Genomic DNA, 97,068 nt, shown 5'->3' with positions numbered 1-97,068 from the left:
GGCCACGAGGTCTCCGGTGATCAGGTTTTTCTTGGTCGATCAACCCACTTACCGGAGACCTCTTCGCGTACCCGGCCACGACACGCCGCAGCGCATACCTACTTCGAAACAGGCCCTAGACGTGTGAAGGCCCCCACCGCGCCATGGGGGCCTTCTCTCTCAGGTACGCGCGGGGTCGTGGTCGTCGTTCAGTGAGTCGATCAGCTCGTCGCGGTCGCGGGTGCGCTCGGGCCGCAGGAGGCCGACGGCGACGTACAGGACCAGGGAGGTGACGAGGGGCACGCCGACCACCACGGCCTGGTCGGTCGAGCCGGCGATCCACTTCACGTAGGCCCAGACCGACAGCCCGGCCGCCCACGAGACGATCGCCGCCAGCGGGCCGCTGCGGCGGAACCACGGCAGCATGCCGAGCATCAGCGGGATCGAGATCGGGCCCATCGTCGCCGCCACCAGGTCGACCACGATCTTCAGCACCACCCCCTGGCCCTCGGTGGTGATCGCGATGACCATGCTGATCAGCACGAACGCGAAGGTCGTCACGCGGGCGAAGGTGAGCTGCGCGGCGTCGGCCAGGCGGCGTAACCGGGGCATCAGCACGGGCGCGATGTCGCGGGTGATCACCGAGGAGATGACGTTGGCGTCGGAGGAGACCATCGCCATGGTGTGGGAGAAGAACCCCGCCAGCACCAGGCCGATGACCCCCTGCGGCAGCAGGGTCTGCGCCAGCTTCACATAGGCCTCCTCGGCGTTGGCCAGGCCCGGCACGATCAGCGGCGCGGCGAACATCGGGATGAACAGGATCAGCGGCCAGACCAGCCACAACGCGCTCGACAGCAGCGCCGACCGCTTCGCCTCGCTGCCGCTCGGCGCGGCCATGTAGCGCTGCGCCAGGTTCCACATCCCGCCGTTGTACTCGAAGGTCTTGATGAACAGCAGCGCCAGGAAGAACGTCACCGTGTACGGCCCCGCGAACGGGTCGCCGTGGCCTTCGGGCAGCCGGTCCCACATCGTCCACAGCGTCGGCAGCCCGTCGAGGTGGCCGAGCACCGCGAAGAACATCGCGATCCCGGCGACGCCCTGGATGACGAACTGCCCGAAGTCGGTCAGCACGTCGGCCCACAGGCCCCCGGCCGTGATGTAGACCATCGTGACGAGCCCGGTGACGAGGATGCCCCAGAAGATCGGGATGCCCGCGAACCCTCTCAGGAGGATCGCGATGGCCACCCACTTGGCGGCGATGTCGACCACCTTCAGCAGCGCGCCGCTGTAGGCGAGCACCTGCTGGGCCGGCAGGTTGTAGCGCCGGGCGAGGTATTCCAGTGGCGAGGCCACGCCGTGCACCGCCCGCAGCCGGTTCCACCGGGCCGCCCACAGGAACGCCCCGATGCCGACGCCGATGCCGATGGTGAGGGCCCACCACACATACATGGCCAGGCCGTAGTTGTAGGCGACCGCCGCGAACGCGACGAACATGATCGCGCTGTAGCCGGACATGTGGTGCGAGATCCCCGCCAGCCACCAGGGGATGCGCCCGCGCGCGGTGAAGAAGTCGATGACGGTGTGGACGCGGCCCTTGGACCAGACGCCGATGCCGATCATCACGACGAAGTAGGCGGCCAGGACCGACCAATCGAGTGCAGACATGCCTGGAGATTCCACTACACAGAACAACGTGTCAACACATGAAATATCGTTCCGCCACATGAAACTTTCAAGCGCTTTTTCGTGTACGCCCATGTCGTGAAGATCGATCTGACCTCACCGTTTCACTACATGAAACGTGCGCTTATGGTGTGCACCGACCTTGAGAGAGGAGCTTCACACGTGTCCAGATTGAGTGTCAGAGGACGGCTCTTGGCCGTCTTCGGCGCCGCCGTCCTGGCCGTCGCCGGCGTCGTGGTCCCCATGACCACGTCCGCCCAGGCGGCCCCGGGCGCCGGTACGTACTCCGTGGTCAACCGGGGCAGCAACCTCTGCCTCGACGTGCTGAACTTCAGCACGGCCGACAACGCCGGGCTGATCCAGTACGCCTGCACCGGCACCACCAACCAGCGCTTCACCCTGACCGCGCAGAACGGCGGCTACCGCATCACCGCCGGGCACAGCGGCAAGTGCCTGGGCGTCCAGGACAACAGCAGTTCGGCGGGCAAGGCCGTCGTCCAGCAGACCTGCACTGGCTCCGCCTCGCAGACCTGGACGTTCTCCGACGCCGCAGGCGGCACCCGCATCGTCAACGGCAACGGCGGCAAGTGCGTGAACACCCGCGACAACTCCACCGCCTCCAACGCCGTCATCCAGCAGAACTCCTGCGACAACGTGGTGACCAAGCACTGGACGTTCACCCCGTCGAGCGGCCCGCAGCCCACGCCGACGGTCACCCCCACCCCCAACCCGACCCCCACGCCCACCCCGACGGTCGGCCCGCCGCCCGGCGGACTGGTCGGCTGGGCCACCCAGGGCGGCGGCACCACCGGCGGCGGCAACGCCTCGGCCACCACCGTGACTAGCTCGGGCGCGCTGACCAGCGCGATGTCCGGGACCAACGCGGCCGTGATCCGGGTCTCCGGGACGATCTCCTGCTCCGGCATGCTCCGGGTCGGCTCCAACAAGACGATCATCGGCAACTCCGGCGCGGTCATCCAGGGCTGCGGCCTGAACGTCGCCGAGGCCACCAACGTGATCATCCGTAACCTGACCTTCCGGAACTGGAACGACGACGCGATCAACGTCCAGTACTCCACCCGGGTCTGGATCGACCACAACACCCTGTCGAACGGCTACGACGGCGCGATCGACGTCAAGCGGGCCAGCGACTACGTGACGATCTCGTGGAACCGCATTTACGACCACGACAAGTCGATGCTGCTCGGCCACGACGACGGCAACGGCTCCGAGGACCGCGGCCACCTCCGGGTGACCTACCACCACAACTGGTTCGACGGCACCGGCCAGCGCCACCCGCGCGTCCGGTTCGGCAACCCGGTCCACGTCTACAACAACTACTACGGCGGCGTGAGCAGCTACGGCGTGGCCTCGACCGAGGGCGCCGGCGTGCTCGTCGAGGGCAACTACTTCGAGAACACCGAAGACCCCTACCACCTGGGCGAGGGCGACTCGGGCCCCGGCACCCTGGTGGCCCGCAACAACCACTTCGTCAACTCGGGCACGGGCCAGGCCGGCGGCAGCGTCGCGTCGATCCCGTACTCCTACTCCCTCGACACCGCCTCCAGCGTCAAGTCCATCGTGACCGGCGGCGCGGGCGCGGGACGCATCAACGTCTAGCCCGTCACCCGGTTACCTGACCTGACCGGGCGACGTCCAGAAGAGAGGCGCCGGTCCCCGTCCCGGGGGGCCGGCGCTTCTCGGCGCGCTTACGTGTTTATGGGGCGGTTGCGCAATACCGTGACCATCATGGCCACCCGTGCGTCCTCCGGTGGGAAGCGGCCGACGTCTCGGCAGACGCCACGTCCCGCCCCCCGCCCGACCGTCAAGAAGAAGGCGCCACCGCCCCGCCGGAAGCCGGCGCCGCCCAAGCGGCCGATCGGCACCGGGAACGACCCGCTGTCGTGGGTGTTCCTGATGATCGGCAAGCTCGTCGTCGGCATCTGGACCCTGATCGCGAACGCGATCGGCGGCGCGGCGCGGGCCATCGGCAACGGCGCGCGCGACCTCGACCCCGCCCACCGGCGCGACGGCCTCGGCCTGGCCGTGCTGGCGGGCGCGATCGTGCTGGCCGCGATGACGTGGCGGACCAGCAAGGGCTCGGTGGCCACGGTGGTCGACGCGGTCGTTCGCGGCACGGTCGGGTCGCTCTTCTGGTCGGTGCCGCTGATCATGGGCCTGATCGCCTGGCGGCTGCTGCGCCATCCCGACCAGAACGGCGAGACGGGCCGCATGCTGATCGGCTTCACCGCGCTGGCGGCCGGCATCCTCGGCATCGTGCACGTCGCGCACGGCACCCCTTATCCGGCGGGCACCTCCGACGACGGGATGGACAAGGTCTCTGCCGCCGGCGGCATGCTCGGGTTCATCGTGGCGGCCCCGCCCGACAGCATCCTGCCGTCGTTCATCACGATCCCGCTGCTGCTGATGCTGGCCGGGTTCGGCGCGCTGGTGGTCACCGCCACGCCGATCCACCGGGTGCCCGAGCGGCTCGGCGAGATCAAGGTGCTGCTGTTCCAGAAGCCCTTCGAGAACTCCTCCGACAAGAAGCCGAAGAAGAAGCAGCCGCGCCCCGAGCCCGGCGAGCACGTCAAGCCCTACGACACGCCGATCCTGCGCGAGAAGCCGACCGACCACTCGCCGGAGATCGTGCCGGGCCTGGTCGACGACGAGCCGCTGCCGCCGCCGGTCGACGAGCCGCCCGCGCCCCAGCAGACGCTGCCGCCCGAGCCCACCCCGGCCCCGCGCAAGGTCGAGCAGCTCATGCTGTCGCCGCAGGCCGGCCCCTACACGCTCCCCGACGCCCAGATGCTCCGCCCCGGCAGCGCGCCGAAGGCCGAGACCAAGGCCAACAAGACCGTCGTCAACGCGCTGACCAGCGTGCTGGAGCAGTTCGCCATCGACGCCCAGGTCACCGGCTTCACCCGCGGCCCGACCGTGACCCGCTACGAGATCGAGCTCGGCCCGTCGGTCAAGGTCGAGAAGGTCACCGCGCTCACCAAGAACATCGCCTACGCCGTCAAGTCGGCCGACGTGCGCATCCTGTCGCCGATCCCCGGCAAGTCGGCGATCGGCGTCGAGATCCCCAACGTCGACAAGGACCTGGTGTCGCTGGGCGACGTGCTGCGCTCACAGGTGGCCCAGGCCGACCACCACCCGATGATCGTCGGCCTCGGCAAGGACGTCGAGGGGCGCACCATCGTGGCCAACCTGGCCAAGATGCCGCACATCCTCATCGCGGGCGCCACCGGCGCGGGCAAGTCGACCTGCATCAACGGCCTCATCACCTCGGTGCTGATGCGGGCCACCCCCGACGAGGTCCGGATGGTCCTGGTCGACCCCAAGCGGGTGGAGCTGTCGGCGTACGAGGGCATCCCCCACCTCATCACCCCGATCATCACCAACCCGAAGAAGGCCGCCGAGGCCCTCGAATGGGTCGTGGGGGAGATGGACCGCCGCTACGACGACCTGGCCGCCAGCGGCTTCCGGCACGTCGACGACTTCAACAAGGCCGTCCGGGCCGGCAGCCTCGTCCCCCCGCCGGGGAGCGAGCGGGTCTACCAGCCCTACCCCTACCTGCTGGTGATCGTCGACGAGCTGGCCGACCTGATGATGGTCGCCCCCCGCGACGTTGAAGACTCGATCGTCCGCATCACCCAGCTGGCCCGCGCGGCCGGCATCCACCTCGTGATCGCCACCCAGCGGCCCTCGGTCGACGTCGTCACCGGCCTGATCAAGGCCAACGTGCCGTCGCGGCTGGCGTTCGCCACCTCTTCCCTGGCCGACTCGCGGGTCATCCTCGACCAGCCGGGCGCCGAGAAGCTGGTGGGCCAGGGTGACGCGCTGTTCCTCCCGATGGGCGCCAGCAAGCCGATGCGGCTGCAGAACGCGTTCGTGTCGGAGAAGGAGATCGCCGAGGTCGTCGGCCACTGCAAGACCCAGATGCAGGTCGAATACCGCTCCGACGTGGCCGCCCAGGCGACCGCGAAGAAGGAGATCGACGAGGAGATCGGCGACGACCTCGACCTGCTGGTCCAGGCCGCCGAGCTGATCGTGACGACCCAGTTCGGCTCGACCTCGATGCTCCAGCGCAAGCTGCGGGTCGGGTTCGCCAAGGCGGGCCGCCTGATGGACCTGCTCGAATCGCGGAACGTGGTCGGCCCGAGCGAGGGCTCCAAGGCCCGTGAGGTGATGGTGAAGCCCGACGAACTCGCCGGGCTGCTCGCAGATCTCCGGGGTGGTGACCCCGGCGCTACATCATAGTGTTGTTACTGATTGAATGTAACTCACTACTCAGCGTCGGGATGGGCGGGGGGCCGCAGATGTCCATCGGTGGAACGATCTCGGAGGCGCGGGAGCAAAGGGGGCTGTCCGTAGCCGACCTGAGCCGGCGCACCCGGATCCGCGAGGCGATCATCGTCGCGATCGAGCGCGACGACTTCTCCGCGTGCAACGGAGACTTCTACGCCCGCGGTCACCTGCGGGCCCTGGCCCGCGAACTGGGCCTGGAGGGCGACGACCTGGTCCGGGAGTACGACGCCCTGACGGGCGGTCCGCGCCCCGGCGTGGGCGCGATGTACCCGATCGACAAGGGCATCAAGCTGCGCGAGCGGCGAACGCCCAACTGGACGCTCGCGATGGCGGTCGCACTCGCCATCGTGGCCGTCTTCGGCGTCGGCCGCATCATGGGCAGCGCGATCAAGGCGCCAGAGAAGCAGTCGGTCAAGGTCAACTCGGCCCCGGCGGCGGTCAAGGCGGCGCCTCCGGCTGCCGCTCCTGCGGCCCCGGCCAAGGCGACCCACGTCACGGTGAAGATCACCGCGACCAGCGAGGCCTGGATCCAGGTCCGCGACGCGAAGAAGAAGCGGGTCTTCATGGGCGTGATCCCGAGCGGCGACAGCCGCAGCTTCCGGATCAAGGACAAGGCGCGCCTGACCTTCGGCAACGCGGGGTCGGTGCAGCTCAACGTGAACGGCCGCGACCTGGGCGCTCCGGGCCGCGCGGGGGAGACGGTCACCCGGACCTACGGGGTTGACGTCCCGGTTCCCCGGTAGTGGCCGATCCCCGATACCGTAGCTTCATCATGTCTTCACGCCGAACCGTTTCCATGATCACGCTGGGCTGCGCCCGCAACGAGGTCGATTCAGAGGAGCTCGCCGCGCGCCTGGAGTCCTCGGGCTGGGCACTGGGTGACGACGATCCCGACGTGATCGTGGTCAACACCTGCGGGTTCATCGAGTCGGCGAAGAAAGACTCGATCGACACCATCCTCGCGGCGGCCGACTCGGGCGCCAAGGTCGTGGCCGCCGGCTGCATGGCCGAGCGCTACGGCACCGAGCTGGCCGGGGCGCTGCCTGAGGCCGCCGCGGTGCTGTCGTTCGACGACTACACCGACATCGGCGCCCGCCTCGACGACGTGCTCGAAGGGCGGGCGCTGACCGCCCACACGCCGCGCGACCGGCGGGCCCTGCTGCCCATCAGCCCGGTCGAGCGGCACGCCGCGCCCGTCGCGGTGCCCGGCCACGGCGACCTGCCGACCGGGCTCGCGCCCGCCTCCGGCCCGCGCACCCTGCGCAAGCGGCTGACCGGCGGGCCGGTCGCCTCGCTGAAGCTGGCCTCGGGCTGCGACCGGCGCTGCACCTTCTGCGCGATCCCGGCCTTCCGCGGCGCCTACGTCTCGCGCCGTCCCGAAGACCTGCTCGCCGAGGCCGTCTGGCTGGCCGGTCAGGGCGTGCGGGAGCTGGTCCTGGTCAGCGAGAACTCCACCTCCTACGGCAAGGACCTGGGCGACCTGAGGGCGCTCGAGAAGCTGCTGCCGCAGCTGGCCGCCGTCGAGGGCATCGACCGGGTCCGCGTCAGCTACCTGCAGCCCGCCGAGCTCCGGCCCGGCCTGCTCGACGTGATCGCCGGCACCGAGGGCGTCGCGCCCTACTTCGACCTGTCCTTCCAGCACGCCAGCAACGCCGTCCTGCGGCGCATGCGGCGCTTCGGCGACCCGGCCCAGTTCCTCGGCCTGCTGAAGCAGATCCGCGAGCGGTCCCCCGAGGCGGGCGTGCGCTCCAACTTCATCGTGGGCTTCCCCGGCGAGACCGAGGAACAGTTCGGCGAGCTGGTCGCGTTCCTCGAAGAGGCGCGTCTCGACGTCATCGGGGTGTTCGGCTACTCCGACGAAGACGGCACCGAGGCCGCGGGGTTCGACGGCAAGCTCGACCAGGACGTCGTCGACGAGCGGGTGGCGATCCTCACCGAGCTGGCCGAGGAGCTCACCGCCCAGCGCGCGGAGGAGCGCATCGGCACCGAGCTGTCGGTGCTGGTCGAAGACGACCTGGGCGACGGCGGCTACGAGGGCCGCGCCGCCCATCAGGGCCCCGAGGTCGACGGTTCGGTCACGGTCCAGGGCATCGGCCTGGTTCCGGGGCAGATCGTCCGCGCCGTCGCGGTCGACTCGGAAGGGGTTGACCTGATCGCGAGGATCAAGGCCACGACGTGACCCAGAGCAACGACCCGCCACGGGATTCGGCTCCGTCGGTGATGGCCGACGCCGCCCCCGAGCGGCTGGTGGTGACCGATCCGGTCGAGCCTGCCACGCCTCCCGTGAGCGCCTGGAACATCGCCAACGCGCTCACCGTCATGCGGCTGCTGGTCGTTCCCGCGTTCATCGTGTTCCTGTTCCTCGACGGCACCGGCTGGCGGCTGGCCGCCCTCGGCGTCTTCATGTTCGCCTCGATCACCGACCAGCTCGACGGCTTCCTGGCCCGCAAATACGGCCTGATCACCGACTTCGGCAAGATCGCCGACCCGATCGCCGACAAGGCGCTCATCGGGTCGGCGCTGGTCTGCCTGTCGCTCCTCGGCGAGCTGCCGTGGTGGGTGACCGTCGTGATCATCGCCCGTGAGCTGGGCGTGACCGCCCTGCGGTTCGTGGTGATCCGGTTCGGCATCATCCCGGCCAGCACCGGCGGGAAGATCAAGACCGTCCTGCAGATCTTCGCCGTCGGGTTCTTCCTGGTGCCGGGCCTGCTCGACGTGGTGCGCTGGGCCACCATGGGAACCGCCGTCCTGGTGACGGTGGCGACCGGCGTCGACTACGTTGTGCGGGCAGTCAGGCTGCGGCAGGTGGCCCGGAGGGAACAGGTGTGACCGACTCGACCGCCGCGAAGGTGATCTCCCTGCTCGCGGAGCGGGGTGAGACTTTCGCCGTGGCCGAATCCCTCACCGGCGGGCTCATCGGGGCCACCGTGACCGATGTGGCCGGCTCGTCGGCCGCCTTCGTCGGCGGGGTGATCAGTTACGCCACCGACCTGAAGGCCCGGCTGCTCGGCGTGCCGGCCGACCTGCTGGCCCGCGAGGGCGCCGTCCATCCCGACGTGGCCGCCGCGATGGCCGCGGGGGTCCGCAAGCTCACCGGCGCGACCTGGGCGGTCGCCGTCACCGGCGTGGCCGGCCCCGACCCCCAAGACGGCCGGGCCGTCGGCACGGTCTACTGCGGGCTGAGTGGCCCCGGATCCGTTTCGAAAGTCGTTGACCTGCGATTGACCGGAGACCGCCAACTCATCCGTATCCATACGTGTGAGATGGCTTTGGATCTACTTCTAGGTGTGCTGCTGGCCAATTCGGGGGAACATTCGGGGTGATTACCGCGTTACGTCCCCAGCGAACATGCTCACCATGGTCTGCCGTGGTGTCGCTCGATACAGGTACGGTGGAGCTGTGAGTGAGGTCCGTGAGCCATCGGCGAGGAGCAAGTCCACGGCGCGCCCGGCGCAGGGGCCGAGCGAGCCAATGATGACGGCGAGGAGTATGTACGAAGGGCGCGGAAAGAACGGGCGATATGAACCGAAAGCGCGGAGCGTCGTGACGGCTCCCGCGCCGGGAAGGGAGCGACAGATGGTCCTGCTGCGTCAGCTTCTCGGCGACGTCCTGCGGCGGCTACGGGTGCGGCAGAGCCGCACACTGCGCGAAGTCTCCACGCTGGCACGGGTCTCCCTCGGCTATCTGTCCGAGGTGGAGCGTGGTCAGAAGGAGGCGTCGTCCGAGCTGCTCGCCTCGATCTGCGGTGCCCTGGGTGTGCCGCTGTCGCAGGTGCTGCGGGAAGTCTCCGACCAGTTCGCGCTCGCCGAGCTTCAGCACGCGCCTGTCTTGGCCGACGTGCCCGAGCGTGAGCGCCTGCCCATCACGGAGACCGTGCCCTCCGGGCCGGAGTTCGACGGTTTCCCCGAAGTCAAGGACATGGTGGCCGCCTAGCCCGGCTGGCAGCGCGGGCACCAGTAGATCAACCGCTCACGCGGTTGTGATCCCATCTCTCCACGTTCGATCATCGTTCCGCAGACGCGGCAGGGAAGGTGTGCCCTGCCGTAGACGAACAGCGCACGACCCGGTCTCGGGTCGCCGGTCGTGACCGGTCCATGTTCGTTCTTGTTCTCCACCAAGAGGCGGTGGGCCGTTTCGGCCAGCCCCGCCAGATCCGCCACGTCCCCGGTGCGCCGCCACGGCCCGACGCCGGAGACGAAGAGCGTCTCCGCACGCCATATCGTGCCGATTCCCGCCAGATTGCGCTGGTCGAGCAGCGCCTCCCCGATCGTGCGATCGGGATCCCCGAGCAGGTTCGCGACGGCCCTGTCCGGGTCCCAGTCGGGGCCGAGCAGATCGGGGCCGAGATGCCCCACGACCTGGTCCTCGTTCGCGGTCGGCAGCAGGTCGACCACGCCCAGCTTGATGCCGGCGGCCTGCCAAACACTGTTGGCCAGCACGACCCTGACCACGTCGCCGCCCCGCAGCGGAGTGCCCGCCCTGGTGACCCGCCAGGAGCCGTCCATGCGCAGATGGGTGTGCAGGGTCACGCCGCCCTCGACCCGGGTGAGCAGGTTCTTGCCCCGGCTCACCGTGGTCAGCACCCGCCGGCCCCGCAGGTCGGCGGTGGCGTAGCGCGGCACCCGGAAGTCGGACCGGGTCAGCTCCCGGCCGTCGAGCGCCGCCCGCAGGCGCTTGGCCGTGCGGTAGACGGCGTCGCCTTCAGGCATCTGCGCCCCCGGCGGTCAGCCGACCGGGCAGGAGACCGCCGGGCGCAGGGCCTCCGGGTGCCTGGCCTCGTGACATCCGGGCACCGGGCGTCAGGCCCTCCCGCGCGGGCTCCCCGGGCATCAGACCGGGGCGTTGGGGGAGTCCCAGGCGGAGGGGTCGTCGGAGAGGTCGGTCACCCGCTTCGGGAGGTCGCCGGTGGCGATCTGGTCGAGGGTGACCTCTTCGAGGATGGCGCGTTCGCTGGCCCGCAGGGCGATCCAGACCTGCTGGAGGGCCTGGGCCGCGCCGGTGTAGCCCACGTGTTCGGGGCGTTCGCCGCGGACGTTGGCCAATGGGCCGTCGACCGCGCGGATCACGTCGGCCAGGGAGATCTGGTTGGCGGGACGGGCCAGGACGTAGCCGCCCTCGGGGCCTCGCTGGCCGCGGACCAGCCCGGCCCGGCGCATCTGGAGCAGGATGTTCTCCAGATATTTGGGCGGCATCTCCTGGCCCTTGGCGAGTTCGCCCACCGTGGTCGGGCCGTCGCCGGACGCGGCCAGCTCGGCCGCCGCCCGCAGGGCGTAGTCGACACGCGCAGAAAGTCGCATGTAAACGATTATCCCGCCTGGTTGGGACTGGTTGACCTGGGTCCCCCAACTCAGTTGACGCGGATCCGCACGACGACGGGCAGATGATCGGAGAACGGCACCCTGGGGACCTCGGCGGACACGGCCGTGAGCCCCTCGGTGAGCAGCACGTGATCGATCCGTTTGACCGGATCATCGGCCGGAGACGTCGGCGGGTCGCCGAAATCCTTCAGCGGGTCGGTCAGGCCGATCTTCTCCATCATCGTCACCAGCGCGGGATCGTCCGGGGTGAGGTTGAGGTCGCCCGCCAGCACCGCCGTGCGGGGCGTCACGGCGCGCAGCGCGGCGCTCTGGAGTCCGGGCTCCTGAAGGTGGGTGTTGACGATGCCGACCGGCCTGCCGCCGACCTCCACCGTCACCGTCTGGGCCTGTGCTCCGGTCGGGTATCCGGCCGTGATTAGGGGCATCGACTGGATGTCGCGGACCGGGAGGTTGGTCAGCACGGCGTCGCCCCACAGCTCGTCGGCGGCGGGGGCGAAGCTGTAGTGCATGCCGAGCCGGGTGGCGATGCGGTCGAGGTCGTCGTGGCCGCCGTTGAGGAACCAGCCCCGGTCGACTTCGCTGAGCAGCACGACGTCGGGCTTCTTGGAGGCGGCCCAGTCGGCGATCTCGTCGAGGTCGAGGGTGCCGGACAGGCCGAAGCCCATTCTGATGTTGTACGTGATCAGGGTGAACTCGTCGCGGGCGACGGCCAGGCCGGGGCTGTCGGTGCCCGACGGCTTGGGGAAGGCCCACAGGGCGAGCACGGCCAGGGCCGCCGCCACCGCCGGGAGGGTCCCGGGCAGGTCGGGCAGCCGCACGGCCGTCGCGGCGACCACGAGACCCAGGGCCAGCACGACGTAGGCGTTGTCGAAGCCGAGGGCCAGGTCGTAGGCGGCGTAGTAGACGAACGTGCCGACGAAGAAGACGATCATGCCGGCCAGTAGCGCGCCTCCCGGACGGCGGCCCGCCGGGCCGTCTCCGGCCACGCGCAGGCACCAGCCCAGCCCCAGGACGAAGATCGGCAGGGTGGCCACCTGGAGTCGGCCGTCGTCGTGGGCGATCCAGGCGGCGACGACCATCAGGACGGGGGCGAGCTGGGCCGGACGGCCCGCCGTCCCGGCCAGCGCCAGCACGGCCAGGGCCGCCAGCAGCGCCAGCGACGGCCAGAGGCGGTCGCCGGGCGTGACGCCGTTGCCGATCAGCGCCGACGGGCCCAGATACATCCCCGCCAGCAGCAGCGCCGGGCCGAGGGCGAACCACAACCGGCCCGGGGCGGGTTCGGCCGTCTCGGTGACGCCGAGCGCGGCCCAGGCGAAGGCGGCGCAGACCAGCACCGTTGGGATCCACGGCAGGAGCCCGTCGCGCCAGACCAGGTCGAGGTGGCCGATCGACAGGTGGAGGGCCGGGGAGAGGGCCAGTCCGAGGGGGAGGGCCAGGCGGGCGTGCGACCGGGTCACGAGCTGCGCGGAGCCGTACAGGAAGACGATGCCGGCGGTGACCGACACGGCGCTCACGTAGAGCTGGGGTAAGCCGCCGTCGGTGGCCTGCAGCACGACGCGGCCCACGGCCAGCACGGCGCCGCCGCCCAGCAGCGCCCACCGGGCCGGGAGGAGGAGGGCGAGCAGCGGCAGGACGAACCACAGGGCGGCGAACAGGCCCAGCTGCTCCGGCGGGGTGTCGCCGGCCCGGCCGTAGATGGTGATCAGGGAGGGGAGCAGGACGCGCACGGCGTCCATGAGGAGGAGCAGACCCAGAGTCACTGCCGCTACGGGACGCATGAATTGATCCTTTCGTCCGGGTGGGAGCGGTATCAAGGGTCGATTTCCGGGAGCCCGTATAGTCGCTAAGCTGGCCGGAAAAGTTTGTTGACAGTTTTCGCGGGGGCGATCATAGAAAGCAGGAGCATGGAGCGACGTCCTGGCGTGCCCAGGTTGCTCCGGGAGATCAACGACCGGGCCGCCCTCGAACTTCTGCTGGCCTCCGGGCCGCTGACGCGCGGCCAGATCGGTGACCTGACCGGTCTGTCGAAGGTGACCGCCTCCCAGACGCTGTCGCGGCTCGAGGAGCGGGGGCTCGTCGAGGTCGTCGGTGAGCAGGCCGGGAACCGGGGGCCCAACGCCGCCCTCTACGGCGTGATCGCCTCGTGCGCCTATGTGGCGGGGCTCGACGTCGGGCCCGAGCACGTCACCGCGGCCATCGCCGACATCAAGGGCGACGTGGTGGCCGAGGTCACCGCGACGCCGAACGGCGCCGACGACCCCGTCTCGATGGTCCACAACGCGGTCGTGAAGGCCTGCCGGTCGGCCAAGGTCGCGCTGTCGCGGCTGAAGGGCGTCGTGATCGGCACGCCCGGTGTGGTCGACCCGCGCACCGGCGACGTGCAGTTCTCCTTCGACCTGCCCCACTGGCACGAGGGCATCCACGAGGCGCTGGCGCGCGACCTGAAGCGGTCGGTGCGCATCGAGAACGACGTGAACCTCGCCGCCATCGCCGAACGGTCGAAGGGCGCGGCACGGCGGGCCGACGACTTCGTGCTGCTGTGGGTCGGGCGCGGCATCGGCCTCGCGGTCGTGCTCGGCGGGCGGCTGCACCGGGGTCGCTCGGGCAGCGCGGGCGAGATCGGCTACCTGCCGGTGCCCGGGGTGCCGCTGGCCGAAGACGTCCGGTCGGAGCCGGGGCGGCTGCCCTCGCTCGCGGGCGGCCTGCAGTCGCTGGTGAGCTCCGTGGCGGTGCTCGACCTGGCCCGTGACCTGGGGTTCGAAGGGGCCACGGCGGCCGAGTGCGTGACCGCCGCCGTCGACGCCGGCGACCAGGGCGACCGGCTGCTCGACGAGATCGCCTCCCGGCTCGCGCTCGGGGTGGCGTCGGTGTGCGTGGTGCTCGACCCGGGGCTGGTCGTGCTGGCCGGAGAGGTCGGGCTGGCCGGGGGCGTGTCCCTGACCGGGCGGGTCGAACAGGCGGTGGCCCGCATCTGCCCGATCAGGCCGCAGGTCGTGACCTCCGAGGTGCCCGGCAACCCGGTGCTGCGCGGCGCGGTGATCGCGGCCCTGGAACAGGCCCGCGAAGAGATCTTCACCTCGTAGCGGCCTGGCCGCCCCGGCGCGCGATGGCCGGGGCGGCGACCTTCGGGGTCAGGCGGTGAGGAGTTCGACCGCCGCCTGGGCGTTGGCGCGCGCGGCGCCGTAGGTGGCGATGTGTACGCCGTGGTCGGGCCGCCAGATCGGCAGGCCCATCTCCATGACGACGCTGTCAGGGCGGGCCGAGACGAGTTCGGTCACCAGTTCGCGGCTGGCGGGGTAGCGGTGGGCGTCCTTGACGACCACGACCAGCGATCGGCCGCGGGCCCGGGTGAGCAGGTCGGTGGCCCGGGCGTCCTCCGGCTTGACGCGGACGATCTCAGCTTCGGGCAGCCACGGCGCGACGCCCCACGGCACGTCGCCGACGGCGATCGTGGGCGGGGTGTCGATCTCGACCACGAACGGGTTCCTGAGGGGCAGGGTGGCCCCGCTGATCCGGACGGCGCGGCGGGCCGCCTGCAGGCCGACGACGGTGTCCTCGGTGTGCTGGCCCCGGGTCTCGCGGGCCCAGTCGCGCAGGCTCTGGGCACGGGCGACGGCCTCCTCTAGGCGCTCGACCGGGAGGTCGCCCGCCCGGACCGCCGCCACGATGGCGGTGATGACGCCCTCGGTCTCCTCGTACGTGGGGATCGAGCCCATGCACAGCAGGTCGGCGCCCGCCTTGAGGGAGAGGACCGCGCCGCCGCCCAGGCCCACGCTCTTGGTGATGGCGTGCATGTCGAGGGCGTCGGTGACGACCACGCCGTCGTAGCCCAACTCGCCCCGCAGCAGCGTGGTCAGCGCCCTCGGGCTGAGGGTGGCCGGGGTGTCGCCGGTCAGCGCGGGGACGGCCACGTGGGCGGTCATGATCGACCGGGTGCCGGCCTCGATCGCGGCCCGGAACGGGGCCAGCTCGCGCTCGCGCAGGAGCTCCAGGGAGGCGTCCACGACCGGGATGGACAGGTGGGAGTCCTCGGTGGTCGCGCCGTGGCCGGGGAAGTGCTTCACGCAGGCGGCCACGCCGAGCGACTGCAGGCCGCGCACGGCGGCGACGGTGTGGCGGGACACGAGCGCCGGGTCGGCGCCGAAGGAGCGGGTGCCGATCACCGGGTTGTCGTCGGCGGTGTTCACGTCGGCCGACGGGGCCATGTCGAGGTTCACGCCGGCCTTCACGAGGTCGCCCGCGATCGAGCGGTAGACCCGCTCGGTCAGGTCGACGTCGTCGACGGCGCCCAGGGCCGCGTTGCCCGGATATTCGCTGCCGACGTGGTAGGCGAGCCGGGTGACGTCGCCGCCCTCCTCGTCGAGCGAGATCACCGGATCGCCGGCGTTCGTCAGGCTCGACGTGAGGGTGGCGACCTGGTCGGGGCCTTCGACGTTGAAGCCGAAGAGGCAGACGCCGCCGAGACCTCCGGACAGCCCGTCCAGCACCCAGTCAGGCGCGGTCAGGCCCCGGAAGGTCACGAGCAGCGTGCCGGCCGCGAGACGGCGCAGCCCCCGATCGCTGTGGCTCGCGGGTACTCCAGGCATGGGAACTCATGACTCCGATCATGGACATGGGAAGGTACGACCCCGGGTCCCGGGGCCGTACCCGCTCAGGGAAGCGAGACGCGGACGGCCGGAGGCCGGCCGTGGCTCGCGCTGCGAATCTGCCTTGGAGACAGGAAGTGGGCTGGTCAGCCCTTGACGGCGCCTGCGACGAGGCCGGAGACCATGCGTCGCTGCACCAGGAGGAAGAACACGATGACGGGGATCGTCATCAGGGTGGAGCTGGCCATGATGGCGCCCCAGTCGGTGCCCCGCTGGCCGAAGAAGTACTGCAACGCCACGGGCATCGTGTAACCCGACGGGTCGCTCATCAGCACCAGCGCGAAGATCAGCTCGTTCCACGCGGTGATGAAGCTGAAGATGCTGGTCGCCACGAGGCCAGGCGCGACGAGCGGGAAGAGCACCTTCCAGAACGTGGTGAACCGGCTCGCGCCGTCGATCCACGCGGCCTCCTCCAGCGACTTCGGCACGGCCGCCACGAAGGTGCGCAGCATCCAGATGCCGAAGGGCAGGGTCAGGCCGACGTTGACGACGATGAGGCCGAGCAGCTGGTCGTACAGGCCCAGCCGCTTGACGCTGAGGAACAGCGGGATGAGCAGCGCCTCCGCCGGCACCATCTGCACGATCAGCAGGGTGATGAGGAAGGAGGTGCGGCCCCGGAACCGGAATCGGGAGACGGCCGTGGCGGCCAGCAGCGAGAACACCGCGCCCACCGCGACCGTGCCGAGGGCGACGATCGCGCTGTTGCGCAGGTAGAGCCAGATGGAGTTGCCCGCCACGCCCTCGCTCAGCACCCGGTCGAAGTGCTCGAAGGTGAAGCTCGTCGGGAACGGGATGAACTCCGTGGTGAAGATCTGGTCGTTGGTCTTGAACCCGGTCGAGACCATCCAGTACACGGGGAACATCGCGAGGACGAACACCACCGCGGCGGTGGCGTTGAGGGCGGCCTTGCGCAGCTTCTTGCGGGTCCTGGCCGAGTCGCGCGCCCGCCTGACCTGCGGGTTCGTCAGAGTGGTCACTGCACCTCCTCCGACTTGATCATCTGGCGGACGTAGAACGCGGTGACGATCAGCAGGATGATCGTCAGGATGACCGCGATGGCCGCGCCGGAACCCATCTTGGGCGGCGGCCGGAAGGCCTCCGCGTACGAGAACATCGACAGGTTGAACGCCAGGCGGTTGGTCGGGCCGTTCAGGAGCACGTACAGCTGCGAGAAGACCTTGAAGTCCCAGATGATCGACAGGATCGTCAGGACCGCGAAGACCGGCTTGAGCAGCGGATAGGTGACCGACCGGAAGGTCCGCCAGGGGGACGACCCGTCGACTCGGGCGGCCTCGTAGAGCTCGTTCGGAATGCTCTTGAGCCCGGCCAGGACCGAGACCGCGACGAACGGGAACGACGCCCAGACGACCGTCATGATCAGCGCGATGTAGACGGTGTAGGCCTCGTTGAGCCAGGGGACGCCGGTCCAGTCGGCCCGCCCGAAGAGGGCGTTGGACAGGAAGTCGGGCAGCAGGTTGAGCGCCCAGTTGACGATGCCGGCCTCGGCGTCGAACAGCCAGCGCCAGATCACGCCCTGCGCGACCGGCGGAACCGCCCACGCGAACATGATGGCGACGATCAGCACGGTCGACACGCGCTTGCTGAGCTGCTGGAGCAGCACCCCGACGCCCGTACCCACGATCAGGGTGAGCGAGACGGCCACGAAGGCGAAGACGAGGGTGTTGCGGAGAGCCGACCAGAAGATGTCGTTCTCGAAGATCTTGGTGTAGTTCTCCCAGCCCACCCAGTCGGCCGGCCGGGGGTTGACGTCCCGGATCTGCGGGATCCCGACCTTCTGGAAGGACATGATCCCGGCCTGGATCATGGGATAGAGCAGCAGCGCCGCCATCACCAGGACACCGGGGATCAGCAGGACGTACGGGATGAGCTTCGGGTTAAGGCCGGAGGCCTTCTGCGGACGGTGAGAGCGGCGGGCGATCGACGTGTCGGTCATCGTCGCTACTGGTTGAGGATGTCTTCGAGTTCCTTGTTGGCCGTCGCGAGCGCCTCATCGGCCGAGGCCTTGCCCTCGATGACCGAGCGGGCCGCGTTCTGCAGCACCGCCTTGGTCTCGCCCGCCTCGGTCCAGTTCGGGTCGGCCGGGAAGGACCGGGCCTTGGCGAACGCCGCCGCGAACGGGGCCTGGACCGGGTCGCTGGCCAGCGAGGCCAGGGTGTCCGGGTAGACCGGGAGCAGACCGCCGTCCTTGGCGTAACGGTCGGCCCACTGCTTGCTCGTGGCGAGCTTGATGTACTCCGCCGCGAGCTCGGCGTTCTTGGTGGTGCCCCAGACGGCGATGTCGTTGCCGCCGAAGAACGCCGGGGCCTCACCGCCGGTCTTGGCGGGGAGCGGGAAGAAGGCCAGCTGGTCGGCCTTCACCTTGCCCTTGGAGTCCTGCTCGATGCCGGGGATGTCCCACGACGCGGTCAGGTACATGCCGACCTTGTCGTTGGCGAAGCGGGTGCGGATGTCCGTGGTGTTCTGGGTCAGCCGCGACTTGCCCGACAGACCGCCGGTCACCAGGCCCGTGTACGTCTCGAAGCCGGCCTTGAAGGTCGGGTCGGTGAGCTTGCCCACCCACTTGTCGCCTTCCTTGACGGCGTAGTCGCCGCCCTCGGACCAGGCCATGGCGCCGAGGAGGTGGTTGGCGTCGGAGCCGCCGTTGAAGGCGAAGCCGTCGACGTCCGAGCCCTTCTCATCCTGGATCTTCTTCGCCGCGGCGACGACCTCGTCCCAGGTCTTCGGCACCTCGATCTTGAGGTCCTCGAACCAGTCCTTGCGGTAGAGGACCGCGCGGGTGCCGGCGCCCCACGGCACGGCGTAGACCTCGCCGTCGATGGTCTCCAGGCCGAAGAGGTTCTTCGGGATCTGGGCCTGGTCGCCGGCGCTGGTGAGGGCGGTGATCGGGCTCAGCGCCTCCTGGCTGACCCACAGCGGCACCTGGTCGTTGCCGATCTCGGTGACGTCGGGGCCGGCACCGCCCGCGGCGGCGGCGGTGAACTTGTCGTTCACCTGCGGCCACGGGATCCACTCGAGCTTGACCGTGGCGCCGGTCACCTTCTGGAACTCGGCGTTCAGGTCGTCCATGTAGGCCTGGGCCGGCGGGTTTGAGTCACCGAGACGCCACATCGTCAGCGTCTGACCGGCGAACTTGGGACCCGAGGCGGCGGGAGCCGATTCGGCGGCAGTGGCGGCGGGGGCCGATTCGGTGGTCTCGCCACCACCACAAGCGGCGACACCCAGGGCGAGGGCGGCGGTTACGCCGGCGATCTTCACGATCTTCACGTTGGGGGTTCTCCCTTCCCGGCTTCTCGTCTAGGCAAGTCGAGGTGTCGGCGGGCCGTGCACCTTGGGGTTGCTGACGGTCGGCGTTTGTGGCACCTCAGAGGCTTGATCGCTTGCCTATGGGGTGACTGCCGTTAAACTAACAAGAAACTTTCTTAAAAAAAACCCGCGTTAGCGGATCGTGACGAGAAGGGGGACAGCGGTGGCCCGACGTCCCGGCACGCCCCGGCTGCTCCGGCAGATCAACGACAGATCGGCCCTGGAGCTCCTTCTCCTGCAGGGCCCGCTCACCCGGGCTGAGCTGGGCGAACTGACCGGATTGAGCAAGGTCACCTCGGGCCAGTTGCTGGCCCGCCTGGAAGATCGCGGATTGGTCACGACGGCCGGCGAACGGGCCGGCGGGCGCGGCCCGAACGCGGCCCTCTACGCGGTCAATCCCGAATCGGCGTACGTCGCCGGGCTGGAGGTCTCGCCCGACAGCGTCACCGCCGGCGTCGCCGACATCACCGGACGGGCCATCGCCGAGGTGACCGTCGACCCCAGCGAGGCGCGTGATCCCGTCAAGCTGGTGCACAACGCCCTCTTCCGCGCCTGTGAGTGCGCCGGGATCGTCCTCGACCAGCTCAGCGGCCTGGTGATCGGCACGCGCGGCGTGGTCGACCCCCGCAGCGGGGACGTGCGCTACTCCTTCGACCTGCCCGCGTGGCACTTCGGCGTGCTGGCCGAGCTCCGCGCCGACCTGGGCCGGGCGGTACGCATAGAGAACGACGTCAACCTCGCCGCCCTGGCCGAACAGGCCCACGGCGCGGCGCGCGGCCTCGACGACTTCGTCATGATGTGGGCCGGGATAGGCCAGGGCCTCGGCGTCATGCTCGGCGGCCGGCTGCACCGGGGCATCACCGGCGGCGCGGGCGAGATCGGCTGGCTGCCGGTGCCGGGCGAGCCCCTTCCCTCCGATGTACGCGACCCGCAGTCGGGCTCCTTCCAGCGCCTGGTCGGCGGGGACGCCCTGCACGGGATGGCGGTGGCCCACGGGATGGGGCCGGGGGAGGCGCCCGTGGCCGAGCTGGTCGCCAAGGCGGTCGCCGAGGGGAACGGGAGCTTCCTCGACGAGCTCGCCGGCCGGCTGGCCGTCGGGGTCGCGGCCGTGGCGGTGGTGCTCGACCCGGGGCTCATCGTCCTGTCGGGCGACGTCGGACGGGCCGGCGGCCGCGAACTGGCGGCCCGGGTGGAGGACGAGGTGGCGCGCGTCTGCCCCTCACGGCCGAGGGTGGCGGTGACCGAGGTGGAGGGCAATCCGGTGCTCCGGGGGGCGCTGGTGGCCGCCCTGGAGGAGGCGAGGGAGCAGGTCTTCTCGGATACGGTCTGACGATATGGGTGACGTCATTCTGATCTCCGACCCCCGGGTGACCTCCATACCGGTGATCGATTGCCTTGAGCCGCTCGTCGACGTCCGCGCTTTCCTGCGCGTCGACCTCCGCTTGGCCGACCCGGCCGGTGCGTTCGCGCACCTGCGCGAGGGGGTCGCCGAGCGGCTGCGGCGGGTGGTGCTGCCGCTGGGCGTGCACCTCGTGGTGGTCGAGGGCTATCGGCCGGTGTCGTTGCAGCGGAAGTGGTTCGAGGAGTACCGGGAGACGTTGCGCACGACATTTCCGGATATGTCGGGTGACGAGCTGTACGTGGCGGCCAGCCGCTTCGTCTCGCCCGTCGAGGTCGCGCCCCACACGGCCGGCGCCGCCGTCGACCTGACGCTGTGCGACGACGACGGCGTCGAACTCGACATGGGGACCGAGGTCAACGCCACCCCCGAGCAGAGTGACGGGGCCTGCTACACCGCCTCCACCGACATCTCGGCGGAGGCGATGCAGAACCGCAAGGTCTTGGCGACGGCGCTGGAGGCGGTCGGGCTGGTCAACTATCCGACGGAGTGGTGGCACTGGTCCTACGGCGACCGCTACTGGGCGATGACCCGGGGGCGCGCGGCGGCCCTATACGGTCCGGTCGAGCTCTGACCCGCGCGGACGGGGACCACGGGCGTCGGCCATGCGGGCGACGCCCGCTCGATCCCCGACCTCAGCCTTCCGCGGCCGCGTCAGACCCTGCAGAAAGGCACACCTGGTTCTCCTCTGACGACGATGCGTTGGTCGCACGATCCGGGGTGGTTGCAGCAGGCTTTGCCCTCGCAGCACACGTCGCAGCAGGTCTCCCCGCTGTCGGGACAAGGAGTGCGCTGCCCGCAGCAGCGTGTGCGCAGCGGTGTGGCGTGGTCCTTCGGGCAGCAGCCGTTCTCCTGCGTGCACACCTCGTCGGGCTTGCAGCGTCGACCTGACGCCTGGCAGACCTCGCTCCGCGGGACGCACCCCTCGTTCGTGCACGCCTCATCGGGCTTGCACCGTCGGCCCGAGGGCGGGCAGAGTTCGCTCAGCGGGACGCACCCCTCGTAGGTGCATCTCTCGTTGGGCTTACAGCACCCGAACGGTGCGCAGGGCGTCCCCGGCCAGCAGTTCTCCACGACGCCGTTGCGGCAGATCGACGTGTCCCGCCAGTAGGCGATGCCGTCGCAGCACGACATGCCATCTTGCAGGCAGGAGACGTTTCGTCCCCCGTCAGGACGCAGCTCGCCGACACACCGGTCGGTGCCTCTATAGCAGCAGTACTCCTTTCCATCGACCCAGAACGAATCACAGGGCGGAGGCGGCGGCGAACTGCACGAGATCTGGCACATCGGCTGACATTCGTATCGCTCTCCGCCTGAGTCCATGCACTCTCGCATGCAGTCGTCCACGCAGTCCGCGGGCAGGACGTGGCCCTCGGTGCCGTGACCGCCCGCGGAGGCGCGGTATCGCCCCCTGGTCTGGTAGAGCGAACTCTCCGCCGTAGCGGCTGGCATTACCATGACGCCGCACCTCCCGGCTGCGCTATCGGTCGTAGTACGGGGACAACTTGGTGGTCAGGTATGGAAACTCCTCTTCCACGTCCACCCGGACGAAGAATTTCTCCGTGACGTCGGTTCTCCGGTCGGTGAACGAGAAGATGACGTCCAGAATCCTGCGCATCCCGCTCAGCCGGGACGGACGGGTTTCGATGGCCGACAGCGTGGCGCCGGAGGCGTGCGCCGCCGCGCACTTCGCATAGACGCTGGGATATCGCAACGCCACATAATTGACCGCACGGTGCTCGTCGTACGCACCGGCGTTGTCGGTGATCTGAATCACCCTCTCGAACAACTCCTCCGCTGCGGCCCTGAACTGTTCCTCCCCGATTCCCTCCGGCTTGGGCAGAGACTGGACGAGCGAGCCGGCGTTGAAGGCATAGATCTGGTCGAACGCCACCATCGGCAGCATCAGCCCGTTGCAGGCGTCGGGCGGCGCGAGAGGTCCTCGCAGCCCGATCACCGCATGCAGGTCCGTCGACCGCGGTGCCTCAGCCAGGGCTTCCACGAGCTGGGAAAGGTCTCCGGAGTCGCGGGGGCGCAGCAGGTACGTGTCGAGCCCCTGAACAGTGAGCACATAGCAGAGCTGGCGGATCAGATAGCGATTCTGTGGTGCGGAAAGCACTGCGTGCAGCGCTTGGCGGTCGGTCATGTCGGTGGTCTCGGCGCGCCCGGTCGCCTGCGCGAATTCCTTTTCCACGCCGAGGCTCGGCATACGCGGTTCGATTCTGCCGAGTGCGTATACGTAGGGTGAGACGGGGTCACCGCCCTGACCGGTGGCCGCGAGTTTCTCCGGACCGTGACCGCAGGTCGTGCAGGTGTGCGGTTCCTTTTCCGCCGGCACCGGACCGGGCATCGTGTCGTGAGACGGCGATTCCGTTGAGGCGGGCTGCACGGACAGTTGCTCGTTCTCGTTCATAGGGCCGTTTCCCATCGATCGGTGCTCAGACCTCTCGTCGTCGCGATCCGCTCCTGCCGGAGAACACAAGCCAGCGGTTGAGCGTTTCGGCCCGCTGTCCGCAGCCGCGACACGGTCGTATGCCGGTGGCCCGGGAAACGCGTTTCACGACGTCGCCCAGCCCGATGTCCTCGTCGTTGACGAATCCGGGAAGCCGCACGCGGGCCGACGTCGGCTCGGCCGGCTTCTCGTCATCGCCCGCCATGCGGGGCCTGTCCTGATCGGCCATGATGTGCGCCTCCTTGTCGATCACGTCTCGTGCGCAACGTCTGGTAAGCCGTCCAAGCGTTGACCAGCGGCGGCACCACAGAGGAACGGCGGGACGTGGACCCGGTGACCGCGTGGACCAGGTCCGCGTGCGTCGCGTCGGGAAATTCCGACCACAACAGGGCGATGACACCGGTGACCAGGGCCGCGGCGGCGCTCGATCCGCCGAAAGGACGTAGTCCCCCGTCCGCTCCGAGGCTGACCATTCCGGCGCCGGTCGCGCCCACTCCGCGGCGGCCGATCGTCGGCCCGGTATTCGCGTTCGCCGCAGGGTGCCCGTGAAGGCCGTAGGCGACGACCGGGATGACCGACTGATGGCGGGTGATGACCGAGCCGCCGATCGTCCCGTGGTCACCCGCGGCGGCCACGACGATCAGGCCTCGCGCGGCCGCGTGATCGAGAGCCCTCTGCAGGATGCGATGGGCGTCGTGGCTACGCGGAGACAGCGTCAGGCTCAGATTGAGGATCCGCGTCCCGGCGTCGGCCATCTCCACGATCGCGGCCGCGAGGACGTCCTGCCGGGCGGTGGTCGTGCCACCGGAATGTGACGGGGCGGGAGCGAAAATCGGATGGCTCACCAAGGTGGCGCCCGGACAGACGCCCGGGGCGCCGGAGTCGCGTCGACCGACAAGGACGCCGGCGACGGCTGTCGCGTGATGGGACGCTATATCGCGCGCCGTCGACAGCCGAGCGGGCAATTCGAGGTTCGCGCCGGCCAGCCCCGGGTGAGTGGCCAGAACCGGTCCGTCGATGAGCCCGATTCTCGTGGCGCCTTCTCCGCCGGTCCTGGCCATCAGGCGGGGAAGGCCGATGAGCTCAAGTGGATTCACACCGTGAGTCTGAGCGATTGTGGTCATGCGGTCGCCTGTGGACGAGAGCGTGCGATTTCCCTGGAAAGGGCCGAGGCCGGATTCGGCCCTTTCCATCCCTTGTGCTAGGGATTGAAGTCGCCGACGTTGGTCGTCGCTTTTCCGCTGTCCGACCCCGGCCATCCGGTACTCTGCAAATTCCCGGACGAACGCAGCCAGATGTCGGCGTAGATCTCCTCGTGGCCGGTTTCCGTGTCCGCGACCTCCCTTGAGAGGACGAAGCCGAGGCGTCGGTCGACGACCTTCATGCCCTGGTGTCCAGGGCGGTTGTCGTTCTGTTGCGGAAGAACGCCGGGCGAGAACACGTTCCCTGCGGGACCCTGTGCCGTGATGAAGTCGTCACCAGAGACGTCGTCCTCCTCGCAGAGCCTGACGAATTCGTGGAAGGTGTCGCCCAATTCCTGTGGGTCGAACGACGCTTTGTAGGTGACGGTGAAGTGGTAGTCGGGGTCCTGTTCCAGGGCTCCGCCGTCGATACGCTGATTGAAGATCTCCACCATGTGGATCGTCTCCTCGTTTCGTCGTTTCTCGACTTGCGGCCAATGTCGTGAACATTTCTGGGTGCGGCTCACCTCAACCGGTTTGACGATGGTCTGCCTGGGATCGACGATTCGAGAGACCGCTTATTTCGAAATAGCTCTCTCTTTCACACACGCAATCACGAGAGGGCATTCGATGCAATCAGGTGTGTGCAAGAGCAAGCCCAAGGTTCCACCTGCTTCGCCGGTTCTCCGTTTGCACGGGTGGCGGGTCAGGGATTCCGCGCCCGTCGGGCTTCTCGCCACCGCAGCGGCTCACCTGGGGTGGTGGCGACCAGGCGGCCCGCGTGCGCGGTGAACGTCGTCGTGCCCTTCGGGAGGTCGCCGGCCGGGTGCCAGTCATCCGTCGTGTCCGGGCGGCGGGTGACCAGTTCTCCCGTGCTCGTCAGGGCGTAGAGGCGGCCGTTCATGCCGCTCATCGCGATCGCGTCGCACTCTCCTCGGTCCAGCCATTCGTCGCCGGTGAAGGGCATCGCCCACAGGCGGCCCGCCGCGGTCGCGACCCAGAACGTGCAGTCGGCGATCGCCAGGGCCACGGTCCCCTCCGGGCAGCGGGCCTCGTCCTGCCAGAGGGCCGGGACCTCCACGGCCGCGCGGGAGCGCAGGACGCCGTCGGCGGTCACGCCGTACAGCAGGACGCCGCGGGTGCCGGCCGCCTCGCGCGGAGTGTCGAGGCAGGTCACGTCGCCGGCCCAGCCGATGGGGCGCCAGGGAAGGTTCTGGGCGCACAGTTCGCGGCTCATCAGCGCGCCGTCGGAGGTCACGCCGTAGAGGACGCGGGCGTCGGCGGCCAGCGCGCGGATGTCGGACGGCTCGCCGATCGCGTCCCAGCCGTCGTAGGCCGAGCTGAGGCGGGTCAGCACGTTGCGGGTGATGCGGTCGACGACCGGGTCGTGGAGGGTGTTGCCCCAGTTGACCGTGGCGGCGTTGAAGACGGTGCCGCGGCCCGAGGTGAAGACGCCCATGGTCGCCCAGCCGCCCTGGCCGCCGCTGCGCCAGTGGCGCAGGTCGGCGGTGGCGAGCACGGTGAACGACGGCGGGGTGCCGTCGCGCGAGGTCACCCTCGGGACGCCGCCCACCTCGACGAACTCGGCCGCGTCGGTCTCGTAGCCCAGGGCTCCCTGGGCGAACTTGTCGCCCTCGGTCAGGCCGGTGCCCTCGAAGACCCAGTGGCCGGCGAAGCGGGTGACGTACGACTCCTCGTTCATCAGCGGCATCGACGGGCCCCAGGTGCCCGCGCCCGCTCGGAACGACACGCCCGTCAGCGTGTTCTCGGGGCGGCCGACGGTCGACCACTCGGCGGTGACCAGCGCCGGGTCGTCGACCGGGTCGGTGAAGGGGTCGCGGTGGCAGACCAGGGTGCGGCCCTCCAGGCGGGCCTGCCACCAGGCGGTGTTGCCGGCGAAGATCGCCATGTTGCCGCCGCGCCGCACGAACTCCTCGCAGGCGTCGCGCATCTCGCGGGTCCAGTACTCGTCGTGGCCGTTGACGACCAAGAGGCGGTAGCCGTCCAGCAACGAGGGCGACAGGTCGAGGCCGTCGCAGAAGTCGGCGTCGAAGCCCGCCGGGCGGAGCCAGCGCAGGAAGCCGTCCTCCCAGCGTTCGGGAGGCGGGCCGCCGCCCGGCCGGTCGAAGGTCACTTCGACGGCCCGCGACGGGTCCTCCGTCCAGTAGAGGCCCTCGCCGGGGACCCCGGCGCGGTTGTAGGCCTGCCAGGTGCCGAACGGGATGGACACAAGGACGTCCTTCTTCGGGCCGGCCGCCGTCACGACGAAGTAGACCTCGTCGTCGCCGGAGACGCCGGTGCCGGGCAGCTCGCCCGTCGCCCTCGGCACCTCCGACGAGGGGGCGTCGGTGAAGTGGGCGCGGTAGAGGGAGCTCGGCCAGTGCTCCGGGATCGCGAGCGTCCAGCGCGGGCCGGTGGCGCGGGTCGTCAGCACGTGGGCGCCCGTGGTGGCGTCGTGGATGTGGACGCCGCTGTCGCCGCCCAGCCGGAAGGTCAGCGGGCGGCCCTGGGGGCACGAGGTCGCCTCCGCGTAGGCGATCACCGCAGCGCCGCTTCGACCAGCATCGTCTCCAGCCCGTACAGGAAGCGCTCCATGTCGGCCTTGGACAGCCAGCGGGTGTCGGCGGTCACCGACACGTCCATGGTTCCGCTCAGGTGGACGCAGAACCGGCAGTTCAGCTGGTCCTGCGACATCGGCCAGCTGAGCGCGCTCTCGCCGAGCGCCCGGCGGATCAGCGCCTCGTCGCGGTAGACGGGGTTGTCGGCGAAGCGCATGTCGTTGAAGCAGCACCACGGATGCACGACCGTGCCCCGCTCGGCCGCCACCCTGTCGAGGGCCGCAGACCGGTCGGCGGGGTCGTGGTAGGCGCTCCGGTACGCCCGCAGCGCCGCCGGCCCCGCCAGGCTCAGCAGCTCGTCGAACCGCACCTTCTCCACGTCCAGAACGAACAGCCCCTCCTGCGACATCGTGGTCACCGCCGTCCGGGTGTCGGCCCGGAACCGGTTCCCCACGATCGGCAGCATCGCCACCGTCTCGTGCCCCGTCATCTCCGACACCAGCGCGGTCACCGCCGTCAGCAGGACCGTCGAGGTGCTCGTACCGTGCCGGACCGCGATCCGCTGCGCGGCCAGGTCGACGGCGGGGGAGCGCAGCGACGCCCGCCACACGGGCGGCGACTCCCCGGCCCCCGACGGCACGTGGAACATCGTCGGCGGGATCCTGCGGTGCGCCTCCTCCCAGTACGCCGCCGCCTCGCCGGCCACCCGGCGGCCGGCCGCCGACTCCTGCCAGCGCGCGATGTCCATCGGCTGCGGCGGCCGGGACGCGGGCGCGCCGCCGCGCAGGAGCAGCAGGCGCAGGTCGCGGATGGCCTGCTCGGCGCCCAGGCCGTCGGCGGCCAGGTGGCAGAACACCAGTACCAGATGGGTGACCGCGCCGTCGGGGGAGAGCACCAGCCCGGCGCGCAGCGGCCACTCGTGCGCGTAGTCGAACGCGGTCGCCGCCATCTCGGCCAGCAGGGCCTGGGGATCGTCGCCGGTCCGGACGCTCAGCTCCCCGTTCGCCCTGAGCAGCTGGCCACCGTCGCCGACCAGCGTGCGCAGCGACTCGTGCCGTTCGACCAGGCGGCCCAGCGCCCACAGCGCCGACGACACCGACGCCGGGCGCGCCCCGAGCGGCAGCACCCGGCCGAAGTTGAAGTAGTGGTCGTCCGGCCGGGTGCGCTCGATCGCCTCCCAGATCGCGCGCTGACCCCACGTGAACGACGCCGTCCCCGTACGCCCGCCCGAGAAGGCGGCCCGCTCCGTCATTTCCGGGGTCATGCCGGTGACCGGGCGGCCTCGACCCAGGCCGCCAGCCCGTCGACGCTGTCGAGGAACGTCACGTCGCCGCTCAGGTCGACCTCGACGCCGTATTCGCGTTCGACGGCGTCGATGAGCCGCATCTGCGCCAGCGAGGTCACGCCGAGATAGGCCAGCGGCACGGTCGCCGCCAGCACGTCGGCCGGGGTGAGCTCGCCGTCACACGACTCCGACACCAGTTCGGCCAGTCTTTCCTTCATTGCGCACCTTCCGTTCCAGCCCGACCAGGTCGTCGGGGGTGGCGTCGGGGACCGCGTCGTCGAACCGGGCCAGCCTCCTGGTGAGCAGCGCCCCGGCCACGACCAGCAGGATGAATCCGGCGAAGACGGCGTACATCAGGGAGACGTCGCCGAGGAGCCCGGTGCCCACGGGGGCGATGATCCCGACGCCGATGGGGATGGTCGACCAGGCGACCATCTGGTTGAGCGCGAACACCCGGCCGTGGAACCGCTGCGGGACCTTGACCTGGATGATCGTGTTGTAGACGCCGTTGACCAGGGCCAGGCCGAAGCTGACGCCGAACGCGCCGACGCCGATGACGACCAGGTCGTCGCGGAGCGCCACGACGCCGCACGACACGGCGATGATCAACGTGAGGAGCAGCATGCCGCGCATCCGGCGCCTGGACGGGCCGCCCCACAGGCCCATCGTGAGGCCGCCCGCGACGGCGCCCGACCCGGCCACCAGGGCGATGACGCCCGCCTCCTGGACGGTGCCGAACTCCAGCACCAGCGGCGAGTACATCATGAAGACCGGCGACAGCCCGAGCGACAGGAACGCGAAGAAGACGACCATCGCCCGGAAGTAGGGGTTGCCGAACGAGATCTTGAACCCTTCGGCGATCTCCCGGCCGACCGTCTCCCGGCGGCGCAGCGCCAGCGCGGCCGGGAAGGCCACCAGGGCCAGCACGACGATGGTGAAGACGTGCCCGACGACGTCCAGGACGAGAATGCCGTGCAGGCCCCAGACCGCCATCAGGCCGACGGCCGCGAGCGGCGCGACGAACTGGGCCATGCCGAGCGCCATCTGGGCGATGCCGTTGGCGTGGCCGAGATAGCGCTTGGGGACCAGCTGCGGCACGGCCGCCGTGAAGGCCAGCCGCTGCGTGGTCAGCGCGACCGACAGCAGCGGCAGCAGGATGTACAGGGTCCAGACGTGCAGGTTCCCGGTCCAGACGAGGACGCCCGTCGCGGTCTGGACGGCCAGGGCCGCCGCGTTGCCGCCGATCATCACGCCGCGCTTGGACGACCGGTCGACCAGCGCCCCCGCCAGCGGCGCGGCCAGCACGCCGGGGATGACGGCCAGCACCTGGAGGACGGCCAGCTGGGTCATCGACTGGTGCTGGAGGTAGACCCAGAGGGGCAGCGCGAACTCGGTCAGCGTCGACCCGGCCAGGCACACCATCTGCCCGAAGGCCACCAGCAGGAAGCGGGTGACCGAGGGCGGCGGCCCGGCCGGAACCGCGTCGGGGCGCGAGACGAGGTCAGGGTCGCTCGCGCCCCAAGCGGGGTCAGGGGTCGTGGCCGTGACGATCTCGGCCAGCTCCTCCGGGCGATATTTCAGGAAGTAGTGGCCCGCCTCGTCCAGGACGACCAGCCGGGTCCGCTCCGCGATGAAGCCCCACTCGGCGAAGCGTTCCTCGTAGTAGTCCGTCGCGGGGTCGTACTCGCCGACGACGGACACGATCGGCGCCTTCAGCTTGGGCGCGCCGCTGTCCATCAGGGCGGTGAAGTAGTCCTCGGCGGCGCGGGCGTCGTGGCGCATGTTCCCGATGACGAACGCCTTCTGGGCGTCGTCCAGGTCCGACAGGTCGGCGCCGAGCGCGGTGAGCCAGTTGAGCTGGCCCTTGTCGCTGCGGAACCGCTCCAGCCGCGCCAGTCTCGCCCAGCGCCCGAGCACGCCCTTGGTGGGGCGGGCGAACGGGAAGATGCCGCCGAGGAAGACGGTGTCGACCGCGCGTCCGGCCGCCTCCAGACGGCGGGCGATCTCGACGGTCAGGGCGCCGCCGACGCCGCAGTGGCCGTAAAGGGTGACGGGGGCCTCGATGCGCAGGATCTCCTCGACGCAGCGGCGGGCCACCTCTTCGAGGGGCAGCGGATCCTCGGCCAGGCCCAGGTCGTGGCCCGGGACGGCGACCGACCACAGCTCCCATTCCGCCGGCAGGGCGTCGGCGAGCGGCTGGTACACGACCGCGCTGCCACCGCCGTAGGGGACGCACACCAGGGCCTTGGCGCCCGGCCCGGTCAGGCGGTAGAGCAGCGGCCTCGGGCCGGACGCCGACCGGGCGACGGCGGCGAGGGCGCGTACGGTCGGGTGCTGGAACAGGTCCATCAGGGCGATCGGCGACGACCCCTCGGGCAGGGTCGTGCGCAGCTTCGCCACGACGCGCACCGCGAGCAGGGAGTGGCCGCCCAGGTCGAAGAAGTCGTCCAGGACGCCCACCTGCCGCAGCCCCAGCACCTGGCACCAGGCGGCGGCGACGGCTTCCTCCCAGGCGTCGGCCGGCGGTTCGAACGGGACGTCCTCGGATCGCGTGTCCTCGGGCGCGGGCAGGGCCGCCCGGTCGACCTTGCCGTGGCCCTTCAGCGGGAGCTCGTCGAGGAACACCCAGCGGGTCGGGACCATGTACTCCGGCAGCCGCTCGGCCAGCGTCCTGCGCAGGTCGCCGATCGCGGGCCGGGGGTCGGCGACGACGTAGCCGACCAGTTCACCGTCGCGGGCGTCGGTGACGGCGTGGGAGACGCCGGGCACGAGGCGCAGCGCCTCGTCGATCTCGCCGAGTTCGACCCGGTAGCCGCGGATCTTGACCTGGAGGTCGCGGCGGCCCAGGAACTCCAGGTCTCCGGTCGGGAGCCAGCGGGCCAGGTCGCCCGACCGGTAGAGGCGGCCGTACAGCGGGTGGTCGACGAACTTCTCGGCGGTCAGGTCGGGGCGGCCCAGGTACTCGCGGGCCAGCCGGCCGCCGATGCACAGTTCGCCCGCCACGCCCGCCGGGACCTGCGCGAGGTGCGGGTCCAGGACGTACAGGACCGAATGACCCAGCGGCTTCCCGATCGGGGTGATCGGGCCCGTCGGGGTCACGTCGGGGGAGACGGGGTAGGTGGAGACGCCGACGATGGCCTCGGTCGGGCCGTAGTGGTTGACGACCGGGACCCGTCTCGCGAGGTCGCGGGCGAACTCCCAGCTCGACCCCTCGCCGCCGAAGATGAGCAGCCGGCGCGGCAGGAGGTCGGCGACGTCGTCGGTGTCGGCGGCCAGAGCGCCGAGGTGCGAGGGGGTGAGCTTCACGTAGTCGATGCCGCGCATGTGCCCGGCGAGTTCGGGGCCGGAGATGCGCGCGGGCAGCAGGTGCAGGGTGCCGCCGGTACTCAGGCACAGGTAGAGGATGGTGATGCCGAAGTCGAAGGCGAGCGACTGGAGGAGGGCGTATTCGGCCTCGTCGGCCACGTCGAAGCGCTGTCTCGCGTCGGCCAGGTAGCGGAGGATCTCGCGGTTGCGCACCGCGACGCCCTTCGGCCGCCCGGTCGAGCCCGAGGTGTAGATGACGTAGGCGAGGTCGTCGCCGTCGCCGAGCGGCTCGACGTCGTCGGCCTCGGCGTCGCCGACCTCAGTGAGCACGACCGCCGCGCCGGAGTCCTCGATCATGAAGGCGCGGCGCTCTTCGGGATACTCGGGGTCGATCGGCACGTAGGCCCCGCCCGCCTTCAGCACCGCGAGCAGCGCGACGGCCAGGTCGATCGACTGCTCCATGCAGACCGCCACCCGGACACCCGGGCCGACGCCCCGCTCCCGCAGCGCCCGCGCGGTGCCCGCGACCCGGCGGTGCAGCGTCCGGTACGTGATCGCGTCGTCTCCGTGCCGGATCGCCACCCTGTCGGGCGACCGGGTGGAGAGGACCTCGGCGAGGGTCTCCTGCGCGGGCGTGACCGGCTCGCCGGGGGCCGCCGACCACCCGTCGAGCAGTTCCCTCTCGGCAGGCGAGACGAGATCGAGGCGGGAGACCGGCTGCCCGGGGTCGGCGACGATCGAGCGCAGCAGCGTCTCGAAGTTGGCCGCGAACCGTTCGACCGTCTCGCGGTGGAACAGGTCGGCCGAGTAGACGAAGAAGGCGTCCAGGCCGTCGCCGGTCGGGGTGATCTCCAGCGACAGGTCGAACTTCGCCTGGTGAAAATCGGGGTCGACCGGTTCGGCGACGAGTCCGTCGAGGTGGAGGCGGGTCCCGGCTTCGCTGCGCATGCTGAACTGGGCCTGGAAGACGGGGGTGCGGCTCAGGTCGCGGGCCACGCCGAGGTCCTGCACCACCCGGTCGAACGGCGTCTCCGCGTGGGTGAAGGCGTCGATCGCGGTCCGGCGGGTGCGCTTCAGCAGTTCCCGGAAGGTCGGATCTCCGCTCAGGTCGGCGCGGAGCACGACCGTGTTGAGGAAGAACCCGATGAGCTTCTCGACGTCCTCGTCGGGCCGGGCCGCGACGGGGGTGCCCACGGCGAAGTCGGTCGCCGTCGTGTAGCGGTGCAGCTGGGTCTGGAAGGCCGCCATGAGCAGCATGAACAGGGTGACGCGCTCCTTGCGGGCGAGCGCGTTCACCTGGTCGGTGAGCTCCCGGGGCAGCCTGCGGGCGACGACCGCGCCCTTCGAGGTGCGGACCCTCGGCCGGGGCAGGTCGGTGGGCAGGTCGAGCACCGGCACCCGGTCGAGCCGGTCACGCCAGAAGGAGGTGTCGATCGGCTGCTCACGCTGCCTGCGGGCGTGCTCGCCGTACTGCATCGGCAGGTCAGGCAGGTCGCCGCCGGCGTAGAGGGTGGCGATCTCGTCGTACAGGAGCCCGAGAGACCAGCCGTCGCCGGCGATGTGGTGCAGCACGATGACGAGCGTCTGGTCGTCGGTCAGACAGGCCCTGACGACGGGCCCGTTCGCGAGGTCGAAGGGCCGGTTCGTCAGGTCGGCCAGCGGCACGCCGGAGACGCGTTCGAGGGGGAGGGTGCGGTCTTCGACCAGCGCGACCGGACGGCCGTCGACGGCCGGATACCGCGTCCGCAACACCTCGTGCCGTCTGACGACATTGTCAAGTGCCCGCTGCAGCGCGGCCACGTCGAGATCCCCGACGAGCCGTTCGGTCACACAGATGTTGTACGACGCGTCGTCGGGGTTGAGCTCGTGCAGGAACCAGAGCCGTTCCTGTCCGAGCGAGAGCGGATTGGCCGGTGTGACGGCGAGCATCTTCCCTCAAGTGATCGGACGAATGCAGCACAAAGAGGCCAAACGCCTCAGCCGGGGAAGCTAACTGGAAAGGTTCTTTGCAATTAGCGGACGGCGTCAGTCTGGCATGCCCCGCCTCCGCTCACAAGCTCTAAACGTGCCCAACCCATTGGGCGGGCGGAGCCTGGGACCCCTTGTGACGAGCGTCCGCGCCGTGCCACACTGGCGCTTGATCTAACTGGAAAGAATCTTTTCAGTAATGCAGTGCTCGGGCAGTATTCATCCGATCTTTGAGGAAGTCCAATGACGCTCTCGGATCTGCTGGCGGCCCGCGCCGCCGCCGAGCCTGACGGCGTCGCCATGATCGTCCACGGCGTGGGGGAACTGACCTACGCCGGCTGGGACTCCCGCGCCGACGGTCTGGCGAACCTGCTGATCACCGAAGGTGTGCGCCCCGGAGAGCCGGTGGGCCTGGTGTTCCCCCACGCGGGGTGGCTCGACTACGCGGTGGCGTTCATGGGGGTGCTGCGGGCGGGGGCCGTCGCGGTGCCGATCTCCGACCGGACCCCGGAGGGAGAGATCCGACATCTCGCGGAACGGGTCGGAATCAGCCGGATTCTGCGGGATGTAACTTTCATGGACCGATCGGTTTCCTCCCTTCCCCGAGTGGCTCCGACCGACCCCGCGCAGATCCTCTTCACCTCCGGCACGACCGGCGTGGCCAAGGGCGTCACCGCCACCCATGCCAACCTGGCTCACGGCCTGCCCCGCGATCCGCGCCGCCGGGCCTTCCGGCACTCCCGGCACCTCGCGCACGCGTTCCCCATCGGGACCAACGCCGGCCAGATGATGCTGGTGAACGCGATCGCGGCGCACCCGACCGTCGTCACCACCCCCCTCTTCACGCCCGGCCGGTTCGCCTCGCTCATCGCGAAATACCAGGCCGGGACGGTGTTCCTGGTGCCCGCGATGGCCATCGAGCTGCTGTCGGCGGCCGTGGAGCCCCTCGACAGCGTGCTGCTGCTCGGGTCGGCCGCCGCGCCGCTGCCCTCTGCGGTGGCGGGGCGGCTGGCCGGGCTCTTCCCGGCCGCGATGATCACGAACTACTACACCTCCACCGAGGCCGCCCCCGCTCAGACGATCATGGTCTTCGACCCCGAGCGCCCGGGGTCGGTGGGCCGGGCCGCGGCCGGTGGCTCCGTCAGGATCACCTCGGGCGACGGGGGCACGGCCGCTCCCGGGGAGGTCGGCGAGGTGTGGATGCGGTCGGCCGCCGCGCCCCGCGCCTACCTCGGCGAGACCGCGTCCGACACCTTCCGCGACGGGTGGGTGCGGATGGGGGACCTCGGCTACCTCGACGAGGAGGGCTACCTGTTCCTGGTCGACCGGACCGGCGACGTCGTCAAGTCGGGCGCCCACAAGGTCTCCACCCTGAAGGTCGAGGAGGCGCTGCACGCGCACCCGCTGGTCACCGAGGCCGCCGCCTACGGGGTGCCCCACCCGGTGCTCGGGACGGCGGTGGCGGCGGCTCTGGTCGTACGGGAGGAGATCCCCCTCGCCGACCTGCGGGCGTTCCTGCTCGACCGGCTCGCCCCGCACGAGCTGCCCTCGAAGGTCACCACGATGGACGCGCTGCCGCGCAACCGGGGCGGCAAGGTCGACAAGAAGGCGCTGCCATGACCGAGGCGTCGTTCGCGCAGACCGGGATGTGGATCACCGAGCGCATGGGACGGGCCCGGACCGCCTACCACATGCCGCTGGTCATCGACTTCGAAGGTCCGCTCGACGCGTGCGCGCTCCACCAGGCGTGCGAGGCCGTCATCCGGCGGCACGCGGTGCTGTCGAGCGCGGTCGCCGAGATCGACGGGCTGCCCGTCATGGTGTCCGGGCAGCGGCCCCCGGCCCGGCTGACCTCAGCCGACGACCTGCACGAGCTCGTGCGGGAGGAGACCCTCCGGCCCTTCGACGTCGAGAACGGGCCGCTCGCCCGGTTCACGGTGGCCAAGCTGGGCCCGGAGCGGCACGCGCTGGTGTTCGTCGCCCACCACCTCGTGTTCGACGGCGAGTCGAAGGACATCCTGGTCAGAGACCTGGCCGACTTCTACAACGGGGAGTCGCGGCCCCGGCTCGGGATGTCGTACGCGAGCTTCGCCGACGACGAGCGGGAGCGGGTCTGCGACGATCTCGCCGAGGCCAAGGCCTACTGGTCGGCGCGACCGCCCGGCGAGGCCACGAGCCTGCCCGGCCTGACCGCGACCGGCCGGGGCGCGGCCGAGGGCGCGGTGTACACCTTTCGCGGCCGGCTGACCGACCTGCCGGACGTCTCGCGGTTCGAGCTCTTCCTGGCCTCCGTCCACACCCTGCTGCACCGCTACGGCGACCCCGCCCCGACCGTCGCCGTCGATCTGTCCACCCGCGTCCCCGGCGTCCGCGACAACATCGGCCTGTTCGTCAACGAACTCCCCGTCACCGTCTCACCGGAGGGCACCGTCGCCGACGTCGCCCGGACCCTCCACCACGACCTGCGCGAGATGTACCGCTTCCGGCACGTCCCCTACGCCCGCGCCGTCAGGGGAGTGCGCCCGCGCACCGCCCTCGCCCAGGTCTCCGTCAGCTACCGCAAACGCCGCCCCGACCCGGTCTTCACCGGCGTGAAGGCCACCGTCGACTGGGCCGTCTTCAACCATTCCGTACGCAGCGTCCTGCACCTCCAGGCCGTCGACCACCCCGACGGCCTCTACGTGATCATGCAATACGGCGCCGGCTCCGGCACGGAGCTGGACGTCGCCCGGATAGCGGAGGACCTTCTCACCATCATGAACAACCCCGAAAGCCCTGTGGCCGGCACCCCACAGGAGACCGCCCTTGACGACGCCGTCCGCGAGATCTGGCAGGAAGTGCTCGGCATCGACGAGATCGGCGACGACGAGGACCTGTTCGACCTCGGCGGGCACTCCCTGACCATCACCCAGATCATCGCCCGCATGCGCAAACGCCTCGGCGTCGAGGTCCCCCTGGACGTCTTCTTCGACACCCCGACCATCGCGGGCGTCGTCCAGGCGATCCGCGAGGCGGAACCGGCCGTCAGGTGACCACCGACCTCGACCGGCTGCTGCTCATCCGCCACTTCGAGCGCGCCCTGCTCGACCTGTTCGCGAAGGGCGAGCTCAACGGCACCACCCACACCTGCCTGGGCCAGGAGATCGTCCCGGTGGCGCTGGCGCCGCTGCTCGGCCCGGACGACCACGTCTTCAGCAACCATCGCGGCCACGGCCACTACCTGGCCCGCTTCGACGACCCCGCCGGCCTGCTGGCGGAGATCATGGGACGCGAGGGCGCGGTCTGCGGGGGCGTCGGCGGCAGCCAGCACATCCTGCGCGAGGGCTACCTGTCGACGGGCGTCCAGGGCGAGAGCCTCCCGGTCGCGGCCGGGGCCGCCCTGCACCTGCGCGGGTCGGGGGCGCTGGCCTGCGCGTACATCGGCGACGGGACCTGGGGCGAGGGGGCGGTCTACGAGGCCCTGAACCTGGCTGCCCTGTGGGCGCTGCCGCTGCTGGTCGTGGTCGAGCACAACGGCATCGCGCAGACGACCCCGACGGCGCTGGCCATGGCGGGCACCATCGGGGCGCGCTGCGCGGCCTTCGGCGTCCGGCACGTGGCCCTGCCCGCCGAGGACATCGCCGAGATCCGGGCCGTGCTGACACCCCTGGTCTCGGCGGTACGCACCGGCTCGCCCCTGGTGGTGGAGTTCGCCGTCAACCGGCTGGGCCCGCACAGCAAGGGCGACGACACCCGGTCGGGGGTCGCGGAACTTCGCGACTGGTATCGCGAGATGTCTGACCTGACCGGCTTCGCGGAGGCGGACGCCCGCGCCGGCGACCTGGTCGACGCCGTCGTGCGGGACGTGAAGGCCCGCCCCCTGTCCACGTGGAGCCGGCCATGAGAGTCGTCGAGAACCTCAACCACGCGCTCCGCGAAGTGCTCGCCGGGAACCCGAGGGCCTTCCTCCTGGGAGAGGACCTCCTGGACCCGTACGGCGGCGCCTTCAAAGCCACCCGCGGCCTGTCGACGAGCTTTCCCGCGCAGGTCGTCACCACCCCCATCAGCGAATCGGCCATCACCGGCGTCGGGGCGGGCCTCGCGCTGTGCGGCGACACCGCGATCGTCGAGATCATGTTCGGCGACTTCGTCACGCTGGCGTTCGACCAGATCGTGAACTTCGCCGCCAAGTCCGTCTCCATGTACGGCACCCGCGTCCCGATGCGCCTCATCGTCCGCCTGCCCACCGGGGGCGGACGCGGCTACGGCCCCACCCACAGCCAGAGTCTGCAGAAACACTTCATCGGCGTGCCCGGCCTCGACGTCTACGAGATGTCGCCCCTGCACGACAACCGCGCCGTCTTCGCCCAGATGATCGCCGCCGAGCGCCCCTGCGTCTTCTTCGAGGACAAGGTCCTCTACACCAAGCGCATGCACGAGGTGGACGACCTGTTCACCTGGGACCTCGCCGACGGCGTGGCCCGCGTCCACGTCGACACGCCCCCCGACTGCGTGATCATCGCCCCCGGCGGCGTCACCCACCGCGCCCTCGCCGCCATGCGCCGCCTCCTGCTGGAACAGGAGATCGTCTGCACCCTGCTCGTCCCCTCCCGCCTCCACCCCCTCGACGCCGCCCCGCTGGTCGCCGTGGCGAGGGAGGCCAGGTCGGTGGTGGTGGCCGAGGAGAGCACCGCCGGGGGGACGTGGGGCGCCGAGGTGGCCCACGCGCTGCACCGGGAGCTGTGGGGCGTGCTGCGCAACCCGGTCGCGCTGGCCCACTCGGCCGACAGCATCATCCCGACGGCCGGCCACCTGGAACGTGCCGTCCTGCTGACCGAAACCACCATCCACGACACGGTCCTGGAGTCCCTCAAGTGAAGGTCCCCAAGCTCAACAACAACGACGACACGTACGTCCTGGTCGAATGGCTGGTGGCGACGGGGACCGAGGTCAAGGAGGGCGACCCGGTCGCCGTGCTGGAGACCTCGAAGTCCGCCGAGGAGGTGCCGGCCGACGCGACGGGGGTGCTGCGGCAGGAGATCGCCCTGATGGCCGACTGCGCCCCGGGCGACCTGCTGGCGACCATCGGCTCGCCGTCACCGATCCCGGCGCCGGCCGACCCGGTGGCGACCACGGCGGGCGGCGCGGCCTCCCCGGCCGGGCCGGTGATCACCGCGCCCGCGCGGGCCGCGATGGACGAACTCGGCGTGACCGAGGCGCAGGTCGCCACCCTGGGCGTCAACGTCGTCCGGCGCGTGGACGTGGAGCGGCTGGCGGCGGAGAGCTCCACCCGCACCGCCCCGCTGTCGAAGGTGCAGCAGGCCGTCGGCCGGGCGGTCACGCTCTCGCACTCGACGATCCCCGCCGCCTACGCCGTCCTCGACCTGCCCCTCGACGAGGAACTCGCTGCGGCCCGCCGGCTGACGAAACAGGTCCGCCGCCCTGTCGGGCTGGCCGAGCTCTTCGTCATGGCCGTGGCCAGACTCCACGCGGAGTTCCCGCTGTTCTTCGCCACCCTCGGCGACGACCGCTCGCACGCGGTGCTCTCGGAGACCGCCAACGTCGGCGTGACCTTCGACACCGGCGACGGCCTGTACGTCCCGGTCGTCCACGACGCCGGCGCGAAGTCGCTGCAGGAGGTGGCCACCAAGCTGATGGAGTATCGCGTGGCCGCGATGAAGGGCGACTTCAGCGCCGCCGACCTCGCCGACGCCAACATCGCCGTCACCCTCCACCACGACGGCGGCATCACCCTGGCGATCCCGTTCATCTTCCCCGGCACCGCCTGCGCGCTGGCCGTCACCGCCCCTCAGGAGGTGCTCTACCTGGACGGCACGGAGGTGAAGTCGCGCCAGGTGGCCCACATCGGCCTGGCCTACGACCACCGGCTCGTCAACGGCCGCGACGCCGCCCGGTTCCTCAACGCCCTCGGGCGGGAGACGAAGGCCCTGGCGACCGCGGAGTGACGGTCTGCCCGCCCCACTCCTCGGGAGCGACGTCGCCGAGAGTCTCGGAGAAGGTCCACTGGTGACCGGCGAGATCCTCGGCGGCGTACTGCCGCTCGCCGTACTCGAAGTCGGCGGGCTCCATGAGGATCCGCGCGCCGAAGGCCCGGGCGCGCTCGCAGTGCGCCCGCGCGTCGTCGACGCGCACAGTGACCGAGTGGGTCACCTCTCCCGGGCGGGGAGGCATTCTGTCCTTGCGCGCCTCGCCGATGATCAGCGCGCCGTCGCCGTAGCGGAGCTGGGAGCGGTGGTTCTCGCCGATCCGCACCCGCTCCTCGAACCCGAACGCCCCGGTGAGCCAGTCGACGGCCGCCCGGACGTCGGGATAGATCAGGACGGGGATGACCGAGGCCGACGGTATGGACCGATTGGTTCTCACCCATCGCAGCCTGCCGAGGGGATGTGCCCAGGTCAAGAACGTACCGACAGAGATGCCGCAGGGCACCGGGAGCGCCCGGCCGCGCGCACCCCGCTCACCCCGCGCTGGCCCGGTGCTCACCCCGCTCACCCCGTGCTCATCTCGCGAACCGTGCTCACCCCGAGAAGCTGTACCGCACCCCCGTCAGCTGCTCCGACTCGTCCCACAACCGGCGGGCCGCCGTCTCGTCATGGGAGGCCGCGCTGCTGGAGACCAGCGTCGGATAGCCCCGCATCCCCCCGCGCCCGTCAGGCCCGACGTAGCCCCCGCGCGGCACCCTGGGCGCGGTGGCCGCGTAGAGCTGCGGCAGCACCCCCATCTCGGCCCGCTGCGCGATGACCGCGTTGGCCACCCGCATGACCAGCCCGCGCACCCTGCTGCCCGTCATCCGGGGCCCGGCCTCCTGCAGGCCGGTCGCCGAATATCCCGGGTGCGCGGCCAGCGACAGCAGGGGAGTGGCCGCCGCCCGCCGCTGGAGTTCGTAGGCGAACAGGAGGTTCGCCAGCTTCGACTGCGCGTAGGCCCGGCCGGGCGAGTAGTTCCGGCTGCCGTGCAGGTCGTCGAAGTCGATCCGGCCGCGCGAGTGCAGGCTGGAACTCACCGTCACCACCCGGGGAGCGGGCCGCAGCAGCAGAGACGACAGCAGCAGGCCGGTGAGCGCGAAATGTCCCAGGTGGTTGGTGGCGAACTGCGTCTCGTAGCCGTCGACCGACAGCCGCCGGGGCAGCGCCATGACGCCGGCGTTGTTCATCAGGATGTCGAGCCCGTTGGGGAACACCTCGGGCATCCGCCCGGCGAAGTCGCGCACGGACGACAGGTCGGCCAGATCGAGCCGCGACACCACGATCTCGGCCTTGGGGGCGGCGGAGCGGACCCGTGCCGCGGCAGCTTCGCCCTTGGTCACGTCGCGCACCGCGAAGACGACCTTCGCGCCGCGCCGGGCCAGCTCACCCGCCGCGAGGAGCCCGAGCCCGTTGCCGGCGCCGGTCACGATCGCGCCCTTGCCCGACAGATCGGCGATGTCCGCAGCCGTCCATGCCATTACGCCTCCTCGCCTCGGACCCTCACCCTAAGCGGCGATCACCCTCTTATCCGCAGGCCTCGCGGGGTCGGATGGAAACCCGCCGCCTCCAGCGCCGCCGCCAGAGGCGAGTCGTTGATCGCCGTCCCGTCGGCCCGCTCGACGGTGAGCCGCCCCAGGGCTCCTTCCCGTACGGCCCCCGCCAACGCCCCCACCGCCACGGTCAGATGGTCGTCTTCGCCGAAGGACAGCAGCGTCTTGCCGCCCCGCTCGACATAGAGCACCAGCTTCCCGGCCACGGTCACCACCAGAGCCCCGGCCTTGCGTCCCGGCCGGTGCCCGGCGTCGCCACCCCGATCGGGCCACGGCAGCGCCGCCCCGAACGGGTTGGCCGGATCGGCCGCCGCCATCACCGTCGCCTTGGGCGCCTCGCGCTCGGCCTGCTGGGGACGCCAAACCGTCCACGGATCGACGTAGTCGCCTTCGGCCGGCGCCGGGGGCGCCGCTTCTTCTTCCTTGCGATCGGAGGCCCGCAGCCGGTCGACGGCCCCCGGCAGCGCGAACTGCGCCCCGCCCAGCCCCTCGACGAAGTAGCCCCGGCGGCACCGCCCGCTCTCTTCGAACGCCCGCAGCACCTGGTAGACGGCGGCGAACCCGCCCGGCAGCCGCTCGGCGGTCACTCCGCCGCGCGTCACCACGCCGTGGCGTTCGAGCAGCATCTCGGCCTGCGCCTGGGCCCGCGGCGTCACCTCGTCCGACGGCTCGGGCAGCAGCCACCAGCGCCCCCCGACCGTCGGCGGCCCCGACCGCGTCGGCAGCACGGCCCGGCGACGCCGTGACGGCGACGCCGGACGATGCGCCGGCTTCCCGGTCCCGAGCGTGGCCCGCAACGGGGCGAGCGTGTCGCCGGTGACCCGGCCCGACCAGACCAGGTCCCACAGCGCCGCCGCCAGCGTGGCGTCGTCGGGCAGACCGTCGTGCACCACCCGGTTCGACAGGTCGCGGAAGAACAGCGCCCCGCCCCCCGCGAGCACGTCGAGCACGGCCTCGTGGACCGGCGTCATGGTGATCTCACCCGGCTCGGGCATCAGCAGCGGCGCGGTGTCGGCGAAGTAGAGCGACACCCATCCGTCGCCACCGGGCAGCGCTCCCTGCCCCACCCAGAGCACCTCGCCCGACGAGGTCAGCTCGTCGAGCAGCGACGGCGCATATCCGGGCACCCGCCCCGGCAGCACGAGCGTCTCCAGCGCCGACGCCGGAACCGCCGCCCCCTGCAGCCGCTCGATGGCCGAGACCAGCGAATCCATCGCCCGATGGGAACCGGCCGAAGGTTCGGGGACGTCGAAGCGGCCCTTCGACCGCATGACGCGCCCGTTGCCGGCCGCACCGGGCGGTTCGTAGGCCGTGATGCCGTGCCAGCGCGGCAGGAACATCGCCAGCGCCTCGGGCGGCACCGGCTCGACCTCCTTGCGCAGCCGGGCCAGCGACCGCCGTCGCAGCAGCCGCAGCACCCCGGCGTCGCACCACTCTTCACCCCGGCCGCCGGGCCGGAACTCGCCCGACACCACCCGCCCGGACGCCGCCAGCCGGGCCAGCGCGTCGGACACCACCGCGATCCCCGCCCCGAACCGCGCGGCGGCGGTCGAGGCCGGGAACGGCCCGCGCGTGCGGGCGTGCCGGGACAGCAGGTCGCCCAGCGGATCGGGCCGGGCGGACGTCTCGGGCGCGTCGAGGAACTCCAGCGGCACCCCCACCGGCAGCGGCGCCCCCAGCGCGTCGCGCAGCCGCCAGGCGTCTTCGATCGCCGCCCACTGCGTCACCCCCGCGACCCGCACCTGGATCGCCCGCCGCGACCGCTCCAGCTCGGTCAGCCAGCCGGGATCGCCCTCGCGGATGGCCACGTCTTCGGCGAGCAGCGGCCCGTGGGACCGGAGCAGGTCGGCCAGGTCTTCGGCGTCGCGCAGCGGCCGGTCGAGCCGGGCCAGCTCGCGCTCGGTCTCGGCGATCACGTCGGGATCGAGGAGTTCCCGCAGGTCGGCCTGGCCGAGCAGCTCGGCCAGGAGAGAAGTGTCGAGCGCCAGAGCCTGGGCCCGGCGTTCGGCGAGGGGGGCGTCGCCCTCGTACATGAACTCGCCGATGTAGTTGAACAGCAGCGACGCCGCGAACGGCGAGGCCTGCCGGGTCTCCACCTCGACCACCCGGATCCGCCGCGCCGAGATGTCGCGCATCAGCCGCACCAGGCCGGGCACGTCGAACACGTCCTGCAGGCACTCGCGCATCGTCTCGAGCACGACCGGGAACCCGGCGTACTTGGCCGCCACGCCCAGCAGTGAGGCCGACCGCTGCCGCTGCTGCCACAGAGGGCTGCGCCGCCCGGGGGTGCGGCGCGGGAGCAGCAGCGACCGCCCGGCGCACTCGCGGAACCGGGCCGCGAACAGGGCCGACCCGCCGAGTTCCTCGGTGACGATCTGCTCGATCTCCTCAGGGTCGAACGCCGCGACGTCGCCCGGCGCCTCGTCGAGGGTGTCGGGGACGCGCAGGATGATCCCGTCGTCGGAGTGGACGGCCTGGACGTCGATCCCGTAGCGCTCCCGCAGCCGCCGCCCGATGGCCAGCGCCCAGGGCGCGTGCACCCGGGCCCCGAAGGGGGAGTGGATGATGACCCGCCAGTCGCCCAGTTCGTCGTGGAACCGCTCGACCAGCAGCGTGCGGTCGTCGGGCACGTATCCCGTGGCCTCCCGCTGCTCCGCGAGGTAGCCGATGAGGTTCCCGGTCGCGAACTCGTCGAGCCCGGCCTCCCGGACGCGGTCGGCGGCGGCCGGACCGGCCCCGGCCAGCTCACGGACGAAGGCGCCGATCGCCCGCCCCAGCTCGGCCGGACGCCCCTGCGGGTCGCCCTTCCAGAACGGCAGCTTCCCCGGCAGACCGGGGGCGGGGGAGACGAGCACCCGGTCTGCCGTGATGTCCTCGATCCGCCACGAGGTGGCGCCCAGGACGAAGACGTCGCCGACGCGGGATTCGTACACCATCTCCTCATCGAGCTCCCCGACCCGGGAGGCCTTCTCGCCGACGAGGAACACGCCGAACAGGCCCCGGTCGGGGATGGTGCCGCCGTTGGTGACCGCGAGCCGCTGGGCCCCGGGGCGGCCGCGCAGCGTGCCGGTCACCCGGTCCCACACCAGGCGGGGACGCAGCTCGGCGAACTCCTCGCTCGGGTAGCGCCCGGCCAGCATGTCGAGGGTGGCCTCCAGCGCCGACCGGGGCAGCGTGGCGTAGGGCGCGGCCCGGCGGACCACGGTCTCGAGCTCGTCGACGGTCCACTCGTCGAGCGCGGTCATCGCGACGATCTGCTGCGCCAGCACGTCGAGCGCGTTGCGCGGATAGCGCATCTCCTCGATCTGGCCGCTCTTCATCCGTTCGGCCACCACGGCCGTCTGCACGAGGTCGCCCCGATATTTCGGGAAGATCACCCCACGCGAGACCGCCCCCACCTGGTGCCCCGCCCGCCCGACCCGCTGCAGCCCGCTGGCCACACTCGGCGGCGCCTCCACACACGCGACCAGGTCGACCGACCCCATGTCGATGCCCAATTCGAGACTGGACGTCGCCACGACGGCCGGCAGCCGCCCCGACTTCAGCGCCTCCTCGATCTGCGACCGCTCCTCCTTCGACACCGACCCGTGATGGGCCCGCACGACCTCGGGGATCGCCCCCTTGGACGCCCCCGCCTGCGCCATCACCTCGGCCGGCACGCCCGCGGGCATCGACTCGGACGTGCTCCTCTCATAGGCGAGCTCGTTGAGCCGGCTGCACAGACGCTCCGACAGCCGCCGCGAGTTGGCGAAGACGATCGTCGACCGATGGGCCTCGATCAGGTCGAGAAGGTGCTCTTCGACATGGGGCCAGATGCTGCGCTGGTTGGGCTGGCCGTCGTCGCGCGAGGTGATCTCGGCCATGTCTTCGACCGGGACGACCACGTCGATCTCGATCTGCTTATCGGACGGCGGCTGCACGACCTTCGCCGGTCGCGTGCCCCCGAGGAAGGCCGCCACCTCGGAGACCGGCCGCACGGTCGCCGACAGCCCGATCCGCTGCGCGGGCCTGGGCAGCAGGGCGTCGAGACGTTCGAGGCTGAGTGCCAGATGGGCGCCCCGCTTGGTGCCCGCCACCGCGTGGACCTCGTCGACGATCACCGTCTCGACCCCGAGCAGCGCCTCCCGCGCCTGCGAGGTGAGCAGCAGGAACAGCGACTCGGGCGTGGTGATCAGGATGTCGGACGGCTTGGAGGCGAACCGCCGCCGCTCCTCGGCCGGGGTGTCACCCGACCGGATCGCCACCGAGATCTCCGGCACGGCCACCCCCGTGCGCCGCGCCGTCTGCCGCACCCCGGCCAGCGGCGCCCGCAGGTTGCGTTCGACGTCGACCGCCAGCGCCTTCAGGGGTGACACATAGATCACCCGGCACTTCCGTTCGGGGTCTTCCCGGGTGGCCAGCCGGTCGATCGACCACAGGAACGCCGCCAGCGTCTTGCCCGAGCCGGTCGGCGCCACCACCAGTGTGTTGTCGCCGTCGGCGATGGAGTTCCAGGCGCCTTCCTGGGCGGCGGTCGGTTCGGCGAAGGCGCCGGTGAACCACTCGCGCGTCACCGCTCCGAACCTGCTCAGCGCGCCTTTCACCATGTCCCTCCACCTCCTCCGGACATCATGCCTCCGGCGACCGACAGTTCTCGCCGGGGCCGATGTGGTTGATCTGCGGGTAAAGCGACAATCATGTGAACTATGGACATCGACTACGAGGCCATCGAAGCAACCCGTGCCTCCATAAAAGAACGTCATCTGAACGAGCGCCGGCCTCCGAGCAGCGCCCGCGGCCTCCACCACTTCGCCCTGCTGTCGTCCGATGTCGAACGCACGATCGAATTCTATCAGGGTCTTCTGGAGTTCCCGCTCACCGAGATCTTCGAGAACCGCGACTACAAGGGCTCCAACCACTTCTTCTTCGACGTCGGCAACGGCAACCTGCTGGCCTTCTTCGACTTCCCCGGCCTCGACCTCGGCCCCTACCAGGAGGTCCTCGGCGGCCTCCACCACATCGCCATCTCCGTCGACCCCGTCGTGTGGGAGCGCCTGCGCGGCAAGCTGGAGGCCGCCGGAGTCCCCTACGTCATGGAGAGCGGCGCCTCCATCTACTTCTCCGATCCCGACGGCGCCCGCCTGGAACTCCTCGCCGACCCCCTCGGCGAGATGTACGGCTCTCGCGTGCTCTGACCACCCGCCCGACACGGCCATACTGGGGGCCATGCGACTCACGGAATTCTGGAACCGCATGTCCCGCCACTTCGGCGAGACGTACGCCGAGTCCTGGGCGAAGGACTACGTGATCGCAGGACTCGGCGGCCGGACGGTCGAGCAGGCCCTGGCCGACGGTTTCGCGGCCAAGCAGGTCTGGCAGGCGGTCTGCCAGGTCGTCGACGTCGACCCCCGCCTCCGCTGACCAGGAGAGACATGTCCGCACGCACTCCCCTCACGCCGGAGGAGAAGCTCCGCGCCGAGGCGAACTTCGTCCCTCTGGTCGCCGAGCACCTGACCACCAGCGGCCGGTTCAGGATCGGCGCCGACACCCCGGAACTGGTGGAGATGTTCCAGAACGCCGCCCGCGGGGCGGGCGAACTGCTGGGGCGTCCCGTGGTCAGCTACGCCAACGGCAGATACATGGTGATCACGTTCGCCGAGTCGGCGGAGCTGTCAGACGATCAGGCCGCCGGTCGCCCTGAGGTTCTGCCCGGTGATCCACTGTGAGTCGGGCCCGGCCAGGAACGCCACCACGTTGGCGATGTCGGCCGGTTCGCCCAGCCGCCGCAGGGCGGTCTTGGCGGTGATCCCGTCGAACGTCTCGTCGGCGCTCGCCCCCGACGACTCGCGCATCAGCTCGGTGTCGGTCACCCCGGGCGAGACCGCGTTGACGGTGATCCCGCGCGCGCCCAGCTCCCGGGCGGCCACGGCGGTCAGCAGCTCCAGCGCCGCCTTGCTGGCCAGATAGAGCGAGAGCCCTTCGGCGGGCGCGCGGGTGCCGAACGAGGAGATGTTCACGATCCGCCCGCCCGCGCGCAGAATGCGGGACGCCGCCTGGATCGCCAGGAACGGGCCCTTCGCGTTCACGCCCATCACCCGGTCGAAGTCGTCGGCGGTGGCGTCGATGATCCGCCTGATCGGGTTGATCGCCGCGTTGTTGACCAGGATGTCGAGGGCGCCGAGCCGGCGTACCACCTGCTCGAACAGCAGTTTCACGTCGTCGGGACAGCCCATGTCGGCCCGCACGGCATGGGCGGTGCCGCCGAACCTGGCCACCTGCGCGACGACCTCTTCGGCCGCCGAACGGTTCTCGTTGAAGCTGAAGACCACGTGGGCGCCCTCACGGGCCAGTTTCTGTACGACCGCCCGCCCGATCCCCCGCGATCCACCCGTCACCAGAGCCGCCTTCGCCTCCAGTGCGCCCATGTGTCGTCTCCTCACCGCGTGGGGCTCAACGGATCAGCGTGCCACACATTTGTGGAGAAGGGGTGTCAAGCGGCCTGAGAGAGCAGTTTCTCCAGGGTGTCGGCGGCGACGTCGGGATCTTCGGCGTCTTCCTGCCCGTCGGGCGACCAGAGGAACAGCCACCCCCCGGCCGACTGCGTGGCGAAGACGATCGTCTGCCTGTTCGTACGGGGATGCCAGATCCACAGCACGGGCTCGCCCCCGCCGAGCATCCGCCCCTGGAGCCCTCGCCCCGGAAGCCGTTCGGCGAGCGCCTCAAGGAGAGTACGGCGTTCGTTTTCGGTCGACACGGCGCCGCCTTCTCACTCGCGGTTCTGGTCTGGCTGATTCGCCCGTCTCCTCCAGGATCGCCGCAGGTCAACGGCGTGGCAACACCCTGATCACAATGCCCGCGAATGTGACCTTCCGGATGGGTTCCCTTTCCCGAAGCAATGGGCCGTTCGAGGTGTGATCGAACAGCCGTTCGGCTATATTTGTGGCTGCCGCCCTGGAGGCAGCGTCTCCAGAAAATGTCAGTGGCACCCCATAGCGTTCCGTTGACCGGAACAACCCACGACCCTCACAGGGGGCACCCCAATGGCAGTGAACGACCGTGACAAGGCCCTCGAGACCGCCCTCGCCCAGATCGAGCGGCAGTTCGGCAAGGGCTCCGTCATGCGCCTCGGCGAAGACGCCCGCGCCCCCGTCGAGGTCATCCCGACCGGCGCGATCGCGCTCGACGTCGCCCTGGGCATCGGCGGCTTCCCCCGCGGCCGGATCGTCGAGGTCTACGGCCCCGAGTCCTCCGGTAAGACCACCGTCGCCCTCCACGCCGTGGCCAACGCCCAGCGTCAGGGCGGCATCGCCGCCTTCATCGACGCCGAGCACGCGCTCGACCCCGAATACGCCAAGAAGCTCGGCGTCGACGTCGACGCCCTCCTGGTCTCCCAGCCCGACACGGGTGAGCAGGCCCTGGAGATCGCCGACATGCTGATCCGCTCCGGCGCGATCGACATCATCGTCATCGACTCGGTGGCGGCCCTGGTGCCCAAGGCCGAAATCGAGGGCGAGATGGGCGACAGCCACGTGGGTCTCCAGGCCCGCCTGATGTCCCAGGCCCTCCGCAAGGTCGCCGGCGCCCTCAACAACACCGGCACCACCGCGATCTTCATCAACCAGCTCCGCGAGAAGATCGGCGTCATGTTCGGCTCGCCCGAGACCACGACGGGCGGTAAGGCGCTGAAGTTCTACGCGTCGGTCCGCCTCGACGTCCGCCGCATCGAGACCCTGAAAGACGGCACCGAGCCGGTCGGCAACCGCACCCGCGTGAAGGTCGTCAAGAACAAGATGGCCCCGCCCTTCCGCACGGCCGACTTCGACATCCTCTACGGCTTCGGCATCAGCCGCGAGGGCGGCCTGATCGACATGGGCGTGGAGCACGGCTTCGTCCGCAAGGCCGGCGCCTGGTACACCTACGAGGGCGACCAGCTCGGCCAGGGCAAGGAGAACGCCCGCAACTTCCTGAAGAACCACCCCGACATCGCCAACGAGATCGAGAAGAAGATCAAGGAGAAGCTCGGCGTCGGCCCCCGCCTCGACGCCGCTCCCGAGGCCCCCGCGGTCCCCGTCGCCGCCCCGGCCCCGACCGGCCGCGGCTCGAAGGCCGCGGCCACCCCCAAGCCGGGTGACGTCTGACCGATCCGGTGCGACCTTCCGACTCCTGGGACGACGACCGGGGCGCCTGGGGCCGCCCCGGATGGCCCTATGACGACGAGCGCGAGTCCGATCCGCCCGGATGGGGCTTCCCGGATTCGCGCTCCGAATGGACCACGGGCGGCTCGTCCTGGTCGGAGATCGACCCGGAAACGGTACGAGGCGGCGGCGGTGCATGGCCCGGCGCCGCGTTCGACGACGACCCGGGCGAGCACCCGGGCTGGCTGATCGGGGATGGGCCAGAGTCTCTGTCCTCAGGCCGCCACGCCCTGCGTGCGCCTCGGGATGACGGAGAGCGTGAACGATTCGGGCCTGAGAGCGATGGCCAAGGGGAGGCCGACTCGGCTTCTGGCCGACGTGAGTCTTCGGATGACGGAGAGCGTGGACGGGGCCAAGAAGATGCCGGCTCAGCTCGTGGCCGCCGCGACTGGCGTTCGCCTTCGGATGACGGGGACAGTAGACGGTTCGGCCGTTGGCCTGAGGGCGATGACCAAGAGGATGGCGGTTCGGCTCCTTCTGGCGACAACGAGGCGGAGAACAAGGCTGAAGGTTCCCGCAGCGGCCGGCAGCGCAAGGGACGCTCTTCCGCGCATGGTCGGCGTGAGCGATCCCGTCTGTCTTCTGACGGGGACGAGCAGGTAGACAGGTCTTCATGGGGTGATCGGCGGGGGCGTCTCAGGCGATCACCCGGAGAAGAGACACCCGCAGAGGACGGGCCACCGGATGAGGGCCCGCAGAGTGGGGATCCCGAGAGCGGGCCATCCGGCAATGGGCCGCGTCATGCGGATTGGTTCCCTGGTGGTGGGCGCGACGGTGCGGCGGGCTCTCCGGATTCCCGGGCGGCAGAGGGTGATCGCCCGAATCCGCTGGATTGGGGCGGCCTGCCAGATGAAGAGCCTGGCCGCGGCCGCCGTGCGCGTCGATCGAAGACCGGCAGAGCAGGTCGGCGTGCTTCACGCCGTGACGACCCCACCGTCAGCGACCCCGATGTCGGCGCCCCCGCCGAGGGTGAAGGGATCTTCGGCACCGGTGGCCGAAGCGGTGGCTATGGCGCTTCTGGAGACGGTGGTCCTGGTGACGGCGGCTCGGGTGGTCGATCGAAGCGGCGGGGGTCGTTCTCCGAGGAGCACAGTGGCGATCCCGAAGCGCGGGCGCGGGGGATCTGCCTTCGGCTGCTGACCCTCGCCCCCCGGACGCGGGCCCAGCTCGCCGAGGCCCTGCTGAAGCGGGAGATCCCGAGTGAGGTCGCCGAGCGGGTCCTTGAACGGTTCTCCGAGGTCGGCCTGATCGACGATCAGGCGTTCGCCGCCATGTGGGTGAGTTCGCGGCACCACGGGCGGGGGCTCGCGCGCCGGGCGCTGGCGCAGGAGCTGCGGCATCGCGGGGTCGAGGAGGAGATGGTCAAGGAGGCCGTCGAGCAACTCGATCCCGACGAGGAGGTCGAGACGGCCCGGCGGCTCGTGGCTCGCAAGCTGGGCTCGACCAGGGGCGCCGATCCGCGCGCCCGGACGCGCAAGCTGGTCGGCATGCTGGCCCGGAAGGGGTATCCGGCAGGGCTGGCCTTCCGGATCGTCAGAGAGGCTCTGGAGGCCGAGGGGGAGGAGACCTCCGAGGAGGCGGGCGGAGACTACCTGGATTCTCCGTGACCCCCGGTGAAGGCTGTCCTGTTCGGGGGGCATCCGGTCTCCGCGTGTCTTGACGCCGAGTATGACCGCCCCTGTGCTCAAATGATCCTGATCGCATTTCTTGGCCCCGTCTGGGGCCTCGTCGTAACGCCGTCTTCGCGGCATCAGGGGCGCATCGCCCATGACGTACAGAAATGGATCAAACCCGGTCTGTAATCGGGTGCCCCGTCCGGCTCGTCCGGAAACCGGGAAATGATGATCGAGAAAAACTCGCCACCTGCCGCGTCTTTGCTTGCTCGTTACCCGAATGACGCTTAACCTCGACCGCAGTGAGGAGTTACTCCGCGCAGCGCGGATTGCCATAACGGTGAACCACGGCCCCGATCGTTTCGGGGTACGAATATATGCCCTGGTGGTGCCACCAGGTCTCTTCGTGCTGTGCTGGTGACCCCTTGTCGGCTTGACGCTAGAAGGGGTGGGTGCGCATGGACATGACGATCGTGATCGTGCTAGCAGTGGCGGTGCTGCTGCTTGCCTTCGCGGCGATTGCGGCCCTCCTGATCATTTTGCTCCGTCGTACCGCCCCGAAAGAGCTCGGTCCGAGTCAGGAGCAGCTTGACCAGATCCGCCTGGAGCTCAGCGAGAGCCTCCGGGAGAAGGAGCTGGAGAGGGCGCGCGAAGAGGCGGCGGAGATCCGCGACAAGGCCGAGAACGACGCCGGGGAGATCATCCGGAAGTCCGAGGCGCTCGTCGAAGGGGCGGCGCTGATGCGGCGGGAGGTCGAGGAGGAGTCGCGCGTCCTGAAGAACGAGCTCAAGGAGCTGCGCGCCGACCTCGAGCGGCGGGAGAGCCGGCTCGCGGAGCGGGAGCGGCGGCTCGACGAAGAAGGGCGCGCGCACATCGAGCGGGCCGGGAGGCTGGCCGAGAGCGAGACCGACCTGGCCGATCGGCGGGCCGAGCTCGACAAGCTCGGCGAGCAGCGGCGGGAGATCCTCGAACGGCTGGCAGGGCTGACCGCCGACCAGGCCAGGGGCGAGCTCGTCAAGGAGATCGAGAACCAGGCGAAGCGCGAGGCGGCGCTGATCGTCCGGGAGATCGAGAGCGACGCGCGCAAGGAGGGCGAGAAGCGGGCCTGCAAGATCGTGACGCTGGCGGTGCAGCGGGTCGCGACCGAGCAGACGGCCGAGTCGGTCGTGAGCGTGCTGCATCTGCCCGGCGACGAGATGAAGGGGCGCATCATCGGGCGCGAGGGCCGCAACATCCGGGCCTTCGAGTCGACGACCGGCGTGAACCTGATCATCGACGACACGCCCGAGGCGGTGCTGCTGTCCTGTTTCGATCCGGTCCGGCGCGAGACCGCGCGACTGACGTTGGAGAAGCTGGTCCTCGACGGGCGCATCCATCCGCAGCGGATCGAAGAGGCCTACGAGCGCAGCCGCGCGGAGGTCCGGGATCTGTGCGTGCGGGCCGGAGAAGACGCCCTCGTCGAACTCGGCATCACCGAGATGCACCCCGAGCTGATCACCCTGCTCGGCCAGCTGCGCTACCGCACCTCCTACGGCCAGAACGTGCTCAAGCACCTCATCGAGTCGGCCCACATCGCCGGCATCATGGCCTCCGAGCTGCGCCTTGACCGTGACCTCGTCAAGCGCTGCGCGCTGCTCCACGACATCGGCAAGGCCCTCACCCACGAGGTCGAGGGCAGCCACGCCCTCATCGGCGCCGAGATCGCCCGCCGCTACGGCGAGCACGACGACGTCGTCCACGCCATCGAGGCCCACCACAACGAGGTCGAGGTGCGCACCGTCGAAGCGGTCCTCACCCAGGCCGCCGACGCGATCAGCGGCAGCCGGCCGGGGGCGCGACGCGAGAGCCTGGAAGCCTACGTGAAGCGGCTGGAGCGCCTGGAGGAGATCGCCCAGGGCCACGAGGGCGTCGAGAAGGTCTTCGCCATGCAGGCGGGCCGCGAGATCCGCGTGATGGTCCGACCCGACAACGTCGACGACATCCAGGCCCAGGTCATCGCCCGCGACGTGGCCAAGCAGGTCGAAGAGGAACTGACCTACCCGGGCCAGATCCGCATCACGGTGGTCCGCGAATCACGGGCGACCGAGTTCGCCCGCTGAGCGGCCGCCAAGCTTGAGCCGGTGATCCGAAGATCGGGAGACCCGGAGCCATTGGCCATCGGCCCGCCTGAGTCCGACGGCTGCGGTTGGCGAAGAAGGGGATCCGGGCCGTTGGGCAGCAGCCCGGCTGAGCCCGAAGGTTCAGTCCGTCAGCTTCGAGTCGGCAGGCCGGGGTCCCGCCCGGGAGAGCCGCTCGCCGTCGTGGGCATCGGCCGCTGGTGGTGGGATCGCCGTTGATGGTTGAAGGCGCTGCTTTCGTTACGGCTTCGCCCACCCCTCCCCAGGTCGTCGTGGCGGGGCACGGAAAGTGCGTGACCGGGGTCGGAGACTTGGTGCAAAGACTACGAAGACCACATGATTCGCCGCTCCCGTCGTCCGGCTGACGATGAGCGGGTCATCACGACCCGAGGAGCATGATGTCCCGCTTACTGAAATCACTCATGGCCGCCTTCCTGCTGGCCGGTCTGACTTTCGCCGCGCCCGCGCAGGCCGTGGGCACGCCCAAGCCGAAGCCGACCGTGGTGCTGGTGCACGGTGCGTTCGCCGATTCCAGTGGCTGGAACGACGTGGCCGGGCGGCTGATCGGCAGGGGTTATCCGGTGATCGCGTTCTCCAACCCGCTGCGTGGTCCGCAGGCCGACGGTGAGTACCTGCGGCAGTTCCTGTCGACGATCGAGGGGCCGGTCGTCCTCGTCGGGCACTCCTACGGCGGGGCCGTCATCTCCAACGCCGCCACCGGCAACGCGAACGTGAAGTCGCTGGTGTTCGTCGCCGCCTACGCGCTCAACGAGGGCGAGAGCGTATCCGACGCGAACCACCTGGCCGGCGGGGAGACCGAGGTCACCAACCATCTGAAGGTCAAGCCCTTCCCGGGCGCGCAGGGCGAAGACCGGGACGCCTACATCGACCCGGCGCACTTCCACCGCCTGTTCGCCCAGGACCTGCCCCGCAGCGTCACCGCGGTGATGGCCGCGACGCAGCGGCCGGGGGCGCTGGCCGCGCTGGTGACCCCGTCGGGGCCGGCGGCCTGGAAGACGATCCCGAGCTACTTCGTGGTCGCCAAGCAGGACAACATCATCCCGACGGTGGCCGAGCGGGCGATGGCCAAGCGTGCCAAGGGCGTGATCGTCGAGGTCAACAGCTCGCACGTGCCGATGATGAGCCACCCCGACTTGGTGACCTCGCTCATCGTGAAGGCCGCCTCGCGCTGACGTCCACGACCGTGAGGGCCCGCCCGCCAGGCGGGCCTTCCGCGGTTGCTGGGGCGATCTTGACCCGTCCCGGGTGGCATTCGATACCCGTGGCCTTGTATCACTCTGAGTTGTTGAAAGATCACTTTCCGGCTCAGAGAAAGCTTGGTGCGATGACCTTGTCCTCCCAGCCCGCCACCGCTCGTGTCCGGGCCCGCGTCGAGCGGTTCCACCACGACAGGGTCGCGGGGGAGTGGGGCGGCCGGGAGCTCCTCGTCGGGCGGTCGCCCCGGCCGGGTGACGTCGTGGTCGACAGCAACGACTACCTGGCCCTGGCCGGTGACGAGCGGGTCGCCAAGCAGATGGCCGACTGCCTGCTCGACGGGGGCGGGCACCCCCAGCACGTACTGGAACGGGATCTCGCCGACTACATGCACGCCGCCGCCGGGGTGCTGTGCCAGTCGGGGTGGGACGCGAACCTGGGCCTCCTGCAGGCGATCTCCGACGTGCACACGCCCGTGTACGTCGACCAGCTCGCCCACATGTCCCTCGCGGCCGGGGCGCGGCTGGCCGGGGCGCCGGTCCACGTGTTCCGGCACAACGACCTGGCGCATCTCGAGAGGCGGATCGTCCGGAACGGGCCCGGCGTGGTCGCCGTCGACGCGCTCTACAGCACCAACGGGAGCCGCTCGCCCCTGGAGGAGCTGTGCGAGCTGGCCGAGCAGAGCGGGTGCGTGCTCGTGGTCGACGAGTCGCACTCTCTCGGTACGACCGGTCCGCTGGGCGCCGGCATGGTCGTCGCGCTGGGCCTGACCGACCGCGTCCACTTCCGGATCGCCAGTCTCTCCAAGGCGTTCGCCGGGCGGGCCGGGTTCGTCACGGCCACCGATCCGGCCTTCGTCCCCTACTTCAGGCTGGAGTCCTTCCCCGCCGTGTTCTCCTCGGCGCTGCTGCCGCACGACCTGGCCGGGCTGGCGGCGACGCTGGAGGTGGTGCGGATCGACGAGTGGCGGCGTGACCGGCTCCACCAGGTGTCGGAGTGGGTGCGCGACGAGGTCGCGGCGCTCGGCTTCGACCTGGAGGGCTCGGTGAGCCAGATCGTGGCGCTCCAGACCGGAACGGAGCGGACCACCATCGAGGTCCGCGAGCTGCTGGAGGAGTACGGCGTGTTCGGCTCGGTGTTCGCACCGCCCGCGACGCCCCGGAACCGGGCGCTGATCAGGCTGTCGCTGCACGCCCGGCTGAGCGACGACGACGTCGACCGGATCGTGGCCGCCTGCGAGGTCGTCAGGGATCGCTGGACATGATCGCTTCGCGGCATACTCGGGGCCATGAGGGGATCGGTGGCGTGATCGCATGTTATGTCTCGGCTGTCGTACCGACACGGTTCCCGACTGGGTGACCTGCCCGGTCTGCGAGGGGACGGGCGCCGCTCCGGCTCCCGAGCCTCCTGCCGTCGAGCGGCGGCCGATCCGGTGGTGGGACATCGCCGGCGCGGTGGCGATCGTCGGACTGAACGGGCTGGTCACCCATGCGGACGGCCAGTCCACGGGATACTCCGGGGTATTCGATCCAGACCTTCTGACACAGATGATCTTGGTCCCGGCGTGGTACCTGCAGTTCGTCGCCGCGGCGGCGCTGCTCACCCGGCGAACCGCGGTGTTCGGATCGACCTTCACGCTGGGCCTGTTGACCGTCGCCGTCTTCTGGCTGGTGTCCTTTCCGCTCAAGGCGCTCTGGGTCCAGCCGCCGGTCCACGACTGGTGGCGGCACTGGGCCATGCTGGATGTGCCGCTTCTCCTGCTGTTCGGGGTCGTCTGGCGGGACCGTGTGAAGGTGAGGCTGAATCGGCCGAACCTTCTACTGGCGTCCGGCGCGATCGCGGTGAGTCTGTTCTACGTCCACGCCTGGGTCCAGCCGTGGATGGTGGACGTGCGGTGGGACGGCACGTCCTACGACTGCTGCCTGGTCACGATGGACGACCTCCCAGGCGCCCTATGGGTGCTCAGTCGCTGGATCCCCCTGGCGCTGCTCCTCGTCCTGGGCGCGCTGGCCCGGTCGCGGCCGGCCGGTGCGGGGCTCATGCTTTCTGGGCTCGCCTCGACCCTGCACGCGGTGGAGGTGGTGCGTTTCGGAACAGGACTGCTCCCGGGGTTCTGGCTGACCCTGGCCGCCTCCGTGGCGGTCGCCGGGCTGGCGTCAGCCAAATATCTGCAGGTAGAACGAGAGTTCGGCGGCGAGGGCGGCGGTCTTGGTCTCCAGCCTGCGGAACCCGTGCCCCTCGCCCTCGAAGGCGAGATACGTACACGGGACACCCCGGGCGGTGAGCGCCGCGCAGAAGGTCTCGGCCTGTGACGGCGGCACGACCGGGTCGTTCTGTCCCTGCAGCAGCAGCACCGGACAGTCGATCTCGCCGACCCGGGCCAGCGGTTCGCGACGCCGCCCGTCGGGGCCGGCGAGCCAGTCGGCGTACCGGGACTCGAAGTCGTGGGTCGCTTCGAGGAGCGGGCCCAGCGAGGTGACCCCGGCGATCGACACGCCCCCCGTGAACACGTCGGAGGCGGCGCAGGCCGCCAGGACGGTCCAGCCTCCGGCGCTGCCGCCGCGGATCGCGATGCGTTCGGGGTCGGCGTGGCCCGAGAAGGCCAGCCACTCGGCGGCGGCGATCACGTCGTCGACGTCGACCACGCCCCACTGGCCGCGCAGCTTCTCGCGGTAGGCCCGCCCGTAGCCGGTCGAGCCGCCGTAGTTCACGTCGAGCACCCCGATGCCGCGGGTGGTGAAGAAGGCCCGCGCCAGGCTCAGCTCGGTCGTCACGTGGCCGGTGGGGCCGCCGTGGGCGAACACCACGAACGGGGACGGGCCGGTGGCGTCGAGAGGGGCGTAGAGGTAGGCGGGCACCCGGTGGTCGATCATCACCTCCGACGGCCGGGGCAGGTAGGCCACGTCGGGGAGTTCGGGGATGTCGCGGCGCAGCCCCTCGACCCGGCCGGTCACCGTGTCGACGCGGACGACCGAGCGCGGCACGTCCCAGCCGTAGCCGACGCCGACCAGCGTCCGGCCGTCGGCCGACAGCTCCGGGTGGAAGCCGTCGTAGGGGACGTCGAGGTCGGTCAGCACGCCCGCCTCGACGTCGAGCACGCCCAGCCGCAGGTTGCCCTGCCCGTGGAGCACGCCCAGCCGGTCGGGGCCGAGCACCACGTAGGGCCGTCCGCCGAGCTGCCACAGCGGCCCCGCGAACTCCTCCTCGGCCGGGTAGAGCGCCCGGGGCGAGGTGCCGAACATGCCGATCTGGTAGATGTTCCACCAGCCCGACCAGTCGGACACCAGGTAGAGGTTGCGGTCGTCCTTCCAGGCCGGCGCGAGCACCGACTCGGACTGCCCGCCCTTGACCGTCCACGACGAGCCGTCGTCGATCCGGGTGATGCGCAGCTCGGTGCCCACCCACGGCATGCGGGGATGGTTCCAGCAGACGTACGCCACGTGCTCCCCGTCGGGCGAGACGGTGGGGGAGGCGTAGAAGTCGCACCCCGACGCGATGACCGAGATCGAGCCGTCGAGCGAGACGGCCACGACGGCGCGCTCCACCTTGCCGTCGTCGTGGTGGCGTTCCTGTACGCCGAATATCCGCCCGCCCGCCCACGACAGGTCGGCGTAGCGGCAGTCGCCCTCGTCGGTGATCGCCCGCGGCGTTCCGTCGGAGATCAGGTAGAGCCGCTGGTCGGAGTGCTCGGCGAAGACGACCCCGAGCTCGGGGACGACGAGATGGGACCGTCCGCCGTATTCGTGCACCCGCGTCCGCGCGTCCCAGGGCGCGGGCAGGATCTCGCGCCGCCGCCCGTCGGCGGCGCGGTGGACGATGGTCCGGCGGCCGTTCTGGGCCGGCCGGTCCTCCTCCCACCACACCTCGTCGCCGATCACGGTCGGGAAGCCGAGGTTGAGGCCCGACCGGGCCACGTCGGCGGTGGATATGCGGGCGGCGTACGGCAACGGCGTGCGCTCGGGGAGCATGCACGGCATCCTGCCCGAACGCGGCTGATGATGTCGTGCGGTTAGCGCTTTTCCAGGGCCGGCGGCATTTCGTATTGAGTGGCGAGCTCGCCCAGGTAGTCGATCACGGCCCGGTGCCACGAACCGTCGTCGTACATCTGGCGCAGCGCGTCCTCGATGTCGTCGCGCCACGACTCGGTCCGCTCCGACAGGCCGATGCCGTACCGTTCCTGCGCGAGAGGGCGTCCGACCAGCCGGAACCGGCCGGGGTACTGGGCCGACAGGCCGGCCAGCACGGGCGCGTCGGCGATGATGGCGTCGGTGCGCCGGTCGGCCAGCAGGGGCCCGCACGCGGCCGGCACGTTGGCCTCGGCCAGGTGGGCGGCCCGCCATGCGGCGCCGAACCGGCCGGTCAGGCCCAGGGTGTCGGCCCGGGTGCCGCACACGAGCCCGCCCGCCAGGTCTTTCAGCGTCCGGTCGCGGTCGCGGGCCCGGACCAGGATGTCCTTGGCCGCGACCAGGTAGGGCCCGACGTACGGCTCCCGCGCCGGACCCATCACCAGGTCGGCCGAGTCGAGATCGGTGGTGTACCGGATCTGGTCCTTCCGGTAGCCGAGCTGCCGGGCCACGTAGTGGGCCACGGCGATGTCGAAACCGGACCAGCCGCCGCCGGGCAGCATCTCGGCCAGGCCGGGCTGGCCGGCCCGGACGCCGATCAGAAGGCCGGTGCCCGAACAGCCCGTGAGCCCGGCCGCGATCGAGAGGGCCGCGATACCCGCGGAGACGACGCGCCACACCCGATCAGGATCAGATCTTGATCGCCGATCTCGGCGAACCGACACGTAAAGGCTTACCCCACCCCGACCGACTGGGGGGCCTCGATGGGCTTGATCGTGGTCTTGCGACTGCGGCGGGAACGGCGTTCCAGCCAGTTGGCGAGCAGCCCGACCAGGACGTTGATGATGATGTAGATGATCGCGACGACGATGACCGCCGGGATCAGGTTGCGGAAGTTCGCGGGCAGGATGCGGGCGCCCGCGTTCAGCAGGTCCTCGAACGCCACGATGAAACCGAGCGCGGTGTCCTTGAGCAGCACGATGAGCTGGCTGACGATGGCCGGCATCATCGCGGTCACCGCCTGCGGCAGCAGGATCAGCCGCATGACCTGCCCCTTGCGCAGCCCGACGGCGAGCGCGGCCTCGGTCTGGCCGCGCGGCAGCGACTGGATCCCGGCCCGGACGATCTCCGCCAGCACCGACCCGTTGTAGAGCACCAGCCCGAACACGACGGCCGTGAACGAGGTCACGGTGAGTCCGAGCACGGCCGAGCCGCCGTACTGGGCGAAGAAGATCATGATGAGCAGCGGGATGGCGCGGAAGAACTCCACCACCGCCCCGGCGGGCACCCTGATCCACTTGTGCTCCGACAGGCGGGCGATGCCGAACACGAACCCGAACGGCACCGCGATCAGCGCCGCCACGGCGGCCGCCGACAGGGTGTTCACCAGGCCCGGGATGATCAGGTTCACCCACACGTCGCCCTGCAGGAACGGCTCCCACAGGGCCGCGTCGAACTGGCCCTTCTCGTCGAACTTCACGTAGGCGAAGTAGAGCCCGGCCAGCAGCGCGACGGCGAAGACGAACGTCAGGATCCGGTTGCGCAGGATCCCGCGCGGGCCCGGGGTGTCGTACAGGACGGTGCTCATCGGACCACCTTCAGCCGTCGGGACAGCCAGCCGAAGAACAGGCCGGTGGGGAGGGTGAGCACGAGGAAGGCCAGCGCGAACCCGAAGAAGATCGCGACCACCGAGTCCTGGTGCCGTTCGAACAGGGACTTCATCGTCAGCGACGCCTCGGCCACGCCGATCGCGGCGGCGACCGTGGTGTTCTTCGTCAGCGCGATCAGCAGGCTGCCCAGCGGCGCGATGATCGCCCGGAACGCCTGCGGCAGCACGATGAACCGCAGGTTCTGGGTGAACGTCAGCCCCAGCGCCCGCGCCGCCTCGGCCTGCCCGACGGGCACGGTGTTGATGCCCGACCTGATCGCCTCACAGACGAACGCGGCCGTGTACGCCGACAGCCCGATGATCGACAGCCACAGGTAGTTGGTCGACAGCGACTCGGAGAACGACACGTCGAGCACCAGCCCGAGGCCGAGCCCGCAGAACACGATCACTAGGGTCAGCGGCGTGTTCCGCAGCGTGTTGACGTACGCCGTGGCCACCCCGCGCAGCACCCCGAACGGGCTGACCCGCATGGCGGCCAGGACGGTGCCCAGCACCAGCGCCGCCACGGCGCTGGCCAGCGTGAGCCGTATGGTCAGCCAGAACGCGCCCAGGATGACCGGGAACTCTTCGACGAGGGCGCCCACGCCCCCACCTCCCCATGAGAAACGGCCCTCCCCGAGGGGAGGGCCGGGAGCCGGTCAGATCAGTACTTCTCCAGGGCGGGCGGGGTCGCGAAGTTGGGGGCGAACTCGCCGAAGTTCGCGTCCACGGCCTTCTTCCACGAGCCGTCGGAGAACATCTTCTCGATGGCCGCGTTGACCTTGTCGCGGGTCTCCTTGTCGTCCTTCTTGAGGCCGACGCCGTACTTCTCCTCGGAGAAGACCTGCCCGACGAGGCGGAACTTGCCGGGGCTCTGGGCGGCGAAGCCGGCCAGGATGGTGGCGTCGGTGGAGATCGCGTCGACCTGGCCCTGCTCCAGCAGCGGCAGGCAGGCGCCGTAGCCCTGCTGCTCGGTCAGGTACTGGCCCTTCCACTCCTCGCCGAACTTCTCGACCAGGCGCGCCGGGGAGCTGGAGCCCTGGGCGCCGCAGACCTTCTTGGTCTGGAGGCTGTCCTGGCCGGTGATCGTGGTGTCGTCGGCGCGGGTCAGGATGTCCTGGCCGGTGACCAGATAAGGACCGGCGAAGGAGATGACCTCCTTGCGCTTGTCGGTGATCGAGTAGGTCGCCACCACCATGTCGACCTGGCCCTGCTGGATGAAGGGCTCGCGGTTGGCCGACACGGTCTCCTTCCACTCGATCTGCTCGGGGGTGTAGCCGAGCTCCTTGGCGATGTAGGCGGCGACGTCGACGTCGAAACCCTTCACCGAACCGTCGGTCTGCTTCAGGCCCAGACCGGGCTGGTCGAACTTCACGCCGATGACGAACTTGTCGTCGCCACCGCTGCACGCGGTCAAGGACGCCGCCAGTGCGGCGGCGGTCATCAGGACGGCACCAATTCGACGGACACGCATGACAGCCACCTTCAGTGTGTGAGGATCTTGCTGAGGAAATCGCGGGCACGGTCGGTGCCCGGATTCGTGAAGAATTCGTCGGGGGTGTTCTGCTCGACGACGGCGCCGTCGGCCATGAACACCACCCGGTTGGCGGCCCGGCGGGCGAAGCCCATCTCGTGGGTGACGACGAGCATGGTCATGCCGTCTCTGGCCAGCGAGATCATGACGTCGAGCACCTCCTGGACCATCTCGGGGTCGAGAGCTGAGGTGGGCTCGTCGAAGAGGATCATCTTCGGGTCCATGGCCAGGGCGCGGGCGATGGCCACGCGCTGCTGCTGGCCGCCGGAGAGCTGGGCGGGGTACTTCTGCGCCTGCGAGGCGATGCCGACCCGCTCCAGGAGCTCCATGCCGCGCTTCTCGGCCTGGTCACGCGCGATCTTGCGGACCCTGATCGGCCCGAGCGTGACGTTCTCGAGGATCGTCTTGTGGGCGAAGAGGTTGAACGACTGGAACACCATGCCGACCTCGGAGCGCAGCTGGGCCAGCGCGCGGCCCTCGACCGCCAGGCTCTTGCCGTCGAAGGTGATGGTGCCCGAGTCGATGGTCTCCAGCCGGTTGATCACCCGGCAGAGGGTCGACTTCCCGGCCCCCGACGGGCCGATGGCGACCACGACCTCTCCTCGCGCGATGTCGAGGTCGATGTCCTTCAGCACATGCAGGGTGCCGAAGTGCTTGTTGACGTTCTCAAGTCTGACGAGAGAAGTCGATCCGACGGCTTCTGTCATGGGAGTCAACGTAAAGGGGGTATATCTCCAAGTCAGCAGCGGAGTTATACCGATCACATCACGGCTGTCCTGGTCATCCCGGCTGGTTGGGACAATCTTCCCGAGTCTGACTCATGAGGTTTGGGGCACGGCATCGGTTTGCTGAGGGCATGACCGATAACTACCGGCGCGTCGTCGCCGCGGGCGCGCTGGTCGCCTGGCCCGTCCTGCTCTTCGCCGCCTTCCTCACCTCGCCGCCCGGCGAGGAGCACGACCCGGCCGTCTTCGCCTCCATGCCCGGCCAGGTGCAGGTCAGCGGCCTGCTGTTCCTGTACGCCACCCTCGCGATGATCCCGGCCTACTTCGGCCTGGCCGCGCTCCTCTACCCGAAGGCCAGGGGCCTGGCCAACACGGGCCTGACGCTGGGCCTGTTCGGCGCGGCGGCGGCCTGCACCCTGTTCACGACCGACTTCTACGACCTGGCGCTGGCCCAGACCGTGCCCGCCGAGACGGCGAAGCAGGTCACCGCGGCGGCGAACGAGCTGCCCGGCTTCCTGTTCGGCATGCTGTTCCCCGGCTTCCTCACCCACGTCGGCACGCTGGTTTTGCTAATCGGCCTGGCGGTCAAGAAGGCCGCCCCGTGGTGGGTGCCGGTGGCGGTGGTGGCCGGCATCGCGGTGCCGTTCGCGGTGGCGGGCTCCTCGCCCGCCGTCCAGTCGATCGGGTCGCTGCTGGAACTGGCCGCGCTCGGGTGGGTGGCCCGCGACCTGCTCAGAACCCCGACTCGCGCGCTCGCATGATCGCTTCGGCGCGGTCGGCGACGTGCAGCTTGGCGAAGATGCTCGACACGTGGTTGCGGACCGTCTTGCCGCTCAGCCCGAGCCGCTCGGCGATCACCGGGTTGGTCAGGTGACTCGACATCAGGATCAGGATCTCCCGCTCCCGGGCGGTCAGCTCGGGGAAGCCCTGCTCGCGCCTGGCCAGACCGGTGAAGTAGCCGGTCAGCCGGGACGCGATGGCCGGCCCGAAGATCGCCTCGCCGCCGTGCACGGCCAGGATCGACCGCACCAGCTCGACCTTCCTGGCGCCCTTCAGCACGTAGCCCCGCGCGCCGGCCCTGAGGGCGGCGAAGACCGAGTCGTCGTCGTCGGCCATGCTCAGCACCAGCACCCGGATGTGCGGGTGGTCGCGCACCAGCCGTTCGGTCGCGGCCACCCCGCCCATGCCGGGCATGGCCAGGTCCATCAGCACCACGTCGGGCTGCACCCCGCCGACGAGCGCCAGGGCCTGCTCGCCGGTGGACGCCTCGTCGGCGATCGCGATCTCACGCACCGGCTTGAGCAGCGCCGACAGACCCGCCCGGAACGCGGGGTGGTCGTCGACGAGCAAGACGCGGATCTGGTCCATTCAGGCTCCCATCGGCAGCTGCGCCCGGACGGTGGTGCCGCGCGCAGTGATGACCGCGAACGAGCCGCCCAGTTCGACGGCCCTCTCGCGCAGAGAAGTAAGGCCGATGCCCGGTGGCCCCTCGGCGCCCCGGCCGTCGTCGACGACTTCGACCAGCAGGTTCTTCCAGGGTACGAGCCGGAGCGTGACGGTGTCCGCGCCTGAGTGGCGGCGGGCGTTGTTGATCGCCTCGACAGCGATATGGTATGCCGCCACCTCGGTGGCTGCCGACAGTTCGGGCAGGTCGACAGGCAGATCGAGACCTATTCGAGGCTCTCCGGGCAGCCCCGCCACATGGGCCCGCAGCGCCCCGAGGAGACCGAGGGTGTCGAGGGCGGGCGGGCGCAGCCCGTCGATGAGGGCCCGCACGTCGGCGGTGGCCGCCTGGGCCGCGCCGATCATCTCCTCCAGCAGGTCCTGCGCCCTGGGGTCGTCGACCAGGTCCTGGACCGCCTCGGCCCGCATGGTCAGCGCGGCCAGCGTCGGCCCGAGCCCGTCGTGCAGGTCCCTCCTGAGCCGCCGCCGCTCCTCCTCGCGGGCCACCACCAGGCGTTCCCGCGAGGCCCGCAGGTCGGCGGCCAGCCGTTCGGCGTGCACGACAGGACCCAGCTGCCGGGCCAGGTCCCGCAGCAGCCGCAGGTCGCGGGTGCCGAACTCCCGCTGCCCCGGGCGCGGCGCGAGGGCCAGGTGCCCGACGAGCTCGTTCTTGTACGTCAGCGGCAGGCGCACCAGCCCGGGATCTCCCACGTGGCCGAGCGGTTCGACGGCGGCGTGGGGGAGCTTCAGCGCCTCGGCCACCGACTCGGCCGCCGCGCGGGCGTCCGGCCGGACCTCCAGGCTGCGCCCCAGGTGGGCGACGGCGGCGTAGGGGTCGTCGCGGCGGCCGTACATGAGCACGTTGACGGCGCGCTGGACGCGGGCCCGGAGCGGGGCGAAGACGAGGGCGACGACCGCTGCGGCGGCCACCGAGAGCGGCAGGTCCCGGCTCTCGAAGACCGCGCCGAGATAGCCGACGACCGCGACGTAGCCGCCGGTCACGAACGCGGTCAGGACGGCGTAGACGAGCGTGCGGTTGATGACCAGCTCGATGTCGAACAGGCCGTGCCGCACGATCGCGATGCCGATGGCGGCGATCACGAGGGTGATCGCGGCGGTCCCGACGAGCTCCCAGAAGCCGCTGTCGACGGGCCATATCGCGTCGGGCAGGTCGTCGGTCAGGCCGGCGGCCAGGCGGAGCACGATGACCACGCCGGCGATCGAGACGGCGTAGACGAGCCACTGGACCTGGGCCCGCTCGATCCGCCGGGCCCTGAGGGCGAGGCCGGCGGCGCCGACCAGGAACAGCAGGCCCGCGACCACGGTGATCGCGGGCTCCATGACCTTCGCGACGCCGGCCAGGGCCTCGATCCCGAGGGGGTTGGGCACCGCGACGCCGTACCCGAGCTGCTGGTTGGGCCCCGGCGCGAACGCGCACGGGAGCGCGGCCAGGACCACGGCGGGGATGACCAGCTTCGGCGCGGGGAGCGGCCGGTGGGGGAAGCAGAAGGGGATCGCGGCCATCGCCAGGTTGGCCGGCACCCAGAGGAAGTTCTGCGGCCAGGCAAGCAGGGACAGCTCCGGCCGCCAGAGCGCGAGCAGCCCGAAGAAGTCGAGGGCCGTGAAGGACAGCCCGGCGGTCAGCAGGAGAGCGCCCACGGCGTTGCGCGGCCGGTTCACCGCGATGATCGTGCCGATCAGCACGCAGGCCGCCGCGTAGAGCAGATGACTGAGCGCCACCAGCCCGAGCCCGTTGACCAGCCCGAGGACGAGCGCCACGGCCGCCGCCGCGAGCCCGGCCACGCCCACGGCCCACCTCGTTGTCATCGCACGTCAGGATATAGACGCCGATGCCTGGACGCCCGGGACAATGTCCCGGGCGTGGCGGGCTCGCCGGAGCGCCTAGGCTTGTCGATTGAGATGACTGCGACAGAGGAGAGCACCCGCACGTACGAAGTACGGACCTACGGGTGCCAGATGAACGTCCACGACTCCGAGCGCCTCTCCGGCCTGCTCGAAGACGCCGGCTACGTCCGCGCCCCCGAGGGTGACACCCCCGACGTGCTCGTGTTCAACACCTGCGCCGTGCGCGAGAACGCCGACAACCGCCTTTACGGCAACCTCGGCCACCTGCGCCCGATCAAGGCCGCCCGCGAGGGCATGCAGATCGCCGTCGGCGGCTGCATGGCGCAGAAGGACCAGGGCGAGATCGTGCGCCGCGCGCCGTGGGTCGACGTGGTCTTCGGCACCCACAACATCGGCTCCCTGCCCGCCCTCCTCGAACGCGCCCGCATCGCGCAGGAGTCGCAGGTCGAGCTTGAGGAGTCGCTGACGGTCTTCCCGTCGACCCTCCCGACCAAGCGCGAGTCGGCCTACGCCGCGTGGGTCGCCATCTCGGTGGGCTGCAACAACACCTGCACCTTCTGCATCGTGCCCGCCCTGCGCGGCAAGGAGAAGGACCGCCGTCCCGGCGACGTCCTCGCCGAGATCAGGGCCCTGGTCGACCAGGGCGTCATGGAGGTCACCCTCCTCGGGCAGAACGTGAACACCTACGGCGTCGAGTTCGGCGACCGGCTCGCCTTCGGCAAGCTGCTGCGCGCCTGCGGCGACGTCGACGGCCTGGAGCGGGTCAGGTTCACCTCGCCCCACCCCGCCGCCTTCACCGACGACGTCATCGCCGCCATGGCCGAGACCCCCAACGTGATGCACCAGCTGCACATGCCGCTGCAGTCGGGCTCCGACCGGGTCCTGAAGGCGATGCGCCGCTCCTACCGCGCCGAGAAGTACCTCGGGATCATCTCCCGGGTCCGCGCCGCGATGCCCGACGCCGCCATCTCGACCGACATCATCGTCGGCTTCCCCGGCGAGACCGAAGAAGACTTCCAGGCCACCCTCGACGTGGTGCGGCAGTCGCGGTTCGCCAACGCCTTCACCTTCCAGTACTCGATCCGCCCCGGCACCCCGGCCGCGACCATGCCCGACCAGGTGCCGAAGGAGGTCGTCCGCGAGCGGTACGACCGGCTCATCGAGGTCCAGGAAGAGATCGCCTGGGCCGAGAACAAGACCCAGACCGGGCGGGTCGTCGAGGTGCTGATCGCCGAGGGCGAGGGCCGCAAAGACGACGCGACCCGGCGGCTGTCGGGCCGCGCGCCCGACAACCGGCTGGTCCACGTGGCCTGGGCCGACGCCCGCCCCGGCGACGTCGTCACGGCCGAGGTGACCTACGCGGCCCCGCACCACCTGGTGGCCGACAAGGTCGTCGGGGTCCGGCGCACCCGCTCGGGCGACGCGTGGGAGGCCCGGCAGGGCCGGCCCGCCGCAGCCAAGGGGGTCAACCTCGGCATGCCCACGATCGGGCGCCCGGCGCCGCTGCCGGTCGTCTCGGGGTGCGAGGTCTCCTAGCGGCCTCTGCGTCGTCGGCCTCCGGGGCGGGAGCGGCCGGTTGGCGCCGGATGCGGTGCGAACCGGGGGCGGTGGCCGGGGCCGGGGTGGGCGGAGCCGTAACGGAAAGTCGGCTTTTGTCACCCGCGGCGACTCGCGATGAGATGTCGTGATTCTTTCGTGATTCGCGTGCGGCGAATTCGTTACTGGGATTAGTGTGTCACGCGTTCGCTGAGTGACACAGGAAGGTCCCGGATGCCCTCGTTCCGGCAGCGTGGCTGGCTTTTTCTGGTGCCCGCGCTCCTGACCGCCTGCGGGAGCGGGCAGACCGGGGCGTTCGACATGGCCAGCGAGCCTCCCGTGCCGGTCGACTCCTACACGGTGCCGAGCCCGGAGTCCACCCCCCGCCCGCCGAAGCAGAAGCCGACGGTCCGGGTGAAGACCAACAAGCCTGCCCGCAAGACGACCAAGGAGCGCGCCGGAGCCGCTCCGGTCGCCGCCACCGCGCCGTCGAACTCGCTGAAGATCGCCGAAGACGAGGCGGTCCGGCTGACCAACGTCGCCCGCCGGGCCGAGGGGTGCGAGCCGCTGCGCATCGACGAGCGGCTCCGCCGGGCGGCCCGGCTCCACTCGGCCGACATGGCCGCCCGCGACTACTTCAGCCACGACTCCCTCGACGGCCGCTCGCCGTGGGACCGCATCGAGGCGGCCGGCTACGACTACCCGGCGGCCGAGAACATCGCCCGAGGTCAGACCACCCCGAGGCAGGTCGTGCAGGCCTGGCTCGACAGCCCCGGCCACCGGGCCAACATCGTCAACTGCGACCTGGAGGCCATCGGGGTCGGCCTCAAGCAGGGCGTCGACGGGCCGTGGTGGACGCAGGACTTCGGCTACCGCTGATTTGTGCCTATATCGGCATTTATGGGCCTGGATTTCGGGTTTGTGGTTAGGCTGCTGGGCACCCTCAACCCCAGCAGCATGGAGTCACCCTCATGAACCGATCCGCGCGAAAGGCGCCTCCGCCGGGCCGCGCACGATCAGGCGGCAAGACCAAGACGATCGCGATCGTCGCCGGCGCGCTGGTGGCGGTCGTGGGCGGAGCCGGCATCGGCCTCGCCCTCAACGGCGACCAGACCCCTCCGGCCCCCGCCCCCGCGGCGACCTCGGCCGCACCCCCCGTGGCCGACGCCGACCCCGAGGTGGCGGGCACCCCCGAGGCGGAGTCGCCGCCTGACGACGTCGTGGCCGAAGACGGCGACGCACCGGCGGTCCAGGAGGACGTCCAGGACGACACCGCCGTCGCCTCCGGCGACGCCCCCGGCCCCGACGAGCAGGGCAGCGGCGGCACGAGCGGCCAGGACAGGCCCGCCGCCAAGCCCACCAGGAAGCCGGCCGCGAAGCCGACCCAGTCGGCCCAGGACGACCCGGACGCCATCGACCGAGGCGGAGACGCGGGCGCGATCGAGCCTGGCGAGCCGATCGGCGGGTACTGAGCCGAAACGGCGGGGGACGATGGACGGATCAGCGGTGGATACGCTGAGGCGGTGCTCGTCGCCGCTGCCGTGTGCCCGAATCCACCGCTGATCGTTCCTTCCCTGGCCGGGGAGGCCGCGGGGGAGCTCGACCCCCTCAGGGCCGCCTGCGCGGCGGCCGTGGCGGTGCTGCACTCCGCCTCTCCCGACCTCGTCGCGGTCGTCGGCGGGGCCGAGACCGGTCGCGTCTATCCGCCGTCCGCCGCCGGGACGCTGCGGCCGTGGGGCGGTGACGTCACCGTCGGGAGCGGGGCTCCGGTGCTGCCGCTGTCGCTCACGATCGGGCGGTGGCTGCTGTCCACGTCCAAGGTGCCGCTGCATCTCGAAGCCCTCCGCCACGACACCCCGCCGGACGGCTGCCGCGCCGTCGCCCAACGGGTTGGGGAGCTGGCCGGCCGGGTGGCGTTGCTGGTCATGGGCGACGGCTCGGCCCGGCTGACCGAGAAGTCGCCGGGCTACCTGCACCCCGGCGCGGCGGCCTACGCCGAGCGGATGGAGGCGGCCCTCGTCGGCGGCCGGACCGCCGAGCTCGACCCCGACGAGGCGGCCGAGATGTGGGCGGCGGGACGGGCGGCCTTCCAGACCCTGCCCGCCTGGCCCTTCGACCTGCTCTACGCCGACGCGCCGTACGGCGTGGCCTACTACGTCACGGCCGCGACGGCCCCGTAGCCGGGTTGCGGCGCTTGGGCACCGGCACGCGCATGAGGTCGCGGGCCACCACGATGTCGCCCGCGTAGGCCTTGGCGGCCTCCTCGGCGAAGCGGCGCTCGTCGTCGTGGCCGTAGCGCTCGGAGAAGTGGGTCAGCACCAGCTTCCGCACGCCCGCCTCCGCCGCGACCTGTCCGGCCTGGGCGGCGGTGAGGTGGCCGTACTCGTGGGCCAGGGCCGCCTCCGGCGTGAGGAACGTCGACTCGATGACGAGCAGGTCGACGCCCTCGGCCAGGGCGTGGACGCCGTCGCACAGCCGGGTGTCCATGACGAACGCCATGCTCTGGCCCCGGCGGGGTTCGCTGACCTGCTCCAGGGTGACCGCGCCGAGGCGGCCCTCGCGCTGGAGTTCGCCCACCTGCGCGCCGCTGATGCCGTACCGGGCGAGTTCGGCGGGGATCATCCGGCGGCCCGAAGGCTCGTCGAGCCGGTAGCCGTAGGCGTCGACCGGGTGCGACAGCGGCCGCGCGGTCAGCGTGAGCCCCGCCGACCGCAGGGTCGTCACCTCGCCCTCGACCGGGTGGGGCGTGACCTTCGAGGTGTCGGCGAAGGCGGTGGCGTGGCGGAGCCGCAGCCAGTAGTCCTCGCCGCTCGCCGGATAGAGGGCCCGCACCTCGTGGGGCACCCCGTCGCGCGCGATGCGCTGGATCACGCCGGGCAGGCCCAGGCAGTGGTCGCCGTGGAAGTGGGTGACGCAGATCGTCGTGACGTCGTGGGCGCTGACCCCGGCCAGCCGCATCTGCCGTTGGGTGCCCTCGCCGGGGTCGAAGAGGAAGCCCTGGTCGTCCCAGCGGAGGAAGTAGCCGTTGTGGTTGCGCGCCCGCGTCGGCACGGCACTCGACGTGCCCAGGACGATCAGCTCACGGTTGGACATCGCCTCATGGTAGGAGGTCCGGTTCGGTCGGTGGCGGGGGCTATGGTCGGGTGGATGGGGCTGAGTTTCGTGTCGGTGCCGACCGACGTCGGGCTGGTCGTGGCGGCCGTGACCGCCGAAGGGGTGGTGGCCACCTCGTTCGACGACGGTCCGGAGTTCCGCGAGCGCGTCCGGGAGCGGATGAGCCCGTTCCGCGACGAGCCGGGCGAGCCCGAGACCGCCGAGGTCGGGCGGCAGCTCGCGGCCTATTTCGCCGGGGAGCTGAAAGAGTTCACCGTGCCCGTCGACTGGCGGCTGATGTCCACGACGCAGCGCCGGGTGCTCGGGCTGCTGTTCGAGAGCGTGCCCTACGGGCGGGCGGTGACCTACGGCGATCTGGCCCACGAGACGGGCATCCCGGCCCGCGCCATCGGGTCGATCATGGGGAGTAACCCGATCCCGATCATCGTGCCGTGCCACCGGGTCGTGGCGGGCGACGGGCTGGGCGGGTTCTCCGGCGGGACGGGCGTCGAGTCGAAGCGCTGGCTGCTGACCATGGAGGGCCACCTGCCGCCGACCCTCTTCTGAACGCGCGGCCGCCCGCCTCCGCGATCGCGAGAGGCGGGCGGGGCGGAGGAGGCTAGTCCTGCTTGCCGTCGATCTTGTCGGCGGCGTTCCTGGCCGAGCCCGCGGTCCGGTTGATCTGGTCGCGGTACTTGCCCTTGGTCATCTCGTCGGCCTTCCGTGCGGCGGAGTCGATGCCGCTCTTCACGGAATCCTCCACCTTGTCGCGGAAGCCGTCCTGCTCGGTTCCGGGCATGCGCTGGGGTCGAGGAGTCGTCGGGGCGGACTGGGTGTGATGCCCGCCGAACATGTCTTTCACCTTGTCGAAGAACGACATCAGAGTTCCCCCTACTGCTGGTCGTCGATCTTGTCGGCCGCTTCCTTGGCCTTGTCGGCGACCTTGTCGATCTTGTCGTCGTGCCGGCCGCCGGTCTTGTGCCGGGCGGTCTCGGAGACCTTGTCGACGCCCTTCTTGGCGCCGTCTTCCACCTTGTCGGAGTGTTCGCCGAGCTTGTCCTTGGCCTTGTCGAACATGGACATGTCGTATCCCCCGATCGTGACGCCGTCGGGCGCCACTCGTCCCATTCTTACCCGGGGGCTTGGGACACTGGATGGCGTGGGGCAGCTACCAGTCATCGCCGTCGTGGGGCCCACGGCGGCCGGAAAGTCCGACCTGGCCGTGGAATTGGCGATCCGTCTCGGGGGCGAGGCGGTGAACGCCGACTCCATGCAGCTTTACCGAGGAATGGATATCGGCACGGCCAAATTGACCATCCCCGAACGAAAAGGTGTCACCCACCATTTGTTCGACATCTGGGGCGTCGAGCAGACCGCCAGCGTGGCCGAATACCAGCGGCTGGCCCGTCCCCTGATCGACGGGCTGCTGGTCAGAGGCGTCACCCCGGTGATCGTCGGGGGTTCGGGCCTGTACGTCCGGGCGATCCTCGACGACCTGGAGTTCCCCGGCACCGACGCCGCGATCAGGGCCAGGCTGGAGGCCGAACTGGCCGAGAAGGGCGTCGCGCCCCTCTACGCCCGCCTCACGGTCGAAGACCCGGTGGCCGCCGCCGCGATCCTGCCCAGCAACGGGCGGCGGGTGGTCCGCGCCCTGGAGGTCATCGAGCTGTCCGGACGGCCGTTCTCGGCCACCATGCCGTCCTACGAGTCGGTCTACCGATCGGTGCAGATCGGGCTGAACATCCCCCGTCCGGTGCTCGACGAGCGGATCGAGCTCCGGGTTCACCGCATGTGGGCGGCCGGTTTCGTGGAAGAGACGCGGAAACTGCACGAGGCCGGCATGGGCCCGACGGCGTCGCGGGCGCTCGGATACGCCCAGGTGATCAAATACCTCGACGGCGAGTGGACCGAGGAGCAGGCCGTCGACGAGACGGTCCGGGCCACGAGGCGCTTCGCGCGCCGTCAGGAATCGTGGTTCCGCCGCGATCCCCGGGTGGTCTGGCTGCCCTACGACGCCCCGGACCTGCCTGCTCAAGCGATTAGAGTTGTGTCATGCGCTTCGTGAAGGGTCATGGGACCGAGAACGATTTCGTCCTACTCCCCGACCCGGAGGGGCGTCTCGACCTCCCCGCCCCGCTTGTGGCCAAGATCTGCGACCGGCGGGCCGGGATCGGCGGCGACGGCGTCCTCCACGTGGTCCCGACCAAGCTGGTCCCCGAGGTGGAGTCCCAGGCCGCCGAGGCCGAATGGTTCATGGACTATCGCAACGCCGACGGCAGTCTCGCCGAGATGTGCGGCAACGGGGTGCGGGTGTTCGCGCGCTACCTGGTCGACGCCGGTCTGGCCGAGCCGGGCGAGTTCGGCGTGGCGACCCGGGCCGGGGTCCGGAAGGTCCGCCTGGGCGCCTCCGGCGACGTACGGGTCGACATGGGCCGTCCGGTCGTCTCGGGCGAGAGCCGCACGGTCCTCAACGGGCGCGAATACCGGGGCCTGCGGGTCAGCGTCGGCAACCCCCACCTGGCCTGCGTGATCACCGACCCGGTGACCGAGCTCGACCTGTCGGCCCAGCCGTCCTTCGACCGCCACGACTTCCCCGACGGCGTCAACATCGAGTTGATCAACCCGATCGGCGACCACTCGGTCTCCATGCGCGTCTACGAGCGCGGCTCCGGCGAGACCCGCTCCTGCGGCACCGGCGCGGTGGCCACGGCCGTGGCGGCGGCCCACGCGGCGGGGGAGACCGAAGGGGTCTGGTCCGTACGCGTGCTCGGCGGCACCCTGACGATCACCCTCGACGGGCGGACCAGCTACCTGGCCGGGCCGGCCGATCTGGTGGCCGCCGGCGACTACCACGGGTGAACGGGCCGATCCCCACCTGATCAAGGGGTTGCCGAAATATTGTTCTGTCTCCCATCCTGGGTGCGCTGTGTAGACCCAGGAGGCGGACATGTACAAGAAGGCGATCGGCGCCCTCGGCGGCCGGTTCATGATCTCCCGCGAGGTCAAGGCCCTCTGCGACGAGCACGGACTCGGCCGGTGGGAGATGTACTTCCGGGGCCGCTGCGGCGTCCTCGGCGAGGTCCACCCCGACGTGGTCCTCGCCGCCGCGCCGTTCTTCGAGCCCGGTTTCGTCCGCGCGACGTGGGAGAACGGGCGGTCGCTGCCCGCCGAGAAGGCCGCGGTCCTGTTCGCCGGCGCGTGCGCCGCCTGGGGCCGCCGCAACCTCGACTTCGACGGGGCCGGACGACTCGCCGACCTGCTCACGAAGGCCACCTCGTCGGCCTCGGCGGCGGCCGCGCCGCTGTTCGCCGGCTGGCGGGCGCTGCCGCTGCCCGACGACGGTCCCGGGCGGGCCGCCCACGCCCTCCAGGTGGCGAGGGAGCACCGGGGCGGCATGCACGCCGTCGCGGTCGCCGCGGCGCGGCTCGACCTCCTCATGGCCACGATCGTCGGGAGCGACGAGTCCGGCGCGCCGCTCAGCTACGAGAGCACTGCCGAGGTCGCCAGGTTTCTGTCGTGGCCGGAGCCCTATCCCGTACCCGCGGAAGAGGACCTGGCGAAGCGGGCGCACGCGGAGGAACTGACCGACGCGCTGGTCGCGCCCGCATACGAGGTGCTCACCGATGGTGAGGCGGCCGAGCTGGGCGAGCTGCTGCGCGAGGCGCAGGCCACCGTGAATTAGTGCGCACAGCCGTGCGGACGTTTGGGGCAGCCCTGCTGACCTGGCAGACTGGCTGCCCATGGACGTGGACATCTGGTCGTGGGTCGGCGGCACCCAGCGGCAACTGCACGAGGCGGGAAATGTCGGGCTGGCGATGGCGCTGGGCGACGTTCCCGCGCAGGCCCTCGAAGGCCGCTACGGCCAGCTCGACGTCGTGGCCCCGGCGATCGCGCAGCAGGCCGAGGGAATGGAGCAGCCCTGGCTCGAACTGTTCGCCCGTTACTGGCACCTGATCGGCCGCGTCGGCGACCGCGCGAACGGCTCCGTCGCCATCGACGACGCCCGTGAGCTCGTCAGCTTCGCCGCCCGGAGCGACGTCGCCGACTGCCCGGCGGCCTCCGGCGCCGTCGAGGTGCTGGCGATCGCCCAGGCCAACACCGACGGGCCGGGCTACGCCGACGAGCGGCTCGGCTCGCTGGGCCGCGCGCTGCAGACCGTGGGGCCCGACTCGCTCGCCTTCTCCGGGCTCACCACCCAATACGTGCTGGCGCTGCTCGACGCCGGCAAGCCCGCCGAGGCCGTGGCCTACGCCGAGGCCGCCGTCGAGCGGCTGCGCGGCGCCGGTCGCGAGGCCTCCTGGGAGCTCGCCGCCATGTCGGCGCGGGCCCTGCTGGCCACCGGCCGGGCGCAGGACGCGCTCGAGGCCCTGCACGCGGCCAACGGCTTCAAGCCCGACGACCCGGTGGCCAAGGCCCGGCGCGAGGGCATCCTGCACTCCCGCATCCTGGTCGAGCTCGGCCAGACCCAGCACGCCGTCGAGTCGCTGCCCGACCTCGACGTCGTCGGCGAGCACCCGCGCGACTGGGTCGAGTGGGCGCAGGTCGTCCACCGGCTGTCGGAGCAGGACGCCATCCAGAACTCCTGGCAGCTGGGCCGGATCGTCCGGCAGTGGATGAGCTACTTCGAGACCATGGGCTCCCCGCGCGCCCGCGTCGAGCTGGCGGTCACCGGCGCCCGGCTCGCGCTGCGGCGGCAGGGCGTCTGGCAGGCCCGGCTGCTCGCCGACCTGGCCGAGGCCGCCTCGCGCGAGCTGAAGTCGGCCGACGGCGTCGCCGAGCAGATCGCCGCGCTGCGCGCCGAGTGCGACGCGGCCGTCGAGCTGCCCCCGCCCGGCCCCGAGGGCGAACTGGTCGCCTACTTCGACGCCGCCGACGGCCGCACCGCCGACCCCGAGCGCTGGGTCGGCTGGCTGTGGCCGCTGTCGGGCAAAGACCTCGAGGCGACCCGCCGCCACACGACCACCCTCGGCTTCCTGGGCTACGCGCCCACCGGCGCCGACGTCTACTGGCAGATGGCCGCCGTCCAGAGCGACCCGGCGCAGGCCGACACCGAAGACATCGCCTACCTGACCGGCCTCCTCATCGAGGCGGGGCAGGACGAACGCGTCCACGACCTCGCGGCCCGCCTCAAGGCGCCCGCCTCGCACCTGGCGCTGGCCCGCCTCCACCGGGCGCGTGAGCGCTGGGAGGAGACCGCCGACGAGGCGGAGAAGGCCGCCAAGGGCGGCGCCGGTCTCGAGGCGCTGCGCCTGTGGTCGGGCGCCGTGCAGCAGCTCGGCGACAACCCCCGCGCCGCCGAGATCCTCCGCCCGATCATCGACGGCGACGTCGAGGGCGAGGAAGAAGACATCTGGCGCGTGATCGTGCTGGCGACGGCCGCCGAAGACTGGGTGACCGTCCGCAAGGGCGCGGCCAAGCTCGGCATGCCGATCCAGTCGCCCGAGGGCCCGATCGAGGAAGAGTGGCACCTCATCCGCGCCATCCTCCCCGCGCCCGACGGCAGCCAGCGTGAGGTCCTCGCGGTCCGCACCGGCCCCGCCACCGCCCGGCTGGCCATCCCGCAGCCGCGCGGCATGGAATACAACGCCGGTGACATCGTCGTCATCGACCCGCGCCCGCTGGAGCCGGTGCCCGAGTCCGAAGAGGAGAAGGAGAACTTCGTCATCCCGTTCGCCGGGGTCACGATGCTCCGTCCGGGCGGCTACACGAGCTGGTTCTTCGACGGCGCCGCGCCGACCGACGAAGAGTGGTCGGAGTTCGACGAGCTGATGGCCGAGCGGGGCTGGCCGATGTGGGTCTACTCCGACAAGAACTACACGGTCACCCACCCCGGCACCGGCGAGCAGCTCCCGGGTGTGTTCGGCTGGATCGCGATCCCGCCGGACGCCGGCCCCACCGAGCTCGACGCCGTGCTCGACGACGTGACCGAGACGTGGGTCCACCCGCTGGCCTGGCTCGACCTGGCCCGCGAGGTCGGCGTCGAGGCCGAGCGCCACGAGCACATCGTGAAGGAGTACGGCCTCTAGAACTTGGTTCGGTATCGTGGCGGCCGTGATTCTCGAACGTTTTCGTCTGGACGGGAAAGTCGCGGTCGTCACGGGGGCCTCGTCGGGCCTGGGCGTTGCCTTCGCCCGCGGCCTGGCCGAGGCCGGAGCCGACGTCGCCATCGGCGCGCGGCGGGCCGAACGGCTGGAGGAGACACGGCGGCTGGTCCTGGAGACCGGCCGCCGTTGCGTTGCGGTGGCCACCGACGTGACCTCGCCCGACGACTGCGCGGCCCTGGTCGCCGCGGCGGTCGACGAGCTGGGCGGGGTCGACATCCTGATCAACAACGCCGGGGTCGGGACCGCCGTGCCCGCTCTCAAGGAGACGGCCGAGGAGTTCCGGGCGGTCGTCGACGTCAACCTCAACGGGGCCTTCCACATGGCGCAGGCCTGCGCCCGGGTGATGCGGCCCGGCTCCTCGATCGTGAACATCGGGAGCATCCTGGGCGAGACGACCGGAGGGCTGCCGCAGGCGGCCTACTCGGCGTCCAAGGCGGCGATCACCGGGCTGACCCGCGACCTGGCGCAGCAGTGGACGGGCCGCCGGGGGATCCGGGTCAACTGCCTGGAGCCGGGGTTCTTCGCCTCGGAGATGACCTCGCAGTATCCCGAGGGCTACCTGGAGAAGACGCTGGCCCTCCGCGTGCCCGCCGGGCGGGTGGGGGAGGCGGAGGAACTGGTCTGCGCGGCCGTCTTCCTGGCCTCGGACGCGGGGTCGTACGTGACGGGGGCGGTGCTGCCGGTGGACGGTGGAATCCTGATCACCTGACCTCTTAAAGCCTGAAATTTGGGCATTTGCTATACCTGGGCAGGCAATTTCATGACCTGGGGGTGGGCGGTGCTGCGCAGAGTGGGCGCCGGGTTCGTGCTGGCGGGATTACTCGTGTCGGGCTGCGGTGCGATCGAGGCGGCGGCTCCGCCGGGCGACTCCGGGGGAGGCGGGGGATCGTCGTCCGGGACCAACCCCCTGGACAACCCCGAGGGCACCAAGGCGGGCCTCAAGGCGATCACGTCCGAGGCCGATCTCAAGGAGGCCCGTGAGCTGATCGAGAAGGTCGATACCAAGGGCCGGGGCCCGAAGACCGGGTACGACCGCGACGAGTTCGGCTACGCGTGGGCCGACAACGCCGACGGCATCCCGCTGGCGCGCAACGGCTGCGACACCCGCAACGACCTGCTCCAGCGCGACGGCGAGGACGTCGAGTTCCGCAGCGGCTCCGACTGCGTCGTCGTGGCGATGACGCTCGACGACCCCTACACGGGCAAGACCATCGACTTCCGGAAGGAAGACGCGTCGGAGGTCCAGATCGACCATGTGATCCCGCTGTCGTACAGCTGGCAGATGGGCTCCTCGCGGTGGAGCGAGGCCGAGCGCAAGCGGCTGGCCAACGACCCGCTCAACCTGCTGCCGGTCGACGGCTCGACCAACTCGTCGAAGAGCGACTCGGGCCCGGCGTCGTGGTTACCGCCGGTGCGGAAGATCCGCTGCTCCTACGTGGTCAGGTTCGCCCAGGTGGCGCTCAAGTATGACCTGCCGGTCACCACGGCCGACAAGGACATCATGCTGACCCAGTGTGCCTGATCACCGGCTCAGCGTGATCACTTCGCGCCCCGGACCTCCAGCGCCGCGAGCAGCTTGACGCTCGCGGCGGTGATCTCCGCGACCGCCTCGTCGAAGGCCGCCGCGTTGTGCGCGGCAGGGGTGCGGAACCCGCTGATCTTGCGGACGTATTGGAGCGCCGCGGCCTCGATGTCGTTCTCGGTCACGTCATCGGCGAACGGCGGGCGCAGCGTCTTGATGCTTCGGCACATGCCCTCAACCTAGCCGCGCGTCCCGACAGTTCAGCTTCGGGCGCCGAAGACCTCCGCGCCGAAGTCGTCGGCGATCTTCCGCAGGCCCCGGGCCAGCTCGTCGCGGTCGAGGGCGGAGATCCGTTCGGCCGGGCCCGAGACCGACATCGCGGCCACCACGCGGGCGCCGTCGGCCACCGGGACCGCCAGGCAGTGCACCCCCGACTCCTCCTCGCCGAGGTCCATCGCGTAGCCCCGGACGGCCACCGCCGACAGTTCGGCCATCATGGCCCCGACGGTGGTGATGGTCTGGTCGGTCCGGCGGGGGAGGCCGGTCCGTTCGAAGACCGCCGCCGCGTTCGGGTGGCCGGCCAGCAGGACCTTGCCGACGGCCGTGCTGTGGGGCAGCACCCGGCGGCCCACCTCGGCGAACATCCGCAGGCGCCGGGGTGAGGGGACCTGGGCCACGTAGACGACGAAGTCGCCCTCCAGGACGGCCATGTTGGCCGTCTCACCGGACAGCTCCACCATCTTCGTCAGGTAGGGCTCGGCCCACGCGCCCACCAGCCGTTCGGCCGCGCCGCCGATCCGCACGAGCGCCCCGCCCAGCGCGTAGCGCCGGTCGGACTCCTGCCGGACGTACCCGCGCAGCAGGAGGGTCTGGAGCAGGCGGTGGATGGTGCCGTAGGGCAGGCCCGTGCGGGCCGCGATCTCCGACAGGCCCGCCTCGCCGCCGTGGTCGGCCAGGGCTTCGAGCACGTCGAGCGCGCGCTCCACCGACTGGACGCTCACCGCACCGTCCCCAGCCCCCGGAGGGACGCGTCGAGGACCTGGGCGGTGTGGGCGACGGGGATGGGCGGGTGGCCGAGCCGCCGCATGGCGGTCGTGATCTGCATGGTGCACCCGGGGTTGGCGGAGACGAGCAGGTCGGCGCCGGTCTCCTCGACCCGGGCCGCCTTCCGTTCGCCCAGTGCCCGGGCGGGCTCGGGCTGGAAGAGGTTGTAGGTCCCGGCCGATCCGCAGCAGATGGCCGACTCGGCGATCTCCCGGATCTTCAGCTCGGGGATCCCGCCGAGCAGCTCGCGCGGCTGCGCGCGCACCCCCTGGGCGTGGGCGAGGTGGCAGGCGTCGTGATAGGCCACGGTCATCGGCAGCGGGTGGCGTTCGGCCACCGGGCCCAGTTCGACCAGGTATTCGGCCAGGTCGCGCACCTTCAGCCGGGAGGCCCGCTGCTGCCAGTCGGGGTCGTCGGCCAGCACGTCGGCGTAGTCCTTCATCGACGACCCGCACCCGGCGGCGTTCACCACGACGGTGTCGACGCCGGCCTTCTCGAAGGTCTCGATGGTCTTCCTGGCGAACTTGTGCGCGTCGTAGCCGGAATGCAGGGAGAGCGCCCCGCAACACCCCTGGCCTCGGGGAATGACCACGTCGCAGCCTTCGAGGGCGAGCACCCGCGCGGTCGCCCGGTTCACGTCGGGGAAGAACGCCCCCTGCACGCATCCGGTCAGCAGCCCGACCCGGGCCCGCCGCCGTCCCCGCGCCCGGACGAGCGCGGGCAGCGGCCTCACCCGCGACCGGGGCGGGGTGAGCTCGGCCAGCGCCCCGAGCGTCGGATGCACCCGCTCCAGGAAGGGGGCCAGCCGCCGGTTGAGCCGGGTGAACGGCTTGACCAGCCGCAGCCGCCGCGGATAGGGGAACAGGGCGAACACCAGCGCCCGGACCGCCCGGTCGCGCGGGGCGCGGGTGTGCTCCCGCTCGACGACCGGGCGCGTGTGCTCGATGAGCTTGTCGTACTGGACCCCCGAAGGGCACGCCGTCACGCACGCCATGCAGCCCAGGCACGCGTCGAAGTGGCCGGCCATCTCGGGCGTCATCTCGACGCCCTCGTTGTGCTGGGCCATCAGGTGGATGCGGCCGCGCGGGGAGTCCATCTCCTCGCCCCACAGCACGTAGGTCGGGCACGTCGGCAGGCAGAAACCGCAGTGCACGCAATCTTTGATCAGCTCTTGGTCCATGTCAGACGCCTCCCGCGAGCCGGCCGGGCGACATGCGCCGCTCGGGGTCGAACCGCTCCTTGACCCGCCGCATCAGCGGCAGCGACGGGATCGGGCCCCACCGGTCGCCGGTGAAGTCGCCGGCCAGGCCCACCAGGCGGGCGTCGGCCGGCAGTCGTGACCGCCACGCGTCGAGGTCGCCCGTCCCGGACGCGAGGTAGACGCCGGTGGCGAGCGAGCCGCGTACCGACACGCCCTCGGGCACGTAGGGCGCCACGTGGCAGCGCAGCGACGCGAGCGGCAGGCCCGGCGGACGGCTCCACCACGACGGCGCGTCGTCGCGCAGCTCTCCGCCGCCGAGCAGGTCGCGGGCGGCTTCGGCGCGGTCGCGGGCCGCCGGGCCCTCGAACAGGGCCGCCACCGTCGTCAGGCCCTCGGCCGGGTGGTCGATCTCGACGGCGCTCGGTTCGAGCTGGGATCTCAGCAGCGCCCCGGCGTCCTCCCAGCCCTCGCACTCGAAGGTGAGCCAGCGGCGGTCGGCGGGCAGCGGGTGGAGCCGGAACGTCGCCTCGGCGATCACGCCCAGGGTGCCGTAGGAGCCGGTGAACAGCTTGCCGAGGTCGTAACCGGCGACGTTCTTGACGACCTTGCCGCCGGCCCGCGCGATGGTGCCGTCGGCCAGTACGACCGTCACGCCGATCAGCAGGTCGCGGGCGTTGCCGTAGCGGTAGGCGCGCGGGCCCGGCGACGGGGCGGCCAGGGTGCCGCCGACGGTCGCCCCCGGGAACGGGACGTCGAGCGCCAGCTCCTGCCCGGCCTTGGCCAGCACCTCGGCCAGCCGGGCCAGCGGGATGCCCGCCTGGACGCGGACCACCAGGTCGCCCGCCACGTGTTCGAGCACGTCGTGCATGGCCGACAGGTCGAGCAGCACGTCGAGACGCTCGGGCGGGGCCGCCCAGCAGAGTTTGGTGCGCGCCCCGGCCGGGGTCACGGCCAGACCGGCGTCGGCGCAGGCGCCCAGCACGACCGAGATCTCCTCGACGCTCTCGGGCAGCGCGACCCACCTCGGGACCTGGCCGCCGACCGCGTCGGCGGGGCCCCCGTCGCGCATCGTCACACTCGTGTGGCCGAGCATCAGAAGATCTCCCCGGGTGAGCCTTTGCGGACGCGCGGCACCTCGCCGCACAATCGCGGCGTCGGGAACACCTTGCCCGGGTTCGACCGGCCGCCGGGGTCGAAGGCGCAGCGCAACCGCTGCATGGTGTCGAGGTCGGCGTCGGTGAACATCCTGGGCATGTAGCGGGCCTTGTCGACGCCCACGCCGTGTTCGCCGGTGATCGACCCGCCGTGCACGATGCACAGGTCGAGGATCCGGCCGCTGACCACCTCGGCGCGCTCGCCCTCGCCGGGCGCGGCGTCGTCGAACAGCACCAGCGGGTGGAGGTTGCCGTCGCCGGCGTGGAAGACGTTGGCCACCCGGATGCCGAACTCGTCCTGCAGCGCGTCGATGCCGGCCAGCACCTCGCCGAGGGAGGTCCTCGGGACCACCCCGTCCTGGACGATGTAGGCGGGGCTGATGCGGCCGACGGCGGCGAAGGCCGACTTGCGGCCCCGCCAGATCTTGGCCCGTTCGTCGGCCGAGGCGGCCACCCGCTGCTCGAAGGAGCCCGTCGCCACGCAGATGGCGATCACCTCGGCGAGCTGCGCGTCGACCTCGGGCGCGGGCCCGTCGAGCTCGACGATCAGCACCGCTCCGGCGTTGGGCGGATAGCCGCAGGCCACGGCCGCCTCTGCGGCCTCGATGGCGAGGGCGTCCATCATCTCGATCGCGGCCGGCACGATGCCTGCGCCGATGATCGACGACACCGCCTGGCCGCCCGCCTCGATGTTCTCGAAGGCGGCCAGCAGGGTGGTCACCGCCTCGGGCGTCCGCAGCAGCCTGACGGTGATCTTGGTGGCGATGCCGAGCGTGCCCTCCGAGCCCACGAACGCGCCGAGCAGGTCGTAGCCGAAGTCGTCTTCGGAGACCTCGACGATCTCGCCCTCGGGGGTGACGATCTCCAGGGCCTGGACGTGGTTCACGGTGAACCCGTATTTGAGGCAGTGGGCCCCGCCCGAGTTCTCGGCCACGTTGCCGCCGATCGAGCAGATCTGCTGGCTCGACGGGTCGGGCGCGTAGTAGTAGCCCCGGTCGCGGACCGCCTCGGTGATCGCCAGGTTGGTGACCCCCGGTTCGACGACGGCCTGCCGCCGGTCGAGGTCGACCGAGAGGATCCGCCGCATCCGCGACGTCACGATGAGGACCCCGTCGGAGCGCGGCAGCGCGCCGCCCGACAGGCCGGTGCCCGAGCCGCGCGCCACGAACGGCATGCCGAACTCGGCGCACACCTTCACCACCGCCGCGACCTCCGCCGCGGTCTCCGGCAGGACCACGACCATCGGGGTCGCGCGATGGTAGGTGAGGCCGTCGCACTCGTAGGTGCGGAGCCGGACCGGGTCGGTGATGACCCGGTCGGGCGGAAAGATCGCTTCGAGCCGGTCGAACACCGTCACGGCATCTGAGAATACGCCGGAAGGGTCAAAAACTCGGCGAAGTCGTCGTCAAGAGCAACCTCTTTGAACAGTGCGGTGGCCTGGGCGAACAGGTTCTCGTCCCAGATCGGCTCGGTTCTGATCTTGGCGAGCTCCTCGTCGATGATCCGCTCGACGAGCTCCTTGGTGACCACCTCGTGGGTGTCGGCGAGCTCGATGTCGTTGTGGATCCACTGCCAGATCTGCGACCGGGAGATCTCGGCCGTGGCGGCGTCCTCCATCAGGTTGTGGATGGCCACCGCGCCGCTGCCGCCCATCCAGGCCGCCAGATAGCGCAGCGCGACGTCGACGTTGCTGCGCAGCCCGGTCTCGGTGATCTCGCCCGGCGTCTTGGAGACCGACAGCAGGTCTTCGGCGGTGACGGAGACGTCCTCGCGCAGCCGGTCGAGCTGGTTGGGCCGGTCGCCGAGCACGCCGTCGAAGACCTCCTTGCAGATCGGCACGAGGTCGGGGTGGGCCACCCACGAGCCGTCGAAGCCGTCGCCCGACTCGCGGGTCTTGTCGGCCCGCACCTTCTCCAGGGCGACCGCGTTCACCTCGGGGTCGCGCCGCGAGGGGATGAAGGCGGCCATCCCGCCGATGGCGTGGGCGCCGCGCTTGTGGCAGGTCCGCACCAGCAGTTCCGTGTACGCCCGCATGAAGGGCGCCGTCATCGTCACGGTGTTGCGCTCGGGGAGCAGGAACTCGCGGCCCCGCGTGCGGAACTTCTTGATCACGCTGAACAGGTAGTCCCACCGGCCGGCGTTGAGACCGGCGGAGTGGTCGCGCAGTTCGTACAGGATCTCCTCCATCTCGAAGGCCGCCGGGTAGGTCTCGATCAGGACCGTGGCCCGGACGGTGCCCAAGGGGAGGCCGAGCGCGTTCTGGGCGGCGACGAAGACGTCGTTCCAGAGGCGGGCCTCCAAGTGGGACTCGATCTTCGGGAGGTAGAAGTAGGGGCCCTTGCCCTTGGCCAGCAGGCGGCGGGCGTTGTGGAAGAAGTAGAGCGCGAAGTCGAACAGCGAGGCCGAGACCGGCCGGCCGTCGACGGTGAGGTGCTTCTCGTCGAGGTGCCAGCCGCGCGGGCGGACCACGATCGTGGCCAGCTCCTCGTCGGGCCGCAGCGCGTAGGACTTGCCGCCGCTCTCGAAGTCGATCTCGCGGTCGAGGGCCGACCGCAGGTTGAGCTGCCCGTTGAGGTTGTTCTCCCAGGTGGGGGAGTTGGCGTCTTCGAAGTCGGCCAGCCACACCTTCGCGCCGGAGTTGAGCGCGTTGATGGTCATCTTGCGGTCGACCGGGCCGGTGATCTCGACCCGGCGGTCTTCGAGGCCGAACGCCGGGGGCGCCACCTGCCAGTCGCCGCGCCTGATCTCTTCCGTTTCGGGAAGGAATCCGAGCATGCCCCCCGCCGACAGTTCGGCCTGGCGGGCCTGGCGGGCGGCCAGGAGTTCGCGGCGACGGCCGTCGAAGGCCCGGTGGAGATCCGCCACGAAGGCGAGGGCCTCGGGGGTGAGGATCTCGTCGAACCGGTCGGACATCGGGCCATGGATGAGCGAGCCGCGGACGGCCGAAGGCCGGTCGTGGCTCGCGCCGGAGTCTGCCTCAGAGAACTCGCCGTTGGTCATCGCCCCTCTTTTCCATGATGCGGAAATCATCTTCTGTCCAATGGAAGATTATCAGAGGGCGTTCCTGAGGGTCCTCTCAGGGAGCCCTGGGGGCCATCCCCGATGGGAGGGCGGGCCCCGGGCTCACAGACTGAGGGCATGAGAATGAAGAGCATCGCGGCCGCGGGTCTGCTGGCCGGATCCGCACTGGTCCTGACCGCCTGCGGCGATCTCGACCTCGACTTCGGCCCCCGCAGCGAGGCGGTCGAGAAGTACGACGTCACCGACGCGGTCAGCGCCCTGCGCATCGAGAGCGGGTCGGGCGACGTCGTCGTCACCGAGTCGGCCCGGACCGGCATCGCGGTGACCGAGACCCTCCACTACCGGGGCGACAAGCCGACCGACGGCCACGAGGTCGGCAACGGCACCCTGACCCTCTCCTACACGTGCGAGGACTGCTCGATCGACTACGACGTCCAGGTGCCCAAGGGCCTGAACGTCAAGGTCGACACCGGTTCCGGCGAGATCACCCTGCGCGCCCTCAGCGGCCCGGTCGACGTCTCGACCGGCTCGGGCGAGGTCGACGCCAGCGGCCTGCTGGCCAAGACCTTCCGCGCCGAGGCCGGTTCGGGCAGCGTCGAGGCGAAGTTCGGCGCCGCCCCCGACTCGGTCACCATCGAGACCGGTTCGGGCGACGGCATCGCGTGGGTCCCCGGCGGCACCTACCACGCCACCCTCGAGACCGGTTCGGGCGAGCAGACCCTCGAGGTCGCCAACGACCCGTCCGCCGCCAAGAAGATCGTCATCCAGTCCGGCTCGGGCGACAGCAAGGTCCTGAAGCTCTAACGCACCGGGTGGTTCGAGCGGAACGTCCCCAGGGGGTCGCGCCGGGACTTGATCCGGCGCAGGCGGGCGTACGTCTCGACGGGGAAGGCCGCGTCGGCCGGTTCGTCGTGGCCGAGGAACGTGAAGGCCTTGCGGTCCGACGCGTAGGGCGCCAGTGCCCGCGCGATCGAGGCCTGCCGCTCCTTGATCGGCCCGGCCAGCTCCGGCCAGGGCAGCATGCCGGCGGCATGGACCTGGTACTTCTCGGTCAGGTGGCCGCAGGCGCCCGCGTCGGCACGTTCCACAGCGAGGGCGCCGCCGAGGTGGCGGACCATCACGAAGGTGAGCGGGGCGACCGTGCCGGGGCCGGTCGCGGCGAGCAGCGTGGCGGCGGCCCGGTCGTCGAGGTCGGTCAGCAGGTGCGAGGTGACCAGGGCCGGGGTGGGGTCGGTCGGCTCCATGCAGATCTCGCCGAGCCGCTCGACGGGCAGCATCCCCCGGGTGTCCACGATCGCGCCGGGGATCGCGTCGAAGCGGGCCAGCAGCTCCCGCGCCTCCGCCTCGCCGCCCAGGTAGGTGGCGTCGAGGCAGACCGCCGACAGCCCGCGCAGCGGCTCGGGCAGCTCGGGGATCGGGGGCAGCTGCAGCAGGCTGAACCACAAGGTCAGCTCGTCGGGGGCGGTACGGGTGACCTCGCGGAAGGCGGCCAGCACCTCGGCGGCGCGGGCGGCGGGCCACATGATCCGGCCGCCGAACAGCTCGGGGGCGGGGAACAGGCCGATCTCCACGGCGGTGACGATCGCATAGTCCCCGCCGCCCCCGCGCAGCGCCCAGAACAGGTCGGGGTCGCTGTCGGCGGTCACCCGCAGGTGCTCGCCCTGGGCGTCGACCACCTCGAACGCCACGACGTGGTTGGCGGCGAAGCCGTGCTTGCGGGCGAACCAGCTCAGCCCGCCGCCGAGCACGAACCCGGTGACGCTGACCGCGCCGGTGCTCCCGGCCAGGCCGGTCAGGCCGTGCTTGGCGGCGGCGGTCAGCACCTCCTGCCACGACGCCCCGGCCTCGACCCGGGCCACCCGCTCCTCCGGACGCACGTGCACCGCCCGCATCCGGGAGGTGCGCAGCAGGATCGCCCCCTCGAACCCCGATGACGGCGCGTGGCCGTTGGGCTGCGTGGCGATCGACAGGCCGTACAGGCTCGCGTGCCGGACCACGGCCGCCACGTCGGCGGCGTCCTCGGCCTCCACGACGGCCAGCACGCGCTGGTCGATCGCGCCGTCCCACGGCTCGCGGGCCCGGTCGAACCCCTCGTCGCCGGCGGTCAGCACCCGGCCCCGGACCACCTGCCGCAAGTCGTTGATCATGATTCCTCCTCGTTCGTCTGAGATGAGGATCGATCGGACCGTTTGGGGCTGGGTTGGCGTGCAGTTGGAAGTTGCTTCAAGGGGCCCTGTCAGGCGAGCACCGGAAAGTTGCTGCGGAAGGTCCCGTGAGGGTCGCGCCGCCGCTTGATCTCCCGCAGCCGGGCCAGCGTGCCGGCCGGGAAGGCCGCCGCGGCCTTCTCACCGGGGGAGAGGTAGGTGAACGGCTTGCGGCCGGTCGTGTACGGCACCAGCGCCCGCGAGATCTCCGCCTGCCGCGCCCGCACTATCTCGGCCACCGGCGGCGCGGGGGCCACCCCGAGCAGGCCGAGCAGGTAGGGCTCGGCGATGCGGCCGTGCGCGCCGTGGTCGTCCGACGACCGGGCGATGGCCCCGCCCAGGTGCCGGACCTGCACCGACACCATCGGGCCTCCGGGGGCCGACAGGATCGTCGCGGCGGCGTCGTCGGGCAGGCCGGTCAGGATCTGGCCCGAGAACAGCGACGCGCCCGGGTCGGTCGGCTCGTCGCAGATCGAGCCCATCTCGTCGGCCCGCAGCGGCCGCCGAGAGTCGATCATCAGGCCGGGGATCGCCGCCAGCCGGTCGGTCAGCGCCCGGCCCTCGGCCTCGCCGCCCAGGAAGGCCAGGTCGAGCACGACCGCCGACAGGCCCCGCACCGGTTCCGGCACCTCGGGGAAGGGCGGGAACTCCAGCAGGTTGAACCACAGGCTGAGCTCGTCGGGGGCCTCCCGGGTCGCCTCGCGGAAGGCCGCGAGGACGTCGGGGGCGTGCCGCGAGGGCCACAGCAGCCGCCCGCCGAAGATCGACGGCGCCGGGAACAGCTCGATCTCCACGGCCGTGACCAGCGCGAAGTCGCCGCCCCCGCCCCGCAGTGCCCAGAACAGGTCGGGGTCGGAGCCGCCCGTCACCCGGGCCGGGTGCCCGTCGGCGTCGACCACGTCGAACGCCCGCACGCCGGACGCGCCGAAGCCGTGCGCGCGGCCGAACCAGCTGAGGCCGCCGCCCAGCAGGTACCCGGTCGCGCTGACCACGGGGGAACTGCCGCACGGCCCGCTCAGGCCGTGCTTGGCCGCCGCGGCCTGCACCTCGCCCCAGCTCGCGCCCGCCTCGACGCGGGCGATCCGGCGGACCGGGTCGACCTCCACGCCCCGCAGCAGATGGGTGCGCAGCAGCACCTCGCCGTCGAGCCCGCCGGCCGCGCCGTGCCCGTTGGGCTGGGTCGCCACCGTCAGCCCCGCCATCCGCGCGCACCGCACGGCCGCCGCGGCGTCGGCCGCGTCCTCGGGGACCACGACGAGGCGTACGCCGCCCTGGTCGACGGCCCGGTTCCAGGGCAGCCTGGCGGTCTCGAAAGTGTCGTCTCCGGGGGCCAGCACCCGGCCCCGGATCGCCTTGGTGAAGTCGTCCATGACCACACAGTGGGCGAAAGGGTTTGCGGCCGGACTGGGGGTGACTAGTGACCCACTAGTGGTCGTAATGTGACGGCCATGGACGTTCGCCTCTTCGGTCCCATGGAGGTGAGGGACGCCGACGGACGTCAGGTCGAGCTCGGCACCCCGAAGCAACGGGCCGTGCTCGCCATGCTGGCGATCGAGCCCGGCCGGGTGGTCTCCCTCGACCGGCTCATCGACGAACTGTGGTCGGGCGAGGCCCCGTCGAGTGCGACCGGAACGCTCCAGGCGTACGTCTCGCAGCTCCGGCGGGCGCTCGAACCCGGCCGGGCGCCGCGCACCCCGCCCCGCGTCCTGCTGACCCGCGAGCCCGGCTACCTGCTGGCGGTGGCGCCGGGCGAGGTCGACCTGGCCCGGTTCCGGGCGCTGGCCGACGACGGGCGGCGCGTCCTCGCCCAAGGGGAGCCCGCCCGCGCGCTGCAGGTTCTCGACCAGGCGCTCGCCGTGTGGCGCGGCCGGCCGCTGGAGGAGTTCGCCGGCTACCCCTTCGCCCAGCCGGTGATCACCGAACTGGCCGACCTGTGGGTGTCGGCCACCGAAGACCGGTTCGAGGCCCGGCTGGCCTTCGGCGAGAGCGGCTCGTGCGTCCCCGGCCTGGAGTCGCTCGTCCACGACCACCCCTACCGCGAGCGGATGTGGGGGCTGCTGGTGCTGGCCCTCTACCGGGCCGGCCGCCAGGCCGACGCGCTCGCGGCCCTCCGCCAGGTCCGCGCCGTCCTCGACCGCGAACTCGGCATCGAACCCGGCCCCGAGCTGCGCAAACTCGAACAAGCCGTGTTCGGCCAGTCGGCCGACCTCGACATCCCCGCGCCCGCCGTGACCGTCACGGCGGCGCCCGTGCCGAGGGTGGCCGGCGACCGGCTGATCGCCCGGACCGAGCAGCTGGCCCGGATCGACGAGCGGCTGGCGGCGGTCCGGCGCGGCCAGGGCGGCGTGCTGCTCGTCACCGGGGAGGCCGGGGTCGGCAAGACCCGGCTCGCCCAGGCCGCCGCCGAGGAGGCCGAGGCGAGCGGGCTCGCGGTCGGCTGGGGGCGCTGCGCCGAGGACACCGGCGCGCCCGCCTTCTGGCCCTGGCTCCAGGTGCTGCGCGACCTCGGCCGCGACACCGCGCGCTCGCTGCTCACCGGCGACGAGGCGCTGGCCGACGACCCCGGCGCGGCCCTGTTCGAACTGCACGCCCGGGTGGTCGACGACCTGGCCGGGGGGCCGGTGCCGGCCCTGGTCGTCCTCGACGACCTCCACTGGGCCGACGCCGCCTCGCTGCGGCTGCTCCAGTTCGCCGCCGGGGAGCTGGCGCGGCGGCCCGTGCTGGTGCTGGCGACCCTCCGGCCCTACCCCGGCGACCTGCTGCGCGACACCCTCGGCTCGCTGAACCGGGAGATCGGGACCGACCGGGTGCCGCTGCGGCCCTTCAGCCCCGACGAGGTCTCCCTCTACCTGCGACGCCGGGACCTCGACGATCCGGCGCTGGCCGGACGGCTCCACGAACGCACCGGCGGCAACCCCTTCTACCTGGGCGAACTGCTGCGCCTGCTCGACTCGGAACACCGGCTCGGGACGGCGGCGGCCGAGGGCGTGCCCGACGGCGTGCGCGAGGTCATCGGGCGGCGGGTGGCCCGCCTGCCGGAGGCCACGCAGGAGATCCTGCGCGCCGTCGCGGTGCTGGGCCGCGAGGCCGAGGTCGACGTGCTCGAACGGGTCACCGGCGCCGACGCGGAACAGGTGATGTCGCAGCTCGAACCGGCCGTCGGCACCGGCCTCCTCGTCGAGTCGGACGACGGCTACCGGTTCTCCCACGCGCTCGTCCGCGACGCTCTCTACGCCGGGCTGCCGCGGCTGGCCCGCGCCCGGCTGCACCTGCGCGCCGCCCTCGCGCTGGAGGACCTGCCCTCGGTCGAGGTCTCCACGCTGGCCCACCACTTCGGCCTGGCCGCCCGCGTCGGGGGCGCGGCGAAGGCGGTCGAGCACGCGATCGGGGCCGCCCGCCAGTCGGCCGCCCGGCACGCCTACGACGAGGCCGCCGCCTACTGGGCCCGCGCCCTGGCGGCCCTGGGCCCCGGCGACCCGGCCCGCCGCTGCGACCTCCTCATCGAGCACGGCCAGGCGCTCCGGGCCGTCGGCGACCCCGAACGGGCGCGCGTGGCCCTGGTGGAGGCGATCGGCCTGGCCGCCGACCTCGGCGACCGGGCGGCGGTGATCCGCGCGGTGTCGGTCTTCGGCGGGGCGACCGTCTGGAACTGGCAGCCCTACGGCTGGGTCGACGAACGCCTCGTCGGCGTGCTCGACGGGCTGCTGCGCGAGCCGCTCGACCCCGCCGAGCGGGCCGCCGTGCTGAGCGTGCTGGGGCTCGAACTCGGCTACTCGCCGCGCCGCGCCGAAGGCGAGGCCATGGCCGCCGAGGCCATCGAACTGGCCAGGCGGACCGGCGACGACGACCTGCGCGTCCGCACCATCAACGGCTACCTCGTGATCGCCGACCTGACCACCCGGGAGGCCGAGCGCACCGCCGTCACCGACGAGATGCTCGCCATCCCCGGCCTGCCCGCCCGCACCGAGATCGTCGCCCGCGTCTTCCGCATGTCTAACCTGCTGCGCGGCGGCCGGCTCGCGGAGTGGGAGCGCGAACTGGCCCGCTGCCGCCACCTGCTCACCGAGGCCAGGCGCCCCGAGCTCACCGCGATGGTGCTCAACGCCGAATCGGCCATGCGGGTGCTGCGCGGCGAGTGGGACGAGGCCGAACGCCTGGCCGGGGAGTTCGGCGGCCTGCTCGGCGCCACGACCATGTGGGGCCGCGACTACCCCCGCCTCGTCACCGTGTTCGTCGCGCGCCGCGCCCGGGGCCGCACCGCCGAGATCCTCCCCGAACTGGTCGAGTACGCCTCCCGTCCCGAGATGATCCCCCTGCGCCCCGTCGCGATCCTCGCCACCATCGACGTCGGCGACCTCGACGGCGCCCGCCGGATGGTCGCCGAGTGGGGCACCGAGATCCCCGACAACTGGAGCACGGGCTTCCTCACGGCGCTCTGGGCCGAGATCTCCTGCCACCTCTCGACCCCCGATCCCGGGCCGCTGTACACCCGGCTCAGGCCGTACGAGGACCGGATCGTGGTGAGCGGGACCGGCACGGCCGCGCTCGGCAGCACCCATCTCCCGCTCGCCCGGCTGGCCCGCGCCATGGGCGATCCGGCCCTGGCGCGACGCCACGCCGAGGCCGCCCTCATCGTGCACGAACGCCTCGGTCTGGTCCACTGGGCGGGGGAGAGCCGCCGGATCCTCACCGACCTGGGGGCTTAACGTGATGCGCGGGATTCCCGTGTCGTGCCACCATCGATGGGAAGACACGGTGGTGTCGCATTGTTGTCAGGAGAAATGACGTATATGCATAACGAGCCAGAAGACATCGGCGATTACGAACTCGAAGAGCGTCAGGCGCTACGGCGGGTCGCGGGTCTTTCGACGGAGCTCGAAGATGTCACCGAAGTCGAATACCGGCAGCTCCGCCTCGAGAGGGTCGTCCTGATCGGGGTGTGGACCAGCGGGACCTCCTTCGACGCCGAGAACTCCCTGCAGGAACTCAAGCTGCTGGCCGAGACGGCCGGCTCCGAGGTCCTCGAAGGCCTGATCCAGCGGCGTGACCGGCCCGACCCGGCCACCTACATCGGCTCGGGCAAGGCCATCGAGCTGCGCGACATCGTCGCCTCGACCGGCGCCGACACCGTCATCTGCGACGGTGAACTGACCCCCGGTCAGCTGCGCCAGCTCGAAGAAGTGGTGAAGGTCAAGGTCATCGACCGCACCGCGCTGATCCTCGACATCTTCGCCCAGCACGCCAAGAGCCGCGAGGGCAAGGCCCAGGTCGAACTGGCCCAGCTCTCCTACCTCCTGCCGCGCCTGCGAGGCTGGGGTGGCAACCTGTCCCGCCAGGTCGGCGGACGGGCGGCCGGCGGCGTCGGCATCGGCGGCCGCGGCCCCGGTGAGACGAAGATCGAGCTCGACCGGCGCCGCATCCGCGAGCGCATGGCCAAGCTCCGCCGCCAGATCAAGGAGATGTCCACCGCCCGCGACACCAAGCGCCATTCGCGCCGTCGCCGTGAGGTGCCCGCGGTGGCGATCGCCGGCTACACCAACGCCGGCAAGTCGTCGCTGCTGAACCGCCTCACCGGCGCGGGCGTGCTGGTGGAGGACGCCCTGTTCGCCACCCTCGACCCGACGGTACGCCGCGCGCGCACCCCCGAAGGCCGCCTGTTCACCCTGGCCGACACGGTGGGCTTCGTGCGCCACCTGCCGCACCAGCTGGTCGAGGCGTTCCGCTCGACGCTGGAGGAGGTCGGCGACGCCGACCTGATTCTGCACGTCGTCGACGGCTCGCACCCCGACCCCGAGTCGCAGCTGGCCGCCGTGCGCGAGGTCTTCGGCGAGATCGAGGGCGCCCGCGACATCCCCGAGATCGTCGTGATCAACAAGGCCGACGCCGCCGCCCGCGAGGTCATCGACCGGCTGACGATGCGCGAGCGTCACAGCATCGTGGTCAGCGCCCGCACCGGCCAGGGCATCTCCGAGCTGATGGACCTGATCGAGCAGGAGCTGCCCCACCTCGACCACGAGGTCCACGTGCTGATCCCCTACGACCGGGGCGACCTGGTCGCGCGGGCCCACAAGGAGGGCGAGGTGCTGTCGGTCGACCACACCGGCGACGGCACGATCCTGCACGCGCGGGTTCCGTCGACCCTGCACCACGAGCTGGACAGGGTGGCCAAGCCGGTGGAAACCGTCTAATTTCGTACCTTTTCCGTAAAGCGGCAGGAAACCGGCGGTAGCTAGCATGCGTCGCCGTTGGTACGATATGGCGAGCCTCACGGCGAATTTCGCCGTGAGTGCCGTTACGCGTGGGGGACGCGCGCTTTACCGGGCCTTACCTGGGGGAATGGGCTCGGGCGTGACAGGAGAGCAGGACGGGCCAACCGGATGCCCAGGAGGCGAACCGGCGTTCTTCTCAATAACCCTGTACAGCGAGGCGACCTGTGAAATAACGTAACTGGACTGAAATCGCCGAGGCGATCCCCGGCGATCGGTCCATCGCACAACCCGGTGCGCGATGAGAGCAGGAGACCCCCCAATGACGTCCGGACACGGAGCGGACCCGGCGGGTCCACCGGTGGCGACGACATTGGCGTCCTCATTGGTGGTGGTCGGATGACCGTTAGGCTGCTCACGAACATCGGCCGCCTCTGGACCGGTCACGATGTCTGCAGCAACGCCTCGATTCTCGTCCACAACGACCGCATCGCCTGGGTCGGCCGCGCGGCCGACCTGCCGCAGTCGGTCCCCGGCGTCGTCGACGACATCACCGACGTCGACCACGTCGAGAACCTGGGCGGCGCCCTGGTGACCCCGGGCCTCATCGACGCCCACACCCATCCCGTGTACGCCGGCAACCGCTACGCGGAACTGGCGATGCGCTCGGGCGGCTCGACCGCCTCGGCCATCACCGCCGCGGGCGGCGGCATCGGCTCCACCGTCACCGTGACGCGCGGCACCGACCCCTGGACGCTGTGCAACGGCGTTCGCGAACGCCTGCGCGAGTGGCTCCTCAGCGGCACCACGACCGTCGAGGCGAAGACGGGCTACCACCTGACGCGCGACGGCGAACTCGCCGACGTGCGCCTTCTCCGTGAACTGGAGAAGGAGCCGATGATGCCGCGCGTCCACGTGACCTTCATGGCCGCCCACGTGGTCCCGCCGGAATACTTCGGCCGCCAGCGCGACTACGTCGAGGCCGTCGCCGCCTGGTGCGCCGACGCCGCGGCCGCCGGCGCCGACTCGGTCGACGTCTACTGCGACGACGGCCACTTCTCCGCCGAGGAGGCCCGCTGGGTGCTGGCCTCCGGCCGCAACGTCGGCCTGCTGCCCCGCGTCCACGCCGGCGCCTACTCCAAGCGCGGCGCGGTGCAGCTCGCCGCCGAGATGGGCTGCGCCTCCGCCGACCTGCTCCACCACGTGACCGACGAGGACATCGCCCTGATGGCCCGCTACGGCGTGCCCGCGGTCGTGTGCCCCGGCACCGCCCTCCAGCAGGGCCAGCTGCCGCCGGTCCGCCGCCTGCTCTCGCAGCACGTGCCCGTCGCCCTCGGCAGCGACCACAACCCCGGCCACTGCGGCATCACGTCGATGTCCCTGGTCATCAGCCTTGCCGTGGCGGCCTTCGGCATGAGCGTCGGCGACGCCCTCCGCGCCGCGACCCTGGGCGGCGCCCAGGTCCTCGGCGCCCCCGACCGGGGCATCCTGGCCCCCGGCCGCCTGGCCGACATCGTGCAGTGGGACGCCGACCACGAAGGCGCCTTCGCCTGGGCCTTCGGCCTGAAGCCCCGCCGCGTGTGGCGCGGCGGCACGCCCGTGCAGTAGATGACGGTCGCCGTCGTCACCGACTCGACCGCCTACCTCCCTCCCGACGAGGCGTCGCGGTACGGAATCACCGTCGTGCCGGTGACCGTGGTCGTCGGCGGCCGCGAGTTCCTGGACGGGTCCCAGATCTCCGCTGACACCGTTTCCGCGGCGTTGCGGGTGTCGTCCGCGGTGACGACGTCACGGCCGTCTCCTGAGCGATTCCTGGATGTTTACGAGGCTGCGGCGGCCGGTGGGGCCACCGGGGTGGTGTCTGTTCACCTGTCGGGGGCGATGTCGGGGACGGTGGAGGCGGCCCGGCTCGCGGCGCAGTCGGCCTCCATTCCGGTCGAGGTCGTCGACAGCCGGTCGGTGGGAATGGGGTTGGGGTTCGCCGTGGTCGCGGCCGGCGTTTCCTCTTCTCTGGGTGAGTCCCTTTCTTCTGTCGCGTCGGCTGCTCGGCGGTGTGCCGGGGGAACGTTTTCGTTCTTTTACGTGGACACGTTGGAGTATCTCCGGCGGAGTGGGCGTATCGGGGTCGCCGCCGGGCTTTTGGGGAGTGCGCTTTCTGTCAAACCGCTGCTGCATGTCAGCGGGGGGAGCGTGGCCCTGTTGGAAAAGGTGCGGACTGCTTCTCGGGCCCTTTCCCGGCTGGAGGATCTGGCTGTCGTGGCCGCGGGGGATGATGTCGTGAATGTGGGAGTGCAGCATTTGGGGGCGGCCGAACGGGCTGCGGGGCTGGTGGAGAGGTTGCGGGGGCGGGTGCCCAAGGTCGCGGCGGTCTGGGTGGGGGAGATCGGGGCGGCCATCGGGGTGCACACGGGGCCCGGGGTGGTGGGGGTCACGATCTCGCCGGCTTGAGAGTCCGGGCCTGAAGGGCTTCGTCTCGTGGCGGCGACGACATCGGGGCTCGGACTCTGGCCCAGCTTCGTCGGCGTGTCGGGTCAGCGGCCGTTTCGGCTGTGGACGATCGTCTGGATGGTGTTCTCCAGCGCGTAGGCCGCGTCGGTTCCGCCGCCCTTGACCTGTTCGTCGGCCGTCGCCACGGCCTGGATCGCGCGGGACAGGCCCTCGGGGCCCCAGCCGTTCAGCTGGCGGCGGGCGTTGCGGATCTTCCACGGGGGCATGCCCAGGCGTCCGGCGAGCTGGTTCTCGTTGGCGTTCCTCGGGGCGCCAGACACCTTCGCGAGGCTGCGGAGGCCGCCCGCCAGGGCGCTGACGATCAGGACGGGGGCCACACCGGTCGACAGGGCCCAGCGGAGTTGCTCCAGGGCTTCGGCGAGCTTGCCCTCGACCGCCATGTCGGCCACGTTGAAGCCGCTCACCTCGGCGCGGCCGCGGTGGTAGCGGGCCACGGCGGCCTCGCCGACGGTCTTCTCCTGGGTGTCGAACGCCAGCTGGCTGCAGGCCGCCGCCAGCTCGCGCAGGTCGCTGCCGACCGCGTCGAGCAGGGCGTGGGCGGCGGCGGGCGCGATCGTACGGCCGAGACCGCGGAACTCGTTGCGGATGAAGTCGATGCGTTCGCCCGCCTTGGTGAGCTTGGCGACCGTGACCACCTGCGCGCCGGCCTTCTTCACCCCGTCGACCAGGGCCTTGCCCTTCACCCCGCCCGGGTGGACGAGCACGAGGGTCACGTCGTCGGACGGATGGGCGGCGTACTTGACCGTCTCGGTGACGACGTCTTTCGTCAGGTCCTGGGCGTTGCGCACCACCACGACCGACCGGTCGCCGAACAGCGAGGGCGACATCAGCCGGGTCAGCTCGCCGGGCTCGACCTTCGCCCCGACGAGGTCGTGGACTTCGGCGGTGGGCTCCGCGGCGCGTACGGACGAGACCACCGACGCGACCGCCCGGTCGGCGAGCAGTTCCTCGTCACCCGACACGAGCGTCACCGGCGCGGCGTTCCCCATCCCGGCAGCATGCCACATCACGGCCCCCGCGCGACCACGGCCAGCGCGCCCTCCCTCGTCACGACCGCGATGTCGCCCTGTACGTCGGTGCGGTGGATCCGGGTGCCGAGCATGGTCAGCGTGGCGAGGGTCGAGCCGGCCGGGTGGCCGTAGTCGTTCCCCGCGCCCACGCTGATCAGGGCCAGCCGGGAACGCGCGGCGGCCAGGAAGGCGGGGTCCTGCCGCGCGCTCCCGTGGTGGGGGACCTTGAGGATGTCGGCCTGCGGGAGGGTGCGTACCAGAGCGGACTCCGCCTCGGTCTCCAGGTCACCCGCGAGCAGCGCGGAGGTGCCCGGCCACTTGGCGTGCAGCACCACACTGGCGTTGTTCAGCACCGACCCCTCGCCCGCGCCCTTGGAGGGCGCGTCGGGCGCGGGCGCGATGACGGTGAGAATGAGCTCGCCGAACCTCCAGGTGGTACCGGGCGTGACGACCCATTCGGGGATCCGCCGCGCGGCCAGCTCCGGACTGACGACCCGCTTCGGACTGACCACGACCGCCCCGACCCGCCGACCCCGTAACACCCCCGTGAGCCCGCCGGTGTGGTCGGCGTGCGGATGGGTCAGCACCAGCAGCGGCACCGCGTCGACGCCGAGGCGGTCGAGGCAGGCGTCGACGAGATCGGGCTCGGGCCCGGTGTCGACGACGATCCCCGTCCCGTCGCCGGCGCGCAGCACGATCGCATCGCCCTGCCCCACGTCGCACATCACCATGAGCCACCCGCCGGGCGGCCAACCGGACACCACCGGCCCCGCCACGAGCGTCGCGACCAGCACCCCGCCCGCGACGGCGACACTCACCCGCCTGGCACCGCGATGCCAGAGGGCGATCCCCATCGGCACGAGCAGCGCCACCCCCACCAGGCCGCCGGGCCAGCCAATGGTCGCGGCGGGTACGTCGGCCGCCCGGTCGGCGACCAGGACGATCCACCCGACGGCCAGCCCGGCGGGCCGGGTGACCAGCTGGGCGAGGTCCATGCTGATCGGAGCCGTGATCGCGGCGACGAACCCGATGATCGTGGCGGGGGCGACGGCCGGACCGGCGAACAGGTTGGCCGGGATGGCGACGAGCCCGATCTCTCCCGACATGAGCACCAGGATCGGCGTGACCGCGACCTGCGCC

Annotated in this window: 82 protein-coding genes (1 of these 82 running past the window's edge); 40 read left to right on the top strand and 42 right to left on the bottom strand. The window is 71.1% G+C overall.

What is annotated here, in order from left to right; all coding sequences use genetic code 11:
- Window positions 1-159: 159 nt before the first annotated feature.
- A complete protein-coding gene (locus FDA94_RS11590; RefSeq protein WP_137247051.1) occupies window positions 160-1,644 on the bottom strand; it encodes a sodium:solute symporter family protein in 1,485 nt (494 codons plus the stop codon).
- A gap of 180 nt (window positions 1,645-1,824) precedes the next feature.
- On the opposite strand from FDA94_RS11590, the gene FDA94_RS11585 reads away from it, so the two are divergent.
- The 7 genes from FDA94_RS11585 to FDA94_RS11555 all read left to right on the top strand — a co-directional run bounded on the left by FDA94_RS11585 (window position 1,825) and on the right by FDA94_RS11555 (window position 9,906).
- Window positions 1,825-3,282: a pectate lyase family protein gene (locus FDA94_RS11585; RefSeq protein WP_246059769.1), complete on the top strand. Its 1,458-nt coding sequence runs from the start codon at window positions 1,825-1,827 to the stop codon at window positions 3,280-3,282.
- 129 nt (window positions 3,283-3,411) lie between these two features.
- Entirely contained in the window at window positions 3,412-5,925 is a 2,514-nt protein-coding gene (locus FDA94_RS11580; protein ID WP_137247050.1) for an FtsK/SpoIIIE family DNA translocase, read from the top strand.
- 59 nt (window positions 5,926-5,984) lie between these two features.
- On the top strand, window positions 5,985-6,716 hold the full coding sequence (locus tag FDA94_RS11575; protein ID WP_170990889.1) for a helix-turn-helix domain-containing protein: 732 nt from the start codon (window positions 5,985-5,987) through the stop codon (window positions 6,714-6,716).
- Window positions 6,717-6,745: 29 nt separating this feature from the next.
- Window positions 6,746-8,152 (top strand): 30S ribosomal protein S12 methylthiotransferase RimO, encoded by a 1,407-nt coding sequence (gene rimO, locus FDA94_RS11570; protein WP_137247048.1) that lies wholly within the window; start codon window positions 6,746-6,748, stop codon window positions 8,150-8,152.
- A gap of 41 nt (window positions 8,153-8,193) precedes the next feature.
- Window positions 8,194-8,802 carry a CDP-diacylglycerol--glycerol-3-phosphate 3-phosphatidyltransferase gene (gene pgsA / locus FDA94_RS11565; protein WP_062340714.1) on the top strand — a complete coding sequence of 203 codons (609 nt, stop codon included), beginning with the start codon at window positions 8,194-8,196 and terminating at the stop codon, window positions 8,800-8,802.
- Window positions 8,799-9,296, top strand: a complete 498-nt coding sequence (locus FDA94_RS11560) for a CinA family protein (protein ID WP_137247047.1) — start codon at window positions 8,799-8,801, stop codon at window positions 9,294-9,296. The genes pgsA and FDA94_RS11560 overlap by 4 nt, the downstream gene beginning before the upstream one ends.
- 253 nt (window positions 9,297-9,549) lie before the next feature.
- Complete coding sequence (locus FDA94_RS11555; protein ID WP_030450836.1) at window positions 9,550-9,906, top strand: helix-turn-helix domain-containing protein; 357 nt, start codon at window positions 9,550-9,552, stop codon at window positions 9,904-9,906.
- On the opposite strand, the gene FDA94_RS11550 is transcribed toward FDA94_RS11555, so the two are convergent.
- The 3 genes from FDA94_RS11550 to FDA94_RS11540 all read right to left on the bottom strand — a co-directional run bounded on the left by FDA94_RS11550 (window position 9,903) and on the right by FDA94_RS11540 (window position 13,069).
- Window positions 9,903-10,682 carry a DNA-formamidopyrimidine glycosylase family protein gene (locus FDA94_RS11550; RefSeq protein ID WP_137247046.1) on the bottom strand — a complete coding sequence of 260 codons (780 nt, stop codon included), beginning with the start codon at window positions 10,680-10,682 and terminating at the stop codon, window positions 9,903-9,905. The genes FDA94_RS11555 and FDA94_RS11550 overlap by 4 nt on opposite strands.
- 120 nt (window positions 10,683-10,802) lie before the next feature.
- Window positions 10,803-11,270: an RrF2 family transcriptional regulator gene (locus FDA94_RS11545; protein WP_062340711.1), complete on the bottom strand. Its 468-nt coding sequence runs from the start codon at window positions 11,268-11,270 to the stop codon at window positions 10,803-10,805.
- A gap of 50 nt (window positions 11,271-11,320) precedes the next feature.
- Window positions 11,321-13,069, bottom strand: a complete 1,749-nt coding sequence (locus FDA94_RS11540; protein ID WP_170990888.1) for an endonuclease/exonuclease/phosphatase family protein — start codon at window positions 13,067-13,069, stop codon at window positions 11,321-11,323.
- Between the two features lie 126 nt (window positions 13,070-13,195).
- On the opposite strand from FDA94_RS11540, the gene FDA94_RS11535 reads away from it, so the two are divergent.
- Window positions 13,196-14,374 (top strand): ROK family transcriptional regulator, encoded by a 1,179-nt coding sequence (locus FDA94_RS11535; protein ID WP_137247044.1) that lies wholly within the window; start codon window positions 13,196-13,198, stop codon window positions 14,372-14,374.
- A 48-nt stretch (window positions 14,375-14,422) separates the two neighbouring features.
- Here the strand turns inward: FDA94_RS11535 and FDA94_RS11530 are convergent, their stop codons facing one another.
- The 4 genes from FDA94_RS11530 to FDA94_RS11515 all read right to left on the bottom strand — a co-directional run bounded on the left by FDA94_RS11530 (window position 14,423) and on the right by FDA94_RS11515 (window position 19,222).
- A complete protein-coding gene (locus FDA94_RS11530; protein ID WP_137247043.1) occupies window positions 14,423-15,877 on the bottom strand; it encodes a glycoside hydrolase family 3 protein in 1,455 nt (484 codons plus the stop codon).
- Window positions 15,878-16,023: 146 nt separating this feature from the next.
- Entirely contained in the window at window positions 16,024-16,914 is an 891-nt protein-coding gene (locus tag FDA94_RS11525; protein ID WP_246059768.1) for a carbohydrate ABC transporter permease, read from the bottom strand.
- A complete protein-coding gene (locus tag FDA94_RS11520) occupies window positions 16,911-17,891 on the bottom strand; it encodes a carbohydrate ABC transporter permease (protein ID WP_137247042.1) in 981 nt (326 codons plus the stop codon). The genes FDA94_RS11525 and FDA94_RS11520 overlap by 4 nt, the downstream gene beginning before the upstream one ends.
- A 5-nt stretch (window positions 17,892-17,896) precedes the next feature.
- Window positions 17,897-19,222 carry an extracellular solute-binding protein gene (locus FDA94_RS11515; protein WP_137247041.1) on the bottom strand — a complete coding sequence of 442 codons (1,326 nt, stop codon included), beginning with the start codon at window positions 19,220-19,222 and terminating at the stop codon, window positions 17,897-17,899.
- A 202-nt stretch (window positions 19,223-19,424) separates the two neighbouring features.
- Here FDA94_RS11515 and FDA94_RS11510 point away from each other — a divergent pair, with 202 nt between their 5' ends.
- Window positions 19,425-20,591 carry an ROK family transcriptional regulator gene (locus FDA94_RS11510; RefSeq protein WP_137247040.1) on the top strand — a complete coding sequence of 389 codons (1,167 nt, stop codon included), beginning with the start codon at window positions 19,425-19,427 and terminating at the stop codon, window positions 20,589-20,591.
- Between the two features lie 4 nt (window positions 20,592-20,595).
- A complete protein-coding gene (locus tag FDA94_RS11505) occupies window positions 20,596-21,234 on the top strand; it encodes a M15 family metallopeptidase (protein ID WP_137247039.1) in 639 nt (212 codons plus the stop codon).
- 906 nt (window positions 21,235-22,140) lie between these two features.
- Here FDA94_RS11505 and FDA94_RS11500 read toward each other — a convergent pair.
- The 8 genes from FDA94_RS11500 to FDA94_RS11465 form a co-directional block, all read right to left on the bottom strand.
- Complete coding sequence (locus FDA94_RS11500; protein WP_212735278.1) at window positions 22,141-23,073, bottom strand: cyanobactin maturation protease PatG family protein; 933 nt, start codon at window positions 23,071-23,073, stop codon at window positions 22,141-22,143.
- Between the two features lie 25 nt (window positions 23,074-23,098).
- Entirely contained in the window at window positions 23,099-23,341 is a 243-nt protein-coding gene (locus FDA94_RS11495) for a hypothetical protein (protein ID WP_212735277.1), read from the bottom strand.
- Entirely contained in the window at window positions 23,304-24,209 is a 906-nt protein-coding gene (locus FDA94_RS11490; RefSeq protein WP_137247067.1) for a S8 family peptidase, read from the bottom strand. Before FDA94_RS11490 ends, FDA94_RS11495 begins: the two co-directional genes overlap by 38 nt.
- A gap of 104 nt (window positions 24,210-24,313) precedes the next feature.
- Window positions 24,314-24,748 carry a hypothetical protein gene (locus tag FDA94_RS11485; protein WP_137247038.1) on the bottom strand — a complete coding sequence of 145 codons (435 nt, stop codon included), beginning with the start codon at window positions 24,746-24,748 and terminating at the stop codon, window positions 24,314-24,316.
- A 251-nt stretch (window positions 24,749-24,999) separates the two neighbouring features.
- Complete coding sequence (locus FDA94_RS11480) at window positions 25,000-26,835, bottom strand: N,N-dimethylformamidase beta subunit family domain-containing protein (RefSeq protein WP_137247037.1); 1,836 nt, start codon at window positions 26,833-26,835, stop codon at window positions 25,000-25,002.
- Window positions 26,832-28,103, bottom strand: a complete 1,272-nt coding sequence (locus FDA94_RS11475; RefSeq protein WP_212735276.1) for a condensation domain-containing protein — start codon at window positions 28,101-28,103, stop codon at window positions 26,832-26,834. The genes FDA94_RS11480 and FDA94_RS11475 overlap by 4 nt, the downstream gene beginning before the upstream one ends.
- Window positions 28,104-28,111: 8 nt before the next feature.
- On the bottom strand, window positions 28,112-28,354 hold the full coding sequence (locus FDA94_RS11470; protein ID WP_061294331.1) for an acyl carrier protein: 243 nt from the start codon (window positions 28,352-28,354) through the stop codon (window positions 28,112-28,114).
- Complete coding sequence (locus tag FDA94_RS11465) at window positions 28,314-33,371, bottom strand: non-ribosomal peptide synthetase/MFS transporter (protein WP_137247035.1); 5,058 nt, start codon at window positions 33,369-33,371, stop codon at window positions 28,314-28,316. Before FDA94_RS11465 ends, FDA94_RS11470 begins: the two co-directional genes overlap by 41 nt.
- A gap of 282 nt (window positions 33,372-33,653) precedes the next feature.
- On the opposite strand from FDA94_RS11465, the gene FDA94_RS11460 reads away from it, so the two are divergent.
- Genes FDA94_RS11460 through FDA94_RS11440 form a run of 5 tightly spaced genes read left to right on the top strand, consistent with a single transcriptional unit; the run spans window position 33,654 to window position 39,355 of the window.
- Window positions 33,654-35,030 (top strand): class I adenylate-forming enzyme family protein, encoded by a 1,377-nt coding sequence (locus FDA94_RS11460; protein WP_137247034.1) that lies wholly within the window; start codon window positions 33,654-33,656, stop codon window positions 35,028-35,030.
- A complete protein-coding gene (locus tag FDA94_RS11455; protein ID WP_137247033.1) occupies window positions 35,027-36,442 on the top strand; it encodes a condensation domain-containing protein in 1,416 nt (471 codons plus the stop codon). The genes FDA94_RS11460 and FDA94_RS11455 overlap by 4 nt, the downstream gene beginning before the upstream one ends.
- Window positions 36,439-37,293 carry a thiamine pyrophosphate-dependent enzyme gene (locus FDA94_RS11450; RefSeq protein ID WP_137247032.1) on the top strand — a complete coding sequence of 285 codons (855 nt, stop codon included), beginning with the start codon at window positions 36,439-36,441 and terminating at the stop codon, window positions 37,291-37,293. The genes FDA94_RS11455 and FDA94_RS11450 overlap by 4 nt, the downstream gene beginning before the upstream one ends.
- A complete protein-coding gene (locus FDA94_RS11445) occupies window positions 37,290-38,267 on the top strand; it encodes an alpha-ketoacid dehydrogenase subunit beta (RefSeq protein WP_137247031.1) in 978 nt (325 codons plus the stop codon). Before FDA94_RS11450 ends, FDA94_RS11445 begins: the two co-directional genes overlap by 4 nt.
- Window positions 38,264-39,355, top strand: coding sequence for a 2-oxo acid dehydrogenase subunit E2 (locus FDA94_RS11440; RefSeq protein WP_137247030.1), 1,092 nt, complete (start codon window positions 38,264-38,266; stop codon window positions 39,353-39,355). Before FDA94_RS11445 ends, FDA94_RS11440 begins: the two co-directional genes overlap by 4 nt.
- On the opposite strand, the gene FDA94_RS11435 is transcribed toward FDA94_RS11440, so the two are convergent.
- The 3 genes from FDA94_RS11435 to FDA94_RS11425 all read right to left on the bottom strand — a co-directional run bounded on the left by FDA94_RS11435 (window position 39,309) and on the right by FDA94_RS11425 (window position 45,512).
- A complete protein-coding gene (locus FDA94_RS11435) occupies window positions 39,309-39,773 on the bottom strand; it encodes a VOC family protein (RefSeq protein WP_137247029.1) in 465 nt (154 codons plus the stop codon). The two genes, FDA94_RS11440 and FDA94_RS11435, sit on opposite strands and share 47 nt — an antisense overlap.
- A gap of 154 nt (window positions 39,774-39,927) precedes the next feature.
- Entirely contained in the window at window positions 39,928-40,854 is a 927-nt protein-coding gene (locus tag FDA94_RS11430; RefSeq protein WP_137247028.1) for an oxidoreductase, read from the bottom strand.
- Window positions 40,855-40,892: 38 nt separating this feature from the next.
- Window positions 40,893-45,512 (bottom strand): ATP-dependent helicase, encoded by a 4,620-nt coding sequence (locus tag FDA94_RS11425; protein WP_137247027.1) that lies wholly within the window; start codon window positions 45,510-45,512, stop codon window positions 40,893-40,895.
- Between the two features lie 99 nt (window positions 45,513-45,611).
- Between FDA94_RS11425 and FDA94_RS11420 the strand changes: the two genes are divergently transcribed.
- The 3 genes from FDA94_RS11420 to FDA94_RS11410 are packed head-to-tail and all read left to right on the top strand — an operon-like array spanning window position 45,612 to window position 46,631.
- The gene (locus tag FDA94_RS11420; RefSeq protein WP_137247026.1) at window positions 45,612-46,100 is read left to right on the top strand and encodes a VOC family protein; all 489 of its coding nucleotides are present in this window, start codon (window positions 45,612-45,614) and stop codon (window positions 46,098-46,100) included.
- A 31-nt stretch (window positions 46,101-46,131) separates the two neighbouring features.
- Window positions 46,132-46,326, top strand: a complete 195-nt coding sequence (locus FDA94_RS11415; protein ID WP_030450812.1) for a DUF3046 domain-containing protein — start codon at window positions 46,132-46,134, stop codon at window positions 46,324-46,326.
- A gap of 11 nt (window positions 46,327-46,337) precedes the next feature.
- Window positions 46,338-46,631: a hypothetical protein gene (locus FDA94_RS11410; RefSeq protein WP_137247025.1), complete on the top strand. Its 294-nt coding sequence runs from the start codon at window positions 46,338-46,340 to the stop codon at window positions 46,629-46,631.
- Here FDA94_RS11410 and FDA94_RS11405 read toward each other — a convergent pair.
- Window positions 46,578-47,330, bottom strand: a complete 753-nt coding sequence (locus FDA94_RS11405; protein ID WP_137247024.1) for an SDR family NAD(P)-dependent oxidoreductase — start codon at window positions 47,328-47,330, stop codon at window positions 46,578-46,580. The two genes, FDA94_RS11410 and FDA94_RS11405, sit on opposite strands and share 54 nt — an antisense overlap.
- Window positions 47,331-47,395: 65 nt before the next feature.
- Window positions 47,396-47,659 (bottom strand): hypothetical protein, encoded by a 264-nt coding sequence (locus FDA94_RS11400; RefSeq protein WP_137247023.1) that lies wholly within the window; start codon window positions 47,657-47,659, stop codon window positions 47,396-47,398.
- Between the two features lie 286 nt (window positions 47,660-47,945).
- On the opposite strand from FDA94_RS11400, the gene recA reads away from it, so the two are divergent.
- The 5 genes from recA (at window position 47,946) to cqsA (ending at window position 55,309) form a co-directional block, all read left to right on the top strand.
- Window positions 47,946-49,043 carry a recombinase RecA gene (gene recA / locus FDA94_RS11395; protein WP_137247022.1) on the top strand — a complete coding sequence of 366 codons (1,098 nt, stop codon included), beginning with the start codon at window positions 47,946-47,948 and terminating at the stop codon, window positions 49,041-49,043.
- Window positions 49,044-50,077: 1,034 nt separating this feature from the next.
- Entirely contained in the window at window positions 50,078-50,707 is a 630-nt protein-coding gene (gene recX / locus FDA94_RS39860; protein ID WP_212735281.1) for a recombination regulator RecX, read from the top strand.
- A gap of 464 nt (window positions 50,708-51,171) precedes the next feature.
- On the top strand, window positions 51,172-52,812 hold the full coding sequence (rny, locus tag FDA94_RS11385; protein WP_246059766.1) for a ribonuclease Y: 1,641 nt from the start codon (window positions 51,172-51,174) through the stop codon (window positions 52,810-52,812).
- A 416-nt stretch (window positions 52,813-53,228) separates the two neighbouring features.
- Window positions 53,229-54,023, top strand: coding sequence for an alpha/beta fold hydrolase (locus FDA94_RS11380; protein ID WP_212735275.1), 795 nt, complete (start codon window positions 53,229-53,231; stop codon window positions 54,021-54,023).
- Between the two features lie 152 nt (window positions 54,024-54,175).
- Window positions 54,176-55,309 (top strand): alpha-hydroxyketone-type quorum-sensing autoinducer synthase, encoded by a 1,134-nt coding sequence (gene cqsA, locus FDA94_RS11375; protein WP_137247020.1) that lies wholly within the window; start codon window positions 54,176-54,178, stop codon window positions 55,307-55,309.
- Between the two features lie 892 nt (window positions 55,310-56,201).
- On the opposite strand, the gene FDA94_RS11370 is transcribed toward cqsA, so the two are convergent.
- Genes FDA94_RS11370 through FDA94_RS11345 form a run of 6 tightly spaced genes read right to left on the bottom strand, consistent with a single transcriptional unit; the run spans window position 56,202 to window position 61,998 of the window.
- A complete protein-coding gene (locus FDA94_RS11370; protein WP_137247019.1) occupies window positions 56,202-58,013 on the bottom strand; it encodes a S9 family peptidase in 1,812 nt (603 codons plus the stop codon).
- A gap of 41 nt (window positions 58,014-58,054) precedes the next feature.
- Entirely contained in the window at window positions 58,055-58,789 is a 735-nt protein-coding gene (locus tag FDA94_RS11365; RefSeq protein WP_137247018.1) for a type 2 periplasmic-binding domain-containing protein, read from the bottom strand.
- Window positions 58,790-58,842: 53 nt separating this feature from the next.
- Window positions 58,843-59,697, bottom strand: coding sequence for an amino acid ABC transporter permease (locus FDA94_RS11360; RefSeq protein WP_137247017.1), 855 nt, complete (start codon window positions 59,695-59,697; stop codon window positions 58,843-58,845).
- On the bottom strand, window positions 59,694-60,362 hold the full coding sequence (locus FDA94_RS11355; protein ID WP_137247016.1) for an amino acid ABC transporter permease: 669 nt from the start codon (window positions 60,360-60,362) through the stop codon (window positions 59,694-59,696). The genes FDA94_RS11360 and FDA94_RS11355 overlap by 4 nt, the downstream gene beginning before the upstream one ends.
- 59 nt (window positions 60,363-60,421) lie before the next feature.
- Window positions 60,422-61,231 carry a glutamate ABC transporter substrate-binding protein gene (locus FDA94_RS11350; protein ID WP_137247015.1) on the bottom strand — a complete coding sequence of 270 codons (810 nt, stop codon included), beginning with the start codon at window positions 61,229-61,231 and terminating at the stop codon, window positions 60,422-60,424.
- A gap of 11 nt (window positions 61,232-61,242) precedes the next feature.
- A complete protein-coding gene (locus FDA94_RS11345; protein WP_137247014.1) occupies window positions 61,243-61,998 on the bottom strand; it encodes an amino acid ABC transporter ATP-binding protein in 756 nt (251 codons plus the stop codon).
- 149 nt (window positions 61,999-62,147) lie between these two features.
- Between FDA94_RS11345 and FDA94_RS11340 the strand changes: the two genes are divergently transcribed.
- Window positions 62,148-62,777 (top strand): hypothetical protein, encoded by a 630-nt coding sequence (locus FDA94_RS11340; protein WP_137247013.1) that lies wholly within the window; start codon window positions 62,148-62,150, stop codon window positions 62,775-62,777.
- Here the strand turns inward: FDA94_RS11340 and FDA94_RS11335 are convergent.
- Window positions 62,749-63,384 carry a response regulator gene (locus FDA94_RS11335; RefSeq protein ID WP_137247012.1) on the bottom strand — a complete coding sequence of 212 codons (636 nt, stop codon included), beginning with the start codon at window positions 63,382-63,384 and terminating at the stop codon, window positions 62,749-62,751. The genes FDA94_RS11340 and FDA94_RS11335 overlap by 29 nt on opposite strands.
- Window positions 63,385-65,286 carry a GAF domain-containing sensor histidine kinase gene (locus tag FDA94_RS11330; protein ID WP_137247011.1) on the bottom strand — a complete coding sequence of 634 codons (1,902 nt, stop codon included), beginning with the start codon at window positions 65,284-65,286 and terminating at the stop codon, window positions 63,385-63,387.
- Between the two features lie 93 nt (window positions 65,287-65,379).
- On the opposite strand from FDA94_RS11330, the gene miaB reads away from it, so the two are divergent.
- The 4 genes from miaB to FDA94_RS11310 all read left to right on the top strand — a co-directional run bounded on the left by miaB (window position 65,380) and on the right by FDA94_RS11310 (window position 69,041).
- Window positions 65,380-66,861: a tRNA (N6-isopentenyl adenosine(37)-C2)-methylthiotransferase MiaB gene (gene miaB, locus FDA94_RS11325; protein ID WP_137247010.1), complete on the top strand. Its 1,482-nt coding sequence runs from the start codon at window positions 65,380-65,382 to the stop codon at window positions 66,859-66,861.
- Window positions 66,862-67,095: 234 nt separating this feature from the next.
- Window positions 67,096-67,740, top strand: coding sequence for a CAP domain-containing protein (locus tag FDA94_RS11320; protein WP_137247009.1), 645 nt, complete (start codon window positions 67,096-67,098; stop codon window positions 67,738-67,740).
- 92 nt (window positions 67,741-67,832) lie between these two features.
- The gene (locus FDA94_RS11315) at window positions 67,833-68,333 is read left to right on the top strand and encodes a hypothetical protein (RefSeq protein ID WP_137247008.1); all 501 of its coding nucleotides are present in this window, start codon (window positions 67,833-67,835) and stop codon (window positions 68,331-68,333) included.
- A 51-nt stretch (window positions 68,334-68,384) separates the two neighbouring features.
- A complete protein-coding gene (locus tag FDA94_RS11310) occupies window positions 68,385-69,041 on the top strand; it encodes a class III extradiol ring-cleavage dioxygenase family protein (protein WP_137247007.1) in 657 nt (218 codons plus the stop codon).
- Here the strand turns inward: FDA94_RS11310 and FDA94_RS11305 are convergent.
- Window positions 69,019-69,954, bottom strand: coding sequence for a ribonuclease Z (locus FDA94_RS11305; protein WP_137247006.1), 936 nt, complete (start codon window positions 69,952-69,954; stop codon window positions 69,019-69,021). The genes FDA94_RS11310 and FDA94_RS11305 overlap by 23 nt on opposite strands.
- A gap of 54 nt (window positions 69,955-70,008) precedes the next feature.
- Here FDA94_RS11305 and FDA94_RS11300 point away from each other — a divergent pair, with 54 nt between their 5' ends.
- A complete protein-coding gene (locus FDA94_RS11300) occupies window positions 70,009-70,521 on the top strand; it encodes a methylated-DNA--[protein]-cysteine S-methyltransferase (protein ID WP_246059765.1) in 513 nt (170 codons plus the stop codon).
- A 52-nt stretch (window positions 70,522-70,573) separates the two neighbouring features.
- On the opposite strand, the gene FDA94_RS11295 is transcribed toward FDA94_RS11300, so the two are convergent.
- Both FDA94_RS11295 and FDA94_RS11290 read right to left on the bottom strand, forming a co-directional pair.
- The gene (locus FDA94_RS11295) at window positions 70,574-70,834 is read right to left on the bottom strand and encodes an antitoxin (RefSeq protein ID WP_062340670.1); all 261 of its coding nucleotides are present in this window, start codon (window positions 70,832-70,834) and stop codon (window positions 70,574-70,576) included.
- A gap of 11 nt (window positions 70,835-70,845) precedes the next feature.
- The gene (locus tag FDA94_RS11290) at window positions 70,846-71,073 is read right to left on the bottom strand and encodes an antitoxin (RefSeq protein WP_246059763.1); all 228 of its coding nucleotides are present in this window, start codon (window positions 71,071-71,073) and stop codon (window positions 70,846-70,848) included.
- Window positions 71,074-71,113: 40 nt separating this feature from the next.
- Here FDA94_RS11290 and miaA point away from each other — a divergent pair, with 40 nt between their 5' ends.
- The 6 genes from miaA to FDA94_RS11260 all read left to right on the top strand — a co-directional run bounded on the left by miaA (window position 71,114) and on the right by FDA94_RS11260 (window position 77,580).
- The gene (gene miaA / locus FDA94_RS11285; protein WP_246059761.1) at window positions 71,114-72,019 is read left to right on the top strand and encodes a tRNA (adenosine(37)-N6)-dimethylallyltransferase MiaA; all 906 of its coding nucleotides are present in this window, start codon (window positions 71,114-71,116) and stop codon (window positions 72,017-72,019) included.
- Window positions 72,007-72,813 carry a diaminopimelate epimerase gene (dapF, locus tag FDA94_RS11280; RefSeq protein ID WP_137247002.1) on the top strand — a complete coding sequence of 269 codons (807 nt, stop codon included), beginning with the start codon at window positions 72,007-72,009 and terminating at the stop codon, window positions 72,811-72,813. The genes miaA and dapF overlap by 13 nt, the downstream gene beginning before the upstream one ends.
- 88 nt (window positions 72,814-72,901) lie before the next feature.
- Window positions 72,902-73,636 (top strand): SCO6745 family protein, encoded by a 735-nt coding sequence (locus tag FDA94_RS11275; RefSeq protein WP_137247001.1) that lies wholly within the window; start codon window positions 72,902-72,904, stop codon window positions 73,634-73,636.
- A 58-nt stretch (window positions 73,637-73,694) separates the two neighbouring features.
- A complete protein-coding gene (locus FDA94_RS11270; protein ID WP_137247000.1) occupies window positions 73,695-75,980 on the top strand; it encodes a tetratricopeptide repeat protein in 2,286 nt (761 codons plus the stop codon).
- A 25-nt stretch (window positions 75,981-76,005) separates the two neighbouring features.
- On the top strand, window positions 76,006-76,767 hold the full coding sequence (locus tag FDA94_RS11265; RefSeq protein WP_246059759.1) for an SDR family NAD(P)-dependent oxidoreductase: 762 nt from the start codon (window positions 76,006-76,008) through the stop codon (window positions 76,765-76,767).
- A gap of 51 nt (window positions 76,768-76,818) precedes the next feature.
- Window positions 76,819-77,580: an HNH endonuclease family protein gene (locus tag FDA94_RS11260; RefSeq protein ID WP_137246999.1), complete on the top strand. Its 762-nt coding sequence runs from the start codon at window positions 76,819-76,821 to the stop codon at window positions 77,578-77,580.
- A 17-nt stretch (window positions 77,581-77,597) separates the two neighbouring features.
- Here FDA94_RS11260 and FDA94_RS11255 read toward each other — a convergent pair whose 3' ends face one another.
- Genes FDA94_RS11255 through aceB form a run of 6 tightly spaced genes read right to left on the bottom strand, consistent with a single transcriptional unit; the run spans window position 77,598 to window position 83,892 of the window.
- Window positions 77,598-77,810, bottom strand: a complete 213-nt coding sequence (locus tag FDA94_RS11255; protein ID WP_137246998.1) for a DUF2277 domain-containing protein — start codon at window positions 77,808-77,810, stop codon at window positions 77,598-77,600.
- Window positions 77,811-77,840: 30 nt separating this feature from the next.
- Window positions 77,841-78,581, bottom strand: coding sequence for an IclR family transcriptional regulator (locus FDA94_RS11250; protein ID WP_246059757.1), 741 nt, complete (start codon window positions 78,579-78,581; stop codon window positions 77,841-77,843).
- Entirely contained in the window at window positions 78,578-79,804 is a 1,227-nt protein-coding gene (locus tag FDA94_RS11245; RefSeq protein WP_137246997.1) for a (Fe-S)-binding protein, read from the bottom strand. Before FDA94_RS11245 ends, FDA94_RS11250 begins: the two co-directional genes overlap by 4 nt.
- Before the next feature lies 1 nt (window position 79,805).
- Entirely contained in the window at window positions 79,806-80,918 is a 1,113-nt protein-coding gene (locus FDA94_RS11240; RefSeq protein WP_137246996.1) for an FAD-binding oxidoreductase, read from the bottom strand.
- A complete protein-coding gene (locus FDA94_RS11235; protein WP_137246995.1) occupies window positions 80,918-82,336 on the bottom strand; it encodes an FAD-linked oxidase C-terminal domain-containing protein in 1,419 nt (472 codons plus the stop codon). The genes FDA94_RS11240 and FDA94_RS11235 overlap by 1 nt, the downstream gene beginning before the upstream one ends.
- Window positions 82,333-83,892 carry a malate synthase A gene (aceB, locus tag FDA94_RS11230; RefSeq protein WP_246059771.1) on the bottom strand — a complete coding sequence of 520 codons (1,560 nt, stop codon included), beginning with the start codon at window positions 83,890-83,892 and terminating at the stop codon, window positions 82,333-82,335. Before aceB ends, FDA94_RS11235 begins: the two co-directional genes overlap by 4 nt.
- Window positions 83,893-84,117: 225 nt before the next feature.
- Between aceB and FDA94_RS11225 the strand changes: the two genes are divergently transcribed.
- On the top strand, window positions 84,118-84,804 hold the full coding sequence (locus tag FDA94_RS11225) for a DUF4097 family beta strand repeat-containing protein (protein ID WP_246059754.1): 687 nt from the start codon (window positions 84,118-84,120) through the stop codon (window positions 84,802-84,804).
- Here the strand turns inward: FDA94_RS11225 and FDA94_RS11220 are convergent.
- The gene (locus tag FDA94_RS11220; RefSeq protein WP_137246993.1) at window positions 84,801-86,147 is read right to left on the bottom strand and encodes an FAD-binding oxidoreductase; all 1,347 of its coding nucleotides are present in this window, start codon (window positions 86,145-86,147) and stop codon (window positions 84,801-84,803) included. The genes FDA94_RS11225 and FDA94_RS11220 overlap by 4 nt on opposite strands.
- A gap of 89 nt (window positions 86,148-86,236) precedes the next feature.
- The gene (locus tag FDA94_RS11215; protein ID WP_137246992.1) at window positions 86,237-87,574 is read right to left on the bottom strand and encodes an FAD-binding oxidoreductase; all 1,338 of its coding nucleotides are present in this window, start codon (window positions 87,572-87,574) and stop codon (window positions 86,237-86,239) included.
- Window positions 87,575-87,652: 78 nt separating this feature from the next.
- Between FDA94_RS11215 and FDA94_RS41060 the strand changes: the two genes are divergently transcribed.
- From FDA94_RS41060 to FDA94_RS11195, 4 genes are all read left to right on the top strand, one after another.
- Window positions 87,653-90,910, top strand: coding sequence for an ATP-binding protein (locus FDA94_RS41060; RefSeq protein ID WP_137246991.1), 3,258 nt, complete (start codon window positions 87,653-87,655; stop codon window positions 90,908-90,910).
- Between the two features lie 75 nt (window positions 90,911-90,985).
- On the top strand, window positions 90,986-92,392 hold the full coding sequence (gene hflX, locus FDA94_RS11205) for a GTPase HflX (RefSeq protein ID WP_246059752.1): 1,407 nt from the start codon (window positions 90,986-90,988) through the stop codon (window positions 92,390-92,392).
- Window positions 92,393-92,809: 417 nt separating this feature from the next.
- Window positions 92,810-94,018 carry an imidazolonepropionase gene (hutI, locus tag FDA94_RS11200; protein WP_137246989.1) on the top strand — a complete coding sequence of 403 codons (1,209 nt, stop codon included), beginning with the start codon at window positions 92,810-92,812 and terminating at the stop codon, window positions 94,016-94,018.
- Window positions 94,019-94,858: a DegV family protein gene (locus FDA94_RS11195; protein WP_137246988.1), complete on the top strand. Its 840-nt coding sequence runs from the start codon at window positions 94,019-94,021 to the stop codon at window positions 94,856-94,858.
- 83 nt (window positions 94,859-94,941) lie between these two features.
- Here FDA94_RS11195 and holA read toward each other — a convergent pair whose 3' ends face one another.
- Complete coding sequence (gene holA, locus FDA94_RS11190; RefSeq protein ID WP_137246987.1) at window positions 94,942-95,907, bottom strand: DNA polymerase III subunit delta; 966 nt, start codon at window positions 95,905-95,907, stop codon at window positions 94,942-94,944.
- A gap of 17 nt (window positions 95,908-95,924) precedes the next feature.
- Window positions 95,925-97,068: the 3' end of a ComEC/Rec2 family competence protein gene (locus tag FDA94_RS11185; RefSeq protein WP_246059750.1), read on the bottom strand. Its footprint extends 1,187 nt past the window's final position; only the last 1,144 of its 2,331 coding nucleotides appear in the window; the start codon falls outside the window, past its right edge — the gene reads right to left on this strand; its stop codon occupies window positions 95,925-95,927.

It is taken from the genome of Herbidospora galbida, assembly GCF_005233835.1.
GTDB lineage: Bacteria > Actinomycetota > Actinomycetes > Streptosporangiales > Streptosporangiaceae > Herbidospora > Herbidospora galbida.
Note: the sequence above shows the minus strand (reverse complement) of the source record. Positions and strands in the feature narration are given on the sequence as shown.

What these genes read in the sequence shown, in the direction of transcription:
- FDA94_RS11300 (WP_246059765.1), top strand. Translation starts at nt 70,009, where the DNA reads ATGGGGCTGAGTTTCGTGTCGGTGCCGACCGACGTCGGGCTGGTCGTG.
- rny (WP_246059766.1), top strand. Translation starts at nt 51,172, where the DNA reads ATGGACATGACGATCGTGATCGTGCTAGCAGTGGCGGTGCTGCTGCTT.
- FDA94_RS11465 (WP_137247035.1), bottom strand. Translation starts at nt 33,371, where the DNA reads ATGCTCGCCGTCACACCGGCCAATCCGCTCTCGCTCGGACAGGAACGG.
- rimO (WP_137247048.1), top strand. Translation starts at nt 6,746, where the DNA reads ATGTCTTCACGCCGAACCGTTTCCATGATCACGCTGGGCTGCGCCCGC.
- FDA94_RS11540 (WP_170990888.1), bottom strand. Translation starts at nt 13,069, where the DNA reads ATGCGTCCCGTAGCGGCAGTGACTCTGGGTCTGCTCCTCCTCATGGAC.
- FDA94_RS11260 (WP_137246999.1), top strand. Translation starts at nt 76,819, where the DNA reads ATGACCTGGGGGTGGGCGGTGCTGCGCAGAGTGGGCGCCGGGTTCGTG.
- FDA94_RS11530 (WP_137247043.1), bottom strand. Translation starts at nt 15,877, where the DNA reads ATGCCTGGAGTACCCGCGAGCCACAGCGATCGGGGGCTGCGCCGTCTC.
- FDA94_RS11555 (WP_030450836.1), top strand. Translation starts at nt 9,550, where the DNA reads ATGGTCCTGCTGCGTCAGCTTCTCGGCGACGTCCTGCGGCGGCTACGG.
- FDA94_RS11305 (WP_137247006.1), bottom strand. Translation starts at nt 69,954, where the DNA reads ATGTCCAACCGTGAGCTGATCGTCCTGGGCACGTCGAGTGCCGTGCCG.
- FDA94_RS11380 (WP_212735275.1), top strand. Translation starts at nt 53,229, where the DNA reads ATGTCCCGCTTACTGAAATCACTCATGGCCGCCTTCCTGCTGGCCGGT.
- FDA94_RS11315 (WP_137247008.1), top strand. Translation starts at nt 67,833, where the DNA reads ATGAACCGATCCGCGCGAAAGGCGCCTCCGCCGGGCCGCGCACGATCA.
- FDA94_RS11240 (WP_137246996.1), bottom strand. Translation starts at nt 80,918, where the DNA reads ATGCTCGGCCACACGAGTGTGACGATGCGCGACGGGGGCCCCGCCGAC.
- FDA94_RS11270 (WP_137247000.1), top strand. Translation starts at nt 73,695, where the DNA reads ATGGACGTGGACATCTGGTCGTGGGTCGGCGGCACCCAGCGGCAACTG.
- FDA94_RS11485 (WP_137247038.1), bottom strand. Translation starts at nt 24,748, where the DNA reads ATGGTGGAGATCTTCAATCAGCGTATCGACGGCGGAGCCCTGGAACAG.
- FDA94_RS11335 (WP_137247012.1), bottom strand. Translation starts at nt 63,384, where the DNA reads ATGGACCAGATCCGCGTCTTGCTCGTCGACGACCACCCCGCGTTCCGG.
- FDA94_RS11590 (WP_137247051.1), bottom strand. Translation starts at nt 1,644, where the DNA reads ATGTCTGCACTCGATTGGTCGGTCCTGGCCGCCTACTTCGTCGTGATG.
- miaB (WP_137247010.1), top strand. Translation starts at nt 65,380, where the DNA reads ATGACTGCGACAGAGGAGAGCACCCGCACGTACGAAGTACGGACCTAC.
- holA (WP_137246987.1), bottom strand. Translation starts at nt 95,907, where the DNA reads ATGGGGAACGCCGCGCCGGTGACGCTCGTGTCGGGTGACGAGGAACTG.
- FDA94_RS11225 (WP_246059754.1), top strand. Translation starts at nt 84,118, where the DNA reads ATGAGAATGAAGAGCATCGCGGCCGCGGGTCTGCTGGCCGGATCCGCA.
- FDA94_RS11425 (WP_137247027.1), bottom strand. Translation starts at nt 45,512, where the DNA reads ATGGTGAAAGGCGCGCTGAGCAGGTTCGGAGCGGTGACGCGCGAGTGG.
- FDA94_RS11520 (WP_137247042.1), bottom strand. Translation starts at nt 17,891, where the DNA reads ATGACCGACACGTCGATCGCCCGCCGCTCTCACCGTCCGCAGAAGGCC.
- FDA94_RS11415 (WP_030450812.1), top strand. Translation starts at nt 46,132, where the DNA reads ATGCGACTCACGGAATTCTGGAACCGCATGTCCCGCCACTTCGGCGAG.
- FDA94_RS11275 (WP_137247001.1), top strand. Translation starts at nt 72,902, where the DNA reads ATGTACAAGAAGGCGATCGGCGCCCTCGGCGGCCGGTTCATGATCTCC.
- cqsA (WP_137247020.1), top strand. Translation starts at nt 54,176, where the DNA reads ATGACCTTGTCCTCCCAGCCCGCCACCGCTCGTGTCCGGGCCCGCGTC.
- pgsA (WP_062340714.1), top strand. Translation starts at nt 8,194, where the DNA reads ATGGCCGACGCCGCCCCCGAGCGGCTGGTGGTGACCGATCCGGTCGAG.
- FDA94_RS11470 (WP_061294331.1), bottom strand. Translation starts at nt 28,354, where the DNA reads ATGAAGGAAAGACTGGCCGAACTGGTGTCGGAGTCGTGTGACGGCGAG.
- recA (WP_137247022.1), top strand. Translation starts at nt 47,946, where the DNA reads ATGGCAGTGAACGACCGTGACAAGGCCCTCGAGACCGCCCTCGCCCAG.
- FDA94_RS11350 (WP_137247015.1), bottom strand. Translation starts at nt 61,231, where the DNA reads ATGCGTGTCCGTCGAATTGGTGCCGTCCTGATGACCGCCGCCGCACTG.
- FDA94_RS11460 (WP_137247034.1), top strand. Translation starts at nt 33,654, where the DNA reads ATGACGCTCTCGGATCTGCTGGCGGCCCGCGCCGCCGCCGAGCCTGAC.
- aceB (WP_246059771.1), bottom strand. Translation starts at nt 83,892, where the DNA reads ATGTCCGACCGGTTCGACGAGATCCTCACCCCCGAGGCCCTCGCCTTC.
- FDA94_RS11330 (WP_137247011.1), bottom strand. Translation starts at nt 65,286, where the DNA reads ATGACAACGAGGTGGGCCGTGGGCGTGGCCGGGCTCGCGGCGGCGGCC.
- FDA94_RS11295 (WP_062340670.1), bottom strand. Translation starts at nt 70,834, where the DNA reads ATGTCGTTCTTCGACAAGGTGAAAGACATGTTCGGCGGGCATCACACC.
- hflX (WP_246059752.1), top strand. Translation starts at nt 90,986, where the DNA reads ATGACGTATATGCATAACGAGCCAGAAGACATCGGCGATTACGAACTC.
- FDA94_RS11495 (WP_212735277.1), bottom strand. Translation starts at nt 23,341, where the DNA reads ATGGCCGATCAGGACAGGCCCCGCATGGCGGGCGATGACGAGAAGCCG.
- FDA94_RS11500 (WP_212735278.1), bottom strand. Translation starts at nt 23,073, where the DNA reads ATGAACGAGAACGAGCAACTGTCCGTGCAGCCCGCCTCAACGGAATCG.
- FDA94_RS11245 (WP_137246997.1), bottom strand. Translation starts at nt 79,804, where the DNA reads ATGGACCAAGAGCTGATCAAAGATTGCGTGCACTGCGGTTTCTGCCTG.
- FDA94_RS11370 (WP_137247019.1), bottom strand. Translation starts at nt 58,013, where the DNA reads ATGCTCCCCGAGCGCACGCCGTTGCCGTACGCCGCCCGCATATCCACC.
- hutI (WP_137246989.1), top strand. Translation starts at nt 92,810, where the DNA reads ATGACCGTTAGGCTGCTCACGAACATCGGCCGCCTCTGGACCGGTCAC.
- FDA94_RS11405 (WP_137247024.1), bottom strand. Translation starts at nt 47,330, where the DNA reads ATGGGCGCACTGGAGGCGAAGGCGGCTCTGGTGACGGGTGGATCGCGG.
- FDA94_RS11455 (WP_137247033.1), top strand. Translation starts at nt 35,027, where the DNA reads ATGACCGAGGCGTCGTTCGCGCAGACCGGGATGTGGATCACCGAGCGC.
- dapF (WP_137247002.1), top strand. Translation starts at nt 72,007, where the DNA reads ATGCGCTTCGTGAAGGGTCATGGGACCGAGAACGATTTCGTCCTACTC.
- FDA94_RS11420 (WP_137247026.1), top strand. Translation starts at nt 45,612, where the DNA reads ATGGACATCGACTACGAGGCCATCGAAGCAACCCGTGCCTCCATAAAA.
- FDA94_RS11535 (WP_137247044.1), top strand. Translation starts at nt 13,196, where the DNA reads ATGGAGCGACGTCCTGGCGTGCCCAGGTTGCTCCGGGAGATCAACGAC.
- FDA94_RS11550 (WP_137247046.1), bottom strand. Translation starts at nt 10,682, where the DNA reads ATGCCTGAAGGCGACGCCGTCTACCGCACGGCCAAGCGCCTGCGGGCG.
- FDA94_RS41060 (WP_137246991.1), top strand. Translation starts at nt 87,653, where the DNA reads ATGGACGTTCGCCTCTTCGGTCCCATGGAGGTGAGGGACGCCGACGGA.
- FDA94_RS11445 (WP_137247031.1), top strand. Translation starts at nt 37,290, where the DNA reads ATGAGAGTCGTCGAGAACCTCAACCACGCGCTCCGCGAAGTGCTCGCC.
- FDA94_RS11360 (WP_137247017.1), bottom strand. Translation starts at nt 59,697, where the DNA reads ATGAGCACCGTCCTGTACGACACCCCGGGCCCGCGCGGGATCCTGCGC.
- FDA94_RS11215 (WP_137246992.1), bottom strand. Translation starts at nt 87,574, where the DNA reads ATGGACGACTTCACCAAGGCGATCCGGGGCCGGGTGCTGGCCCCCGGA.
- FDA94_RS11410 (WP_137247025.1), top strand. Translation starts at nt 46,338, where the DNA reads ATGTCCGCACGCACTCCCCTCACGCCGGAGGAGAAGCTCCGCGCCGAG.
- FDA94_RS11220 (WP_137246993.1), bottom strand. Translation starts at nt 86,147, where the DNA reads ATGATCAACGACTTGCGGCAGGTGGTCCGGGGCCGGGTGCTGACCGCC.
- FDA94_RS11505 (WP_137247039.1), top strand. Translation starts at nt 20,596, where the DNA reads ATGGGTGACGTCATTCTGATCTCCGACCCCCGGGTGACCTCCATACCG.
- FDA94_RS11345 (WP_137247014.1), bottom strand. Translation starts at nt 61,998, where the DNA reads ATGACAGAAGCCGTCGGATCGACTTCTCTCGTCAGACTTGAGAACGTC.
- FDA94_RS11340 (WP_137247013.1), top strand. Translation starts at nt 62,148, where the DNA reads ATGACCGATAACTACCGGCGCGTCGTCGCCGCGGGCGCGCTGGTCGCC.
- FDA94_RS11545 (WP_062340711.1), bottom strand. Translation starts at nt 11,270, where the DNA reads ATGCGACTTTCTGCGCGTGTCGACTACGCCCTGCGGGCGGCGGCCGAG.
- FDA94_RS11320 (WP_137247009.1), top strand. Translation starts at nt 67,096, where the DNA reads ATGCCCTCGTTCCGGCAGCGTGGCTGGCTTTTTCTGGTGCCCGCGCTC.
- FDA94_RS11475 (WP_212735276.1), bottom strand. Translation starts at nt 28,103, where the DNA reads ATGACGGAGCGGGCCGCCTTCTCGGGCGGGCGTACGGGGACGGCGTCG.
- FDA94_RS11195 (WP_137246988.1), top strand. Translation starts at nt 94,019, where the DNA reads ATGACGGTCGCCGTCGTCACCGACTCGACCGCCTACCTCCCTCCCGAC.
- FDA94_RS11255 (WP_137246998.1), bottom strand. Translation starts at nt 77,810, where the DNA reads ATGTGCCGAAGCATCAAGACGCTGCGCCCGCCGTTCGCCGATGACGTG.
- FDA94_RS11575 (WP_170990889.1), top strand. Translation starts at nt 5,985, where the DNA reads ATGTCCATCGGTGGAACGATCTCGGAGGCGCGGGAGCAAAGGGGGCTG.
- FDA94_RS11430 (WP_137247028.1), bottom strand. Translation starts at nt 40,854, where the DNA reads ATGGCATGGACGGCTGCGGACATCGCCGATCTGTCGGGCAAGGGCGCG.
- FDA94_RS11580 (WP_137247050.1), top strand. Translation starts at nt 3,412, where the DNA reads ATGGCCACCCGTGCGTCCTCCGGTGGGAAGCGGCCGACGTCTCGGCAG.